Source organism: Streptomyces sp. NPDC017448 (genome assembly GCF_044330565.1).
Classification (GTDB): Bacteria; Actinomycetota; Actinomycetes; order Streptomycetales; family Streptomycetaceae; genus Streptomyces.
In genome coordinates this window covers 100,512-212,186 of the sequence record NZ_JBIRLM010000007.1, presented here as the reverse complement: position 1 = coordinate 212,186, position 111,675 = coordinate 100,512, and the positions used below count along the sequence as shown (strand labels likewise).

Genomic DNA, 111,675 nt, shown 5'->3' with positions numbered 1-111,675 from the left:
ACGAGGAAGGGCTCGGCGACCTCCTCGACGGTCTCCCGCTCCTCCCCCACGGCGACCGCCAGGGTGGACAGGCCGACGGGGCCGCCGCCGAACAGTTTCAGCAGGGCGCCGAGGACGGCGCGGTCCAGCCGATCGAGTCCGCGGGCGTCAACCTCGTACACCTTGAGGGCGGCCGCCGCGATCTCCCGGTCGATCGCCCCCTCCGCCTTGACCTGGGCGTAGTCCCGGACGCGGCGCAGCAGCCGGTTGGCGATACGGGGGGTGCCCCGGGAGCGCCCGGCGATCTCGGCCGCGCCCTCCACGTCGATGCCGACGTCGAGGAGGCGGGCGGAGCGGTGGATGACGCGCTCCAGCTCGGCGGGGGCGTAGAACTCCATGTGGCCGGTGAAGCCGAAGCGGTCGCGCAGCGGGGGCGGCAGCAGCCCGGCCCGGGTGGTGGCCCCGACCAGGGTGAACGGCGGCAGCTCCAGCGGGATCGCGGTGGCGCCGGGGCCCTTGCCGACGATGACGTCGACCCGGAAGTCCTCCATCGCCATGTACAACATCTCCTCGGCGGGCCGGGACATGCGGTGGATCTCGTCGAGGAAGAGGACCTCGCCCTCCTGGAGGGAGGAGAGGATCGCGGCGAGGTCGCCGGCGTGCTGGATGGCGGGGCCCGAGGTGATGCGGATCGGGGCGTTCATCTCGGCGGCGATGATCATCGAGAGGGTGGTCTTGCCGAGGCCGGGGGCGCCGGAGAGCAGCACGTGGTCGGCGGTGGCGCCCCGGGCCCTGGCGGCCTTGAGGACCAGGTCGAGCTGTTCGCGGACCTTCTCCTGGCCGACGAACTCCTCCAGGTCCTTGGGGCGCAGGGCCGCCTCGACCGCGGTGTCCTCACCGTCGAGATGACCGGCGTCGACCAGCCGGTCGTCGAAGACCGGGCCGGTCGCCTCGTCGGTCTCGGGTCCGGTCTCGTCCCAGTTCATTTCGGGGCCTCTTCGGTGGTTCGGTGCCGGTCAGCGTGCGCGGTTGAGAGTCTGCAGGGCGGCCCGCAGGAGCTGCGGCACGGGGGGCGCGGCGCCTTCGGCGACGGCGGCCTCGGCCTGCGGGGCGACGGCGTTGACGGCCTCGTCGGCCTCGCGGCTCGCGTAGCCGAGGCCGATCAGCGCGGCCTGGAGCTGGTCGCGCCAGCCGGAGGCGGGGGCGCCGGCGCCCTGCTGGCCGATGTGGGCTCCGACCGGTTCGCCGAGGCGGTCCTTGAGCTCCAGGAGCAGCTTCTGGGCGCCCTTCTTGCCGATGCCGGAGACGGCGGTCAGCGCCTTCTCGTCGCCGGTGGAGACGGCGAGGCGCAGGGCGTCGGGGCTGTGGGTGGCGAGCATCGCCTGGGCGAGGCGGGGGCCGACGCCGCTGGCGGTCTGGAGGAGTTCGAAGACCTGCCGCTCGTCGTCGTCCGCGAAGCCGTACAGGGTGAGGGAGTCCTCGCGGACGACCAGCGAGGTGGCGAGCCGCGCCTCCTTGCCGACGCGCAGGCCGGCGAGGGTGTGCGGGGTGCACTGGACGGCCATGCCGATGCCGCCGACCTCGATGACGGCCGTGGTCGGAGCGAGGGCGGCCACCGGGCCGGAGACGAAGGCGATCATGCGGTGCGGCCTTTCAGCGTGCGAGGCGTGCCGGAGGTGCTGGGCGTACCGGAGTTTCCTGGGGCGGCGGGTGCGCCGGAGTTTCCTGGGGCGGCGGGTGCGCCGGAGTTTCCTGGGGCGGCGGGTGCGCCGGAGGTCCCTGGGGCGGCGGGGGCGCCCGGTGTGCCGGACCTGCGCGGTGTGCGGGCGGCTCCCGGGGTCCGCGACGCGCCGAGGGGGCCGGCCGCCCGGGGCGCGCCGGGCGCGCGGTGGGCGGCGACGGCCTGCTGGAGCCGGTTCTGGGCGGGAGCCCGCCAGATGTGGCAGATCGCGAGGGCCAGCGCGTCGGCGGCGTCGGCCGGCTTGGGCGGCGCGTCCAACCGCAGCAGCCGGGTCACCATCGCACCCACCTGGGCCTTGTCGGCCCGGCCGGAGCCGGTGACGGCGGCCTTGACCTCGCTGGGGGTGTGCAGGGCGACGGGGATGCCGCGACGGGCGGCGCAGAGCATGGCGACCGCGCTGGCCTGGGCGGTGCCCATCACGGTGCGGACGTTGTGCTGGGCGAAGACGCGCTCGACGGCGACGAAGCCCGGGGAGTGTTCGTCGAGCCACTGTTCGATGCCGCGCTCGACGGCGACGAGCCGGTCGCCCAGCTCGGCGTCGGCGGGGGTGCGCACGACGCCGACGCCGACCATGGTCAGCGGCCGTCCGGCGACCCCCTCGACCACGCCGACGCCGCACCGGGTCAGCCCCGGGTCGATGCCCAGAACCCGCATAGGGGCCCCCTGTCCTCGGTCGTGGCCGGCGCGCGACGCGCCCGCTCGATCATCTGTTCCCGCAGGCTATCGGCTCGGACTGACAAACCCTCGCACCCACAGGACGACGGGCCGACGGGGAGCGCCCCGTCGGCCCGTCGCGTGAAGACCTGCCGGCCGTGCCGTCAGGCGTCGACCTTCTCCATGACCTCGTCGGACACGTCGAAGTTGGCGAAGACGTTCTGCACGTCGTCGCTGTCCTCCAGCGCGTCGATGAGCTTGAAGATCTTGCGGGCGCCCTCTTCGTCCAGCTCGACCTGCATGGTGGGCAGGAAGCTGGCCTCGGCGGAGTCGTAGTCGATCCCCGCCTCCTGGAGGGCGGTGCGCACCGCGACCATGTCGGTGGCCTCGCTGACCACCTCGAAGGTCTCGCCGAGGTCGTTGACCTCCTCGGCGCCCGCGTCGAGGACCGCGCCGAGGACGTCGTCCTCGGTCAGCTCGCCCTTGGGCACGATCACGACGCCCTTGCGGTTGAACAGGTACGAGACCGAGCCCGGGTCGGCCATGGAGCCGCCGTTGCGGGTCATGGCGACGCGTACGTCGGAGGCGGCGCGGTTGCGGTTGTCGGTGAGGCACTCGATGAGCACCGCGACACCGTTGGGGCCGTACCCCTCGTACATGATCGTCTCGTAGTCGGTTCCGCCCGCTTCGAGACCGCCGCCGCGCTTGACCGCGGAGTCGATGTTCTTGTTCGGGACGGAGCTCTTCTTCGCCTTCTGGATGGCGTCGACGAGCGTGGGGTTGCCGTCGGGGTCGACGCCGCCGGAGCGGGCCGCGACCTCGATGTTCTTGATCAGCTTCGCGAAGAGCTTGCCGCGCTTGGCATCGATCACGGCCTTCTTGTGCTTCGTCGTAGCCCATTTAGAGTGGCCGGACATCTGCCTTCTCCTTCGCGTCACCAAAATCGAGTCGAACCCGGGAGATCCTACCGGGGTCCGCTCACTTCACCGCGCGCACCATGTCCACGAACAGGGCGTGCATGCGGTGGTCGCCGGTCAGTTCGGGGTGGAACGAGGTGGCGAGGGCGTTTTTCTGCCGGACGGCCACGATGTGCCCGTCGTGTTCCGCGACGACCTCGGTTCCGGCCCCCACGGACTCGACCCAGGGCGCGCGGATGAACACGCCCTCCACCGGGCCGCCTTCCACGCCCGCGACCTCGACCGCGGCCTCGAACGACTCGTTCTGCCGGCCGAAGGCGTTGCGGCGCACGATCATGTCGATGCCGCCGACGGTCTCCTGGCCCGAAATGGGGTATCCCCTGCTCGAACGGGGTTGAGAGCTCGGGGAGGGGTCGAGGATCTTCTCGGCCAGCAGGATCATGCCCGCACAGGTGCCGTAGACCGGCATCCCGGCCCGCACGCGCTCGCGCAGCGGCTCCAGCATGCCGAAGAGCACGGCCAGCTTGGAGATGGTGGTGGACTCGCCGCCCGGGATCACCAGACCGTCCACCTCGGCCAGCTCCTCGGGACGCCGGACCGGCCTGGCCAGGGCGTCCGCCGAGGCCAGGGCGATCAGGTGCTCCCGTACGTCGCCCTGGAGTGCGAGGACGCCGATCAGGGGGGTGTGGCTCATCGGTGGTTACCAGCCGCGGTTGGCGTAGCGCTCGGACTCGGGCAGGGTGTCGCAGTCGATGCCGACCATGGCCTCGCCCAGGTTGCGGGAGGCGTCCGCGATGACCTTCGGGTCGTCGTAGAAGGTGGTGGCCTTCACGATCGCGGCGGCGCGCTTGGCCGGGTCGCCGGACTTGAAGATGCCGGAGCCGACGAAGACGCCCTCGGCGCCGAGCTGGCGCATCAGCGCGGCGTCGGCCGGAGTGGCGACGCCCCCGGCGGAGAACAGCACGACGGGCAGCTTGCCCAGCTCCGCGACCTCCTTGACCAGCTCGTAGGGGGCGCGGAGGTCCTTGGCGGCGGCGTACAGCTCGTTGTTGTCGAAGCCGCGCAGCCGGGCGATCTCGTTCTTGATCTGGCGCAGGTGGCGGACGGCCTCGACGACGTTGCCGGTGCCGGCCTCGCCCTTCGAGCGGATCATGGCCGCGCCCTCGGCGATCCGGCGCAGGGCCTCGCCCAGGTTGGTGGCGCCGCAGACGAAGGGGGTGGTGAAGGCGAACTTGTCGCTGTGGTTGACCTCGTCGGCCGGGGTGAGGACCTCGGACTCGTCGATGTAGTCGACGCCGAGGGACTGGAGCACCTGGGCCTCAACGAAGTGGCCGATGCGGGACTTGGCCATGACGGGGATGGAGACGGCCCCGATGATCTCCTCGATCATGTTGGGGTCGGACATCCGGGCCACGCCGCCGTCCTTGCGGATGTCGGCGGGAACCCGCTCCAGGGCCATGACGGCCACGGCGCCCGCGTCCTCGGCGATCTTCGCCTGCTCGGCGTCGACGACGTCCATGATCACGCCGCCCTTGAGCTGCTCGGCCATGCCGCGCTTGACGCGGGCGGTGCCGGTGGCGGGGGAACCGGCGGACTGCGGGGTGCTGGGAAGCGTGGACACGGGACCTCACTCGGTGAAAGACGCTGAACTCTGCACCGCCGAGCAAACGCTCCGGGACCAGGCCACAGCAAGGGCCAATGGAGAGGCCGTGGATCGTTTTGAGGGGGAGGGCCGGTCCCGGCGGGGCCGGCGCCCGGTCCCGGCGACCCGGGCTCCGGGCCGCGCGGCCCGGGCTTCCGGCCCTCCGCTCAGGTGCCGGGTCGGTCCGCGAGGGCCACCGGCGGGGCGTCGTCCATCTCGACGGCGAGCGGGAACGGCGCGTGCCCGGCCAGCCGGAAAAGCCGGACGGTACGGTGCCGGCGCAGGGCGCGGGCGGCGCGTACGGCGTCGTTGTGGAAGCGCCGGGCCATGGGCACGCGGCGTACGGCGGCGGCCAGTTCGGTGGCCGCCTCCTCGCCGCCGGGGACCTCCTTCACCGCGTCCACCTGGACCGGTTCGCCGAAGACCGCGCGCAGGGCGGCGCTCAGTTCGCTCTCCGCCACCTCCCGGTGGTCCTCCTCGGCCTGCCGGGCGGCGTGCGCGGCCTCGTACAGGAGGATCGAGGCGGCCGGGTCCAGGACGCCGGAGGTGGCCAGCTCCTGGGTGACCGAGGCGCGGCGCAGGAGTTGGGCGTCGAGGGCGGCGCGGGCCGCGTCGATCCGGGAGTGCAGGCGGTCGAGCCGGCCGGCGGTCCAGCTGAGGTACACGCCGATCGCGATGAGGGCGACGACGATCCAGACGATGAGGGTTACGGTCACGGGCCCACACGCTACCGTCGCGCTCGGGCCCGGCACGCACCCCCGGCAGGGGACGGCCCGGTTCCGGAGCGGGGAGCGGCCCGTGAAGGGCCTCCCGGCGGGATCACGCCGGGCCCGCGCCGTCCGGCACGATCCGCCGGGCCCACCCGATCCGCCGGGTCCAGACGAAAGGCCCTGGACCCCGGCGAAGGGCTCTAAAAGCTGTCCCGCAATCCCCGGTGGATCAGCGTGCGGCGTCGGATGCGGTGCATCGCAAGGCGGAGGGACGTCCGCATACTGGATGTATTCGGATGTTCCGACAACGCGGCGAGGTGCCGTAGCTGTCGTCGTGCGCCCGCCGGGGGTTGCGGGACAGCCCTTAGGGCCGCGCGAGTCCGAACCGGGCCCGCAGCCCGGAGCGTTCGTCCGCCGCGACCGAGGCGGCCCCGTCGGTGACCGTCTCGTACACCGCGAGGATGTCGGCCCCCACCGTCCCCCAGTCGAAGCGGCGTACGTGGGCCTCGCCGCGCTCGCGCAGTCCGGCCCGCCGCTCGGGGTCGCCCAGCAGCCGGATCGCGGCGGCGGCCAGCGCGTCGGCGTCCTCGTTGGCGAACAGGTCGCCCGCCGCGCCCTGGTCCAGCACCTGCGCGAAGGCGTCCAGGTCGCTCGCGAGGACCGGAGCGCCGGCCGACAGCGCCTCGACCAGGATGATGCCGAAGCTCTCGCCGCCGGTGTTGGGGGCCACGTACACGTCGACGCTGCGCAGCAGCCGGGCCTTGTCCTCGTCGCTGACCATGCCGAGGAACTCGACGCGCCCTCGCAGCTCCTTCGGCAGTGCGGCCACCGCCTCCTCCTCGTCGCCGCGCCCGGCGACCAGCAGCCGGGCCTCCGGGTGTGCGGCGAGGATCGCGGGCAACGCCTTCATCAGGACGGGCAGCCCCTTGCGGGGCTCGTCGATGCGGCCGATGAAGCCGAGGGTCCGGCCCTGCCACTCGGCCTTCGGCTCGGCGTCGGCGAAGAAGCCCACGTCGACGCCGTTGGGGATGACGACCGCGTCCCCGCCCAGGTGCTCGACCAGAGTGCGCCGGGCGTACTCGCTGACGGCGATCCGGGCGCTGATCTTCTCCAGCGCGGGCTGGAGGATCGGATAAGCGGCGATCATCGCCCGGGAGCGCGGATTGGAGGTATGGAAGGTGGCCACGATCGGCCCCTGCGCCGCCCAGCAGGCCAGCAGGCCCAGCGACGGGGAGGTGGGCTCGTGGATGTGGATGACGTCGAACGTTCCGTCGTGCAGCCAGCGCCGCACCCGGGCCGCCGAGAGGAAGCCGAAGTTCAGCCGGGCGACGGAGCCGTTGTACGGGACGGGGACGGCCCGCCCCGCCGAGACGACGTAGGGAGGCAGCGGGGTCTCGTCGTCGGCGGGGGCGAGGACGGAGACCTCGTGGCCGAGCCGGTTCAGGTGCTCGGCGAGGTCCCGGATGTGGAACTGCACGCCGCCCGGTACGTCCCAGGAGTACGGGCAGACGATGCCGATCTTCACGTGGGTTCCCCCCGAGGGTCCAGGTCGTCCAGCCAGAGCCGCTGGAGCATGTGCCAGTCCTCCGGGTGCTGGGCGATGCCGTCGGCGAAGGCGTCGGCCAGGGCCTGGGTCATGGCGGCGGTCTTCTCGGCGCGGGTGCCCTCCTGCGGCACGTCGACCGCGGGATGGACACGTCCGCGCATCACCGGCGTGCCGTCGTACCAGAGGGTCACGGGCAGCAGCGCGGCGCCCGTCTGCTGGGCGAGCAGCGCCGGGCCGGCGGGCATCCGGGCGGTGGCGCCGAAGAACGACACCTCGGCCCCGGAGGCGGAGAGGTCCCGGTCGGCCACCAGGCAGACCAGGCCGCCCGCGCGCAGCCGCCGGGCCAGGGTTCCGAAGGCGGCCCCCCCGCTGTGCGGCAGGACCTCCATGCCCAGGCCCTCGCGGTAGGCGACGAACCGGTCGTAGAGCGTCGCGGGCTCCAGCCGTTCGGCGACGGTGGTGAAGGGGACCTTCAGGTGGGTGGTGACCCAGGCTCCGGCGAGGTCCCAGTTGGCCAGGTGCGGCAGGGCGACGATCACGCCCTTCCCGGCGTCCAGCCCCTTGGCCAGGTGGTGGACGTCGGCGATGTCGATGCTGTCCTCGATGCGCTCCGGGCTCCAGGCCGGCAGCCGGAACGACTCCATCCAGTAGCGCATGTAGGAGCGCATCCCGGCCCGCGACAGCTCCGCCAGCCGCTCCGGGCCCGCGTCGGGGACGACCCGGGCGAGGTTCGACTCCAGGCGCAGCACGCTCTTGCCGCGCCGCTTCCACGTCTGGTCGGCGATGGTGCGGAAGAGCCGGGCGGCGGCGGGCTCGGGCAGCTTCTTGACCGCACCCCAGCCCAGTCCGTACAGCCCGTCGGTGAGCCGGCCCTTCAGGTCGGAGGCGGTCACCGGTCGTCCTCGCTCCCCCCGCGGGGGGCGTCCGCGCCCGTCTGCCCCGCGGCTGCGGCCTCGGCCGCGTCCGCCTCGGCCGACTCGCGGCGTACGGTCACCACCCGCTGGATCAGCGTGACGAGGCTGCCGACGGCGACGATCCACAGCGCGATCGGGAGCAGCACCTCGACGCCCGGGACGCCGAAGGCGTGCAGTCCGGCGAGACCTGCGGCGACCAGCGAGATGACCAGGCGTTCGGCGCGCTCCACGAGGCCGTTGACGGCGACCGGCAGGCCGATCGACTCGCCGCGCGCCTTGGTGTACGAGACCACTTGGCCGCTGGCCAGGCAGAAGATCGCGACGGCGCAGAGGATGTCGTCGTCGCCGCGGCCCGCGTACCAGAGGGCGAAGCCGGCGAAGATCGCCCCGTCGGCGACCCGGTCCAGCGTCGAGTCGAGGAACGCGCCCCAGCGGCTGGAGATGCCGGCCTGCCGCGCCATGTTGCCGTCGACCAGGTCGGAGAAGACGAAGATCGTGATGACGATCGTGCCCCAGAAGAACTCCCCCATCGGGAAGAAGACCAGCGCGCCCGCCATCACTCCGGCCGTACCGACGAGAGTGACCGCGTCGGGGCTGACTCCCAGGCGGAGCAGCAGAGCGGCGAACGGCGTGAGGACACGCGTGAAGAATGCACGCGCGTACTTGTTCAGCATGGCCTTCCCGGGGGTTCGGTTCGCCGAGCGGCCCTTTCGACCACCGGCTGGCCCATCGTAGTCACCGCCCGGGCCTCCCACCGGACGGGCACCCGCGGTCCGGGTGTCACCGGGGCCCGGCCCGTTCGGCGGGGCACCGTGCGCGCCGCGCGAGCCGCTCCCCGCCTCCGCGACCGCCGCTGCTCCGCGCGGTCGCCCTCCCCGGTACCGGCCTCCGGCGCGTGACCGGCGCACTGGCGCACACACCGCCCTGGGCCGCGCCGGTGACGGGCAGTGGCGCGATCCGGACGATACGCTGTGGGCGCAGCTCAGAAGGTATGCCGCGTACGGTAGTTGGGCACACCGCAGGAGCAGACGTGCGGCGAGTGGGGGCGACAGGTGGCCAACGACGGATTCGACTTCTCACCCGGGGCCCAGGTCCCGATCCATGGCTCGGACGGCCAGACCGTGGCGACCAACGCCCTGGCCTCGGCGGCGTATCGGGACAGTCCGGTGGAGACGATCCTCGACGCCAACAGCGAGTGGCACAAATCCGAGGTGAAACCGGGCTCCTCCAAACTCTTCAAGTCGGACTACTTCAAGCCGAACCTCGGGGAGGCGTTCGCCCGCGCCGTTCAGGAGCGGATGCTCGGCGGCGCCCGCAAGGCTCTGATCCAGTCGTTCGGCATGGACCCGCAGACCGTGGTGGAGCACTGCCTGTCGGCGAACAATCTGCGCAAGGCCCGGGACACCCGGCTCACCCTGGTGACGCTGGTGTTCGGTGTGCTCTTCCTGCCCGGCATGCTGCTCTGGGTCATCGCGTTCCGGATCCGGGACGCGCTGAACAAGTCCAAGGACACCGCGTTCCGCGCGGTCGGCACCATCCTGCTGGCCGCCTTCGGGATCGGCGCGCTGGTCCTGATGGTCAAGCTCCCGCTGGACGGGCTGCTCGCGCTGTACGTCCGGGGCGCGCTCATCGCCCCGGTGATCGGCTGGATGATCGCCAAGCGGATCGCGGAGACCTCGGCCAGGGACCTGCGGGCCCGCTGGGAGGGCCTGCTCTCGGGCGGCGGCGTGATCGCGAAGATCCCCGAGGCGGTGCCGAAGAACCCCAACGAGACCGCGCGCGAGGCGCTGCGCCAAGCGCTGGAGAAGCTGTCGGCCGAGCAGCAGTCGAACTCCGTCTTCTACGCCGGGCCCAAGGGCATCCTCGGGATGGGCACCCGCTGGGGCAGCTGGCAGCTGGCCGAGGAGCTGATCCCCAAGGACCCGACGAAGGAGATCCACCAGTTCCGCAGCTGGGACCTGATCCGGATCATCCACGACCAGCTGAAGATGCTGGAGCGCGGACCGCTGAACACCGGCGGCTTCCCCCAGCCGTCTGTGAAGCACTGGATCGTCTCGCCCATCGGGGAGAACGCCGACTCCGTCACCCGCCCCGAAGGGGAGGACGTCGCCACCTTCCAGGTGAAGCCCCACGAGATACAGCGGATCTGCAACCACCAGCAGTTCGGCAGCGGCGACCGGCACTACCTGGGCGTCCAGTTCACCCTGTGGGACGGCCAGTTGGTGATCACGATGATGATCACCGTGACCGTGCTCCACGAGACGCTGCGCATCGAGGTCACCGGGCACGCACTCGGACCGGTGCACGGCCTGTTCCTCTCCAAGCCCGCGGCGAAGACGAAGACGGTCAACAAGACGGTCCGCTTCTGGGAGACCCGGGACATCCAGCTGGCGCTGGTGGACGCCAAGGAGGTCGTCCGGCTCGCCCTGCGGGCCCCCCTCACCTGGTATCCGCCGCTGCTGGACTACCTGGGCGGCAAGATCGTGCTGCCCGAGCCGTTCGGGCTGCGGCACGCGTGGGCGGCCAAGCCGTGGAACCACCGCTTCATGGCGGACGACGCGATGCGCGCCGCCACCCCGGTGCTGCGGGCCGTCCACACGGCGGCGATGCGCGTCCTCGCGGAGAACGGCGTCGACACCGAGCGCTTCGACAACCGCTCGATGGTCCTGAGCGGCCTCGTCCAGGACCCGGCGCCGCGCAAGGCCGACGTCTACGAAGCGTAGGAGGCCGTTCGTACGGAGTGCGGAGGGGGAGACCCGGTGTGATCGGGTCTCCCCCTCCGCACGGCGCGCCGGGGCCCGCCTCAGTGCGCCGGCAGCTCCCCTGCCGGCCAGGCGTCGGCCAGGATCGCCCGGGTGTCGCCCAGCAGCTGGGGCAGCACCTTGGTGTGGCCGATGACCGGCATGAAGTTGGCGTCCCCGCCCCACCGCGGCACCAGGTGCTGGTGCAGGTGCGCGGCGATCCCGGCCCCGGCGACGGAGCCCTGGTTCATGCCGATGTTGAAGCCGTGCGCCCCGGAGGCGGTCCGCAGCGCGGTCATGGCCCGCTTGGTGAAGTCCGCCAGCTCGACGGTCTCGGGGCCGTTCAGCTCGGTGTAGTCGGCCACGTGCCGGTAGGGCACGACCATGAGGTGGCCGCCGTTGTACGGATACAGGTTCAGCACCGCGTAGACGTGCTCGCCGCGGGCCACGACGAGCCCGTCCTCGTCGGATTTGGCGGGAATCGAGCAGAACGGACAGCCGTCCTCGGCCCCCGGGCCGCTCGGCTTGTTCTCGCCCTGGATGTACGCCATCCGATGAGGCGTCCACAGGCGCTGGAATGCGTCGGGCGTCCCCACCCCGATCTGCTGCTCCGGCTCACTCGTCATGCCGATCAGCATATGGCGTCGCCTCGGCGGGGCGTGTCGCCGGGCCCGCGCCGTCCGGCCGCCCGCGATGCTGAGGCGATGAGCGATCGCCCCGCCCCCGATCCGCCCGTCCGGCTGACCCGCTGGGAGCAGCGCACGGAGGTTCCCCTCTTCCTGGCGGGGCTGGTCTTCCTCACGGGATACGCGGTCCGGGTGCTGGCCCCGCCCGGCGCCGGGCCCTGGAACGACGTCGCGTCGGCCCTCGTGTGGGCGACCTGGCTGCTCTTCCTCCTGGACTACGCGGTCCGGCTGCGGCTCAGCGGCCTGGGCGCGCGCTTCCCGCGCGTGTACTGGCTGGACACCGTGGTCCTGCTGCTGCCGCTGCTGCGCCCGCTGCGGATGGTCAGGGTGTACACGGCGGTCCAGCGCCGCCGCGACCGGCCGCGGCTGGAGCTGTACGCGCGGGTGATGGCGTACGCGGGGACGACCGCCGCGCTCCTGGGGTTCGCCGCCTCCCTCGCGGTCTACCACCTGGAGCACACGGCTGCGGGCGCCTCCATCCTCACGTTCGGCGACGCGGTGTGGTGGGCGTGCGCGACGCTCACGACGGTCGGCTACGGGGACGCCGCCCCGGTCACCTTCTGGGGCCGGACGGTCGCGGCGGGGCTGATGGCCTGCGGGCTGGCGCTGCTGGGGGCGGTGACGGGGTCGTTCTCCTCGTGGCTGATCCAGGTGTTCACGCGGGAGGACGAGAAACGGCCCCCGGAGCGCGGGTGACGCTCCGGGGACCGTGTTCCTCGTAGTTCCTCGTACGGGGTCAGACCTGTACGCGGTCCTCGACGGCCTTCGCGATCTTGGCGATGGCCTCGTCGACCGGGATGCCGTTCTCCTGCGAACCGTCGCGGTAGCGGAAGGAGACGGCCCCGTTGGCCATGTCCTCGTCACCGGCGATGATCATGAAGGGCACCTTGGCCTTCTGCTGGTTGCGGATCTTCTTCTGCATCCGGTCGGAGGAGGCGTCCACATCCACCCGCAGCCCCTGCTTGCGCGCCTTGACGGCGAACTCCTGGAGGTAGGGGATGTGCGCGTCGCCGATCGGGATGCCGACCGCCTGGACGGGGGCGAGCCAGACCGGGAACGCGCCCGCGTAGTGCTCCAGGAGCACGGCGAAGAAGCGCTCGATGGAGCCGAAGAGGGCGCGGTGGATCATCACCGGGCGCTGCTTGGAGCCGTCCGGGCCGGTGTACTCCAGGTCGAAGCGCTCCGGCAGGTTGAAGTCGAGCTGCACGGTCGACATCTGCCAGGTGCGGCCGATGGCGTCCTGGCACTGCACGGAGATCTTCGGGCCGTAGAACGCCGCGCCGCCCGGGTCCGGGACCAGGGGCAGGCCCTGCTTCTCGGCGACCTGGCGCAGCGTCTCGGTGGCCTCTTCCCAGGTCTCGTCGGAGCCGACGTACTTCTCCGGGTCCTTGGTGGACAGCTCCAGGTAGAAGTCGGTGAGCCCGTAGTCGCGGAGCAGGTTCAGCACGAAGGTGAGCGTGCGGTCCAGCTCCTCGGCCATCTGCTCCTTGGTGCAGTAGATGTGCGCGTCGTCCTGGGTGAAGCCGCGCGAGCGGGTCAGGCCGTGCACGACGCCCGACTTCTCGTACCGGTACACGGTGCCGAACTCGAAGAGGCGCAGCGGCAGTTCGCGGTAGGAGCGGCCGCGCGCGTCGAAGATCAGGTTGTGCATCGGGCAGTTCATCGGCTTGAGGTAGTAGTCCACCCCGTCGTCGAGCTGCATGGGCGGGTACATGCCGTCGGCGTACCAGTCCAGGTGGCCGGACTTCTCGAAGAGCTTGCCCTTGGTTGCGTGCGGGCTGTAGACGAACTCGTAGCCCTCCTCCTCGTGACGGCGGCGCGAGTAGTCCTCCATGGCCCGGCGGATGACGCCGCCCTTGGGGTGGAAGACCGCGAGGCCGGGGCCGATCTCGTCGGGGAAGGAGAAGAGGTCCAGCTCGTTGCCGAGCTTGCGGTGGTCGCGCTTGGCGGCCTCCTCCAGGAACTCCAGGTGCGCCTTCAGCTCGTCCTTGGTGGGCCAGGCGGTGCCGTAGATGCGCTGGAGCATGGGGTTCTTCTCGCTGCCGCGCCAGTACGCGGCGGCGTTGCGCATCAGCTTGAACGCGGGGATGAACCGGGTGGTGGGCAGGTGCGGACCCCGGCAGAGGTCCTTCCAGCACAGGTCGCCGGTCTTGGGGTCGAGGTTGTCGTAGATGGTCAGCTCGCCGCCGCCCACCTCGACGTCCGCGCCGTCGTCGGAGGAGGCGGAGCCCTTGATGCCGATGAGCTCCAGCTTGTACGGCTCGTCGGCCAGCTCCTCGCGGGCGTCCTCGTCGGAGACCACGCGGCGGGAGAACTTCTGGCCCCGCTTCTGGATCTCCTGCATCTTCTTCTCGATGGCCTTGAGGTCCTCGGGGGTGAATGGCTTCTCGACGTCGAAGTCGTAGTAGAAGCCGTCCTTGACCGGCGGGCCGATGCCGAGCTTGGCCTCGGGGAACAGCTCCTGCACGGCCTGGGCCATGACGTGCGCGGTGGAGTGGCGCAGGATGTCGAGGCCGTCCGGGGAGGAGATCTCCACCGGCTCGACGTTCTCGCCGTCCTGGAGCACGTAGGAGAGGTCCTTCAGCTCGCCGCCGACGCGTGCGGCGACGACGGTGCGCTGACCGGGGAAGAGCTCGCCGGCGGTCGTGCCCGTCGTCACCACGTGCTCTTCCCGCTCGGAATCGCGTTGGATGATCACACGGACGTCTGACACCGGTCTCTCCTGACTGAGGGGATGCCCGCCTTCGTATGGCTGAGCAAGACGAATCGTACCGAGCGCCCCGTCCCCAACGCGAACGCCTTCCTGCCCGCTATGCCTCCTCCCCCGCGCACGCCTCCTCGAAGTGGCCGACGTTCTCCTTGAGGGCCTTCATCAGCCGGTCCCGCTCCGCCTCGTCCACCTGCACGGGTGCGACCTGCGAGGCCCCGGTGAGCCGCCGGAAGCCGCCCCGGCTCTCCAGTCGCCCCTCCACCCGCAGCGGCAGCCCCACCAGGTGGGCGTGGCCCGCGATGCGGTACGCCTCCTCGTCCAGCTCCGCCCGGACGTGCCCCACCTCGGCCCCGGCCAGCACCCGCAGCCGTACGGTCCCGGCGCCGCCCGGTCCCGAGCGCCGGAGCCGGACCACCGCCCCGGTCAGCCGGACCTGCACGGCGGGTTCGTCGCGGAGGTAGCGGGCTCCGGCGGCGCGCAGGGCCGGCAGGTCGCCCGGGGAGAACTCCACGGGCGCGGGGCGGGCCGGGCAGCCGTCCGGGGCGCCCGCCGCGGGCGCCCACCGCAGGTCGATCCGGGCTCCCTCGGAGCCGCGCACCAGGGCGGTCAGCGCCTCGGTCAGCTCTCGGCCCGCGCCCGCCGCGACCGCGCTGCCGAAGGCGTCCAGGCTGCCGGTGGCCCGCTGGTAGTCCACCGCGTCGCGGGTGGCGTGCAGGGCGTGGCAGAGCTGGGCGGCGACGGCGCGCCCGGAGGCGACGGGGACGTAGGCGGTGAGGCCGCGGCCGTCCGCCCCCGGCCCGAGCAGCACGTCGTCCAGGGCGGCCCGCGCCTTCCGGCGGTGGCGCGCCCCGTGGTAGCCGGCCCGGCAGCGCGTCGCGAGGGCCCCGGCCAGGAGGAGCTGCCGGGCCGCCGACCGCAGCTCCTCCGCCTCTCTCCAGCCCGCGGCTCCCACCGCCCCGGCCGCCGACTCGGGGACCTCGCGCCACCAGCGGATCTCGTCGCTGGGCACGGCGAGGGAGAGAAGGATGCCGCGGGCGGAGGGGGCGGAGCTGTGGCGGAGGGCGGCGAGGGCCTCCTCGACCAGCTCTCCGCTGTCGGGGAAGGCGGTGCTCTCGGGCACCAGCAGACTGGTCGCCCCGGCGCCGGGCCCGGGCGGGGTCCACCGGCCGTACCGCCCCGGCGCTCCCCCGCGCCGCTGCCAGCCGTACCGCCGCAGGAGCGCGCCGAGGACGGCGGGATCGGGCAGCTCCGCGCCCCCCTCGGCGAGCGGCGGGGCCCAGGGGTGGACGGCGGGGTGCGAGCGGGCGGCGGGCGGTCCCGTCCCGCCCGGGGGCTCGTCCATCGACCGGTGCATCAGGGTCTCCCTCCGGCCCCGACCCGGGCCATGATGTCGCAGAGTGCGCGGTCGTCGAAGATCCGCGAGGTCGGGATGCGCACAGTGGTCCGGCGCCGGCCCGTCACCGGGTGGCCGGCCAGGTTGGTCCAGTAGCAGCAGTGGCGCAGGTCGAGGCCGCCCGGCCCGGCGCGCAGCCAGTCGCCCTGGCTGCGGGGGACGATCATCACGACCAGGATCCGGTGCACCGACACCGGGTCACGGGCGAGTTTGACGAGGTGGGCGTTGTCGAGGGTGAAGGAGAACGCTCCGCCCGCCGGGTGCGGCGGTATCTGGTAGGTGCACTTGAGCTGCACCTTGACGGTCACCTCGTCGTCGACGGTGTGGGCCGCGGCCCCGTGGCTCACGTGCCAGTCGATGCCGTTGTCGGGGAAGGGCTGGGACAGGGAGCAGCCGGCGGCCGCCGCGACGGCGTGCAGGTAGCCCACCTGAAGGGTCTCCATGCAGGCGGTGGTGGCGAGGGAGCCGCGCAGCGGCGCGTCGGGCGGCCGGGGCCCGGGGGCCTCGGCGCGGGCGGTTCCCCCGGGGTCGGGCTGCGCGAGCGCCATGGCTCCGTGTGCCTTCCGGGCGTGCCGACCGACGGCAGGCGGGCTGCCGTCGCAAGGTCGTGGGCGGGACGGATCGAGAGGCGCCGGGACCAACTCCTCGACACCTCACTTGTGTTGTCACCGCATCGGAGCGCCCGCAAACGGCGTATCCGGCAAACAGCCCGGGTATCACCGATATCGGGCAGAGAAATCATTCCATCTGCCGTGCGGGTGCGAGGAGTTCGGGGATGACGTATTGGTTCGAGGGGCCCCTGGCCGCTTTTGACACGGAGACGACAGGCGTGGACGTCGAGCGGGACCGGATCGTTTCGGCCGCTCTCGTCGCGCAGGACACCGCGGGCGGTCGCGTCCGCGTCACCCGGTGGCTGGTCAACCCGGGGGTTCCGGTCCCGCCCGCGGCGACCGGGATCCACGGCCTGACCGACGGCCACCTTCAGCGCAACGGGCGGTGGCCCGCCCCGGTGATGGACGAGATAGCCCGCGCGCTGGCCGAGAGCTGTGCGACGGGCCGGCCGCTCGTCGTGATGAACGCGCCCTTCGACCTGACGCTGCTGGACCGGGAGTTGAGGCGGCACCGGGCGTCGTCGCTGGCCGGGTACCTCGACGGGACTCCGCTGCGGGTGGTGGACCCGCGGGTGCTGGACAAGCACCTGGACCGCTACCGCAAGGGCCGCCGCACGCTCACGGACCTGTGCGCGCGGTACGAGGTGGAGCTCGACGGGGCCCATGACGCGGCGGCCGACGCGACGGCCTCGCTGGAGCTGGTACGAGCGGTGTGCCGGCGCTTCGCGTCTCGGCTGGAGCGGCTGTCGCCGTCCGAACTGCACGATCTCCAGGCGGCCTGGCACGCGGCCCAGGCGCGGGGTCTGGAGGCGTGGTTCGCGAAGAGCGGGACGCCGGAGACGGTGGACCCGTCGTGGCCGCTGCGCCCGGACCTGCCCGCGGCGGCATGAGGGCCGGGCCCGAACATGCGAAAGCCGGTCCGCGTGACGCGTGCGGACCGGCTTTCCCCGGTGGGCGATACTGGGTTCGAACCAGTGACCTCTTCGGTGTGAACGAAGCGCTCTCCCACTGAGCTAATCGCCCGGGAACGGGTTGAACCATACAGGGCTCCGCGGGCTTCGTTCAAACCGCTTCCGGCGCGGCCCTACTCAGTGCCCCCGCGGCCGGGAAGTGAGTATCCGAGCGCATGTACGGGCCGGGCGGCCGGAGCCACACTCCCCTGCATGGAACCTGTGCCCCCGCCCGCCGAGGAGCTGGCCCGCCTCGATCGCGAACTGGCCGAGCTGGACGCCCGCCGCGCCCAGCTGCTGACCCGGCGCGCCTGGCTGCTCGCCGCACTGCGGCCGCCCGCCGCGCCCGCCGCCCCCGGCTGGAACCCGGCGGGCTGGGGCGCGCCGCCCGGGGGCCGGCCGGGCGCTCCGGCACAGCCGTGGGGGTACGTCCCCGGCACACGGGCGTCCGCGCCGCGCAGCGCCCAGAACGTCCTGCTGACGCTGGGCGGGCTGCTGCTGACCGTCGCGGCCGTCGCGTTCACGTTGGTGAGCTGGGGCTCGATGGGGATCGGCGGCCGGTCGGCCGTGCTGTCCGTGGTGACCCTGGGGGCGCTGACCGCACCGGCGGTGCTGCTGCGGCGCGGGCTGGCCGCCACCGCCGAGGCGCTGACGGCCCTGGCGCTGGTGCTGACCCTGCTCGACGTCTACGCGGTCCACGCGGTGGCGGCCCCGGACACGGACGGGCTGGGCTTCACGGCCGTCGCCTGCGCGGTGCTGGCGGCGCTGTGGACGGCGTACGGTCTGGCGCTCGGGAAGCTTCACCTGCCGCTGCCGGCCGCCGTGGTGCTGGCGCAGTGGCCGCTGCTGTTCTGGGCGTGGGCCGCGGGCGCGCCGGCACTGGTGGTCGGCTGGGCGCTGCTGGGGACGGCGGTGGTGGACGGGGTGATCGCGCTGCGGGGCCGGGGGCTCGGGGTGCGGATCACGGCGTGCGTCGGCGGTTCGGTGCTGGGGCTCTCGGCCTTGCTGGTGGGGCTGACGCTGTCCGCGACGGCCTCGGGGCCGGTCGGCGCTCTGGCGCCGGGCGCGCTGCTGCTGGCGGCAGCGGCGGCGGTCCTGGCCGGGGCGTGGCACGCCCCGAAGGGCTTCGCGCTCGGGGGCGGCGTGGTGGCGGGGCTCGCCGCGGTGGCGGCGGCGGGCGGCGTTCCGGCGGCGGCGGTACCGGACGGCTGGCCGGTGCTCGCGTACCTGCTGTGCGGCCTCGCCCTGACCGCGGTCCTGCGGACCCGGCTGCCGAAGGACGCGGCGCGCGGCGTGCTGGCGGCGTCGGCGGCGGTGGCGGCCGGAGCCCTGGTGGGGGCGCTCCCGTCGGTCGCGGCGGTGCTGCTGGGCCCGCTGACGCTGCTGTCGGACGTGTGGGCGGGGTCTCCGGACGGCTTCCGGTCCGCGCTGGGCTCGACGCCGCCGTGGTCGGAGTCGGCCGCGGCGCCGGTGGTGCTCGCCCTGACGGCGGGGCTGCTGGGGTCGGCGTACCGGTGGTGGCCGTCCCTGGTGCGCGTCGCCGCGCCGCTGACGGCGCGGGAGCCTGCCGCGCCCCGGACGCCGGAGGCCGGGGCGCCGGGAGCGGGCACGCCGGGTGGCAGGCCGCCGGGAGCGCCCGGGCCGGCGGCGTACGGAACCGGAGCGCCCTGGTACGCCGGGGGCCCGGCGGGAGCGCCCTGGTACACCGCCGGCGGGGGCGGCGCCCGCGGGTGGCCGTCCGGGGCGGCGCTGCGCGGGGCTGCCGGAGCCGGGGCGGTGGCGCTCGGCTGGGGTGCGCTGCTGGTGGCCGGGGCGGTGCTGGACGTGCCGTACGCCCTCGCCGTGTTCGCCCAGACGCTGCTGGTGGCCGCTCTGCTCGCCCTGGCCGTACGGGGCACGGGGAGCGGCGTGCAGGCTCCGGTGGCGGCGACCGCGTCGGCGGCGGCGGTGGCCGGGGCGGTGAGCGCCGGGCTGTTGTCGCTGGCCTCCGAAGGCGCGTCCTACGCGGTGTTCGCCGCGCTGGCCGTCCTGTTCGCGGGGGCGTCCCTCCGGGCGGGGGCCGGGGCGCGGCGTGCGGTGTTCGCCGTCGCCGCGGTGGTCTGGGGCACGGTGCTCACGGGGTTGGCGGGCCGGTCCCTGGGGCTCGCTCCGCATGAGGCCGCTCCGCTGCTGCTGACGGCGCCCGCCCTGACGGTGCTGCTGGGGGCGCGGCTGCGGCGGAACCCGGTGGCGTTGCCGGTGGAGCTGGCGGGCGCGCCGGGTGCGCTGGTCGCGGTGGGCCTGTCGGCGGCCGACGCGCCGTTCCTGGCCCTGACGCTGGCGCTGTGCGGGGTGCTGGCGGCGGGCGCCGCGGTGCGGCCCGAGCGGCGGCCGGTGGCGGGGCGGCTGGCGGCGGGACTGTTCGTGCCGGCCGCCTGGGTGCGGCTGGCGGCCTCGGGGGTGTCGTTCCCGGAGGCGTACACGCTGCCGGTGACGGTGCCCGCGCTGGTGGTCGGTTTCCTGCGGCGGCGCAAGGACCCGGAGGCGTCGTCCTGGACGGCGTACGGGCCGGGGCTCGCGGCGACGCTGCTGCCGAGCCTGGCGGTCGCCTGGACCGACCCGGACTGGGTGCGACCGCTGCTGCTGGGGACGGCGGCGCTGGTGATCACCCTGCTGGGCGCGCGCCACCGCCTCCAGGCGCTGCTGGTCCTGGGCGGGGCGGTGCTGGCGCTGGACGGGCTGCACGAGCTGGCCCCGTACGTGGTGCAGGTGGCGGGGGCGCTCCCCCGGTGGCTGCCGCCGGCCCTGGCCGGGATGCTCCTGCTGGTGGTGGGCGCGACCTACGAGCAGCGGCTGCGCGACGCCCGCCGGCTGAAGGACGCGCTGGGCCGGATGCGGTGAGCACCGCCCCGGCTCCGGGGCCGCCATGAGCGGCGGCTCCGGAGCCGGGAGGCGGGCAACGCAGAGGGCCCGGGAGACGGATTCCGTCTCCCGGGCCCTCTGTCCGGGTGGGCGATACTGGGTTCGAACCAGTGACCTCTTCGGTGTGAACGAAGCGCTCTCCCACTGAGCTAATCGCCCGGGCGCACTGCAAACATTACCCCATGTCAGCGGCGCTTCCGGACCAGGCCGGGATCACTCGCCGATCTTCCACGGCATGGCGAGTCCGAACTTCCAGACGTAGATCCCGGCCAGCACCGCCATGATCACCAGCCCGACGGTGGTGAGGATGACGTTGCGCCGCCGGACCTTGGGGTCGAGCGCCCGCTGCGCGGCCTCGGTGACCTTGCGCTTGGTCCAGCGCAGCACGAGCTGGGCCCAGACGAACTCGGTCGCCCAGATCGCCATGCCGCCGAAGATCACCAGCCAGCCGGGGCCGGGCAGCACCAGCATCAGCACACCCGCGATCACGACCCCGAGCCCGACGATGAAGACGCCGACCTGCCAACTCAGATGCAGCGCCTTCGACGCCTTGATGAAGCCCGGGGCCCGCGAGCCCAGCTCGCGTTCCTCCCGGCCCGGTTCCCCCGTGGCGGCCCCTGCGTCGGCCTGCTCGGCGACCTTGACCCGCTCGTCACTCTCCGCGTTCATGAAACTCAACTTACCCGACCCGTCGTCGTCACCGGAATGGCCGCATAACTCAAAGTTACACGCCGCCGAGCGGGGGACCTGAAGCGTCACAAATGGGTCAGAGGGGTTTACAACGCCACCGTAGGTGGCATGTCGATTTCGCCGACGTGCGAATCCCCGAGCGCACACTGAGCGAAAGGCCCTGGCGCTTATGAACACCACGGTCAGCTGCGAGCTGCACCTGCGCCTCGTTGTGTCGAGCGAGTCCTCACTGCCTGTACCTGCGGGCCTGCGGTATGCCACGGCCGATCCCTATGCCGTGCACGCCACCTTCCACACCGGAGCGGAGGAGACGGTCGAGTGGGTATTCGCCCGCGACCTCCTCGCCGAGGGGCTGCACAGGCCCACCGGCACCGGTGACGTCCGCGTCTGGCCATCTCGTAGTCACGGTCAAGGCGTCGTCTGCATCGCCCTGAGTTCCCCGGAGGGCGAAGCCCTGCTCGAAGCTCCGGCGCGGGCCCTGGAGTCGTTCCTGAAGAGGACCGACGCCGCGGTTCCGCCCGGCACCGAACATCGTCACTTCGATCTGGACACGGAGCTCTCCCACATCCTGGCCGAGAGCTAGCCGGGCAGAGAGCCGCACGACGCCGTCCGACTCGGGGCGACGGCGTCGCCACGACAACCGCATAGGGCTGGCATCGGCGCCGTCGTCGCGGAACCCACCGCGGCGACGGCGCCGGCGCGTCCGCAGCCTCCGCTCCCCCGCTCCCCCGCTCCCGGACGGTCTCGTTCCGCTCCCCGCCGGGCCCCACCGCGCCCGGCACCGGCGCGGCGAGCCAGTAGAGTCAGCCGCCATCGGCGGGCGCCCGCCCGCCGGAGGCCAGGGAGCGAAGCGTGCTGATCCCTCACGACACCCGGATCGCCCTCGACACGGTGGTCGATCTGGTGAACACCGCACCGGAGAGCGAACCGCCCCGGGACGACCCCGCGGACGGCCTTCCCGACGTGGCGGCGCTGTACGCCTTCGCCGAGCGGCACCACATCAGCGGGGTCGGCGCCCTCGGCGCGAGGGACCTGACCGCCGTGCGCGACGTCCGGGCACGCTTCGCCGAGGTCTTCGCGGCACGCGATCCCCGTACCGCGGCCGACCTGGTCAACCGGCTCGTCGCGGCCGCCGGGACCACCCCGCAGCTCACCGACCACGACGGCTACGACTGGCACGTGCACTACTTCGCGCCGGACGCCTCGATCGCCGACCACCTCGCGGCCGACTGCGGCATGGCGCTGGCGTTCATCATCGTGGCGGGCGAGCAGGAGCGGCTGCGGCGCTGTGAGGCGCCGGACTGCGGGCACGCCTTCGTCGACCTGTCGCGCAACCGCTCCCGCCGCTACTGCTCCAGCCGTACGTGCGGGAACCGGCTCCACGTCGCGGCGTACCGGGCCCGGCGCAAGGAAGCCGCGGGCTGACGCCCCCGGGCGGCCCCGCCCGGGCGCCGCGGCTCACAGCATGAAGAGGTCGTGCAGGGCGGCCATCAGTAACAGGCCCCCGACCACGGTCAGGAAGATCATCAGGGGCGGCTGGGAAAGCGCGAAGAGGCAGCCGCGAGGCTCTTCGGCGGTGCGTGCGGGGGCTTCGCCCCGGGAAGTGTCCACCATCTCGAGGTGATCATGACGCATCGACGGCCGGGTTGCCGATCAACCAGGGGGATCAGCCCGGGAGTTCACCGTCACGTGGCCATCGGTAATCGCTCCGGTATGCGAATCGCCGCCGGGTGTTCGGGGCGACGGGCCGTCCGCGGGCGCCGACCGGGGCGGCCCGCGCCTCAGATGCCGTGCTTCTTGAGGATTGCCTCGATGTCGCCGAAGTCGTCGCCGGAGGCGGCGGCGCCCTGCTTCTTCTGCGGTTTCGCGGCGGCGGGCCCGGACGCGGCGCCCGCGCCGAGGGAGGGCGCGGACGCGGCCGGGGCGACCGCCTCGTTCCGCCCGGCCGCTCGTGCGGCCTTGCGTTCCGCGCGGGTGGTGCCGCTGCGGCGCTCGACGGCGCGGGTGGTCGTGAACAGCAGCCAGGAGAGGCCGAGCACCCCGCAGCCGATCCAGACGCTCGGCTTGAAGGCGATCCCGGCGGCCCATTCGACGATCCCGGTCAGCACGAGTCCGACCGGGACCAGGGAGTAGGCGGCGATCCGCGTCGCCGTGAGGAACCGCTTGCGGTACGCGGTCACCGCGGCGATCCCCAGGCCCGCCGCCGACACCGCGGAGCAGATGGTCTCGGCAAGCATGGCGGCCTCCAGGCGCAGGGGGTACGTCCCCTCCATCCTGCACCGGCGGTCGCCGGTGGGGCCACGGCTGCGGTGCACCTCAGGGACATTTCAGGGCCGGACTCCTCCCCAGGGGGCGGCCCGGTCCGGGTTGGGCCGCCTCCGCCCGGCCTGGAAGACTGGGCGCATGAGCGATTCCACCCCTGCGGCGCCGGTCGTCCTCGACCTCTGGTGCGACCTCCAGTGCCCCGACTGCCACCGAGCCCTCGACGACGTGCGCGCCCTGCGCGAGCGGTACGGGGACCGCCTCGAGATCAGGCTGCGGCACTTCCCGCTGGAGAAGAACAAGTACGCCTACGCCGCGGCCCAGGCCGCCGAGGAGGCGATCGAGCAGGGGCAGGGCCGGCCGTACATCGAGGCCCTGCTGGCCCGGACCGCCGACCTCGGGCGCACGGGCGAGCCGCTGCTCCTCGACGTGGCACGCGAACTGGGTCTGGACGTCGAGGAGTTGGACACGGCGCTGATCGACGGCCGTCATCTGCTGATCGTCGACGCCGACCAGGCGGAGGGCAAGGCGATCGGCGTCACCGGCACCCCGACCTATGTGATCGGCGATCAGCGGCTGGACGGCGGCAAGAGCCAGGAGGGGCTGCGCGAGCGGATCGAGGAGCTCGTCGACGGCGCCCTGGCCGCGCGGGAGCGGTAGCCGGACGCCAGGGCGGCCGCCCGGTCCGGAGCGGGCGGCCGCCACGGTCCGGCGGCCCCGGGGCGGGCCGCGACGGTCCGGCGGCCCCGGAAACCCCGGCCCTGGGAACCCGGCCCCCTTCGGGTCCGGAGGGCGCTACAGCGCCTTGGCCAGGTTGTACCGCGTCGTCGTGTAGCCGAGGGACTCGTACAGCTTCAGGGCCGGGGTGTTGGAGGCGAAGACGTGCAGGCCGATCCGGTCCGCGCCCCAGGCCCGGGCGACGTCCTCGGCCAGCAGCATCAGCGCCCGCCCGTGGCCTCGGCCGCGGTGCTCCGCACGTACCTCGACGTCGAAGACGTACCCGGCCGGCGGGCCGCCCGGCTCCAGCTCCCGCAGCGCCGCCCACACATGGCCGACGACCTCGCCCGCCCGCACCAGCACCTCGAAGCGCACCTTCTCGGTGGCCGGTCCGTCCGGCAGGAGCGAGGCGTGGTCGCTTTCCGACTTGAGCCGGGCCTGTTCGGGCTCCACCCCGCGCTCGACCCACTCCTGCGCGTAGGTCCGGACCGCGTCCTGCCGCCAGGCGGCGAACTCCTCCTCGCTCATGGGGCGCGCGGTGAGCCCCTCGGGCAGCGGGGCGGCGGCCGGGCCGAGGCGCTTGGCCATGTTGCGGCTGCGTTCGGTGTACCCGAGAGCGGACGCGAGGCGCCGGGCGGGTTCGTTGCCGGCGGGGACCTCCACCCGCACCCGGGTGCAGCCCCACCCCCGCAGCACCTCCTCGGCGGCGAGCGCGGCGATGGTGCCCCGGCCGCGCCTGCGCCGCGCCTCGTCGACGGCGAGGGAGGCCAGCACCCCGGCGGTCGGGCCGAACGCCGCGTCGGTGCTGATCGCGACGGAGCCGACGGGCCGCCCGTTGTCGCACACGTCGTAGCGGCGGGACCGGGCGCCGTCGCCGCCCTGCTGGAGCGGCCCGGACGGCCGGAGTGTCGTGGTCATCAAGAGGTTGTATCCCCTGGACGCCACCCCGTCACGCGGATTTCCGGCCTTCGGACTCGCGGCGGCCCGGGGGCGGGGCTCTCGAAGGCTCCCGTCACGGGTCGAGGTCGTCGTCCGCCCGCTCGGCGAAGATCCGCATCGCCTTCGCGGTCACCGGTCCGATCTCCGGCGTCAGCGCGCGGTCGTCGATCCGGTGCACCGCCTGGACGTCCCGGAGCGTCGAGGTCAGGAACACCTCGTCGGCCTCGGCGAGCACGTCCATCGGCAGATCGGTCTCCTCGGCCCCGGTCCACTCGACCGCCAGCGCGCGCGTGATCCCCGCGAGGCAGCCGGAGGCGACCGGCGGGGTGTGGATGCGGCCGTCCAGGACGACGAAGACGTTGGAGCCGGTGCCTTCGCAGAGGCGGCCGACGGTGTTGGGGAACAGCGCCTCGGAGGCGCCCCGCTCCCGCGCCCGGGCCAGGGCGACGACGTTCTCGGCGTACGAGGTGGTCTTGAGACCCACGAGCGCACCGCGTTCGTTGCGGGTCCAGGGGACGGTGATCACCGCCGTGCTGTCCGGGCGGCGGTTCACCCCGTCGAGGGCGACGACCAGGCTCGGCCCGTCGTCGCCCCGGTCCGAGCCGAGCGGGGAGAGCCCGCCGGTGCAGGTGATCCGCAGGCGCCCCAGGGGGACGGGGTTGGCCTCGACGACCGCGGCGACGGCGCGGCGGATCTCGTCGTGGTCCGGGTCGGGCAGGCCCAGGCCCCGGGCGGAGCGGGTGAGGCGGTCGAGGTGCCGGGTCAGCGCGAAGGGGCGCCCCTCGCTCGTACGCACCGTCTCGAAGATGCCGTCGCCCACGGTCAGCCCGTGGTCCAGCACCGACAGCCGGGCGTCGTCGGCGTTCCGCAGCCCGCCGTTGACCCAGATCCTCATCATGCGGTCCTTCCTGTCTCCGGATACGTGCCCGACGCTACAGCGAGCAGCCGGGATGCCTTGAGCTCGGTCTCGTCCCACTCGCGCTCGGGCTCCGATCCCCAGGTGATCCCGGCGCCCGTCCCGAACCGCAGCAGCGGCGCGGGCCCGGTCCGGTCGATCCAGAACGTCCGTATGCCCACCGCGAGCGAGGCGGTGCCCCGGTCGGCGTCGACCCAGCCGACCGCCCCGCAGTAGGGTCCGCGCGGGCCCCGCTCCAGCTCGCCGATGATCCGCAGCGCACTGGACTTCGGCGCGCCGGTGACCGACCCGGGCGGGAAGGCCGCCGCGAACAGCTCGGGCCAGCCGGCCCCGTCCGCCAGCCGGCCCCGGACGCTGGAGACGAGGTGGACGAGGCCCGGGTGCTTCTCCACCACGCAGAGATCGGGCACGCCCACGCTCCCGGTGGCGCAGACCCGGCCCAGGTCGTTGCGGACCAGGTCCACGATCATCACGTTCTCCGCGTGGTCCTTCTCCAGCAGGTCGGCCTCGGTCCGGCCGGTGCCCTTGATCGGCCCGGACTCCACGGTCCGTCCGTCGCGCCGCAGGAAGAGTTCCGGGGAGGCGGTGGCGATCTCCACGCCGTGGTCCGGCAGCCGGATCGTGCCCGCGTACGGGGCGGGGTTGCCGCGGGCGAGCAGGGAGGCCAGGGCGTCCACATCGGCTCCGGCCCCGCCGCCGGGGAGCGGCGCGGACAGCACCCGGCAGAGGTTGGCCTGGTAGACGTCTCCCGCCGCGATGTGTTCACGGATCCGCCGTACGCCCGCCGTGTAGGCGTCACGGTCCAGTGAGGAGGTCCAGTCCCCGGTGGCGGGCCCCCGCCAGGCGCCGGGGACGGGGGGAGGCACCGCCTCCTCCCGCACGTCGGAGAAGCGGGCGCAGACCACCCGGCCCTCGAAGTCCGCGGACACCGCCCAGAAGCCGGACGAGTCGAGCGCCGCGGGATCGTGGGTCACATCCTGCAGGCCGGAGGCGGTGAGGCCGTCGAAACGGGCCAAGGGGGGGAGGTCGGACACGTCCCTGAGTCTAGGACGGACCGCGGTGACCTGCGCCGGGGCGAGGGGACCGCAGCACGCTGCGCAAACGCGTTTTTGTGCTGGCCCAGGAATCCGCTAGAGTTCAACACGTCGCCGGGACGCGCAAGCGGACCGGGAAAGACAAGCGGACGTAGCTCAGTTGGTAGAGCGCAACCTTGCCAAGGTTGAGGTCGCCAGTTCGAACCTGGTCGTCCGCTCGCAGAAGGTGGGGGATCCTTCCCGAGCCCCCATCCCTGGTGGAGTGGCCGAGAGGCGAGGCAACGGCCTGCAAAGCCGTCTACACGGGTTCAAATCCCGTCTCCACCTCCAAGGACGATTAGCTCAGCGGGAGAGCGCTTCCCTGACACGGAAGAGGTCACTGGTTCAATCCCAGTATCGTCCACTGATCCGCAAGGATCACCGGTCCGCAAGGATCCCCGCGCGATTAGCTCAGCGGGAGAGCGCTTCCCTGACACGGAAGAGGTCACTGGTTCAATCCCAGTATCGCGCACGCAGTTCGCCGTACACGCAGGTCCCGCGCGATTAGCTCAGCGGGAGAGCGCTTCCCTGACACGGAAGAGGTCACTGGTTCAATCCCAGTATCGCGCACCGACAGGAACCCCCGGCCGTCTCCACGGCCGGGGGTTCTTCCGTCGTACGGCCCGTCCCCGTGGGACCGGGCGGCGCGAGAGCCCCCGGTCCCACAGGAGGGTTCAGGACGAGAACAGCATCCGGCCGAAGCCCTTCTGGCGGTGATGGCCGTAGTGGCCACCGTGCTGCGGCGCACCCCAGGCGGGAGCGTGAGCGGCGGGAGGGGCGGCCGGGTAGGCCTGCGGCGGGGCGGGGGGAGCCTGCTGGGACCACTGGGACTCCAGGCGGGTCAGCGACTCCAGCTCGCCGTAGTCGAGGAATATCCCCCGGCATCCGCTGCACTGCTCGATCTGGACGCCGTTGCGGTTGTACGTGTTCATCGGCGCGTGACACTTGGGACACTGCATCATCGGATCGGCTCCTCGCCCTCGTCGTGCCGTCACCGGAATGTCTGCCCGGCGACGGTCCGTTCACCCTACGACGCGGCGCCGGGGGCCAAGTCGGGCGGCAGCGTAGCGATTCGGGCACAGGATGCCAGCATCAGCTGTTCGTGGGCGTCCGGTTCCCGTTGCTCCGTAGCGCACTTGGCGAGGGCGACGGCCGCCGTCTGCACCGTCAGCGCACGGGCCGGGACGTCCAGCACGGGCCACGGGTCGTCGTCGGCGGCGGGTACGGCCGGTCCCCCGGCGGACCGGTAGGCGTTCAGGAAGACCGACCAGTCCTCGGGGGCGAGGAGTCCGGCCGCGTACCAGGCGGCGGGCCGGGCGAGGTCCCAGGCCGGATCGCCCGCGCCCGCGTCGTCCACGTCGATGAGCAGCCAGGGGCCGTCCGGGGCGGGGTGGCGTACGAGCTGGCCGAGGTGGAGGTCCCCGTGGCACAGGAAGCGGTCGCGCCGCGCGGGCGGCGGGGCCTCGCCCCGGGCCCAGGCCGGCAGGGCGCGCCACCCGGCCAGGACGGGCAGGACGGCCGGGTCGCCGGGGCGGGCGGCGCACATCCGGGCGACGGCCCGCGCCGCCTTGGCCGGTCCCCGCATGGGCGGCAGCGGGAGCGGGGGCTTCGTCCGGTGCAGACGGGCGAGCAGCCCGGCGGCCTCGGCCCAGGGGGCGGCCCCGGGGTCGGCGGGGTCCACGGGCGTGCCGAGCGGCCAGAGGGTGACGGGGCGGACGCCGGGCGCGGCGGGCGGACCGGCCGGCCGCGGGCCTCGGGGGTCGCCGGAGAGGGCGGCGTCCCCGGGTTGGTCGAAGGGCTCCGGGAAGCGGAGCGCTCCGTCCGGCCCTGGGAGCCCGGGGCCGGTGAGGGGCGGCAGCAGGATGCCGGTGAGCTCGGGGGCGGCGGCCAGCGCGATCCGGGCCGCCAGCGCCTCGCGGTCGGCATCGGCGGCGTGGGCCTTCGCGACGACCGCGCCGCTGCGGACCACGGTGCCGTCGGACCGGTCCGCGAGGAGCTGCGGCGGCTCGCAGACGCACGGCGCCCCGGCCGGGTGGGCGAGGCGATGCGCGAGGACGCCCAGTTCGTGGACGACTGAGGTCTGGGTGGTGGTCAACGGCTCCCCCGGCGGTCGGCCCGGCCGTGCACCGGTCCAGCCGTGAGCCTAACGCGGGGCGGGCCGGGGAGGGCCGGCGACGTACTCCGGCCGGGCGAGAGGCGCGCGGGGGCGAGGCGCCGTGCGGAGGGCCGGCGGGAGACGCGGAGACCCGCCGGAAGACGCGAAGTCCGGCCGGGGTGGCGCGGCGGGGCAGCCCTGGTCGGTGGGCCCGCACGGCAGCCCGGACGGTGGGCCCGGACGGTGGGCCCGCACGGCAGCCCCGGGCGGTGGGCCCGACGGGAGCCGCACGGCCCCGGACAGCGCGATGCCCGGTCAGCTCCCCAGCTGACCGGACAAACGCTGCCGTCCGCCGCACCCCCGTCCCCACGGGGCTGTTGGCCGGATGTGTGGGTCCGGACCGCTCTTCCGGACCCCGGGCGCCGCTCAGCGCCCCAGCATCACCGCCACGGACGACGCCTGTGTGACCACCGCTTCCCAGCCGCCGAAGACGACCACGAGCAGGGCCGCCAGGGGGAGGACCATCGCCGTCGCCACCAAGGGGTGGCGGGTGCCGGACGGACGGACGCCGAACGCGGCGTACGCCTTGCGTCCGCCCATACGGACCATCGTCCGCGTTGCCGTGTCCGCCATGGTGCCTCTCCTGACGCGATCGGGAGCGGTGGGCGTGTGACCTCGGGGGACGAGTATCCCGCCCACCGCTTGGTCACCACATTAGGTAAGCGGCGCGCACAGGGCGTCATGCCCGCGTACCGATTCCCGGGCCTCCCGGAGGATGAGCCGTCGCCGGGCGGTGTACTCCCCTGGGTGGAGAAGGGCCACCGGAGGTGGGGGTCATCCCGGAGGGGACGACCGGGGCCGCCCGCCCCCGGTGGGGGCCGCGTCCGGGAGTACGCCGTCCCCAGGGGCCGGCCGGGCGCCCTTCCCCTGCGGTGGACCCGACATGCCCTCCCGCCGGCGCGAGCGTGTCCGCCGGGTGACTTCACTCACGTCGGGCGTCCTTCGCCGACCGGGCGGCCCCCTGCCGGGGGCCGCCCGGGGCCCCGGCGCCCCGGAGGCCGAGGGGGTGGCCACCGCCCTCCCGACCACCGCGTCCCGGCGTTTCCCCGGTGATCCAATCCCCTTGGTCCGGCGGCTTCTTGAGCGGCCCGTCCGGCCGGGGGGCGCCGATCCGCCGCGCCCCGGCCCCTCTTCGCCTCTCCGGGCTGCCGCGGACAATCGAATCCCCGGTGAGGGCGCGGCCTCTGAGCGTGCCGGGCGCGGGGTACGTAAGCTGTGCCTCGTCAGGCGGATCAGGCAGCGGGGATGGGCAGACGATGGCGATGATGCGGCTCCGGCGCGAGGACCCGCGTCTCGTCGGCTCGTTCCGGCTGCACCGGCGGCTCGGCGCGGGCGGCATGGGCGTCGTCTACCTCGGCTCCGACCGTCGCGGCCAGCGGGTCGCGCTCAAGGTGATCCGGCCCGACCTGGCGGAGGATCAGGAGTTCCGCTCGCGGTTCGCGCGCGAGGTGTCGGCGGCCCGGCGGATCCGCGGCGGCTGCACGGCCCGGCTGGTCGCCGCCGATCTGGAGGCGGACCGCCCGTGGTTCGCCACCCAGTACGTGCCCGGCCCCTCCCTGCACGACAAGGTCGCGGAGGAGGGCCCGCTGTCCGCCGCCGAGGTCGCCTCGATCGGGGCGGCGCTCTCCGAGGGGCTGGTCGCGGTGCACGAAGCGGGCGTGGTCCACCGTGATCTGAAGCCGTCGAACATCCTGCTCTCCCCCAAGGGCCCGCGCATCATCGACTTCGGTATCGCGTGGGCGACCGGGGCGAGCACGCTCACCCACGTCGGTACGGCGGTGGGGTCGCCCGGCTTCCTCGCGCCCGAGCAGGTCCGGGGCGCGGCCGTGACGCCCGCGACGGACGTCTTCTCGCTCGGTGCGACGCTGGCGTACGCGGCGATGGCCGACTCCCCCTTCGGGCACGGCAGTTCCGAGGTGATGCTGTACCGCGTGGTGCACGAGGAGGCGCAGCTGCGCGGGGTGCACGACGCTCTGGCCCCGCTGATCAGCGCCTGCCTGGCGAAGGACCCGGAGGAGCGGCCCAGCACGCTGCAACTGTCCATGCGGCTCAAGGAGATCGCGGCGCGGGAGGCTCAGGGCCTGCACGAGAGCCGGCCCCCCGCCCAGCGGTCCGCGCAGGAGGCGGACCGGCCGACCGGGCGCATGGCCGATCCGTACGCCGAGCAGCACACCCGGCGTTCCGAGGGCCCGTCCGGTTCCCGTCTCCAGCCGGGCCGGCGCGGGGCGCCCGCCCGTTCGGGTCCGCCCCGCACCGGTGGTTCCCGCCCGCAGCAGGCGTCGCGCGACACGACCCGTTCGGGCGGGAAGACCGGGAAGCGGCCGGGGGCCCCGGCCGGGACCAACGGCCGCCCGAACACCCGCTCCGGGAGCCGTACGACCTCGGCGGGGCGGCGGCCGGCCAATCCGCGGTTGCTGCGTCAGCGGCTGGTGGTGTTCGTCGTGGTGACGCTGCTGGTGGCGCTGGGCATCGCGGCGGCGCAGGGCTGCCAGGGGCCGGCGCGCGGGCTCGACGGAAACGAGCGGCCGGGCGGGGTCTCGCAGGTGCGGGGCGGTTCCGGGCAGGACGGGGCGGCGTGGACGGCCGCTGCCGCGCCCGGCGGTTCCCCTTCCCGTCCCGGTGGCGGGTCGGCGGGCCCGGCGGCCTCCGCGTCCTGAGGCGGGGGCGACCGGGCCGGCCGGGACCGCCCGCGGTCAGCTCTCCGGGCGGCCCGCGGTCACCGCGTAGAAGGCGACGGCCGCGGCCGCGCCCACGTTCAGCGAGTCCACGCCGTGCGCCATCGGGATGCGGACCCATGCGTCGGCGGCCGCCAGCGCCCGCGCGGACAGCCCGTCGCCCTCCGCCCCGAGCATCAGCGCCACCCGCTCCAACCGGTGCGGGGCCGCCTCGTCGATGCTGGTGGCCTTGGCGTCCGGGGTGAGCGCGAGAAGCCGGAAGCCGGCCTCCCGTACCGTCTCCAGCGACGTCGGCCAGGCTTCGAGCCGGGCGTACGGGACGGAGAAGACCGCGCCCATGGAGACCTTGACGGAACGCCGGTAGAGCGGGTCCGCGCAGTTCGGGGAGAGCAGGACCGCGTCCATGCCGAGGGCGGCGGCGCTGCGGAAGACGGCCCCGATGTTGGTGTGGTCGTTCACCGATTCCATGACCGCCACCCGGCGCGCGGTGGTGAGCAGTTCGTCGGCGGCGGGCAGCGGCTTGCGCTGCATGGAGGCGAGCGCCCCGCGGTGGACGTGGTAGCCGGTGACCCGTTCGGCCAGCTCGGGGGCGACGGCGTACACCGGGGCCGGCACCTCGTCGATGACGTCGCGCATGGCGTCGACCCACTTGGCGGAGAGCAGCATGGACCGCATCGCGTATCCGGACTGCCGGGCTCGGCGGATCACCTTCTCGCCCTCGGCGATGAACAGGCCCTCGGCGGGCTCGCGCCGCCGCCGCAGCTCGACGTCGGTCAGGCCGGTGTAGTCGCTCAGCCGGGGGTCGTCGGGGTCGTCGAGGGTGATGAGATCTGCCACGGGGTGATACTGCCTTGTCCGATGGGGGGTGCCGACGCCTGGGATGGAGCGGGGAGGGCGCGGGGTGCGGGCCCGGGTACGGACCCTCCGCGGGCCCGGTGTTATTCGGCGGCGCTTCCGGCTGCCTGCGGGGCGGAGTCGGGGCCGACCGCCACGACCGCGCCGATCACGATCACGGCGGGCGGGCGCACCTCCTCGGCCGCGGCGCGCTCGCCGACGTCCGCGAGCGTCGCGTCGATCCGGCGCTGGGCGGCGGTGGTGCCCTCCTGGACGAGGGCGACCGGGGTGGCCGGGTCCTTGCCGTGGGCGATGAGGGCGGCGGCGATGGCCCCGATCTTGTCGACGGCCATCAGGAGGACGAGGGTGCCGCGCAGCCGGGCGATGGCCGCCCAGTCGACCAGCGAGCGCGGGTCGTCGGGGGCCACATGGCCGCTGACCACGGTGAACTCGTGGGCCACGCCCCGGTGGGTGACGGGGATTCCGGCGGCTCCGGGGACGGAGATGGTGCTGGAGATCCCGGGAACGACCGTGCAGGGGATGCCCTCGGCGGCCAGCGCCTGGGCCTCCTCCATGCCGCGGCCGAAGACGAACGGGTCGCCGCCCTTGAGCCGGACCACGGACTTGCCCGCCTTGGCGTGCTCGATGAGTGCCCGGTTGATCGCCTCCTGGGCCATGAACCGGCCGTACGGGATCTTCGCGGCGTCGATGACCTCGACGTGCGGCGGGAGTTCGTCGAGCAGGTCGCGGGGGCCGAGGCGGTCGGCGATGACGACGTCGGCCTCGGCGAGGAGGCGGCGGCCGCGCACGGTGATCAGGTCCGGGTCGCCGGGGCCGCCGCCGACCAGCGCGACGCCGGGGGCGCGGGTGCGGTGGTGGGGGGCGGCGAGGGTGCCGTCGCGCAGGCCCTCGACGATGGCGTCGCGGAGGGCGGCGGAGTGCCGGGGGTCGCGGCCCCGGGGAGTGGTGTTGAGGACGGCGACGGTGATGTTCTCGATGCGGCCGGTGGCCGGGGTCCAGGCGGTGGCGGCCTCGGCGTCGTCGGCCCGTACGCACCAGGTGCGGGTGCGCTCGGCCTCGGCGGACGCGGCGTCGTTGGCGGCGGTGTCGGAGGAGGCGACCAGGGCGTACCAGGCGTCGGCGAGGTCGCCTTCCCGGTAGCGGCGGCGCTCCCAGCGGATCTCCCCGCCGTCCGCCATCGCCTCGACGGAGGGGGTCGCGGAGGGGGAGACCAGGGTGATGACGGCGCCGGTGGCGATGAGCTGCGGCAGCCTGCGCTGGGCGACCTGGCCGCCGCCGACGACGACGACGCGGCGGCCGTGCAGGCGCAGTCCCACGGGGTACGCGGGGTGGTCGGCGCGGTCGGCTCGACCTGCGCTCTCGGCGTGACCTGCGTGGTCTGCGTGCTCGGCCATGGCGGTACGGGCTCCTCGTACGGGTGCTGCGGAGGCCGCTGCGGCGGTGAAGCGGCTGTGACGTGCGGAAAGCGGGGGTTCCGGGTGGGGAACACCATACGGGGTGGGGGTGGGCGGGGGTCGGTCGCGGGCCCGGCCCCCCGGCGTGCGGGCGGGGTGGACGGCGCCCGGGGCGGGCCCCTCCCCCGCCCGGCCCCGCGCCGCCCGGGTGCGGGCTCCGCCCCGGGCCCGCTCCTCCAGCGCCGTAGGGGCTGGTCGGGGCGGGCCCGGGACGGTGGGCGGGGTTACTTCTCCGTCACGCCCGCCGAGTCGAACGTGGCCACCTCGTGCATCGCGCGCGCCGCGCTCTGCACGATCGGCAGCGCCAGCAGGGCGCCGGTCCCCTCGCCCAGCCGCAGGTCGAGGTCGACCAGCGGGCGCAGGCCCAGCTTGTTGAGCGCGGCGACGTGGCCGGGCTCGGCGCTGCGGTGGCCGGCGATGCAGGCGGCCAGCGCCTCGGGGGCGATGGCGCGGGCGACCAGGGCGGCCGCCCCGGCGCTCACGCCGTCCAGAATCACCGGCGTACGCAGGGAGGCTCCGCCGAGGAGGAAGCCGGCCATCGCCGCGTGCTCCAGGCCGCCGACCGCCGCGAGCACGCCGATCGGGTCGGCCGGGTCCGGCTGGTGCAGGTCGAGGGCGCGGCGGACGACGTCGACCTTGCGGGCGTGCATCTCGTCGTTGATGCCGGTCCCCCTGCCGGTCACCTCGGAGGCGTCGGCCCCGGTGTACACGCAGATCAGCGCGGCCGACGCGGTGGTGTTGGCGATGCCCATCTCGCCGGTGAGCAGGGCCTTGTTGCCCGCGGCCACCAGGTCGCGGGCGGTCTCGATGCCGACCTCGATCGCGGCGAGCACCTCCTCCCGGCTGAGCGCGGGGCCGGTCGTGAAGTCCGCCGTGCCGGGGCGCACCTTGCGGGGCAGCAGACCGGCGGTGGCGGGCAGTTCCGCCGCCACGCCGACGTCCACGACGCAGACCTCCGCGCCGACCTGGGCCGCGAAGGCGTTGCAGACGGCTCCGCCGCCGAGGAAGTTCGCCACCATCTGGGCGGTGACCTCCTGCGGCCAGGCGGTGACCCCCTGGGCGTGCACCCCGTGGTCCCCGGCGAAGATCGCCACGGCCGCGGGCTCCGGGATCGGCGGCGGGCATGCCCGGGAGAGCCCGGAGAGCTGCGCGGAGATGATCTCCAGCATGCCGAGCGCCCCGGCGGGCTTCGTCATCCGCTTCTGGCGCTCCCACGCCTCCCCGAGCGCCTTCGCGTCCAGCGGCCGGATCGCGGAGATCGTCTCCTGGAGCAGGTCGTGCGGTTCGGCGCCGGGCAGCGCGCGACGGCCGTACGTCTCCTCGTGGACGACCCAGGACAGCGGGCGGCGCTTGGACCAGCCCGCCTGCATCAGCTCGGGCTCCTCGGGGAACTCGTCGACGTAACCGACGCAGAGGTAGGCCACCACTTCCAGGTGCTCGGGCAGGCCCAGGGCGCGGACCATCTCCCGCTCGTCGAAGAAGCTGACCCAGCCGACGCCGAGGCCCTCGGCGCGGGCGGCGAGCCACAGGTTCTCGACGGCGAGGGCGGAGGAGTACGGCGCCATCTGCGGCTGGGTGTGCCGACCGAGGGTGTGGCGGCCGCCGCGGGTGGGGTCGGCGGTCACGACGATGTTGACCGGGGTGTCGAGGATCGCCTCGATCTTCAGTTCCTTGAACTGCTTCGCCCGGCCCTTGGGCAGCGACTCGGCGTAGGCGTCGCGCTGCCGCTGGGCCAGTTCGTGCATGGAGCGACGGGTCTCCGCGGAGCGGATGACCACGAAGTCCCACGGCTGCGAGTGGCCCACGCTCGGCGCGGTGTGCGCCGCCTCCAGGACCCGCAGCAGCACCTCGTGCGGAATGGGGTCGCCGCGGAAGCCGTTGCGGATGTCCCGGCGCTCCCGCATGACCCGCAGCACGGCTTCGCGCTCGGCGTCGTCGTAGCCGGGGGCGGGCGGGGCGGCCGGTTCGACGGGCTCCTCGGGCGCCGGGCCTGCTCCGGGGTCGGCCGCCTGGTCCGGGTGCTCCCCGGTTCCGGACTGCTCCGGGGCCTCGGTCCGCGGCCGCGCCTCGGCCTGCTGCGGCTCCGGCGCCTGCGGGCCGACGGCCTCGGCCGGCTGGTCGGCGCTCTGCACCTGCTGCGCGGCGCCCGGCGGCTCCGGAAGCTCCGGCGTCTCGATGATCTCGGGGCCGGCGCCGTCCTCGTCGTCGGGCGCGGTCGCCCGCGCCGCTTCCGCGGGCTCGGGGGCGGGGGCCGGCGCGGGCTCCTGCTCCGGCGCCGGGAGCTGCTGGACCGCGGGCTCCGGAGCCTCCTCTGCCGGGGCGACTTCCGCCACGGCCTCGGCGGACGGCTCGGGCTGCGCGGGCCCTGGTGCGGGCGGCTCCGCCGCGACGGCTGCTTCCGGAATCGCGATGGCCTGCGGGGCCACGACGGCCTCCGGAGCCGCGACGGCCTGCGGGCTTTCGGCCGCCGCCGCGTCCGGGGCCGGCTCGGTGACCGGAGCGGACTCGGCAACCGGAGTCGGCTCGGTGACCGGGACCGGTTCGGCGGCCGGGGCCACGACGGGCTCGGCCACCGCTCCGGCAACCGCTTCCGCGGACTGCTCCTGGGGGGCGGGCTCCCGAACCTCGGGCTCCGCCGGTACGGGCTCCACCGGGACGGGCTCCTGCGCCGCCGCCTCGCCGGTCGCCGGGGTCTGCGCCTCGGGCTGCGTGACAGCCGCGTCCTCCGCCGGAACGGCCGGTTCGGCCTGCGGGGCCGCGGCGGCACCGTGCGGCACCTCCAGCGGCGCCGGGGGGGCGGACTCGTCGGCCGGGGCCGGAACAGGCGCTTGTGCCGGGGCCTCCGCCGGGACCGCCTCGGCCTGCGGGAGGACGACGGGGTCGGCGGGAGGCGGCTCCACCGCGGCCGGCTCCGGGACGACCGTTTCTGCCGACGCGGCCTGCGGGGCACTCCGGAGTTCCGCCGCGACGGCCTGCGGGGCAGGCTCGGGCCGGGCGTCGGCAGCGGGCTCCAGCGGCTGCGCCGGCTGCTCGGCCTCGACGGCCGCCACCGGCTGCGCGGTCTCGACGGCAGGCTGCGGCTGCGCGGGCGGAGCCACCGGGGCCGCCACCGGGGTGGGCTCGGCCGCCGGCTCCGCCGCCTGGTCCGGTGAAGCCCGCCGCACGGTCTGCTCGGCCTGCGCTTCCTCCACCGCCTGAACCGGCTGCTCGGCCGCGGCGGGCGCCGGGGCCTCCACGGAGGGCTCGGCCACCGCCTGTCGGGCCGCCCCGGGCTGCTCGGCCTCGACGGCCCGCTCCGGCTGCTCGGCCTCGACGGGCCCGGCCTCCGGCTGCCGCGCCTCTTCCCCGGCCTGCTGGACGGCGGCCGGCTCGGTCACGACCTGCTCGACGGCCACCGGCTCGGCAACGGACCGCTCCGGCTCCACGGCCGGCTGCTCGGGTGCGGTCGCCGCCACCGGCTCCGCCACCGGCTGCGGGGCGCCCCACGCGGCGCCGGCCTGCGGCGGGATCTCGCCCGGCTGCGGACCGGGCAGGGTCGAGGGGCCGTCGGCCAGGGCTTCGGAGTGGTCGGGGCCGTTCGTCTGCGGGCCCGCGTGGCGGGCGGGGGCAGCGGTGCGGGTGGCCCCGGCCGGGCCCCGGTCGGCCAGTGAGCGGACGACGCCGCCCTGCGTGCCGCCGTACGCCGGGGCCTCGGGGGCGGCCGGGCCCCGGTGCAGGGGGCGGCGGGCGGGGGCGGGGATGTGCGTGCCGACCGGTGCCGGCGCGGGCGCGGGGATGCGTACGCCGCCGGGGTCCGCATGGCCGACGTCGCGGCCGCCGGACTCGTGGGTGCCGTGCGGCTCGGCGGGGGCCGGGGCCGCCTGCCCCTGCTGCAGGGGGATCTGCGGCCCCCCGTGCTCGGGGGCGGGCGGGGCCACGGCGGTGGGCGCGGCCGGCTGCGCCTGCACGGGGGCCGGTGCGGCCTGCGGGTCGCTCCAGGCGCCCTGGGAGGCGGGCATCAGCAGGAGGTCGTCGTCCTCGGGGGTGTGCTCGGAGGGATCGAGGAAGGTGTACGCGTCCGGGGCGGGGACGCCCGGCTGCTCCACCATGCCTGCGTTCTCCGGCAGCCCCTCGCCCGGGACCTGGCCGGTGTCAGTCATGCGTACCCCTCGCCCATCGTCAGTGCTCCTTCGGCCCTTCGCCCCGGGACGCCGAACCACGGCACGCCGGTGCTCGTCATCAAGAACGAGCGGGCTCGCCGCGCGGCACGAAACGCCCGCGCGGCTTCCTATTCTCGCGGCCGTTCGCCGCCGCGACAGGCAGTTCTGCCACGGCTCACTGTGGACTGCGCCACGTTGCGCGTCCCCCGGGTGGTGCCGTACCACAGTGCGGACCAAAACGGTCCACTTTTCCGGACATTGACGAACGAAGCGACGAACGGCCGGGCGCGGTACAACAATCGGCCAGCCTACCTCCCGTACCGGGCCGAACGGCTCAGGGGGCGAGGTCGGAACGGCAGGCGGAGAGCAGGAACACGACGGATCTCTCCCGCTCGGTCCACACCTCGGTGTCCAGGTCGACGGACTGGAGCAGGGAGCACGCGACGGTGTAGCCGTTGCCGGTGAGGGCGGCGCCGAGCGCCTCGGCCTCGTCCCGGGTGGAGGCGTGGGTGACGATGCGCTCCGGGCGGCGGTCCACGACGGCGCGGGCCACCGGCACTCCCCCGCCGCCGATCCGTACGACGTCCGGTTCGGGCAGCCGTTCCAGGACGTGCGGGGCGCGGCCGCAGACGATCTGGACGGGCACGCCGAAGGCGCGGGCGGCGGCTTCGGTGCGGGCGCAGGCGGCCGGGTCGGCGTCCACGGCCAGGACGGCGGCGCCGAAACGGGCCGCTTCGACGGCGAGGGCGCCGCTGCCGGAGCCGATGTCCCAGACCAGGTCGCCGGTGCGCGGGCCGAGGCGGGCGAGCTGGGCGGCGCGCAGGCCGGGGAACTCGCCCTCGCCGGACTCCTGCATGCGTTCGGCCCCGGCGGCCCGGTAGGCGTCGGCGGGCAGGGCCCAGCCCCGTACGCCCTGCGGGTAGGCGGGTTGGCGGCCGGCGATCCAGGCGCCCGCGGCGGTGGTCTCGGGGCCGCTGCCGATGACGATGACGACGTTGGGGTCGCGCCAGTCGTGGTCGGCGGCCTTGTCGGAGGTGAGGACGGTGACGCGCTCGCGTGCGGTGCCGAGCTCCTCGCAGATGACGAAGGTGCGGTGGACCCCGTCGAGGAGGAGGGCGAGTTCGGCGGGCCCGGCGCCCGGCGAGGTGAGGACGGCGACCTTGTGGTGGGCCCGGCAGACGTTGACCGCGCGGCGCAGGGTACGGGGGTGGGCGACGACGATCTGGGCGTCGTCCCAGGGCATGCCCGCTCGGGCGAAGGCGGTGGCCACGGCGGAGACCGCGGGGACGACCTCGACCTCCAGGCCGTGTTCGCGGGCGCGCAGGGTGCGGACGACGCCGAAGAAGCCGGGGTCGCCGTCGGCGAGGACGACGGCGCTGCCGCGGTGTCCGGCGATCCGACGGGCGGCGAGGTCGAGGCTGCCGAGGCGGATGCGTTCGGCGTTCGGGGGCACTTCCGGCAGGGCGAGGTGGTGGGCGGCGCCCGCGACGAGGGTGGCGGCCGAGAGGGCGGCCGTGGCCGCCGCGGTCAGTGGCGAGCCGTCCCAGCCGATCACCGTGACCCGGTCGGCCATCGTCGTCTGTCTCCTGGAGGTGGGGAGGGAGCGGGGCGGGCGCCCGTCGTACGCGGGGCGGGGCTCGTCGCAGGCGGGCAGGGGTGAGAGTACCTGGTCCGTACCTCGGCCTCGCGGGCGGCCGTGCGCGGGACCGGCCGCGCTACTTCCAGTCGTTGTACGTGCCGTAGCCGCCGGCGTCCGCGAGCTGTTCGGCGACGCCTTCGAGGTCCTCGGGCAGGAGTCCCCAGACGATCAGGTCGGTGCGGATGTCGGTCCAGCCGCCGTCGGTGCCGTTCTCGGTCCGGGTGCGGGCGATGCGGGCGTTGCGCAGGACGCCCTCGCTGATGCAGCCGAGCTTCTGGGCGACCTGCTGGGAGTCGGTGTTGTCGGCGGGGGTGCGCAGCTCGAGCCGTTCGAAGCCCTGGTCGCGGAAGAGCCACTCGGCTATGGCGAGCACGGATTCGGTGGCGTACCCCTCGCCGCGGGCCCAGGGGGCGGTGATGTAGCGGACCTCGGTGGAGCGGGTGCGCCAGTCGGTGTTGAGGAGGCGGACGCTGCCGACGAGCCGCTGGGTGAGGAACTCGGTGACGGCGAGGGCGATGCCGTGGCCTCCGGTGCGCTCGGCGGGGGCGATCCGGCGGACCCAGCGTTCGGCGTCGACCTGGGTGCAGGGGTTCGGCCCGTCCATCCAGGCGATGACCGCCTCGTCGTTCATCATCTCGATGTACGCGGGGACGTCGGCCATCTCGAAGGGGCGCATCACCAACCTGTCCGTGCTGATGGAGATGGACGGAAAGGTGGTAGTCATGCGCAGCTCCATGCCGAAGACCGGTTAAAAGCACAGCATGCAGCATCGGGGTGGTGACGCGCATGGGCGGGGGCGCACCGCAAAGCCCCGCGCCCGCCGGGCGGCGGAAGCGGGGCCCCGGGTCAACTGCCGGGCGGGGGTCAGGACTTGGCGGGAGCGCCGAAGGCCGGGACGATCGAGCCCTTGTAGGTGTCCTCGATGTACTTCTTGACCTCGTCGGAGTTGAGGAGCTTGGCGAGCTTCTCGACGCGCGGGTCCTTCTCGTTGCCCTTCTTGACGGCGAGGAAGTTGGCGTAGGGGTTGCCCTCGGCCTTCTCCAGGGCGAGGGAGTCCTTCGCCGGGGAGAGCTCGGCCTGGATCGCGTAGTTGCCGTTGATGACGGCGGCGTCCACGTCGTTCAGGGCGCGGGGGACGGTGGCGGCCTCCAGCTCCTTGAACTCCAGGCCCTTCTTGTCGGTGATGTCGCTCAGCGTGGCGCTGGTGCCGACGCCGTCCTTGAGGGTGATCAGACCGTTCTCGGCGAGCAGCTGGAGGGCGCGGCCCCCGTTGGTGGTGTCGTTGGGGACGGCTATGGTCTGGCCGGCCTTGATGTCCTTGAGGTCCTTGACCGTCTTGGAGTAGAGGCCGAGCGGCTCCAGGTGCACGTCGACCACCGGCACGATGGTGGTCTTCTGCTTGGCGTTGAAGTCGTCCAGGTAGGGCTTGTGCTGGAAGAAGTTGGCGTCGACCTGGCCGTTCTGCGTGGCGGTGTTCGGCAGGACGTAGTCCGTGAACTCCTTGACCTCCAGCTTGAGGCCCTCCTTCGCCGCCAGGTTCTTCTCGACGAACTCCAGGATGTCGGCGTGCGGCGTCGGGGACGCGGCGACGACCAGGGCCTTGGAGGTGTCGGCGCCGGCTCCGGTCGCGCCCTTGGAGGCGGGGTCGGAGTCCGTACCGCAGGCGCTCAGCCCCAGGGCGAGGGCGGCGGAAGCTGCGGCAGCGGTGATCTTGATGTTCTTGCGCACGAAAAGTGCCTCTTTCTTGTGGTGGAGCGCCCGGACAAGGAGTTCGGGCTCGGTGAGGAAGGAAAGTTCTGGGGGCCTGGCCTCAGGAGGCGGTGCGGCCGCGGCGGGCCAGCAGCCGGACGGCGAGGTCGCCGATGAGCTGGACGACGGTGACGATGACGATCAGCAGCGCGACGGTGATCAGCATGAACTGGTTGTCGAAGCGCTGGAATCCGTAGGTCACGGCCTTGGAGCCGAGCCCTTCGCCGCCGACCGCGCCGGCCATCGCGGAGTAGCCGATGAGGACGATGAGGGTGGTGGTGACACCCGAGACGAGCGAGGGCAGGGCCTGCGGGAGGAGCACCTTGCGGACGATCGTGGGAATGGAGCCGCCCATCGACTGGACCGCCTCGACGAGCCCGTGGTCCACCTCGCGGATCGCCGTCTCGACGAGCCGGGCGAAGAACGGGATGGCGCCGACGGCGAGCGGCACGATCATCGCGGTGGGGCCGATGAAGGTGCCGACGACCCAGGTGGTGAAGGGGATGAGGGCGATCAGCAGGATGATGAAGGGGAGCGAGCGGCCGATGTTCACGACCACGCCGATGACCTTGTTCACCACGGTGTTCTGCAGCAGTCCGCCCTTGTCGGTGAGGACCAGCAGGACGCCGAGCGGCAGGCCGCCGACGACGGTGGCCAGTGCGGACCACAGCACCATGTAGAGGGTGTCGACGGTGCCCTGGGTCAGCAGGGGCTGCATTTCGGACCAGGTCACTTGGCGACCTCCTCGGTGAGCGGGGCGGGCGTCCGCTCCGGTACGGCGGTGGCTCCGGGGGGCGTCTCCGGGGCGGTCCCGTCGTCGACGACCTCGGCCTGGAGGCCCTGCTCGCGCAGGAACCCGATGGGCACGACGTTCTCCTCGAAGCGGCCGGGCAGCTCGATGCGCATGCGGCCGATCTGCTTGCCGCCGACGGTGTCCATCGCGGCGCCGAGGATCGAGATGTCGATGTTGTACGTACGGGAGAGCTGGGAGATGACCGGCTGCGAGGCCGACTCGCCGTGGAAGGTGACGTCGACGACTGTGCGGTCCGGGCCGGAGGCGGCGCCGCCGACCGGGAACAGCTCGTGGGCCAGTTCGGAGCCGGGGGTGGCGAGGAGTTCGCCGACGGTCCCGGACTCGACGATCCGGCCGCGCCGCATGAGCGCCGCGGAGTCGCAGACGGTCTTGACGACGTCCATCTCGTGGGTGATGAGGAGGACGGTCAGGCCGAGCTGCCGGTTGAGGTCGCGCAGCAGCTGGAGGATGGAGCGGGTGGTCTCGGGGTCGAGTGCGGAGGTCGCCTCGTCGGAGAGCAGCACCTGAGGGTCGCCCGCGAGGGCGCGGGCTATGCCGACGCGCTGCTTCTGGCCGCCGGAGAGCTGACCGGGGTAGGACTTCGCCTTGTCCGCGAGGCCGACCAGGTCGAGCAGTTCACCGGCCTTGCGGGTGCGTTCCCGGCCGGAGACGCCGAGGATCTCCAGCGGGAGTTCCACGTTGTCCAGGACGGTCCGGGAGTCCAGCAGGTTGAAGTGCTGGAAGACCATGCCGATGCGGGTGCGCGCCCGGCGCAGTTCGGCGCTCGCCCGCCGGCCGCGGCCGGCGAGGGCGGTGAGGTCCCGGCCGGCCACCGTCACGGTTCCGGAGGAGGGGCGTTCCAGGAGGTTGACGCAGCGGATGAGGGAGGATTTCCCGGCGCCGCTCTGTCCGATGACGCCGTACACCTCGCCTTCGCGGACGTGGAGGTCGACGCCGTCGAGTGCGGTGACCTCACGGTCGCGCGACTGGTAGACCTTCGTGAGGCCCGTCGTGGTGATCACAGGGGTTTCCGTCACTGTCGAGTGCGCGGCGCGGTGTCCGCCGGGCACGGGGCGTTCGTCTGAAGAGACTGTTCGGGCCGGTCGGCCGTGGTCTCGGCATGGCTGTACGCGGCGGTCCGCCGGGGTGGCACATGCGCGGGCGCGCTCGTTCCGCAGGGCGCGGACGGCGCAGGCTCGGTCTCGCTTCGGGGCGCGAGGCTCAGGCGGGGGCCCTCAGAAGGCGCGCATTCGACACATACAACGAGCACCGGGCGTGCTGATCGCCTCGGTCGCAAAGGTGCGGCTGCTCGTCGTGGTCATGGGCCAAGTAAAACAGACGTGAGGCCGCCGCGATCCCGGCTGTCCGCATAGCGGACAGCGCCGGACACCTGGACGCCTCCCTTCCGGTTCACCGGCCGGACCTCTCCCGTACGGCTGTGACCTGCGAAGACGCGGGGCGGTGGGGGTCTGCCCGGGAGGGGGCGCCGGGGCGCTTCGGCGGCCCGGGAGCGGAATCCCCTCCCCCGGTTGTGGTCAAGGCCACCCTCCGCGTCCACGGCCCGGCGCCGCGGGGCGGGCCCCCCTCCACGGTCGCCGGGGTCGCACGCGGAGGGGCGTTCCGTCCGTAATACCCTCACTACATGCTTGACGCCCTGACGGTCGCGGTCGCCGTGGCCGCGCTCGCCCTCGCCGCCTGGTGCGGACACGCCGCCTACCGGGACCAGCCGACGAAGGACTGGCACTTCATCGGGATGGCGGTCGTCACCGTGCTGGCGCTGGCCCAGCTGGTGGTGGGCATCGTGCAGCTGGCCCGCGGGGAGCGGCCGGAGCAGGGGATGGCGGTGTTCATCGCCTATCTGGTCGGCTCGTTCGCCGCCGTGCCCGCGGCCGGGTTCCTGTCGCTGACCGAGCGGACCCGATGGGGTTCGATCACGGTGGCGGCGGGCGCGGTCGTACTGGCGGTTCTGGAGGTCCGGCTCTATGACATCTGGGGAGACTGACGTGAGCGACACCGACCGCCCCGAGGTGGCCGCGGCCCCGAAGCCGCCCTTCGAGCTGGGCACCGGTCCCGGCCGGGTCCTGGTCTGGTTCTACGGGGTGTTCACCGTCGCGGCGGCCTCGCGGACGATCGTCGAGATGGCCAGGGGCTTCGACCGGGCGCCGCTGGCGTACACGCTCTCGGCCGTCGCGGCCCTGGTGTACGGCTTCATCACGTACTCGCTGGTGCGCGGCGGGGAGAAGGCCCGCCGGGCGGCGCTGGTGTGCTGCGCGGCCGAGCTGCTGGGCGTGCTGGTCGTCGGCGCGTGGACGCTGGCCGATCCGGCCGCCTTCCCGGACGCGACCGTGTGGTCGGACTTCGGGATGGGCTACCTCTTCATCCCGGTGATCCTGCCGGTCACCGGGATGATCTGGCTGCGCCGCGCGAAGACGGTCGCGGTCTAGCGAAGCCTTCCCGGCCCCGCCGCGCGCGGCGCACGGTCAGGCGCTGGCCACGAAGTCCCGGTCGGCGGCGTCCTTCTCCAGCAGGATCATCCGGACGCCGTCGGCTCCGGTGACGGCCCCGACCCGGGCGTAGCCGGCCCGCCGGTAGAGCCGCAGGTTGGTCTCGCTGCGGTGCCCGCTGTGCAGCCGGAACCGGGTCGCCGCCCGCTGCGCCGCCAGCGCGGCCTCGGCGGCGAGCAGCAGCCGGGAGCCGAGGCCGTGCCCCTGGAGGCGGGGGTGCACGCAGAGCTTGCCGATCTGCCCCGCGCCGTCGGGATCGGTGAACCCGCGGACCGAACCGACGACTTCGTCCCCGAGCCGGGCCACGAACACCAGGTCGTCGGCGACTTCGGCGTGCAGGGACGCGAGGCTCTGGACGAGCGGGGCGATCCGGTAGTTGTCGTACAGCTCGGCTTCGCGCTGGAAGCAGAGGTACTGCAGTCTGAAGATCTGCTCGACGTCCTGTGCCGTCGCCGCCGAGATGGTCACGCTCATGCCCATGTGTGCACGCCTCCCGCTCACCTGTCCGCCGGTTGCCTCACGCTCCCTATCCCCGCACGGAGGGAGCGACAACCTCCGCAGCCAGCATTCTGCGCAGACATCCAAGGCAACGGGAACGGATCGGGCCCAAACTCCCCTGTGACATACCCAACTCCCCTGCGATTTCCCGGTAGGTCGGGTCGCCGGGGGCGAGCAGCGCTTCCAGCACCCCAGGGCAGCGGCCGGGCAGCCGGGCCAGGGCGGCGCGGAGCGCCCGGCGTTCGGCGGCTCCGAGCGCGGCGCGTTCCGGGCAGTCGGCCGGCCCGGCGGCGGGTTCCGTTCCGGCGTACGGGCGTTCGCGCAGGGCCGTACGCCGACCGCGGCGGGCCTCCGCCCGGACGGTGTCGCGCACCCAGCGGGCCGCGTCGGCGGGTGGACCGGCGGCCGGCCGCTCCAGCAGCCGTACCCACACGGCCTGTTCGAGATCGGCGGGGTCGACCCCCGCGGCGGGGGCCTCGGCCCTCGCCTCCGCGCGCACCAGGGGGTGTAACGCGCGGACGACGAGGGCGGGGTCGTGGTCGTGGTGGAGAAGCGTCATGCCCCGGCGGACGTGCCGCGACGCCCCCCGGTTGCGGCGGACGCGCCGTACCACCCGTCCGGGGCACACCGGGGCGGGCGGCTGACGGATCGTCGCGCCCGCCCCGTCCTCCTCCGGCCGGGTCAGCGTCCGGCGTGGTCCGCAGCCGCCAGCAGGGCCGTGTCGGGCTGATCGGCGAAGATACCGTCGATGCCGGTAGCGAAGTAGGCGGCACAGGCCCCGAACACGTCCCCGTAGCCGTTGGGGTCGGTGCCGCGCCGGAAGTCGGCGGGCAGGAAGGCGTTCTCGTTGCGCAGGGTGTACGGGTGCAGCAGCAGGCCCTCGGCGTGCGCGTCCCGCACCAGCGTGGTCGGGGTGGTGAGCCGCCCCGCGGCGTCCTTCGGGATGACCAGGTCGAGGGTCGGGCCGATGCCCTGGGCGAAGGAGGCCATCCACGCCAGCCCGGCGGGCTTCACCAGGTCGGCGACGGTGCGCGGGTCGCCGGACCGGACGAAGTCCCAGGGGCGCGTCTTCGCGCCGGACAGCAGCACGATGCGGGGGGTGTCGACGAGCCGCGCCAGGCGCTGGACCGAGGTGGGCTCGAACGACTGGAGGATGAGCGGCGAGTTCCTCCGGTCCCGGCCGTGGCGGCGCAGCAGCCGGGCGAGCGGCTCCTCCAGGCCGAGGCCGAGCTCGCGGAAGTAGGTGGGGTGCTTGGTCTCCACGTACAGCCAGACCGGCTTGCCGCGCTTGCGGCCCTCCTTCTCCGCCCAGCGCAGGACCTCCTCGAAGGTGGGGACGGTCCAGCGGCCGTCGTAGAGGGCGTTGTCCGGGCGGTTGCCCGGGATGCGCTCCGTGGCCCGCAGCGTCTTCAGCTCGGCGAGGGTGAAGTCCTCGGTGAACCAGCCGGTGAGGGAGGCGCCGTCGATGCTCTTGGTGGTCCTGCGGCCGGCGAACTCGGGGTGGTCGGCGACGTCGGTGGTGGCGGTGATGTCGTTCTCGTGGCGGCAGACCAGGTGGCCGTCCTTGGTCGGCACGAGGTCCTGCTCGACGATGTGCGCGCCCATGTCGAGGGCGAGCTGATAGGAGCCGAGGGTGTGTTCGGGGCGGTAGCCGCTGGCCCCGCGGTGGCCGATCACCGTCGGCACCGGCAGGTCGCGCAGCGAGCCGTGGCCGCCGTGGCCGCGCCCCCGCTCGGCCGCCTGGGCGGCGGCGGGCAGGCCCAGGGCCGCGGTGCCGAGGACCGCGGCGCCCAGGAGGGCCCGTCGGCCGGGGGTCGTCCACGCACGCTCCGTCATGAATGCTCCTCGCTTGGTGATGTCCGGGACCGTTCGAGCGAGGCCCGATCGTAGGCTGGGAGACGTACGCGAGGGCAGACCTTCGGCCAACGTGGCGGAAACACATGTCAACACCGGGTATCCGCTCCGTGAACCCGATGTGCGATCAGCCCGTACCCGCGAGTATCGTCCTCACCTGCACCGACCCACATCCGTCGGCACCGGCCACCGCCCGGTGGACCCGTTCCACCGCGACAGGCCCGGCCACGACACCGGAGGAACCGTTGTCCCGTCTCACGGTCATCAAGGCAGTGCTCGGACCGATTCTGCGTTTGATGTTCCGCCCACAGGTGGAAGGCGCCGAGAACATTCCCGGGACCGGGCCGGTGATCCTCGCGGGCAACCACCTCACCTTCATCGACTCGATGATCATGCCGATCTGCTGCGACCGGCCGGTGTTCTACATCGGCAAGGACGAGTACGTGACCGGCAAGGGGCTCAAGGGGCGGCTGATGGCCTGGTTCTTCACCGGCTGCGGCATGATCCCGGTGGACCGGGACGGCGGCCGCGGCGGCGTCGCGGCACTCATGACGGGCCGCCGGGTGCTGGAGGAGGGCCAGGCGTTCGCGATCTACCCGGAGGGCACCCGCTCCCCCGACGGCCGGCTCTACCGGGGCCGTACGGGGATCGCCCGGCTGACGCTGATGACGGGTGCGCCGGTGGTCCCGTTCGCGATGATCGGGACCGACAAGCTGCAGCCGGGCGGCGCGGGTCTGCCCCGGCCGGGCAAGGTCACCGTGCGCTTCGGGGAGCCGATGGAGTTCTCGCGCTACGAGGGGATGGACCGCGACCGCTATGTGCTGCGGGCGGTGACGGACTCGGTGATGGCCGAGGTGATGCGGCTCTCCGGCCAGGAGTACGTGGACATGTACGCGACGAAGGCGAAGGCGGCCTGACCGCGCCACGCGACGACGACAGGAGGGCCCGCACCCCGGTACCGGGGTGCGGGCCCTCCTGTCGTACCCGGCCTACGGGTGCTCGGCGGATTCCTCCAGCTTCTGGCCCCGCAGCAGGAACCACGCGGCGACGGCCGCCACCAGCAGGACCGCCGCGCCGATGCCCGCGGCCGACCGCAGCCCTTCGACGAACGCCTCCTGGGCCGCCGAGACCAGCGGCCCCGCCTGGGCGGCGGGCAGGGCCCCGGCCGCCTCGACCGCTCCGCCCAAGGACTCGTGGGCGGCCGATTCCACGTCGGCGGGGATGCCGGCCGGCGTCGGGAAGCCCCGGTAGACGCCGGTGACGATGGAGCCGAGCAGGGCGATGCCGAGGGCCGCGCCCAGTTCGTACGCGGTCTCGGAGACGGCCGACGCGGAGCCCGCCTGCTCCTTCGGCACGCTGGAGAGGATCACGTCGGCGGTGACGGTGAAGGCGAAGCCAGCTCCGAGCCCGACGACCAGCAGCATGGCGCCGAGCAGCGGGTAGTCGGTGTGCTGGTCGAGCAGGGTCACGCTGCCCAGGGCCAGCCCGACGGCGGCGAGGCCGCCGGAGACCACGGAGCGGACCGCGAAGCGGCGGGCGGCGAACCCGGCCAGCAGACCGGCGGTCACCGCCCCGATGGCGGCGGGCAGTTCGGCGAGCCCGGCCTCCAGCGGCCCGCGGTCCTGCACCAGTTGCAGGAACTGGGAGAGGAAGAAGACCAGGCCCGACAAGCCGAGGATGGTCAGCAGGTCGGCGAGGACCGCCCCGGAGAAGCCCCGGTGGTGGAAGAGCCGCATGTCCAGCAGGGGCGCGGGCAGCCGCAGTTGCCTGCGGACGAACCAGACCAGCGCCCCCACTCCGACGGCCGCGGCCGTGATCGAGTCCCAGCCCGCTCCGTGCGAGGCCGTCTCCTTGATGGCGTAGACGACGCCGAACATGCCGGCCAGGGAGAGCCCGACGCTGGCCATGTCCCACGGGCCGGGGGCCGGGTTCTTCGACTCGGGGATCAGCTTGACGCCGACGACGACGAGGACGGCCATCACGGGCAGGTTGATGAGGAAGACCGAACCCCACCAGAAGTGTTCGAGCAGGAATCCGCCGACGACCGGGCCGACCGCCGCGCCCGCCGAGGCCATCGCCCCCCAGATCCCGATGGCGAGGCTGCGCTCACGCGGATCGTGGAAGAGGTTGCGGATCAGGGCGAGGGTCGACGGCATGAGGGTGGCGCCGGCGACACCGAGCAGCGCCCGGGCCACGATCATCATCTCGGGCGAGGTGGCGTACGCGTTGAGCACGGAGACCGCGCCGAACGCGACGGCGCCGATCAGCAGCAGCTTCTTGCGGCCGATGCGGTCGCCCAGGCTGCCCATCGAGACGAGCAGGCCGGCGATGACGAAGGAGTAGACGTCACCGATCCAGAGCAGCTGGGTTCCGGTGGGCTTCAGGTCCTCGCTGAGGAACGGGGTGGCCAGGCCGAGGACGGTGGCGTCCACGGCCACCAGCAGCACGGCGAGGACGAGGACCGCGAGCGCGATCCACCGCCCCGGACGGCGTACCGCGTCCATGGTGGGCCCGTTCCGGTCGCTACTGGTCATCGTTCCACGCTCCGGCGTACTCCGCCGAGCAGCAACTCGACGATCATGTGGGGGAAGTCCTGTGCGGCGACCCGGCCCGCCTGGACGGACCAGGCGGCGGTGCCGATGAGCCCGTAGAGGGCCTCGGTCAGCCAGGCGGGGGTGAGGTCGATGCGGAATTCGCCGCGTTCCTGGCCCCGGCGGAAGAAGGCGGAGACGCGGGCGTCGGCCCGGTTCCAGCCCTCGTTGACCTCGTCGCCCTCGAAGAGCTGGTTCTCGTTCACGAGGAAGGACATCAGCCCGGCGCTGGGCTCCACGGCGGCGATGAGGCGGCGCAGCCCCTCCTCGCAGGAGCCCTCGTCGAGCCGGGCGGCGTCCAGGGCCGCTTCGAACTCCTGGATGCCGAGGTCCTCCAGCGCCTTCACCAGGGCGTCCCGCCCGGCGAAGTGCCGGTGGAGGGTGGCCCGCCCGATGCCGGCCGCCCTGGCGACCTCGTCCATGGTGGCGGTCGATTTGCGGGACAGCAGGGCGGCGGCGCTGCGCAGCACCTGCTCACGATCGAGAGTCATGAGACAACCCTAACCCATATGAGACGTCATCGTCTCATCGAGGAGACGCGTCGGCGGCGCGGCGACTGGGCGAGAGGCGCGCGGGGGCGGGGCCTGCCGGAGGGAGGGCGGCGGAGGGGCGCGGCCGCCCGGAGGAAGGGGGCGAGGGAGGCGAAAGGCGCCGGAAAAGAAAAAGTGGCCGGAGGTGAATCCTCTCCTTGCCACTCTCAACTTATAGCGCATGGGGGGTCTTGCGGCAAGACCCCCCATATGCCGCAGAATCGTCCGCCGTAGCCGGGACGGGACGCCGCCCCCCTCACTCCCGCAGATCGGAACCGACGACGTGAACCCCCTGACCACCCGTGCGTTCGACCTCCCCGACCGCCTCTCCGCCAAGGCCGACCCGGCGCTGATCACCGACGACGAGCGGCACTTCGCGGACATCGCCCACTGCCTGGAGCAGTCGATCGCGGAGCTGACCGACCGGCTCGCGGCCGAGCGCCGCGCGCCCGGCGGGGCGAGCCGGCAGGCGATGGACCGGGACGTGGAGATCCACCGGCTGACCGCCCGGCTGCGCGCTCTGCGCCGGTTCGGCCTGGACCTGTGCCTGGGGCGCATGGTCGCCGCCGACGGCTCCGGCCCGGTGTACGTGGGGCGGCTCGGCCTGACCGACCACGCGGGCCGCCGGCTGCTGGTCGACTGGCGCTCGCCCGCCGCCGAGCCGTTCTTCGGGGCCACCCACGCCGAACCGATGGGCCTGGCGAGCCGCCGCCGCTACCGCTGGACCGGCGGGCGGGTCAGCGACTACTGGGACGAGGTGTTCGCGCCGGACGGCTTCGCCGGCCATGCCGCGCTGGACGACCAGTCCGCGTTCATCGCGAGCCTCGGCTCCGCCCGCTCGGCCCGGATGCGCGATGTGCTGGGCACCATCCAGGCCGACCAGGACGCCGTCATCCGGGCGGGCTCCCGGGGCACGCTCGTCGTCGACGGCGGGCCCGGCACCGGGAAGACCGTCGTCGCCCTGCACCGCTCGGCCTATCTCCTGTACTCCGACCCGCGCCTGGCCCACCGTCGCGGGGGCGTGCTGTTCGTCGGCCCGCACGAGCCCTATCTCGGGTACGTCGCCGACGTCCTGCCCAGCCTCGGGGAGGAAGGCGTACGGACGTGCACCCTGCGGGACCTGGTCGCGGAGGGCGCGACGGCGGGGGCCGAGAGCGACCCGGAGGTGGCGCGGCTGAAGGCGTCGGCGGAGCTGGTGAAGGCGGTCGAGGCCGCCGTCCGCTTCTACGAGGAGCCGCCCGCCGAGGGCGTACGGGTGGAGACCCACTGGTCCGACATCTGGCTGAGCCCCGCCGACTGGGCCGCCGCTTTCGGCGCGGCGGAACCGGGAACCCCGCACAACGAGGCGCGCGACCAGATCGCGGAGGAGCTGCTGACGATCCTCGTGGACAAGCACGACGGCGACGCGCCCGAGGAGCAGCTGCGCGCCTCGCTGCGGCAGAACCGGGAGCTGTCCGCCCTGCTCGACCGCGCCTGGCCGCTGATCGAGGCGGCCGACCTGGTCGGCGACCTCTGGTCCGTACCCGCCTATCTGCGCACCTGCGCCCCCTGGCTGTCCTCGGAGGAGGTCCGGCGGTTGCAGCGGGCGGACGCGCAGGCGTGGACCGAGGCCGACCTGCCGATCCTGGACGCGGCACGACAGCGGCTCGGGGATCCGGAGGCGTCCCGGCGCAGGCGTCGCCACGAGGCGGCGGCCGCCGCCGAACGCGAGCAGATGGACCGGGTCGTCGACAGTCTGCTCGCGGACGAGACCCTGGCCGACGCGGACGCGGACGGCGAGGGTGCGCTGGTGATGCTGCGCGGGGCGGACCTGCGGGAGACGCTGGCCACCGCCGACCGGCCGAGCGGGGCGGAGCCCGACCTGTTGGCCGGGCCGTTCGCCCACATCGTCGTGGACGAGGCGCAGGAGCTGACCGACGCCCAGTGGCAGATGCTGATCCGGCGCTGCCCCTCCCGGAGCTTCACCGTCGTCGGGGACCGCGCGCAGGCCCGCCACGGGTTTCCCGAACCGTGGCGGGAGCGGCTGGAGCGGGTCGGTCTCGACCGGATCACCCTCGCCTCCCTCACCATCAACTACCGCACGCCGGAAGAGATCATGGCGGAGGCGGCGCCGGTCGTCCGGTCCGTGCTCCCCGACGCCAACGTGCCGGTCTCCGTCCGCAGCAGCGGCATCCCCGTCGTCCACGGCCGCACCGAGGAGTTGGAGGCCGTTCTCGCACGGTGGCTCGCCGCGCACGACGACGGGAGTGCCTGCGTCATCGGCGCGCCCGCCTTCCCGGCGACGCCCAGGGTGCGGTCGCTGACCCCGGAGCTGGCAAAGGGCCTGGAGTTCGACCTGGTCGTCCTCGTCGACCCGGAGGGCTTCGGCGCGGGCGTCGCGGGAGCGGTCGACCGCTATGTGGCGATGACCCGGGCGACCCGGGAACTCGTGGTCCTGACGAGCTCCTGAGGCCGCCGGGCCCGGCGCGGGGGCGTGCCGACGCGGGCGGGCCCCGGGGCGGCGCGTACGGCGTCCGTCTCCGGGCACGCCGGCGCGGCAGGGCGCCGGGGCCCGCCGCCCGGTGCGGGGGTCAGTGCCAGGGCAGTCCCGCGCGGTGCCGCCAGTACGCCTCCGGCTCCTCGACCAGGGCGTCGAGGCCCGCCCGCTGCTCCTCGTCCAGATCGACGACGGCGGCGTGGAGGTTGCCGGAGAGCTGGGCCGCCGTGGCGGCTCCGGAGAGCACGACGTCCGCCCAGGGCTGGTGGAGGACCAGCGCGAGGGCGACCGCGTCGCCTCCCACCCCCGCCTCGGCGGCGATCTCCTGGAAGACGGCGGGCGCCTCCTCCCCGGCGAGGCGGCCGTTGGCCATCCCCTCCTTGACGATCACGGTGAGCCCGGCGTCGTGGGCCTCGGCGAGGGCGGGCGCGGCCGAGGTCTCCAGCGCGTTGTAGGTGGCCTGGACCGTACGGAAGAGGGGTTCGCCGTCGACCGTGACGGCGAGGGCGGCCCGGATCGCGTCGGCCTGGGCGGGCCCGCTGGTGGAGAGTCCGACGGTGACGCCGTCGGCGGCCAGGGCGGCGAGGCGGTGGAGCAGTTCCTTGTCGGTGAGCGCGGGGCTGTCCGGGGTCACGGAGTGGAGCTGGTAGAGGCTGAGCCGCTCCCCGAGGAGGTCCCGGGTCTCGGCGTACTGGCGCTCGAAAGCGGCCAGGCTGTGGTCCTTGACCTCGTGCCGCTCGGCGTCCACGCTCCAGCCCGCGGTGTAGGCGTAGCCCCATTTGGAGCCGACGACGAGATCGGTGAAGGAGGGCCGGGCGTTCAGCCACTCCGCGAGGAACTCCTCGGCGCGGCCGTAGGAGCGGGCGGTGTCGACGTACCGGACGCCCTGGGCGTAGGCCGCGTCCAGCAGTTCGTGGGTGCGGGCGCGCAGGGCCTCGGGGCCGCGGTCGGCGGGCAGGTCCCGGTCTCGGTGGAGGTTGATGTAGCCGGGCCTCCCGACGGCGGCCAGGCCCAGCCCGATGTGGGCGGTCGGGGTCGTCGCGGCGGCCAGGGCGGCGAAGGGCATCAGGGACTCCTCGGGTCGGGTTTCGGATACTCCTACCCCGGCGGGCACTGCCCGCGACACCCTTCGCCCATCCGGTGCGCCGCCGCGCCCGGCCGCGCCTGCGGGACTCCTACCGGCGGGCGGCCGCCCAGGCGTGCTGGGCGGCCAGGTCCTCCTTGACCTCGGCGAGCTGGACGGCGACGGCGGAGGGGGCCGTTCCGCCCCGGCCGTCGCGGGAGGCGAGCGCGCCCCGCACGTTGAGGACGGTGCGCACCTCGGGGGTCAGGTGTTCGGAGATCGCGGCGAACTGCTCGTCGGTGAGCTGGTCCAGCTCGATGCCGTGCCGTTCGCACTCCTTGACGCAGGCGCCGGCCACCTCGTGCGCCACCCGGAAGGGAACGCCCTGCTTGACCAGCCACTCCGCGACGTCGGTGGCGAGCGAGAAGCCGGCCGGAGCCAGCTCCTCCATGCGCTCGCGGTTGACGGTGAGGGTGGCCATCATGCCGGTGAAGGCGGGGAGCAGCACTTCGAGCTGGTCGCAGGAGTCGAAGACGGGCTCCTTGTCCTCCTGGAGGTCCCGGTTGTACGCGAGCGGGAGCGCCTTGAGCGTGGCGAGCAGACCGGTGAGGTTGCCGATGAGGCGGCCGGACTTGCCCCGGGCCAGCTCCGCGATGTCCGGGTTCTTCTTCTGCGGCATGATCGAGGAGCCGGTGGAGAAGGCGTCGTGGAGGGTGACGAAGGAGAACTCCTTCGTGTTCCAGATGATGACCTCCTCCGCGATGCGGGAGAGGTTGACGCCGATCATCGCGGTGATGAAGGCGAACTCCGCGACGAAGTCCCGCGAGGCGGTGCCGTCGATGGAGTTGGCGACGGAACCGTGCTCGAAGCCCAGGTCGGCGGCGACCGCCTCCGGGTCGAGCCCGAGCGATGACCCGGCGAGCGCCCCGGAGCCGTACGGGGAGACGGCCGTGCGCGCGTCCCACTGGCGCAGCCGCTCCGCGTCCCGGGAGAGGGACTGGACGTGGGCGAGCACATGGTGGGCGAAGAGGACGGGCTGGGCGTGCTGGAGGTGGGTGCGGCCCGGCATCGCGACGTCGGCGTGGGCCTCGGCGAGGCCGGTCAGCGCGCTCTGGAGGTCGGCGAGGAGACCGCCGATGATCCGGGCGTGGTCGCGCAGGTACATCCGGAAGAGCGTGGCGATCTGGTCGTTCCGCGACCGGCCGGCCCGGAGCTTGCCGCCGAGGTCGGGGCCGAGCCGCTCCAGCAGTCCGCGCTCCAGGGCGGTGTGGACGTCCTCGTCGGCGACGGTGCCGGTGAAGGAGCCGTCCGCGACGTCGGCCTCCAGCCGGTCGAGCCCGGCGAGCATCCGGGTCAGCTCGTCCTCGGTGAGCAGGCCGGCCTTGTGGAGGACGCGGGCGTGGGCGCGGGAGCCGGCGATGTCGTACGGGGCGAGCCGCCAGTCGAAGTGGACGGAGGCGGACAGCTTGGCCAGGGCCTCGGCCGGTCCGTCGGCGAACCTCGCGCCCCAGAGCCGGACGTCACCGTTGTTGCTGCTCACTGCGTGCTCCTTGGAAGGCGGGGGCCGGGCGAAGGCGTGGAAGACATGGACGAAGGCAGGGTGCGGATACGCGGCCGCCTCCCCGCCGCGTGGGAGGGGAGGCGGCTGTACAACGAGGGAGGGTCAGGCGAGGTCGCGCTTGGCGGCGATCTTGGAGGAGAGGCCGAAGATCTCGATGAAGCCCTGCGCCTTGGACTGGTCGAAGGTGTCGCCCGAGTCGTAGGTGGCGAGGTTGAAGTCGTAGAGCGACTCCTCGGACCTCCGGCCGGTGACGACGGCGCGGCCGCCGTGCAGGGTCATCCGGATGTCGCCGGTGACGTGCTGGTTGGCCTCGTTGATGAAGCCGTCCAGGGCCCGCTTCAGCGGGGAGAACCACAGGCCGTCGTAGACCATCTCGCCCCAGCGCTGCTCGACCTGCCGCTTGTAGCGGGCCAGCTCGCGCTCGACGGTGACGTTCTCCAGCTCCTGGTGGGCGGTGATCAGCGCGATCGCGCCGGGCGCCTCGTACACCTCGCGGGACTTGATGCCCACGAGCCGGTCCTCGACCATGTCGATCCGGCCCACGCCCTGGGCCCCGGCCCGCTCGTTGAGCTGCTGGATCGCCTGGAGGACGGTGACGGGGCGGCCGTCGATGGCGACCGGCACGCCCTCCTTGAAGGAGATGACGACCTCGTCGGCCTCGCGCGGGGCGGCGGGGTCGGAGGTGTACTCGTAGATGTCCTCGATCGGCGCGTTCCAGATGTCCTCCAGGAAGCCCGTCTCGACCGCCCGTCCGAAGACGTTCTGGTCGATGGAGTACGGGGACTTCTTGGTGGTCGCGATCGGGAGGTTCTTCTCCTCGCAGAAGGCGATCGCCTTGTCCCGGGTCATCGCGTAGTCGCGGACCGGGGCGATGCACTTCAGGTCGGGGCCGAGCGCGGAGATGCCGGCCTCGAACCGGACCTGGTCGTTGCCCTTGCCGGTGCAGCCGTGGGCGACGATCCCGGCGCCGTGCTTCCGGGCGGCGGCGACGAGGTGTTTGACGATGGTCGGCCGGGAGAGCGCCGAGACCAGCGGGTAGCGGTCCATGTAGAGGGCGTTGGCCTTGATCGCCGGGAGGCAGTACTCCTCGGCGAACTCGTCCTTGGCGTCCGCGACCTCGGCCTCGACGGCACCGCAGGCGAGCGCGCGCTTGCGGATGACGTCCAGGTCCTCGCCGCCCTGGCCGACGTCCACGGCGACGGCGATGACCTCGGCGCCCGTCTCCTCGGCGATCCAGCCGATGGCGACGGAGGTGTCCAGGCCGCCCGAGTAGGCGAGTACGACGCGCTCGGTCACGGGTTTCTCCTTACGGTGCAATCACTGATGGGTATAACTATGCGGTTGACCGTATGCTTTGTCAAAGTGGCAGGTCAGAGCGGTGGAACTAGGCCCATGAACGGATAATCTTGGTGCTTCTCGGCGCACAGGCCCCTAGCATCGGAGGTCGCTGAAGGGGGGCCGCGTGGACGGCTGGGACGAGGAGACCATGCGGGCCGTGGTGCGGGTGCGCGGGGGCGCGAGGCCCGCCGAGGCGTTCGACACCGCCTCGGCCGGGGCGTGGCTCGCCTTCGACGCGGGCGTACGGGTCGCGGGGGACCGCCCGTGGCTGCTGCCGGGCCCGCCCGGGGAGCAGGAGCGGCCGGCTTCGACGCTGCTGGACCGGCTGCGCGGGCGCGGAGGCTCCCGGCCCGCTCCCCCGGCCCCGCCGCCACCGCCCGCCGTCGCCCTGTGCGACCCGGACGGGCGGGTCCGGGAGGCGGCGCTGGACGCGGTCCGCTCCGCCCCGGAGCTGCGTCCGCTCCTGGTGGTGCGGTGTGCGGACTGGGCGCTTCCGGTCCGCGAGCGGGCCCGGGCGCTGCTCGCGGAGCTGCCGGGCGGCGACCTGTTCCCCCTGGCCGAGCTGATTCTGCGGCTGGCGCGGCGGGAGCGGGGCGGCTTCGCCCGCGATCTGCTGGAGACGACGCTCCGGGAGGGCGCGGCGGGCGAGGTGCTGGCCCTGACGTCCCACCCGGACCGGGCGACGTACCGGTGTGCGTACCGGATCGCGGTGGAGCGCGGGCTGCTGACCCCGGCGGAGCTGGCGGCCACGGCGGCGACCAGCGGGGACGTCACCCTCCAGGACCTGTGCGCGGCCGCCGCCGTCGCGGCGGGGGCAGGCCCGGAGGGCGCCGCGACGACGGATCCCGCGGTGCTGGACCGGCTGCTGACGGCCCGTTCGCCCCGGGTGCGTTCGGCCGGGGTGACCGCGCTGCGGCGGGCCGGGCGCCACCGCGTGGCCGAGCCGTACCTCGCCGACCGGTCCGCTCTCGTACGGGCCTGCGCGCGCTATGTGCTGCGGCAGGGCGGCGTCGATCCGCTCCCCCTCTACCGGGCCCGGTGCGCCGAACCGGCCGCGCAGCCGGGGGCCGCCGCCGGGCTCGGCGAGTGCGGCGACCGGTCGGTGGACGCCGAGGCGCTGTGGGCCCTGGTGGAACACCCGCTGCCCGCCGTACGGCTGCACGCGGTCACCGGCCTGCGGGCGCTGGACGCGGTCGTACGGGAACGGCTGACTCCGCTGTTGGACGATCCGAGCCCGGGCGTGGTGCGGGCGACGACACGGGCCCTGCTGCCGGACGCCGCCCTGATCCCGCAGCCCCTGCTGCGCGAGCGGACCGCGCCGGACCGGCCGCGCGCGGCGCGGGTGGCGGCGGAGCGGCTGCTGCGGGCGGCGGGGCGCCACCGGCGGGCGGAGCCGGGCCGCCGCTGAGCCCGGCTCACCCCTCTGCTGAGGGTTTCCACCGCACACAGCGGGACCGGCTCCGGACCGTACGGAGGCGGGGCGGGCGGCGCAGCGGGCCGCTGGGCCGTACGGAGCAGGCCCGGTGGGGCGACGCGACCGGCCGCCGTACGGTCCGGAGCATGCGCAGACCACTGGTGACCGCCGCCGTACTCATCGCCCTGGCCGGCTCCCTCGGGGCCGGGCCCGCCGACGCCGCCGACGTGCCTTTGCTGCCGGACCGGCTCGCGGACACCGGCGGCGGCTCCCAGCTGATCACCGCCGAAGCCCCGGACGCCGGCTCCACGACGGGCACGGTGACCTGGTGGGAGCGGCGCGGCGGCCGGTGGGCCGAGGCGGGGTCCGCCCCCGCGCGGTTCGGGGCGAACGGGCTGGCCGAGGGGGCGACCCGGGAGCAGGGCACCGGCACCACGCCGACCGGGCTGTACGGCCTGCCGTACGCCTTCGGCATCGAGGACGCCCCGGCGGGCACCGCGTACCCGTACCGGAAGGTGAACGACGCCTCCTGGTGGTGCCAGGACAACGACTCGGAGGCGTACAACCGCTGGGTGGAACCGCGCCCGGCCCACTGCCGGGCGGACGAGGCCGAGCACCTCGTCTCCTACGGCACGCAGTACGCCCGGGCGCTGGTGATCGGCTTCAACTACGAGCGGCCCGTACGGGGCCGGGGCGCGGGCATCTTCCTGCACGTGAACGGGGGCGGGGCGACGGCCGGATGCGTCTCGGTCCCGGCCGACGCCATGGCGGAGATCCTCGCCTGGGCGGACCCGGAGCGCGCGCCGCACATCGCGGTCGGGACCACCACGGGCCCGACCGCGATCACGCGCTACTGAACGGGGCGGCTCAGCGGTCGTTCTGAGCGAGCCTCAGCAGGTGGTCGGCGAGCGCCTGGCCGCCGTTCGGGTCGCGGCTGATGAGCATCAGCGTGTCGTCTCCCGCGATGGTGCCGAGGATGTCGTGCAGTTCGGCCTGGTCGATGGCCGAGGCGAGGAACTGGGCGGCGCCCGGCGGGGTGCGCAGCACCACGAGGTTGGCCGACGCCTCCGCCGAGATGAGCAGTTCGGCCGAGAGCCGGCGCATCCGCTCCTCCTTGGCCGAGCCCCCCAGCGGGGCCTGCGGGGTGCGGAATCCGCCCTCGCTGGGCACCGCGTAGATCAGCTCGCCGCCGGTGTTGCGGATCTTCACCGCGCCCAGCTCGTCCAGGTCGCGGGAGAGCGTCGCCTGGGTGACGCTCAGCCCGTCGTCGGCGAGGAGCTTGGCCAGCTGGCTCTGCGAGCGGACCGGCTGCCGGTTCAGGATGTCCACGATCCGGCGGTGGCGGGCGGTGCGGGTCTGCGGCACGGACGGTCCGCCGTGCTCGGTCTCCTGCGCCTCGGTCATCGTCGTCGCCTCATTCTCCGGAGGGTCATGCTCCGGATCGTCCGTCCCCGTGTGCCGCGTCGAGAGCTCCCGGCAGGATCTCCAGGAACGCGTCCACCTCCGCGTCACCGATGATCAGCGGCGGCATGAGCCGTACGACATCGGGGGCGGGCGCGTTCACCAGGAGGCCGGCTCCCTGGGCCGCCTGCTGCACCTGCGGTGCGAGGGGTCCGGTGAGCACGATACCCAGCAGCAGCCCCGCACCGCGGACGTGGGAGACCAGCGGGTGTCCCAGCGCCTCCACGCCGGCGCGGATCCTCTCCCCGAGCCGCTTGACCTCGTCGAGCGCGCCGTCGGCCCCGAGGGTGTCCAGGACGGCGAGTCCGGCGGCGCAGGCGACCGGGTTGCCGCCGAACGTCGTGCCGTGGTGCCCCGGCTTCAGCAGGTCGGCCGCCGGGCCGAAGGCGACGGCCGCGCCGATCGGCAGGCCTCCGCCGAGCCCCTTGGCGAGCGTGACGACGTCCGGCTCGACGCCCTGGTGGGCCTGGTGCTCGAACCACTGGCCGCAGCGTCCGACACCGGTCTGCACCTCGTCCAGGACCAGCAGCGTCCCGGTGGCCCGGGTGATCTCCCGGGCGGCTTCCAGGTAGCCCTTGGGCGGGACGACGACGCCGTTCTCGCCCTGGATCGGTTCGACGATGACGAGTGCGGTGTCGGTGGACACCGCCTCCCGCAGCGCGTCCGCGTCCCCGTACGGCACGTGGGTGACGTCGCCGGGGAGCGGGACGAACGGCTGCTGTTTGCCCGGCTGGCCGGTCAGCGCGAGCGCGCCCATCGTCCGGCCGTGGAAGCCGCCGTCGGTGGCGACCATGCGGGTGCGCCCGGTGAGCCGGCCGATCTTGAACGCGGCCTCGTTGGCCTCCGCGCCGGAGTTGGCGAAGAAGACCCGGCCCCGACGGCCGAACAGCTGGAGCAACCGCTCGGCGAGCGCGACGGGCGGCTCGGCGACGAACAGGTTCGACACATGGCCGAGGGAGGCGATCTGCGTGGAGACGGCCCGGACGACGGCGGGGTGGGCGTGGCCGAGGGCGTTGACCGCGATGCCGCCGACGAAGTCGAGGTAGCGGGCGCCGTCCTCGTCCCAGACGTGGGCGCCCTCGCCGCGGACGAGGGGCAGGCGGGGGGTGCCGTAGTTGTCCATCAGCGCGCCCTGCCACCGCGAGGTGAGCGCGGTTCCGGCCCCGCTTCCGGTCCCGCTTCCGGTGTCGGTTCCGGTACCGGTCGTCATGACTCCCCCTGTTCAGAACCTGTGTGTACGTCGATGGGGGCGTCCGGCACGACCATGGTGCCGATGCCCTCGTCGGTGAAGATCTCCAGCAGGATCGAGTGCTGGACGCGGCCGTCGATGACGCGGGCGGTCTCGACGCCGTTGCGCACGGCGTGCAGGCAGCCCTGCATCTTGGGGACCATGCCGCTGGACAGTTCGGGCAGCAGCTTCTCCAGCTGGCTCGCGGTGAGCCGGCTGATGACGTCGTCGCTGTGGGGCCAGTCCTCGTACAGCCCCTCGACGTCGGTGAGGACCATCAGCGTCTCGGCGTTCAGCGCGGCGGCGAGCGCGGCGGCGGCGGTGTCGGCGTTGACGTTGTAGACGTGGTGGTCGTCGGCGGAGCGGGCGATGGAGGAGACGACCGGGATGCGGCCGTCGTCCAGCAGCGCCTGGACGGCCCCGGTGTCGATGGCGGTGATCTCGCCGACCCTGCCGATGTCCACGGACTCGCCGTCGATGGTGGGCCGGTGCTGGGTGGCGGTGATGGTGTGGGCGTCCTCGCCGGTCATGCCGACGGCGAGCGGGCCGTGCTGGTTGAGGAGGCCGACCAGTTCGCGCTGGACCTGTCCGGCGAGCACCATCCGGACGACGTCCATCGCCTCGGGCGTGGTGACGCGCAGCCCGGCCTTGAACTCGCTGACCAGGCCCTGCTTGTCGAGCTGGGCGCTGATCTGCGGGCCGCCGCCGTGCACGACGACGGGCTTGAGCCCGGCGTGCCGCAGGAAGACGACGTCCTGGGCGAAGGCGGCCTTCAGCTCCTCGTCGATCATGGCGTTGCCGCCGAACTTGATGACGACGGTCCTGCCGTGGTGGCGGGTCAGCCAGGGCAGCGCCTCGATGAGGATCTGCGCCTTCGGGAGTGCGGTGTGCTTCCGCGCCGTCGTCATGAGCTGTACGCGCTGTTCTCGTGGACGTAGTCCGCGGTGAGGTCGTTGGCCCAGATGACGGCGGACTCGGAGCCGGCGGCGAGGTCGGCGGTGATCCTGACCTCCCGGTAGCGCATGTCGACGAGGTCGCGGTCCTCGCCCACCTGACCGTCCTTGCAGACCCAGACGTCGTTGATGGCGACGTTGAGCCGGTCGGGCTCGAAGGCGGCCTTCGTGGTGCCGATCGCGGAGAGGACCCGGCCCCAGTTGGGGTCCTCGCCGTGGATGGCGCACTTGAGGAGGTTGTTGCGGGCGATGGAGCGGCCCACCTCGACGGCGTCGTCCTCGGTGGCCGCGTTGACCACCTCGATCCGGATGTCCTTGGACGCGCCCTCGGCGTCCCCGATGAGCTGCCGGGCGAGGTCCGCGCAGACGGCCCGTACGGCCTCGGCGAACGCGCCCTGCTCCGGGGTGACGCCGCTGGCGCCGGAGGCGAGCAGCAGCACGGTGTCGTTGGTGGACATGCAGCCGTCGGAGTCGACCCGGTCGAAGGTGGTGCGGGTCGCCTCGCGCAGGGCGGCGTCCAGCCGCTCCGCGGGGACGTCGGCGTCGGTGGTGAGGACGACGAGCATGGTGGCGAGGCCGGGGGCGAGCATGCCGGCGCCCTTGGCCATGCCGCCGACGGTCCACCCCGCCCCGCCCGCGACGGCCGTCTTGTGGACGGTGTCGGTGGTCTTGATGGCGATGGCGGCCTTCTCGCCGCCGTGCTCGCTGAGGGCGGCGGCGGCCTGCTCGATGCCGGGCAGCAGCTTGTCCATGGGGAGCGGGACGCCGATGAGCCCGGTGGAGGCGACGGCGATCTCGCCCGCGCTGTGGCCCGGAAGCACCTCGGCGGCCTTCTCGGCGGTGGCGTGGGTGTCCTGGAAGCCCTGCGGCCCCGTACAGGCGTTGGCGCCCCCGGAGTTGAGGACCACGGCGGTGACCTCGCCGCCCTTGAGGACCTGCTCCGACCAGAGGACGGGAGCGGCCTTGACGCGGTTGGAGGTGAAGACGCCCGCGGCGGCGCGGCGCGGACCGTGGTTGACCACGAGGGCCAGGTCCGGGTTCCCGCTCTCCTTGATTCCCGCGGCGATGCCCGCCGCCGAGAACCCTTGTGCTGCCGTGACGCTCACGGTGCCACTCCGATCGTCGTGAGTCCTGTGTCCTCGGGGAGTCCGAGGGCGATGTTCATGCTCTGGAGGGCGCCGCCCGCGGTGCCCTTGGCGAGATTGTCGATGGCGCAGACGACGACGATCCGTCCGGCGGCGGGATCGTGGGCGACCTGGACCTGTACGGCGTTGGAGCCGTACACCGCGCCGGTGGCGGGCCACTGCCCCTCGGGCAGGAGCTCCGTGAACGGCTCGTCCGCGAACGCCTTCTCGTACACCGCGCGCAGGCTCTCCGCGCTCACGCCGGGCCGTGCCCTCGCGCTGCACGTGGCGAGGATGCCGCGCGGCATGGGGGCGAGGGTGGGGGTGAAGGAGACGGTGACCCGCTCACCGGCGGCGGCGCTGAGGTTCTGGATCATCTCGGGCGTGTGGCGGTGTCCGCCGCCGACGCCGTACGGGGTCATGCTGCCCATCACCTCGGAGCCGAGCAGGTGCGGCTTGGCCGCCTTGCCCGCACCGGAGGTGCCCGACGCGGCGACGATCACGGCTTCCGGCTCGGCGATGCCGGCCGCGTACGCGGGGAAGAGCGCGAGCGACACCGCGGTCGGGTAGCACCCGGGCACCGCGATCCGCTTGGCCCCGGCGAGCGCGGCCCGCCCGCCCGGCAGCTCGGGCAGCCCGTAGGGCCACGTCCCGGCGTGCGGGGAGCCGTAGAACGCCTCCCAGTCCCCCGCGTCCTTCAGCCGGAAGTCCGCCCCCATGTCGACGACGAGGACCTCCGGCCCGAGCTGCTCGGCGACGGCGGCGGACTGCCCGTGCGGCAGCGCGAGGAAGACGACGTCGTGCCCGGCGAGCACCTCGGCGGTCGTGGGCTCCAGCACCCGGTCCGCGAGGGGCCGCAGGTGCGGCTGGAGCGATCCGAGCGCCTGCCCGGCGTTGGAGTGCCCGGTGAGGGCGCCGATCTCGACCCCTGGGTGCGCCAGGAGAAGACGGAGCAGCTCCCCGCCGGCGTATCCGCTCGCCCCTGCCACTGCTGCTCGTACCGCCATCGGCAACCCTCCTGATCGATGGCATGACTATACGCACGCACGCACTTTTATGCAAAGGGTTTGCCTGCCGCGGCCGTACCGGTGGGCGACGGAGCGCATCGGTCGGCCCCTGAGCGTCGTAGCGGCCGGGGCCGGGCCAGCTGTCCCACCCGGTCCTGCGGGCCGGTCGGGCGGCGGCCCCGTCGGCCGGGGGTGCGCTTCCGCCATGGGCGCGGGGTTCCCCGACGCGTTCGACGGCGGCAGGCGCTGCCGCGCGGGGGAACCCCCTGGGGCCGCCGGACCGGAACGGGCGGGGGCGATACTGGTCGCAGCAGTCGCCCGCCCCCGAACCGGCGCCCCGCCGGGCGGTCCGGCCAGGGCCCGCCTGCGCCGATCACGTCGATGCCTTCGAGGGGAACCCTTCATGACCACGGCGAAAGACCTGTTCGTCATCGCGCTGGACCCGGCGCCGGAGCGGGCGGTGGGACAGGGCGACCTGTCCCTCGCGCTCGCCGGGGCCGAACTGCTCGACCTGCTGGAGGCGGGGACCGTCACCGTGGACGGCGACCTCGTCGTACCGGGCGGGTCGTCGGCGCCCGAGGACCGGCTGCTCGCCGCGGCCGCGGCGGGGATCGTCCGGCAGCCGCCGTACGAGCGGGTCGAGGACTGGCTGTGGCGCCGGGGCCGGGACCTCGCGGCCGCCTACCAGGACGCGCTGGAGGAGGACGGCGAGCTCACCCGGAAGCGGGGCGGCCTGCTCCCCTTCGGCCCGAAGGAGGTGGAGCTGGTGGACACGCCCGCCCGCCGCCGGGCCGTGGCCCGCCGGGAGGAGGGGGACCCCGTGCTGGCCTCCCTCGCGGCGGCCGTGGGCCTCGACGGGGAGGGGCCCGAGGACGCCGGGCCCGGCATCGGCGACGAGACGGTGACCACCGTGGTCGCCGCCGTCCACGAGGCGGTGATGGAGCTGGAGGCCGTACGGCAGAGGCGGACCATCGAGAACACCGCCTTCGCCAACGTCTGGCGCGGCCCCTGAGCCGGGGCGCGCCCGGGCGGGGTTGACCTTGACACCGTGACAAGCCCTTCACTGTCCGTCGAGGAGGTGGTCTCGGTGACGGTCACGGGACGGCAGGGGACGGACGAGCGGGCGGCGCTGCGGGCGCTGCGGGACGAGAACGCGTCGGTGCGGCTGCGCGCCGCTCTGACGATCGGTGCGGCGCCGGACCCGCGCTGCGTGGAGGCGCTGATCGAGCGGTGCGCGGTCGAGCCGGAGTTCTTCGTCCGCGACATGCTCACCTGGGCGCTCACCCGTCATCCGGTCGCCGACACGCTCCCCCGGCTGCTCGGCGAGGTCCGCTCGGAGCGGGCGCAGGCACGGAGCCAGGCGCTGCACACCCTGTCCAAGGTCGGGGATCCCCGGGCGTGGCCGGCGATCACCCGGGCCGTGCTGACCGACGCGGACGAGGAGGTGGCGCGCAGCGCTTGGCGCGCGGCGGTCCTGCTCGTACCGGAAGGGGAGGAGGCCGCGTTGGCGGCGGTGCTGGTGACGCGGCTGGGGCGCGGTGGACGCGCGACGCGGCTGAGCCTCAGCCGGGCGCTGATCGCCCTGGGCGGGGCGATGGCGCCGGCGTTGGACGGCGCGCGGCGGGCCCCCGACCCGGCCGTACGCGCGCACGCCCTCGCCACCGAGCGGATGTGGCACGACCCGGACACCGGATTCGCCGCCGCCCTGGAGGGGGCGGAGCGCGCCGTGGCCCTCGGCGGGGCGGGCGGCTGCGAAGGGGAGGCGTAGCGCGTGTTGATCGGTGAGGTCGCGCGGCGGTCCGGCGTCAGCGCCCGCATGCTCCGGCACTACGAGTCGCTCGGCCTGGTACGGCCCTCGGGCCGCACCGGCTCCGGCTACCGGGAGTACTCCGGCGAGGACATCCGGCGGATCTTCCACATCGAGAGCCTGCGCGCGCTGGGGCTCTCTCTGCGGGAGATCGGACGTGCCCTCGACGACCCCGGCTTCACGCCTTCGGCGCTCGTCGACGACCTCATCCGCCGCACGCGCGAGCGCATCGCCGCGGAGACCGAGCTGCTCACCCGGCTGCAACGGGTCCACGCCCGGGAGCCGGCCGACTGGGAGGAGGTCCTTCAGGTCCTCGCCCTCCTGCGGGCCCTCGGGGACGAGAACGCCGCCGCCCGCCACCGGGCGGCCCTGGCCTCGGCCGAGGAGGTCCCGGTCGAGGCCCTGGCCGAGGCGGCGCTCGGTGAGAGCGATCCGTACGTCTCCGGGGCCCTCCGATGGGCCCTGGCACGCTCGGGCGGCGGCACGGCGCTGCTGGCACAGGGGCTCGACTCCCCGGTGGCGGCCGTACGGGAACGTGCCGTGCGGGCCCTCGCCGAACTGCCCGGCGACGAGGCGGACGCCGTGCTGCGGGCCGCCGTCGCGAGCCCCGACGCCGTGGTCCGCGGCCGCGCCGCCCTCACGCTCGGGGCCCGGGGCGAAGCGGCGGCGGCCCCGGTGCTCGTGGACCTGGTCGCCTCCGGGGAGAACGACACCGAAGCGGCGGACGCGCTGCACGTCCTGGCCGCCGGGGACGCGGCGGCGGACCGGATCGCGTCCCTCCTCGTCGGCCGGCTGGACCAGGACGCCACCGGGGCGCCCGCGCGCGGGCGGCTGACCCAGGCGCTGGCGGGCATCCCGGGGGTTACGGCCTCACGCGCCCTCGCCCGCCTGCTGGACGACGCGGACCGTGCCGTCGCGCTGACCGCCGCCCACCTTCTTCGGCTGCGCGGGGAGCGGTGAGGCCCCCTCGGTCCGCGGCCGGTCCAGGAGCAGGGGGACCGCCAGGACGGGCAGCAGCCAGACGAACACGATGAGGCGGTGGCCGAGCAGCTGGTCCAGGTTGGGGTGGCCCGCCTGGTTGAGGAGGCCGGCCGCCCCGGCCGCCACGGCCACCGGCAGTACGGCGGAGCGCCGTTTCAGCAGGGCCCAGGCCGAGAGGGCGAGCAGGACGGGCAGGACCGGCCGGCTCGCCTGGAGCCGGAGCCAGGCCGACCAGAAGACCCGCTCCTGGGCGAAGAACTCGGGCCAGGGGTCGGGCCGGTCGGGGCGCTGGTAGTGATGGGTCAGCAGGTCCTGGGCGCTGTCCTGGCCCATCGGCCAGGACAGGAAGTGCGCCCCGGCGTGGACGAGCACCGCCAGCACCCCGCACAGTCCGGCCGCCCGGAGTACGGGAGCGGGCCGCCGCCCCTTCCGGTGGAGCCATGCCGCCCGGATCAGGAGGACGGCCGCCAGAGCGGCCGCCAGCAGGAGCGCCTGCGAGTAGCGGACGAGGAACATCAGGGCGAACCCGCCCACGACGAGCGCCGTACCGGTACGGGGCCCCGCCGCACCGGCCCACCGCCCGGCGCCCGCCCGCCGCTCCGCGCTCGCACCGGGGTCCGGGCGGGAGGTGGTTCCGGTGCCCGCACGCGGCTCCGCGTCCGTACCGGGCCGGGTTCGCAGCAGCAGCGTGCAGCCGAGGACGACCGTCGTGCCGAGCGCCAGGGAGAGCCCGTCGCTCAGGGGGTTCATGGCGACGGTGCCGGTGGGCAGGGCGAGGTACAGCGCCTGCCCGGCCAGGCCGGCACGCCGGGAAGCGCCCGCCGCGCGGAGGGCGAGCAGGACGCAGACGCTTCCGGCGAGCGCGACGAGGAGGCCGGCCAGCCACAGGCCCCAGGTGGCGCCGAGGACGGTCACGAAGGGGACCAGGAACAGCGGGTAGCCCGGCCTGGCCTCGAAGATGGCCATGAACCGCTGGTTGGCGAAGGGCGCCGTCATCCCGGACGTGTTGCCCCGACGGGTCCAGTACGCCATCGAGTCGTTCAGCCGGCGCACGCACTGCTCCCCGGTCTCCCCCGGCGCCTTCCTGCTGGTCCAGGGGATCGTGGGCAGAGGCGCGTGCCGCGCGCTCTCGCACGTGTACGCGATGGCCCGGCGGCCCGCCTCGGCGCGGCTCTCACCGCTGAGGCTCAGAGCGTAGGAGAGGTAGTTCTTCGTGTCGGGCGAGGCCCGTCCCGTCACCGCCGTCAGCTGGAGGCCGGTGAAGGCCACGGCGACGAGCAGCATCCCGATGAGGCCACGGTGCTGGATTCTGCGGATGTTCGGCATCGGACGGGCGCTCCCCTGCGTACGGCGGTCGCCTCATCAACGAGTGAACCGGCGCGGGGTGGCGTTCCGCGGGCGCCCGGCCGGGACCGGCGGGCCCCGGCCGCTCGGCGCACTACCGGCCGCGCGGCTTCCCGCGCTTGCCGCTCTGGCCGCCCGTGCGCTTGGCGCCCTGACCGCTGCGGCCTCCGGCGCGCTGGGCGGACCGGCCGCCCGAGGAGGGCTTCCCGCCCGCCGCGGGCTTCTGCCGGGCGCCGCCCGTCCCGCCGGACCGCTGCTTGTCCTTGGCCTTCTCCTTGGCCTTCTCCGTGGGGCGCTGCCGGTCGGCGCCCACGCGGCCCCGGGTGCTGTTGACGGTTCGGCCCCGGACGATCCCGATGAACTCCTCCACCAGGTCGGGGGTGGTCTCCGCCTCGGGCCAGGACAGCGCGATCCGCGACTCGGGGGCGTCCCGCACCGGCCGGTAGGTGAGGTCCTTGCGGTGGTGCAGGCGGGCCAGGGACTGCGGGACGAGCAGGACGCCCACGCCCGCCGCGACCAGCTCGATCGCATCCGCCGTGGTCGCCGGCCGCTCGAAGGCGGGGCGGCCGGGCGGGGACTCCCAGCCGAGGACGTCGTCGAGGGGGTGCAGCACGATCTCGTCGGACAGATCGTCGAGCGACGCCTCCTCGGCGGCGGTCGCCACGTGGTCCTTGGGGATCACGACGACGGTCGTCTCGGTGTAGAGGGGGATGGCGCTCAGGACGGACCGGTCGACCGGCAGCCGTACGAGACCGGCGTCGGCTCCCCCGTCCACCAGCAGGCCCGGGGCGTCGGCCGCGGTGGTCTGGACGAGCTCCAGCGGGGTACGGGGCAGCCGCTCGTGCCAGACCCTCACCCACTTGGTGGGCGTCACGCCGGGGACGTACGCGAGTCTGAAGGATGAGGGGATGTCCGAGCCTGTCACGAGGTCAGGCTACCGGTCGGTGGTCGAAGGCGTGTCCCGTGGTCGATACCCTGGACCCATGACGTCGCACAAGACCGCCCAGACCATGAAGCCCGCCACGGCGGCGAAGAAGCTGGGTGTGTACCTCCAGGCCACCCCCGCCGAGTTCCAGGAGGGTGCCGTCTCCCGCACCGAGCTGAACGCCCTCCAGACCGACCCGCCCGCCTGGCTCGTGGAGCTGCGCCGCACCGGCCCGCACCCCCGGCCGGTCGTCGCCGCCAAGCTCGGCATCTCCATCGCGGGGCTCGCCCGCGGCGGGGTCACCGAGCCGCTCACCACCGAGCAGATCGAGGCCCTGAAGGACGAGATGCCCGAGTGGCTGCGGCAGGAGCGCGCCACCCAGGCGGAGGTGCGCAAGGAGGCCGCTCGTATCAAGGAGCGCAACGCCGAGCGGGCCGCACGGGCCGCCGGCCAGGAGTAAGAAGTCATCTCATGCGGTGAGTCGCGGTAGCGGATGAGGGTGCGGGCGAGGAAGTGGTCGGCCTCGCGTTCGTAGCGGCGGTGGAGGCGGTGGCAGCCGGCGAGCCGGGCCATGGCGGGTTCCACGGTCCAGTGGTGGCGGCCCAGTCGCTGCGAGGACTCGGCCCCCTTGCGGGGGACGCGGCGGGAGATGTCGCGTTCCCGTAGCCATCGCCGCAGGTGGGCGTAGTCGTAGCCCTGGTCGGCGTGGAGCTTTGCGGGCTCGCGCCGTCATCGGCCGCCGCGTGAGCGGACCGGCGGGATGCCCTTCACGACCGCGGCCGGCGCCTCCCGGTCCCTGGGCCGACGCCGGCCACCGCCCTGCGGCCGCGACGGCACCGCCCGCTGGAACAACTCCCCCCTTCATCCGGCACCAGCCGCTCAACGGTCCCCACGCCGGGAGGCTACCGACCGCAAAGGAACAGGTCAGACCACAGGACCTGCGCCTGGTCTCCGATGTGCACGGGCGGTTTGGTCCCCGATCGAGATGACTTCTTCCCCGCCCATCGACAGGGGAAAGTTCTGCTGCCCCACGGCCGTCACCGACCTCGCCTCGCGCCGTGGGGCCGGATGAGCGATCGCCGACCACATGCGCGCGGACCTGGTGACCGACGCCCTGGCCGCGGCGGTCCACACCCGCGGCAGCCTCACCGCATCGGTCATGCACAGACCACAGCGGCGGCCGGCAGTGCGAGCAGCGCGGCCCCCAGGGCGATCACGGCGGCGAAGGCCCGCACGGCCGTGCGGGCCGGATGCGCGGCGAACAGCGAGCGACGCACCTGCGCGGAACGTCCTGCCAACCGGCTGCCTTCCTCGTGGACGTCCATTCCGTCGAGGACTGGTACGGGCTTCGTAGGGAGCCCTTCAAGCCTCGCGCGGCCGTCACCCTGCCCGGCGGGGGCTCGCAAGGGCCGTCAGGCTGATCCGCGGCCTGCTCCCATCGCCCGGGGCAGGACGTCAGGTGTTGATGTCCCGGCGCGCGAAGCGCCACGCGCCCAGGGCCACGAGGGCACTGGCCGTCGCGGCGAGGATGCCGACATCGGCCCACTGGAAACCGTGCCGCAGCGGCTGGCCGCCGATGTAGTGGTGAAAGGGCGAGAGGTACGCGAGCCGGTCCGCGCCGATCTGCGCGGCGAAGGTGTGCGCGGCGTAGGCCAGGACCCCGAGGGCGGCGGTGCCGGCGAGGACGACGGTCCGGCGACCGAAGGCGGCCCCGAGCCCGAGCGAGAGGGCTCCGAAGACGGTGCCGAGCAGGGCCAGGTTCACGCACTGGGCGAGCAGTTCGGCCGCGGTGACGCCGGTGAGTTCGGCGCTGTCGCGGATGGCGAGCAGAGCGAGCCAGACCAGGAGGGAGATCGCGCCCGCTCCGGTGGCCAGCGCGGCGAAGCGCTGGAGGACGAGCCGGGTGCGGGTGAGGGGGTGGGCGAGGACGAGGTCGAGCTGCCCCGACTCCTCCTCGCCCGCGACGGCCCGGGATCCGGTGGCGGCACCGTAGATCATGGCCAGCAGGGGCAGGATCAGGCCGAAGACGCTGGCCTGGAGGTAGCCGGCGGCGGTGGCGTCGATGTGCAGGGACTCGCGCAGAGCCTCAGGCAAACTCGCGGTGTTGTCCTTCTGCGAGGGGTAGGTGGAGGCGTACATCATGCCGACGGCGGCGGTGCCGAGCATCCAGCCGACGAGGCCGCGGCGGCTGTCGGAAAGGGACTTCGTATAGACGGCCAGATTCATCGGGGGGCCTTTCGGCGGGAGTGCGAGGGTCGGTGGAAGCAGGCGGTCGACTCCGGTCAGGCGGACTGGACGGTCGCGGCGGGTGGGGCGGCTTCCGCACCCTCGTAGTAGGAGTGGAAGAGCTCTTCGAGAGCGGGTTCGGTGGCGCGCAGGCCGGTGACGGTATGGGGCGCGAGGGCCTTGACGAGGGCATCGGGGCTGCCGGTGACCTGGCCGGTGAGGGTGGTTCCGGCCTCGTCGAGGTGCAGCCGTCCGTCAACTCCTTCGAAGGCGGCCAAGGGCACGGGGTGTGCGAAGGTGACCTCGATGTCTCGCACAGCTCCGGCACGCAGGGCGGCGACGGAGTCCAGGGCGACGAGGCGACCGTCGCGGATGATGCCGACCCGGTCGGCGACGGCCTCCACCTCACTCATGACGTGGCTGGACATGAACACGGTCTGGCCGTTCCTCGTCGAGGCTTCGGTGACCAGGTCGCAGAAGGTCTGCTGGACCAGCGGGTCGAGCCCGGAGGTGGGTTCGTCCAGGACCAGCAGCTCCGGGGTGTGCATGAACGCCTGAACCAGGCCGACCTTCTGCCGGTTGCCCTTGGACAGCTTCTTGATCATCGCGCTCTGGTCGAGACCGAGCCGGTCGGCCAGGCCGTCGATGCGCTCCTGCGGCACACCGCCCCGCAGCGCGGCGAGAAAGCGCAGGTAGCTGCGCACGTTCTGCCGTCCGTCACAGACGAAGTCGCCGGCCAGGTACCCGATCCGGGCACGCAGCAGCGGACCGTCGGCGCGCGGGTCCAGGCCGAGCACCACGGCGCGCCCCGAGGTGGGGCGGGCCAGGTCGAGCAGGAGCCGGATGGTAGTGGACTTGCCCGCACCGTTGGGGCCCAGGAAGCCGAAGACCTCACCGGCACGGACGTCCAGGGTGAGTCCGCTCAGTCCTCGTCGGGTGCCGTACGTCTTGGTGAGCTCCCGGAGCTCGATCGCGTTCTCCACGATTCAGAAAGTAGCGAAGTTTCAGAGATCTGTAAACATTCCGAGTTATCTGACTGTTGAGAGTTCTCGGTACGATGCGGGACATGGACAGCGAACAGACCCGTGAGAAGACACCGGCCGGGGCCGTGGACGAGGAGGAGAGGGGGCGGCTCCGCGATGCCGCCGAGCGGCTTGCCCTCACCCTGGCGCAGGGCGGGATGCAGAAGACGACCGCGCGTGTGATGACCGCGCTCCTCTTCAGCCGTCAGGAGACCATGACGGCCAATGACCTGTGCGACGAGTTGCGGATCAGCTCCGGTGCCGTCTCGGGCGCGGTCAAGCAGCTCCTCCCCAGCGGCATGATCGAGCGCGTTCCGGCCCCCGGCAGCCGGCGCGACCACTACCGCTTCCGTGAGCACGCCTGGGCGAGGCTGATGAGTGACCAGAACGCCATGCTCGTCGTCATGGGCGACGCCGCCACCGAGGGCATCGAGGTCGCGGGCGAGGACAGCGTCGCCGGGCGGCGCCTGCACGAGATGCGGGACTTCTACGCGTTCTTCCAGCGCGAGATGGCCGCCCTCATCGACCGGTGGCGGGAACAGTACGGCGCGGAGCACTGACCACACCCCTTCGGGCAGATCGACGCCGTCCAGGCGATCGGCCGACAGGCGCCGGGCAACGGTTCGCGGCCATGGTCTTGCCACACGGCGGCGTCCGTCGATATTTCCGCGAGTGGTGAAAGCGCGCCGAGCGGACCGTGCCCCAGCCGTTGGGCAGGGCGATCACCAGCAGCATGGGCGGCAGTACCGGGTGCAGCGCGGCGAGCACGGCCGCAGCCGCGGCCGTGCCGATCACGACGTTGCCGACGCCGACCGGCGGCCCCAGGATGCGGCGGGCCGAGTCCGTGCCGAGCTTTCCCGCTTCGGGGATCCGGCGGTACCGGGGTTCGGGCGGGCGCATGCCGCGGGCCCGCGGCCGGTCCGCTCCCCCGGTGCGTACGCGTACGCGGGGGGGGGGCGGTCCTGCCACGGGCCCGTCGGGGACCGGAGCGGTCGCAGACCGGTCGGCGGTTCGGTCAGAGAACGCCGGACTCGGCGATGGTGACCTTGGCGCGGGTGCGGCCGCTGGAGGAGCCGAGCGCCTCGATCTTGCGGACCAGGGCCATGCCGTCCTCGTCGGCGACCTCGCCGAAGACCACGTGCTTGCCGTCCAGCCACGGGGTGAGCACGGTGGTGATGAAGAACTGCGAGCCGTTGGTGTTCGGGCCGGCGTTGGCCATCGAGAGCAGGCCCACGCGGTCGTGCTTGAGCTTGAAGTTCTCGTCGGCGAACTTCTCGCCGTAGATGCTCTTGCCGCCGGTGCCGTCGCCGCGCGTGAAGTCGCCGCCCTGGAGCATGAAGTCGGTGATGACGCGGTGGAAGGACGAGCCGGCGTAGCCGAAGCCCTTCTCGCCGGTGGCGAGCGCGCGGAAGTTCTCCGCCGTCTTGGGGACGACGTCGTCGAACAGGTTGAACGTGATCCGCCCTGCGGGCGCGTCGTCGATGGTGATGTCGAAGTAGACCTTGGTTGTCATGGTGACATCCTCACATTCCTGACGTCCGCAGGCGAAACCCGGGTGGCCGGCACGTCGGATGTCCGGTTCCCGGCGGGCCGCGCCCGCCTCCAGGCTCAGCGGGCGCCCGCCTCCAGGCAGAGGACCCAGCGGCCCGGCAGGCCGGTCAGCGTGAGGGTGGAGAGCGGGCGGACGTCGATGTTCCAGTACGCGGAGGGCGGGGCGTTCAGGGCGTAGACGAGGGCGGCCCGGACCACGGCGGGTTCGGCGACGGCGACGGCGAGGATGTCGTCGGCGGGGCGGGTGTCGAGCCAGCCGCCCACCCGCCCGATGAAGTCGAGCATGGTCTCGCCGCCGTGCGGGGCGCTGCGCGGGTCGGTGAGCCAGAGGCCGACGGCGGCCGGTTCCCGGGCGGTCGCCTCACCCAGGGTCAGTCCGCGCCAGCGCCCCATGTCCCAGTCGCGCAGGGCCGGTTGGGCCATCGGTGCGAAGCCGAGGGCGTTCCCGGTGGCCCGGCTGCGCGGGGTGGGCGAGCAGTAGCGCAGCTCGGCCACGCGGAGCGGGACGAGGGCGGGGGCGACGAACCGCACCTCGTGCCGGCCGGCGTCGTCGAGCGGCCGGTCGTCGTCGAAGCGTTCGGCCGCTCGGGAGGAGCCGCGCGCCGCCGCGACCAGGGTGACCCGAAGCGTCATGGCGGGATCGTCGGGCCGGACATCGGTTTGGTCAAGGGGGCCTGCGGGCCGGGGGCGCGGCCTTCAGCCGCCCGACAGCCGGTCGAACGCCGTACGCAGACGGCGGACGCCCTCCGCGATCTCGCCCGCTCCGGAGACCGCGGCGAAGCTCAGGCGGACGTGTCCGGCCGGGGGCTCGGCGCAGAAGTAGGGGCGGCCGGGGGCGATGGCGACCGAGGCGCGCAGGGCGGCCGCGACGACGGCGGGCTCGTCGGCGTCCGCCCCCGCGCCGCCCGGGAGCCGGAGCCAGAGGCTGCCGCCGCCCGCCGGGAGGTGCGGCAGCGCGACCTCCGGAAGCCCGGCGGCCAGGGCGGTCGCCATCGTGGTGCGGCGGTGGCGCAGTTCGGTGGCGACGGCGGCCAGGTGGCGGCCCCAGGACGGGGAGCCGACCAGCTCCAGCGCGGCTTCCTGGAGGGGCCGGGGCACGAAGAAGCTGTCCACGACCTGGATGGCCCGCAGGCGTTCCAGCACCGGCCCCCGGGCGGCCAGCGCACCGACCCGCAGGCTGGGCGAGGTCACCTTGGTCAGCGAGCAGACGTGGACGACGACGCCGTCGGGGTCGTCGGCGGCCAGCGGTGCGGGGAGCGGCCCGGCGTCGTCGTGGACGAGCCGCCGGGCGAAGTCGTCCTCGACGACGAACGCCCCGGCCGCCCGGGCGATGGCCAGCACCTCGGGGCGCCGGTCGGGCGCGAGGACGGCCCCGGTGGGGTTCTGGAAGAGCGGCTGGGTGACGAGGACCCGGGCGCCGGTGGCCCGGAACGCGTCGGCGAGCAGGTCCGGGCGGACCCCGTCGGCGTCCATCGGGACGGGGACGGGGCGCAGCCCGGTGGCACGGGCGGCGGCGAGCATCCCGGGGTAGGTGGGCGACTCCACGAGCACCGGGGCGCCGGGCGGGGCGAGCGCGCGCAGGGCGGTGGCCAGGGCGCTCTGGCCGCCCGCGGTGATCAGGACGTCGGTACCGGAGACGGCGGGGCCGATCTCGCGGGCGAACCAGGACCGCAGCTCGGGCAGGCCGTCGGTCGGTGGGCGGCCCCAGGCCCCCGGTCTGCGGCCCGCGCGGGCCAGGGCCGCGGAGAGCGCCCGTTCGGGCTGGAGCGAGGCGTGGAGGTAGCCGCCGTTGAACTCGATGACGCCGGGCGGCGGTGCGGCGAGCGTGACCAGCACCCCGGAGGCGTCGACCGTACGCGGGACCGCCTCGGGCCCTCCGTCGCCGCTCAGCGAGACCTCCTGCCAGGACGTGTCGCCCGGGGCGGCCGGCGCGGTGCGGGGGTGCGCCCGGAAGGCGCCGGAGCCGGGGCGGGTGGTGACGAGCCCTTCGGCGGCCAGCTGGGCGATGGCGCGGGAGACGGTGACGGGGCTGACCCGGAACCGTTCGACGAGGGCCCGACTGGACGGGAGCTTTCCACCCGGGGAGTAGCGGTTCAGCTCGGCCCGCAGGGAAGTGGCCAGTGCGGCAACGCTGCTACGCTCTTGCATGAGAGCACAGGATAGCGCTACCCCGCCTTCATCGATAGCGGTCGTCGTTTCGCCCGTCGAGCCCGCCCCCTCGCGCACCGGTCCGGCGGCCCCTCGCGGGGGCGCGTCGGCGGCGTCCGGCGACGGGCCCGCGCCCGGCCGGAGCGGCACCGTGCTCGCCGGGCTCGGCGTCGTGGCGTTCTCGCTCACCTTCCCCGCCACGGCGTGGGGGCTGGAGAGCTTCGGCCCCTGGTCGCTGGTGGCGCTGCGCAGTGTGCTCGCCGCCCTGGTGGCGGGCGCCGTGCTGCTGGCCGCCCGGGTTCCGCCGCCCGCCCGCCGCCACTGGGCGGGGCTCGCGGTCGTCGGGGGCGGGGTCGTGGTGGGCTTCCCGCTGCTGACGACCCTGGCCCTGCAGACCTCCACCACCTCGCACGCGGCCGTGGTCGTGGGTCTGCTGCCGCTGACCACGGCGGTCCTGGGAACCCTGCGGACCGGCGAGCGGCCCTCGCGCCTGTTCTGGGGCGCGGCCCTGGCCGGGGCGGCCGTGGTGATCGCCTTCACCGTGCGGGAGAGCGGCGGGGCCCTCGCCTCCGGCGACCTGTACCTCTTCGGCGCGCTGCTGGTGTGCGCGGCCGGGTACACGGAGGGCGGCCGGCTGGCGCGGGTGATGCCCGGGTGGCAGGTGATCGGCTGGGCGCTGGTCCTGTGCCTGCCGCTCGCGGTCGCGGGCAGCCTGGTGGCGCTGCCGCTCGAACCGGTCCGCCCGACCGCGCACGGTGTCGCCGGCCTGGTCTGGGTCGCCGCCGGCTCGACCTTCCTCGGGCTGTACGTCTGGTACCGGGGCATGGCGGCGATCGGCGTCGCCCGCGCCAGCCAGCTCCAGCTCGCCCAGCCGCTGCTGACGCTGGTGTGGTCCTTCCTCCTGCTCGGTGAGGAGATCTCGGCCGCGGCGCCGGTCGCGGCGGTGGCCGTCCTCGTCTGCATCGCCGCCACCCAGCGGGCCGGCCGCCGCACGGCGCGGGAGCCCCGGCCCGTACGGTCATAGACTTGTCGACAGGGACACCGTCTTCACCCGACGGTTCCGTCTCCCCCTGTGAGGAGGTGGCTCCCGATGGAGGCACACAAGGGCGACCGGCTGCTGACGCACGGCAGGACCGTGGGGCAGCACGACCGGGTCGCGGAGATCGTCGAGGTGCTCGGCGAGGGGGGCGCTCCCCCGTACCGGCTGCGCTTCGACGACGGCCACGAATCCCTGATGTCACCCGGCCCCGACAGCGTCGTCCAGCACCGCGGAACGGCGCAGGACGGGCGGCAGCCCCAGTAGGAGCGGCGGCGCGTCCGGAGCCGGGCCCCGGACGCGCCGGCCGGGGGCGCCGGGCCCGCCCCCGGCCCCTCTACGGCCTGCCCCGCCGCGGGTGGCCCCTTCCCCGGTCCGGGTAGCGCCGGACGCGGTCCGTGTAGTGGTCGGCCACCACCCGCCGCATCGCGCCGATCCGGTCCGCCAGCACGCTCCTGCCGGAGAAGTAGACGTGGCCGCCCACCTCCTCGTGGTCCTTGCCGAGGGTGAGGTGCCGGGAGAGTTCCGCCGGGTCCTGCCACGCCTCCGCCTGGGCCGGGTCGCCCGCCTTGTACAGCGCCTCGCCCACGTACAGATCGACGCCGGTCCCCCGGACGGTACGGCTCCACCAGTCGAGGACCTTGGCGTAGTCGGCGGCGCTCTGCCCGATGTGCCAGTAGATCTGGGGGCAGATGTAGTCGACCCACTCCTTCCTGACCCACTTGCGGGTGTCGGCGTAGAGGTCGTCGTAGGTCTGCACGCCCGCCCGGGTGTCCGACCCCTTCGGGTCGGTGGCCGCGTTGCGCCAGACCGCGAAGGGGCTGACGCCGAAGCGGACGTGCGGCTTGACCGCCCGGATGCGCTCGCCCGTCTCGCGTACCAGCCGGTCGATGTTGTCGCGCCGCCAGGCCGCCCGGTCGGCGAAGCCGCCGCCGTACCGCTCGAACTCCGCGTCGTCGTCGAAGGACTGCCCGGCCACCGGGTAGGGGTAGAAGTAGTCGTCCCAGTGCACCGCGTCGATGTCGTAGCGGCGGACGGCGTCCAGCATCGCGTCCTGGACGAAGCGGCGGACCTCCGGCAGCCCCGGGTTGTAGTAGAGCTTCCCGCCGTACGGCACGACCCAGTCGGGATGCTTCCTGGCGGGGTGGGAGGCGATCAGCCGGGACGGATCGGTGTGGTTCGCCACCCGGTAGGGGTTGAACCAGGCGTGCAGCTCAAGGCTCCGGTCGTGCGCGGCGCGCACCGCCGTGCCCAGCGGGTCCCAGCCCGGGTCCTGGCCCTGGGTGCCGGTGAGACAGGCGGCCCACGGTTCGTGGGGCGAGGGCCAGAGGGCGTCGGCGGTCGGCCGGACCTGGAGCACCACCGTGTTGAGCCGCAGCTCGACCGCCCGGTCCAGGTACGCGAGCAGCTCGGACTCCTGCCGGGCCGCCGTGAGCCCCGGCTTGGACGGCCAGTCGATGTTGGCGACCGTGGCGATCCACATGCCGCGCACCTGGCCCGGCGCCGCCTCCGGCAGGCCGCCGCCCCTCCTTCTCCCCGCCGGGGAGGCGACCGCGTCGCCGCTCGTCGTCATCGCCGCCAGCAGCCCGGCCGCGCTGAGCACGAACGCCCTCCTCGCCAAGCCCGTTCGCCACATACTGGTCCGCCTCTCTCCGCCGTGATCCCACACCTGACCGGACTGGCTCTACGTAACCGCATCCTTCCCATCCGTAGCCGCCGCGACCCGCCAGACCACCGGGTCGGCATGCGGAGTAACGTCGGGGGGTCGAAGCGGGCACCGGAATCAGACGGCACCCTGCGATACGGAGAACAGCGAAAGGCACGAGGTGACGGACCTTATGGCCGATATTGCACGCGTCGGAGTGGTGGGCTGTGGCCAGATGGGCGCAGGTATCGCGGAGGTGTGCGCGCGCAGCGGCCTCGAAGTGAAGGTCGCCGAGACCACCGGCGAAGCGCTGGAGATCGGCCGCACCCGTCTGCACAACTCCCTCTCGAAGGCTGCCGAGCGCGGCAAGATCACAGCGGCGGAGCGGGACGAGACGCTGGACCGGCTGAGCTTCACCACCGACCTCGGGGAGTTCGCCGACCGCGATCTCGTCATCGAGGCCGTCGTGGAGAACGAGCAGGTCAAGACCGAGATCTTCCAGGTGCTCGACCAGGTGGTGACCCGCCAGGACGCGATCTTGGCCTCCAACACCTCCTCGATCCCGCTGGTGAAGCTGGCCGTCGCCACCTCGCGCCCGGACCAGGTCATCGGCATCCACTTCTTCAACCCGGCCCCGGTGCAGAAGCTCGTCGAGCTGATCCCGGCGCTGACCACCTCGGACGAGACGATCGCGCGCGCCGAGGCCGTCGTGCAGGATGTGCTCGGCAAGCACCCGATCCGCGCCCAGGACCGTTCCGGGTTCGTCGTGAACGCGCTGCTGATCCCGTACCTGCTCTCCGCGATCCGGATGTTCGAGTCGGGCATCGCCAGCCGCGAGGACATCGACAACGGCATGGAGATGGGCTGCGCCCACCCGATGGGACCGCTCAAGCTGGCCGACCTGATCGGCCTGGACACCGTGGCCTCGGTCGCGGACTCGATGTACGCGGAGTACAAGGAGCCGCTGTACGCCGCTCCCCCGCTGCTCCAGCGCATGGTCGACGCGGGGCGCCTCGGCCGCAAGACGGGCTCGGGCTTCTACCCCTACTGACCGTCCCGGTAGCGGGCCCGGCGCACAGGCGGCCGGGCCCGCCCGGGCACGTTCCCCGAGGCCGGGCCCGCGTGCGGCCCGAAGGACCTTCGTCCCCCCCTGCCCGCCCGACGCCGCGCCGGAGCGCTGCGGAGTGACGGCGCGGCTGCGGGAGCCCGGAGTCCTGGGCCTTGACGCCGACTCGCGGGGCTCCGAACACGGAAAGCGGTGCGCGAACCGCTCGTGCGCCTGCTTCAGCGCAACCGCCCACCACCGCACGTCACTGTTCTCGAGGTCGCCGCCCCGGACAGGTACCCCGGCCACGCCGTCATACCGCCACCGCGAGCAGGGGTGCCGTACGAGAGGGTTGCGGTTTCGCTATGCACCGGACGACAGCCGGTCCGCGGCCTGCTCCCACGGCTGAGGCTCGACCAGGTCGTCCCTGTCGAAGGCGTCCTCCTCGAACCAGCCCGTCCCCGCGAGCCACGTCTCCAGCCATGCGGCGAGGCCGGCGGAGTCGAGGAACCAGCACTGCTCCCACGATCCGCCGCCGTACGGGTTCGGCTCGAAGAGCAGGACCTGACCGTCCTCACTGAAACAATCCACGCCTGCGTACATGGCGCAGCCCCAGGTCAGGATCGGTACGACGCCTTCGGGCCACTCCGGGTGCTCTGCTCCCACGGACGCCTCACGTCGCGTCAGGTATTCGCCGACGACGCTGGAGCCCGAGCCCAGCAGGGGCAGCAGCCGGTAGTCAGGGCCGAAGCCGCCGTCAGCGACCTCGCGGTACAGCCGCGCGAGGAGGGGATGCAGCGTGATGCCCAGGCGCCGCTCGGCCTCCGCGATCCGGGCATCGTCGACAGGCTCGGGAAGGTCCGTGCTCTCCGCTCGGGCCCGGATGGCCACACGTTGCACGAGGTCATCGATGTCGGTCATGGCCGTGATGCTGTCAGGGCCCACTGACATGCAGACGGGAGCAGCCGTCGGGCGGGCGACAGGAAGTCCGGAGAAGGCCGCGCCCCTGCCACCGCACGGGGAGGCCGTCGCCGTCCAGATCGCCGTGCCGGCAACGCCGGTACCTCAGCACCGTCCGGCCCGGCACGGGCACCGCCCCGTCCCGGCACGGGCACCGGCCCGGCCCGGCACGGGCACCGCCCCGTCCCGGTACGGGCACCGCCCCGTCCCGGTACGGGCATCGCGCCGGGGCGTACGGGCGCTGCCTCCGGGCAGCCGAGGACCGGCGAATACAATCGGCTCCATGTCGAAGCCTGACGCACTGCTTGTCGACGTTGCCGCCCTGGTGGAGTCAGGGCACAGCAACCAGATGCCTCTGACCGTGGTCGCTGGGGGCGCCGTCATCACCGGCCGCCTGGCCCCCGAAGCCGTGTGGAGGCAGCGGGTCTCGGAGGTCCTGGCCGACTCCGCCCACCTGAGCGACTTCTCCACCGTCTTCACCGCCACGACGACCGGGGAAGGCCCGCCCACCCACCTCCACTTCCACGTGGCCCGCATCCTGCAGGGCACCGTCGGCATCCCCGAGACAGGCGGGATGTACCGCGTCGCGATCCAGGACGTCAGCGCCTGGACCATGGGCGACTTCAGCTACTCCGACCACTGACCCACCACCCCACCACCCCGCCGCCCCGCCGGGAAGCCCCGCCCCGGTAAACCCCGGCAGAACGTGGCGAGGGCCCGACCGGCACACCCCGGTCGGGCCCTCGCCCCAGCGCTGCGGACGGCTCGCGGCCGCCCGCCGGTCAGACCGCCGCAGGGGCGCCGAGCAGCGCGGAAGCCTGCTGCATCGGGGTGCGTGCCCGTGCGGGCGCGGCGGGCCGGGGGAGTTCACGGCAGGTGAACCCGAGCTGGGACATGGCCCGCAGGACCTCTCCCGCACTGAAGTCGCGGCGGTCCTGGCGGGTGATGACCTGGCCGACCTGTTTGGCGGGGTAGGTGCGTCGGCCGATGGTCACGGACTCGCCGGAAAGCTGCTCGGGCTTGATGCCCTTCATCGATTCCAGGACACCGCTTCTGGTGAGGTCGAACGGGAAGCGGGCGATGACACAACGCATGGTGCCTCACAGGGAGAGGGACGGAGAGGGAGGGGTTCCGCCGCGGTCGGGACGGCTCAGCGGGCGAGGGCGAGGACGCCCAGGGCGCTGCCGTGTTCGTCGACCACGGGCAGGGCATCGACGTGGCTGTAGCGCATCATGCGCCCGGCTTCGGCCATGGTGGCCACCGGCGAGGTGAACGGCCCGCGGTCGCCGAGAACGTCCCGCAGGCGCGTCCGGTCCGTGTACGCGGGGTCCTCGCGGGCTGCTGTGAGCTGGTCCTGGGTGACCAGTCCGGTGCACAGCCCGCTGTCGTCGCAGACGAGCAGGCGCTCGGTACGGGCACTGGCCATGACGGACAGGACCACCTCGACGGTCATGTCGTCCCAGACCTGCGGTCCGGCGGCGCCCATGGCGTCGGCCACGGTCCCGTCCGCGGCAGTGGCGTCCGTCGGGCGGGGCTGCATCTGAACCAGCGTCAAAAGGTGCCTCCTGCAGAGATGGGTCAGCTTCCGGATCACGGAGTGGTCAGGCCGCCGCGTCGAAGGAGGACTGGTGCGCGGTCACGCGCCGGGCCGCCGAGGCGGGGCTGCGCCGACCGCGTGAGGAGGTGCTGCGCCGGCGCCGTTCGACCACCGGCGCGGTGATCGTCACAGGAACGCCGGAAGGGGTCCGGGCGCCGGTGATCCGGCCGAGTGCCTCCTCGCCGGAGTGGACCTGGGTGGTCTGGGGCACGATGCCGGCGGCGGTCATGAGGCGGGTCATATCGCGTCGCTGGTTGGGGGTGACCAGGGTGACGACGCTGCCGGACTCCCCGGCCCGCGCGGTACGACCGCCGCGGTGGAGGTAGTCCTTGTGGTCGGTCGGCGGGTCGACGTTGACGACCAGGTCGAGGTGGTCGACGTGGATGCCGCGGGCGGCGACGTTCGTGGCCACGAGGACGGTGACGTGCCCGTTCTTGAACTGGGTCAGGGTCCGGGTGCGCTGCGCCTGGGCCTTCCCGCCGTGCAGGGCGGCGGCCCGGACACCGCTGGCCAGGAGGTGGTCGGTGAGCTTGTCCACGGCCCGCTTGGTGTCCAGGAACATGATCACCCGGCCCTCGCGCGCCGCGATCTCGGTCGTCGTGCGGTGTTTGTCGGTGCCGTGGACGTGCAGCACGTGGTGTTCCATCGTCGTGACCGCCCCTGCCGACGGGTCGACGGAGTGGACGACCGGGTCGGTGAGGTAGCGGCGGACCAGGCGGTCGACGTTGCGGTCCAGGGTGGCGGAGAACAGCATCCGCTGCCCCTCGGGGCGGACCTGGTCCAGGAGAGCGGTGACCTGGGGCATGAAGCCCATGTCGGCCATCTGGTCGGCCTCGTCCAGCACCGTGATCGCGACCTGGTCCAGCCGGCAGTCACCGCGGTCGATGAGGTCCTTGAGCCGGCCCGGCGTCGCGACGACGACCTCGGCGCCTCCCCGAAGCGCACTGGCCTGCCTTCCGATCGACATCCCGCCGACGACGGTGGCCAGGCGCAGCTTCACCGAGCGGGCGTACGGGGTCAGGGCGTCGGTCACCTGCTGGGCCAGCTCACGCGTCGGCACCAGGACCAGGGCCAGCGGCCGGCGGGGCTCGGCGCGCTGTCCGGCGGTACGGGCCAGCAGGGCCAGACCGAAGGCGAGGGTCTTGCCGGAGCCGGTACGTCCACGGCCCAGGGCGTCGCGGCCCGCGAGGGTGTTGGGCAGGGTCGCGCCCTGGATCGGAAACGGGACGCTCACGCCCTGGGCGGTCAGCGCCGCCAGCAGCGGCGCCGGCATGTCGAGGTCGGCGAACACCTCGACGGCGGGCAGGGCGGGGGTGACCGTGACCGGCAGGGCGAACTCGCCCTGGACCGCGGCGGGCCGGCGGCCCGGGCCGCCCGAACGCCCGGAACCGCCGGAGCGGGACGGGGCGCCGGAGCGGGACGGGGCAGGCGAGGTGGAGTAACCGCCCCTGCCCGTACCGGAGCCGACAGAACGGCTGCGGGCGCGGGAGGAGCGGTTGTTCGTACGTGTGGGGTTCATTCAGAACCTTCCTTGATACGGCGCGTATCAAGGAATTCCCGCAGCGGAAGAACAGCGCGGGGAATCACAAGAACGGGCCGAACAGAATGAGAGATCGAATCAGGCCGACGGTCGACCGCGAAGCGGGGCGCGGGCCATGAAAGGGGGACGGGATGCGGACGAGAAATCCAGTACGCCTGCGGGGTGCGGCTCCACAGGAGCGAGCAGCCGGAAGACTCCGCGTGCGGGGGTTCTGCCGCAGGCGGCATCTCTTCGGGAGAATGCCCGTAGCCGGGGCCCGCACCCCGGAGGATGCGGGCCCCGGCCACGACGTACGTGTCAGCGTCAGGCGGGAACGATGTTCTCGGCCGTCGGGCCCTTCTGGCTCGGCGCTATGTCGAAGGTGACCTTCTGGCCTTCGGACAGCTCACGGAAGCCCTGGGCGGCGATGTTCGAGAAGTGGGCGAAGACGTCGGCGCCGTCACCGTCCTGCTCGATGAACCCGAAACCCTTGGCCGCGTTGAACCACTTCACCGTGCCTGACGCCATGTCACATCTCCTCTGGGGGCGTGTACGTCGGCGCCCGTCATGTACGGATGCCGCGTCGCCGCGATGATGCCCCGCCCGGAGAAAAACCGGAAAACACACGGAAGCTTCCACCGGAAAAATCATCCACGCAGAGGCTTCAAGTTTTGGGAACCACAACTGCAACCGAGATCGACAGTAGCACGCCGCAATGGCCCGCGTACGATGAATACTTCCACTCTCTTTGCTGCGACAAAAACACTCCCGGGCCGGTGCATTGAACCCTCACTCCGCGGCCGTAGATATTGAACCGCTCGGAGCGCAGCGTTTTCAGGCGGGCTGATCGCCCTTCACAGGGCGAGGACGACGACTACGCGGCCGGGCGCCGGCCCGTGGGAAGCCGCGGCCCCCGGCCGAACCGCTGCATGCCCCTCCCCCGCACGGCCGACGCGGGCCGCCCCGGCCGCAGGACGGGCTCGGGCTCCCCCGCCTGCCGATCCGTTCAGGAGCCGGCCCCGGCCGTCGCGGGGCCGGCTCCTCGCGCGGACAGGGGTTGTGCCGCGGGGCCGGGGTCAGTCCGGTCTCAGGTGGTGCAGCATCAGCAGGGCGGCCGCCATGTTCGCGGCGGGCACCTCGCCCCGGGCGATCATGTCCGGGACCACCTTGAGCGGTATCCACGCGCGGCGGGACGACTCGAAGGCGTCCTGCGGCTGCCCGGTCCACTGCGCCTCGTCGGACCAGTAGAGGTGGTGGCGGGCGTCGGTGAGGCCGTTCGACGGTTCCACGGTGAGCAGGGGGCGCAGCTCGCCGGGGCGCCAGCCGGTCTCCTCCTCCATCTCCCGGGCCGCGGCCGCCGTGACGTCCTCGCCGTCCTCGACGACGCCCGCGGCCAGCTCCCACCCCCAGCTGTCGGTGATGAAGCGGTGCCGCCAGAGCAGCAGCACCTCGTTCGCCTCGTTGACGACGGTGGCGGCCGCGACGGGACGCTGGCGGATGACGAAGTGGTCGAGGTGGCTGCCGTCGGGAAGCCGGACGTCCGCCAGATTCACCCGGAACCACGGGTTCTGGTACACATTCCGTTCGCTCAAGTTGGCCCATTGCACGGTTGTGCCGCCTTTCGACATGTGGGGATCACCATGTCAGCAGGCTCGGCCACCAGGAGGAACGAGCGGCGGGGCGTCGGCGGAGCTCACAGAGGCACGCGGAGCGCCTCGTCGATGAGGTCCGTGGTCCGTACGGCCTCGGCGCAACCGCTCGCCGCGAGTTCGCGTCTGACCCCCCGCAGCCGGTCACGCAGCCGCTGGGACTCCATCCCCCGTGCCTTGGCCGCCATCTCGGCAGCGGTGACGGCCGCGCGGTCGGCCTCGCCCTGGAGCAGCTCGATATGGCTGAGCATCGCAAGCCGGTGCACGCGCCCCCGATCGTGCGCCGGGGCGCGCACGGCGGAGGCCGCGTGCTCCCGGGCGGCGGGGAGGTCCCCGAGGCCCAGCAGCGCCTCCGCCACCTGGACGTCGACCAGGCCCGGCTGGACGTATCCCGTCTCGTCCGGCTCCCGGCCGGTGTGGATGCGGTCCGCCTGGGCCTCGGCCCGCCCGATGCAGGCGCGGGCGCCCGCCGCGTCGCCGAGCCGGGCGTACGCCTTGGCCTGCATGGCGTACAGGTCGGCGGCGAGGGCCGGGGTGATGTGGTCGCCGGCGGCCCGCAGCGCGGCCTCGGCGAAGGCGATGGAACGGCGGTGGTCGCCGAGGAACAGCGACTGGGTGGTCAGCAGGGCGATCACATAACCGCCGAGCCCCCGGTCCCCGCTGGACTTGGCGAGCCGCAGCGCCTGGTGGAAGTAGCGCTGGGCCAGGCCGTGGGCGTCGGAGTCGTAGGCGCAGATGCCCGCCACCGCCACCAGCCCGGCGGTCGCGCGGTGCAGGCTGCGGCCGAGGGCGTCGCTGTAGCCGCCGCGCAGCAGCGGCGCGGCCTCCGCGTCGAGGAAGCGCACGATCCGGGCTCTGGTCGCGATGCCGCCCGCCTTGCGGTACATCTGCTCGTAGTGGTCGCGGGCCGCCTTGAGCATCGCTATGTCGGCCTCGCTCACCCGGACCGGTCCCGGACGCGAGACGTCGGCGTCCTCCGGCGGGTTCTCCCACTCCCAGACCGGCATCACCGCCGGCGTCCCCGTGACGGCGGGCACCGTGGCCAGCTCCGGGCGCTGCTGTCCGTCCGAACGCCACAGGGCGGTGGCCCGCTCGACGAAACCGGAGAGGGAAGCCCCCTCGGCCCCGGCGTCCGTCCCGGCGGCGAAGGCACCCATCCCGATGTCGTCGAGCCCCACGGGCCGTCCGAGCCGGCCGGCCAGCACCTCGCAGATCAGGTCGGACACCTGGCCGCGCGGGCGCTGGCCCTTGAGCCAGCGGGAGACCGCCGTGTGTTCGTACCGCAGGCTCAGCCCGCGGGCCCTGCCGGCCCGGTTGACATGGTTGGCGAGGCCCGCGCGGGAGACACCGGCTTCCTCGATCAGGGCTTCGAGCAGGACATTGGGCTCCATCGTCCCCCCAGGTGCGTGTCGCGATCAGCCTAGTGGAGCACGATTCACACGGGGTGTGAACGGAATGCCCGAAGCCTCCCGCCGTGCACTCTGCCGCGCGGGGTCCGGGGTGGGTTGAATGAACTCCCTCGCAAGAGGCGGCCGGGTCGTCGGCTCCCCCTCGTAACGGCTGACGACCCGCACCCGCGCCGTCCGCGCTGCCGCCCTGCCCGACACTCCGAGGCAGCGCGGACGGCGCCCGGACCGCACGGCCCACTGACCGACGATGAAGGAGGGTGGCTGCGGACGGCGGCCGGAACCGCGTTCCTCCCGGTTCCCGCTCCCGGTCCTGCGTGTGGTCCCTCCGCCGCCCGGCGGGGACGGGGAAGGGGCGTATCCGGTGGCCGGATACGCCCCTTCCCCACGCCTCGGCGCGTGACGCCTACGCGCCGCGCAGCACCGCGCCCGTGCGCTCGGCGGCCAGGGCCACCGCGCTGTCGCGGGCGGCCGACGCCTCCTCCACGGTCAGGGTGCGGTCGGCGGCGCGGAAGCGCAGCGCGTACGCCAGGGACTTGTTGCCCCCGCCGATCTGCTCGCCGGTGAAGACGTCGAACAGCCGCAGCGATTCGAGGAGTTCACCCGCGCCGTCGCGCAGCGCCCGCTCCACGTCGGCGGCCGGGATCTCCTCGGCGACGACGAGCGCGACGTCCTGGGTCGCCACCGGGAAGGTGGAGATCCTCGGCGCCTGGAGCGCTCCGTCGACGGCCTGCTCCAGCACGTCCAGCTCGACCTCGGCGGCGCAGGTCCGCTCGGGCAGGTGGAGCGCCTTGATCACGCGCGGGTGCAGTTCGCCCGCGTGTCCGAAGAGGGTCTCCTCGCCGTTCACGGTGACGTACAGCGCGGCGCAGCGGCCCGGGTGCCACGGGGCGTGGCGGTCGGCGCGGACGGCGACCTCCACCCCGGCCTCGGCGGCGATGGACCGGGCCGCTTCGACGGCGTCGGCCCAGGTCGCCGGGGTGCCCTTGCCCCACCAGCCGGCCTGTTCGCGGGCGCCCGCGAGGACGACGGCGGCGCGGCGGGGCTGGCGCGGCAGGGCCGCGTTCAGTCCGGCGATCTCCTCGTCGGTGGGCCGGCGGTCGACGGGCAGCCGGACGGCGGCCGTCTCCTCACCGGTCGGCCGGAAGACGAGACCGGTCTCGAAGAGCGCCAGGTCGTGGCTGCCGCGGCCGTCGTTGCGCCGCAGCGCTCCGAGGAGGCCCGGCAGCAGCGTGGTGCGCAGCGCCGGCTCCTCGTCGGAGATCGGGTTGACCAGCGTGACCGTACGGCGGCGGTCGTCGTCCGCCTCCAGGCCGAGCTGGTCCAGGACCGCGTCGCCGATGAAGGGGTAGCTCAGCGCCTCGACGTACCCGGCGCCGGCCAGGACCCGGCCGATCCGGCGGTGCAGCCGCTGGCGTTCGGTGAGGCCGCGCCCGGAGGGGGGCGTCGGCAGGGTGGAGGGCAGGTTCTCGTAGCCCTCCAGCCGGATGACCTCTTCGGCCAGGTCGTTCGGCTCGTTCAGGTCGGGCCGCCAGGACGGGGCGGTGACGATCAGCTCGTCCTGTCCGTAGACGTCGCAGCCCACCTCCTGGAGGCGGCGGACGACGGTCTCGCGGCCGTACTCCACACCGGCGACCTTGTCCGGGTGGTTCGCCGGCATCGCGATGGTGCGCGGAGCGGAGGGCGAGCTGATCTCGGTGACCCCGGCCTCGGCGGTGCCGCCCGCGAGCAGCACCAGCAGGTCGACCGTGCGCTGCGCGGCAGCGGCGGCGGCCTGCGGGTCCACGCCCCGTTCGAAGCGCTTGGACGCCTCGGAGGACAGCTTGTGGCGGCGCGCGGTGCGGGCGATCGAGATCGCGTCGAAGTGCGCGGCCTCGATGACGACCTCGGTGGTGGGCGCGTGCTCGCCGTCCGCGTCGGCGATCTCGGTGTTGGCGCCGCCCATGACGCCCGCGAGGCCGATCGGCCCGCGGTCGTCGGTGATGACCAGGTCCTCGGCGTCCAGCACGCGCACGGTGCCGTCCAGGGTGGTGAGCTTCTCGCCCTGGGTGGCACGGCGTACGCCGATGGCGCCCTGGACCCGGTTGCGGTCGTAGGCGTGCAGCGGCTGGCCGAGCTCCAGCATCACGTAGTTGGTGACGTCCACGGCCAGCGAGATCGGCCGCATTCCGGCCTTCTGCAGCCGGCGCTGCATCCAGATCGGGGAGCGGGCCTCGGGCTGGAGGCCGGTGACGGTGCGCGCGGTGAACCGGTCGCAGCCGATCGGGTCGCCGATCTTGACCGGGTAGCCGTACGCGTTCGGCGCGGGCACGTCCAGGAGGGCCGGGTCGCGCAGCGGCAGCCCGTAGGCGGTCGCGGTCTCGCGGGCGACGCCGCGCACGGACAGGCAGTAGCCCCGGTCGGGGGTGACGGCGATGTCGAGGACCTCGTCGACGAGCTGGAGCAGCTCGATCGCGTCGGTGCCGGCCTCGTGCTCCGGCGGGAGCACGATGATGCCGTGCGTGCCGTCGTCGCCCATGCCGAGCTCGTCGGTGGAGCAGATCATGCCGTGCGAGGTCTTGCCGTACGTCTTGCGGGCGGCGATCGCGAAGTCGCCGGGCAGGACCGCGCCCGGGAGGACCACGACGACCTTGTCGCCGACGGAGAAGTTGCGGGCGCCGCAGACGATCTCCTGCGGTTCGCCGGTGCCGTTGGCGGTGCCGACGTCGACCGTGCAGAAGCGGATGGGCTTCTTGAACCCCTCCAGCTCCTCGATGGTCAGGACCTGTCCGACGACCAGGGGGCCCTTGAGGCCCGCGCCGATCTGCTCGACGGTCTCGACCTCCAGGCCCACGGAGACGAGCTTGGCCTGTACGTCACGGCCGGTCTCCGTCGCCGGCAGGTCGACGTACTCCCGCAGCCAGGAAAGCGGGACGCGCATCAGATCTCCATCCCGAACGGCCGGGTGAACCGGACGTCACCCTCGACCATGTCTCGCATGTCTTCGACGTTGTGGCGGAACATCAGCATCCGTTCGATGCCGAACCCGAAGGCGAACCCGCTGTACTTCCGGGGGTCGACGCCGCAGGCGGTGAGCACCTTGGGGTTGACCATGCCGCAGCCGCCCAGCTCGATCCAGCCCTCGCTGCCGCAGGTGCGACAGGGGCGCTCCGGGTTGCCGACGGACTCGCCGCGGCAGACGTAGCAGACCATGTCCATCTCGGCGGACGGCTCGGTGAACGGGAAGTAGTTCGGCCGCAGCCGGGTCTTCATGTCCGGCCCGAAGAGCGCCTGGACCATGTGGTCGAGGGTGCCCTTGAGGTCGGCCATGGTCAGGCCCTCGTCGATGGCGAGCAGCTCGATCTGGTGGAAGACCGGGGTGTGCGTGGCGTCCAGCTCGTCGGTGCGGTAGACCCGGCCGGGGCAGACCACGTAGACGGGGGGCTTGCGCTCCAGCAGCGAGCGGGTCTGGACCGGGGAGGTGTGCGTACGCAGCACGACACCGGACTCGTCGCCCTCGGTGGCCTTGCCCTCGGCGGTGGCGCCCCGGACGAAGAAGGTGTCCTGCATCTGGCGGGCCGGGTGGTCGGGCACGAAGTTCAGGGCGTCGAAGTTGAACCACTCCGCCTCGACCTCGGGGCCCTCGGCGACCTCGTAGCCCATGGCCACGAAGACGTCCGCGACACGCTCCATGAGGGTGGTCAGGGGGTGGCGGGCGCCGGCCGGGACGCGGTCGTAGGGCAGTGTGACGTCCACGGCCTCCTCGACGAGCACCCGGGCGTCGCGCTCCGCCTCCAGTTCGGCCTGGCGGGCGGCGAGCGCCTTGGAGACGGCGCCGCGGGCCTGGCCCACGCGCTTGCCCGCCTCGGCCTTGGCCTGCGGGGGGAGGGCGCCGATCTCGCGGTTGGCGAGGGACAGCGGCGAGGTACCTCCGGTGTGCGCGGTCTTCGCCTGGGCGAGCGCGTCGAGGTCGCCGGCGGCGGCGAAGGCGGCGAACGCCTCGTCCCGCATGCGTTCGATCTCTTCCGGTTTCAGTGCCTCGACCTCGACTGGGTCGTACGACTTGTTCGGTGCCGACATCTCTTCCCGTGCTTCCGATTGGCTGGTGGCGCGACCCGGCTGGAGACCGCTGGACGCAAAGGTGCCAAAGGTCGAGTCTAAGGGCCGCAGGATGATCGGGGAGCCCGTGGGCCGCCTCAGGCCAGGTAGGCGGGCGTGCTCACGGGCAGAACGAAGCGGAACTCGGCTCCGCCGCCGGGGCCCCGGTCGACGGTGATGGCGCCGCCGTGGGCCTCGACGATGCCCTTGACGATGTAGAGGCCCAGCCCCGTGCCGCCACGCTTGCTGCCCCGCCAGAAGCGGGTGAAGACGCGGCTCATCGACTCCTCGGGGATGCCCGGGCCCTCGTCGCTCACGGTTACCGCCGTTCCCGTCTCGTCGCTCGTCCCCGGCGCGGGTGCCGGGGCGATCTCGATGGTGACGGTTCCCTCGCCGTGGCGCACCGCGTTTTCCAGGAGGTTCCCGAGGACCTGGTCGACCTTGTCGGGGTCGGCCCACAGGACGGGCAGCGGTCCCCGGGCCCGGACCCGGAAGCGGTCGGGCGCCTGGCCGCCCGCGATGAGGGACTGGATGTGGCGGGCGACGGCGGCGGTGATGTCCACGGGCTGGCGGCGCAGCTCCAGCCGGCCGGAGTCGATCCGGGAGATGTCGAGCAGTTCGGCGATGAGCCGGGTGACGCGGCCCGCGTCCGCGTCGACGGTCTCCAGCATCAGCCGCTTCTGGTCGTCGGTGAACCGCTCCCACTTGGCGAGCAGGGTGGCGGTGAACCCCTTGACGGAGGTCAGCGGGGAGCGGAGCTCGTGCGCGACGGTGGCGATCAGTTCGGCGTGGCTGCGTTCGGTGCGCCGGCGGGCCTCGGTCCCGCGCAGGCAGACCACGACCCGGCGCACCGGGCCGGTCGGGTACTCGCGCACGTAACGGGCGGAGACCAGCACCTCGCGGCCGCCGGGGAGCAGCAGGTTCCGCTCGGGCTGGCCGCTGCGGGTGGCGAGGCCGCCGTACGGGTCGGTCAGCGGCCACCAGCGCTTGCCCTTGAGGTCCTCCAACGGGAGGACGGCCTCCAGGGGACGGCCGATGGCGTCGGCGCGGTCGGTGGCGGTGATGCGGGCGGCGGCGGCGTTGAAGCAGACGACGCGGCCGCGGCCGTCGGCGACGACGAGGCCGTCGGGAAGATCGTCCGGGTCGAGGCCCGCACCCAGGCCGTCCGGCTCCCCGCCCGCAACGTGCGGTGTGGCGGTGTGCGCCGGTCGCGGCGAGCTCATGCCGACAGCCATCTTCCCGTATCCCACCTCTCGAACCGGTGCAGTGGGCCCCCGAGTTCGTCACCCTACTAGCCGTCGGCGAACCGGCGACACCCTGCGGGGGCGCGGAGGGGAGCACACCGGCGGGCGGGGCGCGGGATTGGCCGGGATCGTGCGCTGACGGGCGTCGGGCCGGCGCGGCGTTACGCGCCGGGGGCGCGCCGGGGCCGCTGTGCGCGGGCGGAGGCGTAGAGGCAGACGGCGGCGGCGGTGGCGAGGTTGAGGCTTTCCGCCCTGCCGTGGATGGGGACGCGGACGACGGCGTCGGCCAGCGCGCGGGTCTCCTCGGGAAGCCCCCACGCCTCGTTGCCGAAGACCCAGGCGGTGGGGGTGCCCATGGTGCCGGCGTCCAGTTCGTCGTCCAGGTCGTCGGCCCCCGCCCCGTCCGCGGCGAGGATGCGCACCCCGGCGTCCCTCAGGCCCCGTACGGCCTGTTCGACGGGGACGCCGACGGCGACGGGCAGGTGGTAGAGCGACCCGGCCGAGGCCCGTACGGACTTGGGGTTGTAGAGGTCGACCGAGGCGTCGGTGAGGATCACCGCGTCCGCGCCCGCCGCGTCCGCGCAGCGCAGGACCGTCCCCGCGTTCCCGGGGTCGCGCACGTTGGCCAGAACCGCCACCAGGGCGGGCCCGGCGGCGAGGATCTCCTGGAACGGGGTGTCCAGGAAGCGGCAGACGCCGATGAGGCCCTGCGGGGTGACGGTCTGGGAGACGTCGGCGAGGACGTCGGCGTCGGCCAGGTGGACCCGGGCGCCCGCCGTGTGAGCCGCCTCGACGATGTCGGCGTACCGGTCGGCGGCCTCGGGGGTGGCGAACAGCTCGATGAGGGTGGGCTCCCCGTCGCCGCCCCGGTGGGCGGCGGCCTCGCGTACGGCCTGAGGCCCCTCGGCGATGAACCTGCGCTCCTTGCCGCGGAAGTTGCGGCGGGCCAGCCGGCGGGCGGCGGCCACACGGGGGGAACGCGGGGAGATCAGTTCGGGGGTGCCCATGGTCGGCGGCGAGCCTCTCTGCGTACGGCTGTGGCGATGGGGTGTCGGCGGGCGGGGCAACGCACCGGACCCGCAGACGGCGTGCGCCTGCGGGTCCGGTTCACTGCCGGGAAGGGGCGCCTGGCTCAGGCGGCCTTCGGGGCGTTGACGTCGCTCGGGAGGGCCTTCTGGGCGACCTCGACGAGGGCGGCGAACGCGTTGGAGTCGTTGACCGCGAGCTCGGCCAGGATCTTGCGGTCCACCTCGATGTTGGCGGCCTTCAGACCCTGGATGAGGCGGTTGTACGTCATGCCGTTCTGGCGGGCAGCGGCGTTGATGCGCTGGATCCACAGCTGACGGAAGTCGCCCTTGCGCTTCTTGCGGTCGTTGTAGTTGTAGACCAGGGAGTGGGTGACCTGCTCCTTGGCCTTGCGGTACAGGCGCGAACGCTGACCGCGGTAGCCGCTGGCCTGCTCGAGGATCGCCCGGCGCTTCTTGTGGGCGTTGACTGCCCGCTTGACGCGTGCCACTTGTTAACTCCTTGTAGCGGGGCCGTGGGTGTCGTCACACGGCCCGGAAACGAATTGGTCCCGGTGTGATCGAGGTCGCGCCTCCGGAGGGGTCCGGAGGGCGGACCTCACTTGCCGAGAAGCTTCTTGATCTTCTTGGCGTCGGCCGGAGCCGCGACGACCGTGCCGGTCAGCGAGCGGGTCTTCTTGGACGACTTGTGCTCGAGAAGGTGGCGCTTGCCGGCCCTCTCCCGGAGCACCTTGCCGGAGCCGGTGATCTTGAAGCGCTTGCTGGCACCGCTGTGCGTCTTGTTCTTCGGCATCGCGCCGTTCTCTCCTCGTCAGTGGCGCCCCTCACGGTGCGGGCACCGGACTGCAGGGGCGTCAGATCTCTATGGGGTTCCGGGGGGACCCGGGGGCGCCTGGATGGCGGCCCCCGAAGGTCACGCCTCGGAAGGTGTCTCGGCCGGAGCCTCGGCCGCTGCGGCCGGAGCCTCAGCGGTGTCGCCCTCGGACGGCGCGTCGGTCGTGCCCTGACGCTCCGCCTTGCGGGCGGCCTGGGCCTCGCGGGCCTCGGCCATGGCTTCGGTCTTCTTCTTGTGCGGGCCCAGAACCATGATCATGTTCCGGCCGTCCTGCTTCGGGTTGGACTCGATGAAGCCCAGGTCCTCCACGTCCGAAGCGAGACGCTGGAGCAGTCGGAAGCCCAGCTCGGGGCGGGACTGCTCACGACCACGGAACATGATCGTGATCTTGACCTTGTCGCCCTGCTTGAGGAACCGGACGACGTGACCCTTCTTGGTGTCATAGTCGTGCGGGTCGATCTTCGGCCGGAGCTTCATCTCCTTGATGACCGTGTGCGCCTGGTTCTTGCGCGCCTCACGGGCCTTCATGGCCGACTCGTACTTGAACTTCCCGTAGTCCATGAGCTTGCACACGGGCGGACGGGCTGTCGCCGCCACCTCGACCAGGTCGAGGTCGTACTCCTGTGCGAGTTCCAGGGCCTTGGCAAGCGGAACAATCCCGACCTGCTCGCCACTGGGACCGACAAGTCGGACCTCGGGAACGCGAATCCGGTCGTTGATGCGGGGCTCGGCGCTGATGGATCCTCCTCGGTAGCACCACGCGACCGCCTGGCGGACAGCCGCGTAACGTCTGTAACGTCAAGACCAACCGAACCGGAATGCAGAAAATGCCCCGGACGGGACGCAGGCGGGGCTCCAGGAACTACCGGAACACCGCCGCGGTCAACCGCGGGGCGCATCGGACGGCTCCATCGTCCGTACGGAACGATGGGGACCGCCTGACCGGTGACCCGCCGTCCGCGAGGACGGTCAGGTGGGAGATCGGAGCCTCCACTTGCGGGCCGGGCACACACGTGTCCGGCCAGTCGTTGTTACAGGTTAACAGCCCGCCCGCGGGGGCGCTAATCGCAGGGCCGGGGCACGTCCGGGGAGGCCCCGGGGGCTCCCCGGGGGACGGAGCCGTCGCCCTCGGCCGTATCGTGTGGGCATGAGCGACGCGACCCCCAGCAGTGAGAACCCCGGCTTCGACGACATGGCCCGCGACATCGCGGAGGTCCCCGCCGTCGAGGTCATCGTGACGGTCGCCGTCAACCTGATGAGCGCCGCCGCGGTGAAGCTCGGTCTCACCGAGGAGGGCGAGGCCCACAAGGACCTCGACGAGGCCCGCAAGCTGGTCCAGGCGCTGGCGGGGCTGCTGGACGCGAGCACCACGGAGATCAGCACGTTCCACGCCTCGCCGTTGCGCGACGGACTGAAGTCCCTGCAGCTCGCCTTCCGCGAGGCCTCGCTGGTGCCGGACGAGCCGGGCCACGGCCCCGGCGAGAAGTACACCGGCCCGGTCTACGGCTAGCCGCCCCCTTCCCCCGTACCGCCCCGCACATCGGAGAGCCCGCCGCCCCACGGGGGACGGCGGGCTCCCGTGCGTGTGCGTCGGGGCGCTCCTCAGAGGGCGTCCTCGGGCTCCGGGGCCAGGACGTTGGGGAAGGGGTGGGTGAGCCGGTGCGCGTAGGCGGCGATCGCCCCGCCGACGAGGGGCGCGAGGATGAACAGCCAGAGCTGGGTCAGGGCCGCGCCGCCCGCGAAGAGCGCCGGACCGAAGCTGCGCGCCGGGTTGACCGAGGTGCCGGTCAGCGGGATGCCCACCAGGTGGATCGCGGCGAGCGCCAGGCCGATGGGCAGTCCGTCGAAGCCGACGACCGCCACCTTGTGGGTCACCGCGAGGACCACGTAGACGAGCAGGAACGTCAGGACCACCTCGGCGAGGAACGCGCCGCCGATGTTGATGCCGACGGCCGACCGGTCGTCGTAGCCGTTGGTGCCGAACTCGCCACTGGTCTCCAGGCCGGGGATCTGCTTCGCCAGCAGGAACAGCAGGGCCGCGCCGACGACCGCGCCGAGGAACTGGGCCACCCAGCGCTCGACGGCCGTACGGATGTCGATCCGGCCCGCCATATACATGCCCAGCGTCACCGCCGGATTGACATGACAGCCGGAGATGGGGCCGAGCGCGTAGGCCAGCGCGAGGAGGGTGAAGCCGAAGGTGAGGGCGATCCCCACCGTGCCGAGGTATTCGACGGCGACCACCGCCGACCCCACGGCGAAGAACACCAGCAGCAGGGTGCCGAGGAACTCCGACGCCACGATCCGCTTCTGCATGGAACCACCTCGCGAGTAGGCCGGTATGTCGGTTTTATCCGATGTTCCGGTTCATTCTCGCGGCGGGGGGCGGTTCGCGCGCGTCGGGCCGGCCTCCCCTCAGCGGGCGAAGAGCGGTTCCCCGGGGGTGCTGGTGCCGGGCGGGAGGACGGCGAGGTCCAGGCCCTTCACCAGCCGGGCCCGCAGCACGTCGCTGGCCGCCAGCGCCCCGGCGACGCGGCGGGCCGCCTCGGCGGGCGCCGCGTCCGGGGCGAGGACGAGCGCGAGGGTGCCGTCCGCGCTGCCGGGCCCGAGGTGGGCGCGGACGACGGCGGGGTCGGCGGCGACGATCTCCCGTACGGCCTCGGCGACGGCGGGATCCTGGAGCGGGTCGATGCTGGTGCGGTTCTCCGCGAGAGCCAGGAGCGCCTGCCCGCTCAGCTCGAAGGCGACGGGCCCGGCGAGGTCGAGCACGAGGGTGTCGGCCTTCTCGTGGGCGGCGGCCTGGAGCGCCTGGTGCAGCGGTACCGCGACGGGGCGCGCCCGGGGATCCCACCGTGCCAGCGCGTCGGTCGAGGTGAAGGCGGGGAGCGCGCGCCGGTCGCCGGCCTGGAGGGTGGGCACGGCCATGTCGCTGGTCTTCTCCCGCCGCAGCCCCTTCTCGTCCTCCTCCACCTCACCGAGGACGGCGACGACGGGGACCAGGAGCCGGGCGCCCCGCAGGGCGGTGAGGACCGGCCCCACGGCGCTCCGGTCCCGCGACCAGGCGTCCAGGGCGCTGGTCAGGGCGGGGGACGCCGAGCCGTCGTCGTCGGAGAAACCGGGATCCGGAATGTTCTTGAGCTCCACGGGACGAGGGTAGTGCCTGGGCCGCTGTGCCCCGTCCGCAGGTGTCGCGGAGGGCCGGGACCGCCGAACGGGTGACGGGCCCGGGGCGCGCGGGGAGGCCGCCGGGCCCCGGGGCGGGGTGGTCAGCGGCGGCCCGGGGCGGGGTGGTCAGCGGCGGCCGGGGGCGGTACCGCGGCCACGCCACAGCACGACGGCCGCGGCCAGCAGCGCCGCGCCGAGGCCCCCGGCGAGCGGGGCGGCCCAGGCGGCGGTTCCCCCGTCGCTACGGGGCGGGGTCGGGCCCTCGCCGAAGTACCGGCCCCGGTGCCCCGCCGGGGCCGCCTTGGCGCCCACGTCCTCCGGGCGCAGCCGGGCGCCCGCCTCGATGGCCTCGGCCGGGTCGACGACGCCGTACCCCCGGGCGTCGTCACGGCCTTCGGCGGGGGCGTCGCGGGCGGTGTCGGCCAGCAGCTTCTTGATCTGGGCGGGGCCGAGGCCGGGGTGGGCGGCGCGAACCAGGGCGACCGCGCCGGAGACGAACGCGGCGGCGGCCGAGGTGCCCCACTCGATGTAGTAGTGCCCGTCGGGGTTGGCGACCACGATGTCGACCCCGGGGGCGCTGACGGTGGCGTACCAGCGGCGGGTGGAGAACGAGGCGTGCGTGCCGTACTCGTCGACCGCGGCGACCGCGATCACTCCGGGGTAGGCGGCCGGATAGGAGACGCGGTCCCCCTTCTCGCCGCCGTTGCCCGCCGACGCCACCACGGGGATGCCCTTGGAGAGCGCGTACTGGATGGCCGAGTCCTCGCCCGGGTCGGGGTGGGCGGATTCGCTGTCGTCGCCGAGGGAGAGGTTGATGACGTCGGCGCCGTTGTCGGCGGCCCAGCGGATGCCGTCGGCGAGGGCGGCGCCCCGGGACTTGCGGGCTTTGGCGCGGTCCGGGTCCTTGGATTCCAGGATGACCCGGACCGGCAGGATGCGGGCCTCGGGGGCGATGCCGAGGATGCCGTCGGTGCGCCCCGGCCCGCTGCCCCGGCCGGCGATGATGCCGGCCATCGCGGTGCCGTGCAGGGCCCAGGAGGAGTCGCCGCGGGCCGCGCCGAAGCCGATGAGGTCCTTGCCGGGGAGCACCTGGCCCGCCAGGTCGGGGTGGGCGTCGTCCACCCCGGTGTCCAGGACGGCCACGGTGACGCCCCCGCCCCGGGTGGTCTGCCAGGCCCGGTCGGTGCGCAGTGCGTCCAGGGCCCACTGCTGGTCGCGGATGGCGTCCGCGCGGGCGGGCGCGGCGGGGGTGAGGACGAGCACGGCGGCGGCGCAGACCGCGGCGAGGACGCGGTGGGGTCGTCGGGTCATCCGGGCTGCTCCGTGAGGTCGGCGACGGCTCGGCGCAGTCCGCGTTCCACCCGGTCCGCGATGCCCTTCGCCTCGTGGCCGAGTCCGGCCTGCGCGATGTCCGTCGCGGCGTCGGGGGCCACGGCCTCGGCCGCGGGCTGCGGCTCGGCGACGGGGCGCCCGTCCGCGAAGCCGGAGACGGCGAGGACCACGACCGGGATCTCGGTGAGCGGGGCGACCGTCCAGCTGGCCCGCTGTCCGGCGCCGAAGGAGGCGGCGGGGGTGCCCCGGGGGGCGTACGTACGGGGCATGAGGTCCCGGCGCGCACCGAGCTTCTGCTCGGTGAACCGGGTGCGCAGGGCCTGCATGCCGGCGGCGTCGGCCTCGGTGAAGACCAGGCCGACGGTGGTCACGGCGGAACGGGTGGCGTCGGTGTAGGTGGCCCGCACCAGCCGTTCGCAGCCCACGGACCGGAGGGTGGTGAGGAGCAGCGGGTCGAGCCCCTCCTCGCAGGGGGAGTCGGCGGCGACGGCGAGGCGGGTCCAGTCGCGGTGGGTGCCGCCGGGGCCGGCGCCCCTGCCTTTCAGGGTGGGCGGGAAGAGGGTGTCGACGGGAACGCTGTGCCAGGCGGTGCGCGCGGCGGCGTAGGGGCTCCGGGCGGTCCCGGCCGAGGAGTCGCCGGTCAGCCAGGCGCCGGTGGCCGCCCCGCCGATCAGCCCGAGGCCCAGCACGACGCAGGCGGCGGCCGCGGCGGTGCGCCACCGCTGCCGGGGGCGGACGGGACGCAGCCGGGCGGTGGTCTCGGCGGGGTTCTCCGGGAGGGCGTGGCGGAGCGGGAACCGGGGGCCGCCCGGGGGCGGTGGGACGGCGCCCGGGGCGGGCGCGAGGTCCCCGGCCCCGAGGGGCCCGCGCCGTGGGACGGGCGGCGGGGCGGGAAGCGCGCCGGGGGGTGCGCCGGGGGGCGTCGGGCCCGCGGAGGGCGGGGCGGGGTACGCCGGGCTCGCGGGCGGCGTCCGGGGGGCGGCCGGGGGGACGAGGGGCGCCGGTGCGGCCTGGCGGGAGGCGGGAGGCGTCCGGGGGATCGGCGGGGCGAGGGGCGCCGGTACGGTCCGAGGGGCGGCGGGGGGCGGGCTCGCGGGTGCTGCGGGGCCGGGCTGCCGGGCCGGGGCGGGGCTCGCGGGGGCCGGGGCCGCCGGGGGCGTCGCCGGAGGGGCGGACGGGCGGGGCGGCACAGGGGGGCGCTGCGCTTCGGTACTCATCCGGCCCCCTGCGTACACATCCTCGTACCGACCACGGATCACCGCCGCTGACAGGCCCGTTGGTGCTCGCGTGCACGTCACTCTACGGGCTGCGGGCGGGCGGCGGGGAGCGGGACCTCCCGGACGGCGGGGGATCTGCCCCGATCGTCCCCCTACCCAGCCGTAGCGGCTCTCTGGCAAGCTGCGGCCATGACTGCCCGTGCCGCTGACCGGACCCGTTACAACCGGGCCACCGCCCACCTCGACGCCCCGATCGCGATCGTCGATCTGGAGGCGTTCGACGCCAACGCCGACGATCTGGTGCGGCGGGCGGCCGGGAAGCCGCTCCGGGTCGCGAGCAAGTCGGTGCGGTGCCGGGCCCTGCTGGAGCGGGTGCTCGCGCGGCCCGGGTTCGCCGGGATCATGTCGTTCACGCTGGCGGAGTCGCTGTGGCTGGCGCGGGCCGGGTTCGACGACGTCCTGCTCGCCTACCCCTCGGCCGACCGCGCCGCCTTCGCCGAGCTGGCCGCCGACCCGAAGCCGGCCGCCGCCGTGACGGTGATGGTCGACGACCACGCCCAGCTGGAGCTGATCGACGCGTCCCGGGCGGGCGGACAGGAGGAGATCCGGGTCTGCCTGGAGCTGGACACCTCGCTGCGGATGCTGGGCGGCCGCGTGCGGATCGGGGCGCTGCGCTCCCCCCTGCGCTCCCCCGCACAGCTCGCGGAGCTGGCCCGCTCGGTGGCCCGGCGTCCGGGCTTCCGGCTGGTGGGGCTGATGGCGTACGAGGGGCATGTCGCCGGGGTGGGGGACGCCGTGGCCGGGCGGCCGCTGCGGTCCCGGGCGATCCGGTTGATGCAGGCGGCGGCCCGTAAGGAGCTGGCCGCACGCCGGACCGAGGTGGTGCGGGCCGTCCGGGCGGTCGTACCGGACCTGGAGTTCGTCAACGGCGGCGGCACGGGCAGCGTGCAGCACACGGCGGCCGAGGACGCGGTCACGGAGATCGCCGCCGGTTCGGGGCTGTACGTGCCCCGGCTGTTCGACAACTACACGTCGTTCACCGGCCGCCCCGCGGCCCTGTTCGCGCAGCCCGTGGTGCGCCGACCCGGCGTGGGCGTGGTGACGGTGCTCGGCGGCGGCTACCCCGCCTCCGGCGCGGCCGGGGCGGACCGCTCACCGGTGCCGTACCTGCCGGAAGGGCTGCGCTACGACCCGCGGGAGGGAGCGGGCGAGGTGCAGACGCCGCTGCTGGGCTCCCCCGCCGACGACCTGCTGATCGGCGACAAGGTCTGGTTCCGGCACGCCAAGGCCGGGGAGCTGTGCGAGCGCTTCGACGCGCTCCGGCTGATCGAGGGCGACCGGATCACGGCGACCGTTCCGACGTACCGGGGCGAGGGGCGGACCTTCCTCTGACCCCGGGTCCGGCGTGGCCCCGAGCCCCGCGTGGCCCCGGGCCCCGGGCCCCGCGGGGACGTCCGGGAGCCGCTCGCTCAGGGGCCGACGGACGCGCCCACGCCCCCGCTCGTCGCGCTGTCCCCGAGCGGGCGGATGCCCCGGGTGATCGTGTCCATCAGGGAGAGCGGCAGGTCGGCGACGCCCGCGTCGAAGGCGAACCGGACGATCACCGGGGTGCCGGAGCCCACCGAGGAGGGGAAGGCGAGGGACTGCACGTAACCGCCGGGCCCCTTGCCGGTGGTGACCTTCCAGCGCACCAGGTAGCCGGTGCGGCCCGCGACGGTCGTTTCCCGGGCTTCGAGCACCGTGTGGGACCGGATGCCGCCGTGGAGGCGGCGGCCGAGGCCGTCCTCCTCGTACGCCTGGTCCGCCGCGGTGACGATGTCCGCCTCGGCCAGGGCCTCGGGGGCGGTCTCGGTGCTCCGGGCGGTGTGGGTGGTGACCGTGCCGTGGTAGCAGAACGACGAGCCGCCGGGGCAGTCGTAGGACTGCTCGGTGCGGATGGTGGGGACGTCCTGGAAGCTGTTCTCCGGCTTCTCCCACCCCTCGGGGACCGGCAGGGTGATCCCGTTGAGCTGGTCGACGAGGACGGAGGGGTCCGCGTCCGGGCCGGGTCCTCCGGTGGGCGCGGCGGTGGCCGTAGGGGCGGGGGCGGGGGCCGAGGCGGTCGTCGTCGGGGCCGCCGTCGTACCGCCGCCGTCGCGGCCCAGCAGGATCGCCCCGGTGACGGCCGCGCCCAGGACCAGCGTCCCGGAGAGCGCGATCGCCAGGTTCCTGGTGCGGTTGCCACCTCCCGAGCCGTCGTGGGGGCCGTGCGGGAAGGGAGGCGGCGGGCCGAACTCCGCCGCCGGTGCGGGCGGCCGCGACGGTGCGGCGTGGGCGGCGGCGGGCGGGCGGGTGTGAGCGGTCCAGGCCGTGCCGTCCCACCAGCGCTCGATGCCGGGCACGCCCGTGTCCGGATACCAGCCGGGCGGCGTCGCGTGACTCATGGGGTCCACCTTAGGGTCCGGCTCCCGCACGGCCGGCCGGGGCCGCCGGGGCCGACGGCCGGAGGCCCCGTGCCCTCAGGCGTCGCGGCCGGTCAGGGACAGCAGGTCGCGGGCGGGGCCGGTGGGGCGGTGGCCGCCGGGCCAGACGGCGCGCAGTTGGCGGCGCAGCCGTACGCCCGCGATCGGGACCTTGACGAGGCGGCGGGCCGACAGCTCCTCGCCCAGGGCCAGTTCGCTCAGGACGCAGGGGCCGGCGCCGCTCTCCGCCGCGCCCTTGACGGCCGTGGTGGAGGAGAGCTCCAGCAGCGGCCGGGCCAGTCCGCCGTGGACGGCGAGCGCGGCGTCGAGGACCTGGCGGGTGCCGGAGCCGTGTTCGCGCAGGATCAGCGGGGTGGCGGCGAGTTCGGCGGGGAGCAGGGGGGTGCGGCGGCGGGCCCAGGGGTGGCCGGGGGCGACCACGACCACGAGGCGGTCGTGGGCGATGACCGTGCCGTCCAGGCCCTCCGGTATCGACAGGCCCTCGACGAAACCGAGGTCGGCCTCGCCGGTGACCAGGCGGCGGGCGACGGCGGAGGAGTTGCCGGCCAGGAGCGAGACGGCGGTGCCGGGGCGCTCCCCGCGCAGGGCGATCAGCCAGCCCGGCAGCAGGTACTCGGCGATCGTCATGCTGGCGGCGACCCGCAGCCGGGAGTCACGGCGGTCGCGCAGCGCCTGGGCGCCCGCGTCGAACGCCTCCGCCGCCTCCACGACCCTGCGCGCCCAGTCGGTGACGAGCGCGCCCGCCTCCGTGAGGCGGGAGCCGCGCGGGGAGCGGTCCAGCAGGGCGACGCCGAGCTGCCGCTCCATGGACCGGACGCGGCTGGAGGCGGCGGGCTGGGTGATGCCGACGTCCCGGGCGGCCCGCCCGAGGCTGCCGTGCCGGGCTACGGCGAGGAGCAGTTCCAGAGCTCCGAGGTCGGGAACCCGGTGGGCGAGAGGGGTGCGGGGTATGTCGGGGGCGTCGCCGGTCATCAAGCCAGCTTATGACCTCATAGGGACGGGGCCCCTGGCGGGCCGGGGGCCCTGGGCGAAGACTCGCGGCATGTCCGTTCTTCCGCAGGCCCGCACCGCCGCCCCACCGCCCCCGCGCCCCCGCCCGGCGAAGACTTCCCCCGCGGCGCCCCCTCCGGCACAGGCTCCCCGCGACCCGGCGCGGTTCCCGTCCCTGCGGCACATCGGCCCGAACTGGTACGCGAGCGTCATGGGCACCGCGATCGTCGCGTCCGCCGGGGCGGGGCTCCCCGTGGAGCTCCCCGGGCTGCGTGCGGCCTGCGTCCTCGTGTGGGCGCTCTCGGCCCTCATGCTCCTTTCGGTCCTCGCGGCACGGGCCGGGCACTGGCTCTGCCACCGGGACCAGGCCCGCGCCCATCTGCTGGACCCGGCGGTCGCGCCGTTCTACGGCTGTCTGTCGATGGCGCTGACGGCGGTCGGCGGGGCCACCTTGACGGTCGGTGCGGACGTGGTGGGCACACGGGCGGCGCTCGCGGTGGACGTGGTGCTGTTCGTCGCGGGGACGGCGGTGGGACTCGTGGTGGCGGCTGCGGTGCCGTACCTGATGGTCGTGCACCACCGTCCGGCGCCCGGGACCGCGTCGCCGGTCTGGCTGCTGCCGCTGGTCGCCCCGATGGTGTCGGCCTCGCAGGGCGCGCCGCTGGTGCCGCACCTCTCCCCCGGGCAGGGGCGCGCGGCGCTGCTGCTGGCCTGCTACGCGATGTTCGGCCTGTCGCTGCTGGCCACGCTGGTGGTGCTGCCGCTGGTGTTCTCCCGGCTGGTCCACCAGGGTCCGCTGCCGCTCGCGCTGACGCCGACGCTGTTCCTGGTGCTGGGGCCGCTCGGGCAGTCGACCACCGCCGTGAACCAGCTGGCCGACGTCGCCCCGGGGGCGGTCGGGGAGCCGTACGCCTCCGCTTTCGGCGCGTTCGCCGTGCTGTACGGGGTGCCCGTGACGGGGTTCGCCCTGCTGTGGCTGGTCCTGGCGGCGGCGATGGTGGTGCGGGCCGCGCGGAACGGGATGGGGTTCGCGATGACGTGGTGGGCGTTCACCTTCCCCGTCGGCACGTGCGTGACGGGGGCGGCCGGTCTGGCCCGGCACACCGGTCTGGACGCGCTGGCGTGGCTGGCGGTGGCGCTGTACGTGTTCCTGGTCGCGGCGTGGGCGGCGGCCGGGACGCGGACGGCCGGCGGGGTGGTCAGCGGAGCGCTGACGGCAGCACCCGCGCCGCCTCGGCCAGCGACGGCCCGTACCACGTGAGCAGCCGCCCGTCGACGAGTGCGGCGGGCAGGGCGGGGAACGCCTCGGGCCCGTCGTCGGCGGTGAACCGGTAGGGCTCGTCGGGCAGCACGATCACTTCGGCCCCGGAGGCGTTCAGCTCGTCGAGCGGGACGCGCGGGTAGCGCTCGGGGTGGCCGGCGTACACGTTGCGGAGGCCGAGGCGGGCGAGGAGGTCCCCGGCGAAGGTGTCACGGCCGAGCACCGTCCAGGGCCTGCGCCAGACGGGTACGGCGGTGGGGCGCGGTGTCCCCGGGGGTGCGGGGAGGGCGGCCCAGGCGGCCTCGGCCTCGTCCAGCCAGCGGGGGCGGGCGAGCCCGCAGCCGTCCACGAGGACGCGGTGCAGTTCGGTGAGCGCCTGGTCCAGGGTGCGGACCTCGGTGACCAGGACGTCGAGCCCGGCGGCCCGCAGCGCGTCGAGGTCCGGGGCCCGGTTCTCCTCCTCGTTGGCGATCACGAGGTCGGGGGCGAGGGCGACGACGGCGGCCACGTCGGGGTTCTTCGTGCCGCCGATCCGGGCGGCGGTGAGGCCGGCGGGGTGCGTGCACCAGTCGGTGACGCCGACCAGCAGCCCGGGTGCGCTGACGGCGACGGCCTCGGTGAGCGAGGGGACCAGGGAGACGACGCGCACGGGACGCCTTTCGCGGGCGGGGGGCGGTCCGGACAGGGCCGCTGGGGCGGGGTTTCGCGGAGGAGGGGCGGGCTCGGCGGCGTACGGCCGGAGCCTGACCTCGTACGGCCCGGGGGCGGGCTCGGCGGCGTACGGCCGGAGCCCGGCGTCGTATGGCCCGGGGGGGCGGCTCGATCCCGGGCGCCTCAGCGGCGCGAGTCGAACGTGGCGTCGATGTGTTCGGCCACCGAGACGACCAGGAGCCGGGTGCCGGGCACGGTGGCGCGCCAGCGGTGGCGGACCCCGCCGGAGAGGAACAGGCTGTCGCCGTGCTCCAGGCGGTGCACCCGGCCTTCGGCCTCGATGTCGACGGCGCCCTCGACGACGTACATCAGCTCGTCGTTGCGGTGCTGGAACTCGCGCCCGAGGTCCGGTTCGCCGCTGAACTCCAGGGCGCTGAGCTGGTGCCGGCCGCGCACCAGGCGGCGGACACCCTCGCCCTCCCCTGCCCGGACCACGTCCACGGCGCGCGCCGAGTCGGCGGCGGCGTGCAACCGTCCGGTGGTGGTCTCCAGCGCCTGGGCGACCCGGTCGAGGGAACGGGCGCTGGGGCGGGCGCGCTCGTTCTCGATCTGGCTGAGGAAGGGCACGGAGAGGCCGCTGCGCTCGGCGACCGCGGCCAGGGTGAGGCCCAGGCTCCTGCGTCGTCGGCGGACGGCGGCGCCCACCCGCGGTGTGTCCTTCTCGTCCATGTCCCAGCTCCCTCCCACCCCCGCCATCCTCGCGGTTGCCAGCACCTTACGCACATGGTCGCGCACGACGTCCGGCGAACGGCCCCCGGCGGCAGGAAGGGGCGGCCCCCGCCCGAAGACGGGGGCCGCCCCTTGCGACCTGTGCTTTTGTGCCCTGGGGCCCTTACTGGGGCGCCATGGTGGCCGTGATGCCCGGGTTGTCGTCCATCCAGGCCCGCACGGCTTCCTCCTCGTGGCCCGCGCCGCGCTTCTGGATCTCGTTCTCCAGGCCGCCGAGCTGCTTCTCGGTGAGCTTGAAGTCCTTGAACCACTTCGTCAGCCGCGGGTACTGCTTCGGGAAGTCCTTGGAGGCGATGGTGTGCAGCCGGTCGCCGTCGCCGAACGCCTTCTTCGGGTCCTTCAGCTTGGTCATGCCGTACTCGTCGTACGCCCAGTGCGGGGTCCACAGGAGGACCGCGATGGGCTCCTTCTTGGCGTACGCGCGCTTCAGCTCGGCCAGCATGCCGGGCGTGGAGGAGTCGAGGACCTCGTACTCCTCGTCCAGGCCGTAACTCGGCAGGACGTTCTTCTTGAGGTTCTCCATGGTGGCGGTGCCGGGCTCGATGCCGACGATCCGGCCCTTGAAGTCGGAGCCCTTGCCCTTGAGGTCGTCGAGGGTCTCGACGTCCTTGACGTAGTCGGGGACGGCAACCTCGATGGAGGTCGGCCCGTACCAGGAGCCGATGTCGGTCAGCTTGTCGCCGTACTTGTCCCAGTAGTTCTTCTGGGTGTACGGCAGCCAGCCGTCGAACTGCACGTCGATCTGGCCGCGTGACATCGCGGCGTACATCGGACCGACCTCGAACTGCTTGAGGTTGACCTTGTAGCCGCGCTCCTCCAGGACCGCCTTCCACAGGTACGTGGCGGCGATGTCCTCCTCCCAGGGGAACCAGGCGATCTCGACGGCACGGTCGCGCTCATCCTCGCCGCCGGCGGCCGGGGCGTCCTTCGGGACAGGGGTCCACGTGTCGGCGACGCCCGGGTTGTCCTTCAGCCAGGTGCGGACGGCTTCCTGCTCCTTGCCGGAACCGGCCTTCTGGATCTCGGCCTCAAGGCTGGTGAGCTGCTTCTCGCTCATCCTGAAGTCCTTGAGCCACTTGCCGACCGCGGGGTTCTCGGCGGAGAAGCCCTTGCGCGCCAGGCTGTGGACGCCGTCGCCCTTGCCCCAGAGCCCCTTGGGGTCCTTCAGCTTGGTGAGGTCGTACTCGTTGTACGCCCAGTGCGGCGACCAGAGCGGAACCACGATCGGCTCCTTCTTGGCGTACGCGCGCTTCAGCTCGGCCAGCATGGACGGCGTGGAGCCGTCGATGAGCTTGTACTCCTCGTCCAGGCCGTAGCCCGGCAGCAGCTTGTCCTTGAGCAGGCCCATCTCCCCGGCGCTGGGCTCGATGCCGACGATCCGGCCCTTGAACTCGGACGCCCGGCCCTTCAGATCGTCCATCGACCGGACGTCCTTCATGTACGCGGGGACGGCGAGCTCCAGCGAGGTCGGCGAGTACCACGCGCCGAGGTCCTCCAGCCGGTCCTTGTACTTCGCCCAGTAGCTGGCGTGGGTGACCGGCAGCCAGGAGTCGGTCTGGAAGTCGATCTGCCCGTTGGCCATGCCGGTGTACAGCGCGCCGGCCTCGTACTGCTTGACGTCGACCTCGAAGCCGCGCCGCTCCAGCATCTCCTTCCAGAGGAAGGTGGAGGCGATGCCCTCGTCCCACGGGATGTAGCCGATGCTGAGCTTCTTCCCGTCACCGATCTGTCCGGCCCTGCCCGCGGTGGCGTCCTTGGCGCCGCCGAAGACGCTCATGCCGCCCGCGACCAGCGCGAGGACGACGACGCCGACGGCCGCGACGCGGGGCTGGGGGCGGTAGGTCCAGATTTTCCAGCCCTCGGCCATGGCCTGGGCCTTGGCGACCGCGCGGCGGCCCAGCGGGGAGACCTCGGTGCCGAGCGCGCCGGTCATCCGGTCCAGGTACATGGCGAGGATGACGATGGAGATGCCCGCCTCGAAGCCGAGGCCGACGTCCACGTTGCCGATGGCGCGGTAGACGGAGCCGCCGAGGCCGCCGCCGCCGACCATGCCCGCGATGACGACCATGGAGAGGCCGAGCATGATGACCTGGTTGATTCCGGCCATGATCGTGGGCAGGGCGAGCGGCAGCTGGACGCGGAGCAGGGTGTTGCGCGAGGTGGTGCCGAACGCCTCGGCCGCCTCGACGAGTTCGCCGTCTACCTGGCGGATGCCGAGTTCGGTCATCCGGACGCCGGGGGGCAGCGCGAAGATGATCGTGGCGATGATGCCGGGGACCACGCCGACGCCGAAGAAGATGACGCCGGGGATCAGGTAGACCATGGCGGGCATGGTCTGCATGAAGTCCAGGACCGGCCGGGTCACCGCGCTGACGGCCTTGGACCGGGAGGCCCAGATGCCCAGCGGCACGGCGATGACCAGGGTGACGAGGGTCGCGACGAGGACCAGGGTAAGGGTGTCCATCGCCTCGTCCCACAGTTCGACGGAGTCGATGAGGGCGAATCCGACGAAGGTGAGCAGGGCCGCGGGGAGGCCGCGCAGCCACCAGGCGACGAGGGCGACGATGCCCGCGAAGAGCAGCGGCGCGGGGGCGGAGAGTACGGCGGCTATGCCGTCGAACATGCCGCCGACGAGGGCGCTGACGGCGTCGAAGAGCCAGGCGAGGTGGGTCTGCAGCCAGTCGACCGCGGAGTCGACCCATGCGCCGAGGGGGAGCCTAAACACCGGCCACCTTCTTCATGCCGTCCGCCGTCGCGGGCTCGGTGTCGCGGGGGGGCTCCGCCGGGGCCATCGGTTCGCCGAGGACGGCGAGGAGGCGGGAGGCGGGGACGACGCCGACGAGCTTGCCCCGGGCGTCGGTCACGGCGACCGGGTTCGCACTCTGCGAGCAGGGCGTGAACAGGTCGATGATCGGCGTGGCCTCCGGGACCGTGGCGGGGGCCGCGGCCAGCACGTCCTGCGGGGTGCGCAGTTCCTTGCCGTCCGCCGTCCTGGCGCCCATGACGGTGTGCGCCTCGGCCATGATCGCGCTCGCGGTGAGGACCCGGGAGCGGTCGACGTCCTGGGTGAAGGAGGCGACGTAGTCGTTGGCGGGGGTGACGAGGATGTCCTCGGCGGTGCCGAGCTGGACGATCTCGCCGTCGCGCATCACGGCGATGCGGTCGCCGAGGCGCATGGCCTCGTTGAGGTCGTGGGTGATGAAGACGATGGTCTTCTTCAGCCGCTTCTGCAGCTCCAGGAGCTGGTCCTGCATGTCACGGCGGATCAGCGGGTCGAGGGCGCTGAAGGACTCGTCCATGAGCAGCAGGTCGGCGTCGGTGGCCAGGGCGCGGGCGAGGCCCACGCGCTGCTGCATGCCGCCGGACAGCTCGTCGGGCCAGGACTTCTCCCAGCCTTCGAGGCCGGTGAGCCGCAGCGCCTCGGTGGCGCGTTCCTCGCGCTCCCCGCGCGGGACGCCCTGGACCTCCAGGCCGTACGCGGCGTTCTCCAGGACGCTCCGGTGGGGGAAGAGCGCGAAGTGCTGGAACACCATGCTGATCTTGCGGGAGCGGACGTCCCGCAGCTCGCGGGGGCTCAGCGCGGTCAGGTCCTGACCGTCGAACAGCACCCGCCCCGCCGTGGGCTCCAGCAGACCGTTGAGCATCCGCAGCAGGGTGGACTTGCCGGAGCCGGACAACCCCATGACGACGAAGATCTGCCCCGGCTCCACGGTGAACGAGGCGTCGATCACCGCGGCCGTCGTTCCGTCGGCGCGCAACTCGTCGCGGCCTGCGCCGCTTTCGAGCTTCCGCACGGCTTCATCGGGTCGTCTGCCGAACACTTTGTACAAGTGCTCGGCTTGCAGCCTGGACACATACACCTCACGGGTTGAACCGAAAAAAACGGCCTGCCACCCCCTCCGGCAGACCGTGGAGCGATGCGGGTTCCGTCCGCGTGGCACATGCACTGGTTGAAAATGCGACGTGGTTCGCTCCAATGGCGCGCCTGCCCGCACTTACACATCTCAAACAAGACAGTGATCCAGCTCACTTATTAGCCACGAAGCGGCAGTAAGCGGTTACCCACCGCGACTGTCGGCGGGGTGCGGCATGATCGGGGCCGTGACGCGACGCCTGATGCTCCTCGACACCGCCTCCCTGTACTTCCGCGCCTACTTCGGGGTGCCCGACTCGGTGCGTGCTCCGGACGGGACGCCCGTGAACGCCGTGCGCGGCCTCCTCGACTTCATCGGCCGACTGGTGCAGGACCACCGGCCGGACGATCTGGTCGCCTGCTGGGACAACGACTGGCGCCCCCAGTGGCGGGTCGACCTGATCCCGACCTACAAGGCGCACCGGGTCGCCCGGGAGACGCCCGCCGGGCGGCCGGACGAGGAGGAGGTCCCCGACACGCTCTCCCCGCAGGTCCCGGTCATCGAGGACGTGCTGGCGGCCTTCGGCATCGCCCGGGTCGGCGTCACGCCGTACGAGGCGGACGACGTCATCGGCACCCTCACGGCGCGGGCGGCCGGCCCGGTGGACATCGTCACCGGCGACCGCGACCTGTACCAGCTGGTCGACGACGCCCGCCGGGTGCGCGTGCTCTACCCGCTCAAGGGCGTCGGCACGCTCCAGGTGACCGACGAGGCGTGGCTGCGCGAGAAGTACGGCGTGGACGGCTCCGGCTACGTCGATCTGGCGCTGCTGCGCGGCGACCCGAGCGACGGGCTCCCCGGCGTCCCCGGCATCGGCGAGAAGACGGCGGCGAAGCTGCTGGACGCGTACGGCGACCTCGACGGGATCATGGCGGCGGTGGACGACCCGAAGGCGAAGCTGACGCCCTCGCAGCGCAAGCGGCTGGACGAGTCGCGGGCGTACGTGGCCGTCGCCCCGAAGGTGGTCCGGGTGGCCGACGACGTCCCCCTGCCCGACTTCGACCCGGCCCTGCCGCGCGAGCCGCGCGACCCTGCCGCCCTGGAGGCGCTGGCCGGGCAGTGGGGACTGGGCGGCGCGGTGTCGCGCCTCCTGACCGCTCTTCAGCGCTGAGCCCCGAGGTGTTAGCTTAGGTATGCCTAAGTAATCGAACCAGGGAGTACCTCGTGGCAGAGCGGCCGGCCCGGCAGGGACCCAAGGCCCAGGGGGCGCAGGTCGTGCGCACCGAGCAGATCACCCCGCACATGGTGCGGGTGGTGCTCGGCGGCGAGGGTCTCGCCGACTTCTCCCTCTCGGGTTTCACCGACCACTACATCAAGCTGTGCTTCGCACCGGAGGGCGCGGACTACGCCCACCCGTTCGACATGGCCGCGATCCGGGAGGCCTATCCGCGCGAGCTGTGGCCCACCACCCGTACGTACACGGTGCGTTCGTGGGATCCGGCCGCCCGGGAGATGGCTGTCGACTTCGTCGTGCACGGTGACGAGGGGCTCGCGGGGCCGTGGGCCCAGCGGGCCCGGGTGGGCGAGCAGGTGACCTTCCTCGGCCCCGGTGGCGGCTACGGGCCGGACGCGTCGGCCGACTGGCACCTGCTGGCAGGTGACGAGAGCGCGCTGCCGGCGATCGCGGCGGCGTTGGAGCAGATGCCCGCGGGCGCGCTGGTGCACGCCTTCGTGGAGGTGCCGGACGCGTCGGAGGAGCAGAAAATCGTGACCCCGGACGGGGTGGCCGTGACCTGGCTGCACCGCGGCGACCGCCCCGTCGGCGAGCTGCTGACGGCCGCCGTGAAGGGACTGGACTTCCCCGAGGGCCGGGTCCAGGCGTTCGTGCACGGGGAGGCGGGGTTCGTGAAGGAGATCCGCCGCCACCTGCGCGTGGAGCGGCAGATCCCCCTGGCCCAGCTGTCGATCTCGGGCTACTGGCGTCTCGGCCAGAACGACGACGCCTGGCGCGCCGTCAAGCGCGAATGGAACGAGCAGGTGGAGCGCGAGCAGGAGGGCGGCGCGGCTGCCGCGTAGCGGGGCGGCCGCCACGCAGCAGGCCGCACGCCGTCGCGCGGTGTCGGCGCGAGGGGGCGGCGGACGGGGACACCCCGTCCGCC

General features: G+C 73.7%; 104 protein-coding genes, 7 tRNA genes and 1 pseudogene (1 of these 112 cut by a window edge). 33 read left to right on the top strand and 79 right to left on the bottom strand.

The features are described from left to right. The 10 genes and pseudogenes from ruvB to pgsA form a co-directional block, all read right to left on the bottom strand. On the bottom strand, positions 1-965 hold the 5' portion of the coding sequence (gene ruvB, locus ACH4K1_RS14830) for a Holliday junction branch migration DNA helicase RuvB (RefSeq protein WP_398089564.1). Its footprint begins 124 nt before the window's first position; 965 of the gene's 1,089 nt are visible here — the first part of the coding sequence; it begins with the start codon at positions 963-965; its stop codon lies beyond the left edge, outside the window. A 30-nt stretch (positions 966-995) separates the two neighbouring features. Then, on the bottom strand, positions 996-1,619 hold the full coding sequence (ruvA, locus tag ACH4K1_RS14825; protein ID WP_398089563.1) for a Holliday junction branch migration protein RuvA: 624 nt from the start codon (positions 1,617-1,619) through the stop codon (positions 996-998). 134 nt (positions 1,620-1,753) lie between these two features. Further along, positions 1,754-2,374 (bottom strand): annotated as a pseudogene (gene ruvC, locus ACH4K1_RS14820) (crossover junction endodeoxyribonuclease RuvC); the annotation flags it as partial. 164 nt (positions 2,375-2,538) lie between these two features. Then, complete coding sequence (locus ACH4K1_RS14815; RefSeq protein ID WP_073769858.1) at positions 2,539-3,291, bottom strand: YebC/PmpR family DNA-binding transcriptional regulator; 753 nt, start codon at positions 3,289-3,291, stop codon at positions 2,539-2,541. A gap of 61 nt (positions 3,292-3,352) precedes the next feature. Then, the gene (gene pdxT / locus ACH4K1_RS14810) at positions 3,353-3,985 is read right to left on the bottom strand and encodes a pyridoxal 5'-phosphate synthase glutaminase subunit PdxT (RefSeq protein ID WP_398089561.1); all 633 of its coding nucleotides are present in this window, start codon (positions 3,983-3,985) and stop codon (positions 3,353-3,355) included. Between the two features lie 6 nt (positions 3,986-3,991). Continuing rightward, on the bottom strand, positions 3,992-4,912 hold the full coding sequence (gene pdxS / locus ACH4K1_RS14805) for a pyridoxal 5'-phosphate synthase lyase subunit PdxS (protein WP_398089559.1): 921 nt from the start codon (positions 4,910-4,912) through the stop codon (positions 3,992-3,994). Between the two features lie 188 nt (positions 4,913-5,100). Beyond that, positions 5,101-5,649, bottom strand: a complete 549-nt coding sequence (locus ACH4K1_RS14800; protein WP_228992550.1) for a hypothetical protein — start codon at positions 5,647-5,649, stop codon at positions 5,101-5,103. A gap of 358 nt (positions 5,650-6,007) precedes the next feature. Continuing rightward, positions 6,008-7,168: a glycosyltransferase family 4 protein gene (locus ACH4K1_RS14795; RefSeq protein WP_398089557.1), complete on the bottom strand. Its 1,161-nt coding sequence runs from the start codon at positions 7,166-7,168 to the stop codon at positions 6,008-6,010. Next, a complete protein-coding gene (locus ACH4K1_RS14790) occupies positions 7,165-8,082 on the bottom strand; it encodes a phosphatidylinositol mannoside acyltransferase (protein WP_398089556.1) in 918 nt (305 codons plus the stop codon). Before ACH4K1_RS14790 ends, ACH4K1_RS14795 begins: the two co-directional genes overlap by 4 nt. After that, positions 8,079-8,777 (bottom strand): phosphatidylinositol phosphate synthase, encoded by a 699-nt coding sequence (pgsA, locus tag ACH4K1_RS14785; RefSeq protein WP_398089554.1) that lies wholly within the window; start codon positions 8,775-8,777, stop codon positions 8,079-8,081. Before pgsA ends, ACH4K1_RS14790 begins: the two co-directional genes overlap by 4 nt. A 378-nt stretch (positions 8,778-9,155) precedes the next feature. Here pgsA and ACH4K1_RS14780 point away from each other — a divergent pair, with 378 nt between their 5' ends. Continuing rightward, on the top strand, positions 9,156-10,826 hold the full coding sequence (locus tag ACH4K1_RS14780; RefSeq protein ID WP_398089552.1) for a hypothetical protein: 1,671 nt from the start codon (positions 9,156-9,158) through the stop codon (positions 10,824-10,826). Positions 10,827-10,906: 80 nt separating this feature from the next. On the opposite strand, the gene ACH4K1_RS14775 is transcribed toward ACH4K1_RS14780, so the two are convergent. Beyond that, positions 10,907-11,482, bottom strand: a complete 576-nt coding sequence (locus ACH4K1_RS14775; protein ID WP_398089551.1) for an HIT family protein — start codon at positions 11,480-11,482, stop codon at positions 10,907-10,909. 66 nt (positions 11,483-11,548) lie between these two features. Here ACH4K1_RS14775 and ACH4K1_RS14770 point away from each other — a divergent pair, with 66 nt between their 5' ends. Continuing rightward, positions 11,549-12,226, top strand: coding sequence for a potassium channel family protein (locus ACH4K1_RS14770; protein ID WP_398089549.1), 678 nt, complete (start codon positions 11,549-11,551; stop codon positions 12,224-12,226). 40 nt (positions 12,227-12,266) lie between these two features. On the opposite strand, the gene thrS is transcribed toward ACH4K1_RS14770, so the two are convergent. From thrS to ACH4K1_RS14755, 3 genes are all read right to left on the bottom strand, one after another. After that, positions 12,267-14,243, bottom strand: a complete 1,977-nt coding sequence (thrS, locus tag ACH4K1_RS14765) for a threonine--tRNA ligase (protein WP_398089547.1) — start codon at positions 14,241-14,243, stop codon at positions 12,267-12,269. Between the two features lie 97 nt (positions 14,244-14,340). Beyond that, positions 14,341-15,594 carry a hypothetical protein gene (locus tag ACH4K1_RS14760; RefSeq protein ID WP_398089546.1) on the bottom strand — a complete coding sequence of 418 codons (1,254 nt, stop codon included), beginning with the start codon at positions 15,592-15,594 and terminating at the stop codon, positions 14,341-14,343. Continuing rightward, positions 15,594-16,181, bottom strand: coding sequence for a DUF4365 domain-containing protein (locus ACH4K1_RS14755; RefSeq protein WP_398089544.1), 588 nt, complete (start codon positions 16,179-16,181; stop codon positions 15,594-15,596). Before ACH4K1_RS14755 ends, ACH4K1_RS14760 begins: the two co-directional genes overlap by 1 nt. Before the next feature lie 227 nt (positions 16,182-16,408). On the opposite strand from ACH4K1_RS14755, the gene ACH4K1_RS14750 reads away from it, so the two are divergent. Next, positions 16,409-17,134 carry a 3'-5' exonuclease gene (locus tag ACH4K1_RS14750; RefSeq protein ID WP_398089542.1) on the top strand — a complete coding sequence of 242 codons (726 nt, stop codon included), beginning with the start codon at positions 16,409-16,411 and terminating at the stop codon, positions 17,132-17,134. A gap of 61 nt (positions 17,135-17,195) precedes the next feature. On the opposite strand, the gene ACH4K1_RS14745 is transcribed toward ACH4K1_RS14750, so the two are convergent. After that, positions 17,196-17,267: transfer RNA gene (locus ACH4K1_RS14745), tRNA-Val, on the bottom strand. Positions 17,268-17,407: 140 nt separating this feature from the next. On the opposite strand from ACH4K1_RS14745, the gene ACH4K1_RS14740 reads away from it, so the two are divergent. Beyond that, positions 17,408-20,074 (top strand): SCO7613 C-terminal domain-containing membrane protein, encoded by a 2,667-nt coding sequence (locus ACH4K1_RS14740; RefSeq protein WP_398089540.1) that lies wholly within the window; start codon positions 17,408-17,410, stop codon positions 20,072-20,074. A gap of 108 nt (positions 20,075-20,182) precedes the next feature. On the opposite strand, the gene ACH4K1_RS14735 is transcribed toward ACH4K1_RS14740, so the two are convergent. Beyond that, positions 20,183-20,254 (bottom strand) — tRNA-Val (locus tag ACH4K1_RS14735). 54 nt (positions 20,255-20,308) lie between these two features. After that, on the bottom strand, positions 20,309-20,764 hold the full coding sequence (locus ACH4K1_RS14730) for a TIGR02611 family protein (RefSeq protein WP_398089539.1): 456 nt from the start codon (positions 20,762-20,764) through the stop codon (positions 20,309-20,311). Between the two features lie 190 nt (positions 20,765-20,954). Here ACH4K1_RS14730 and ACH4K1_RS14725 point away from each other — a divergent pair, with 190 nt between their 5' ends. Next, a complete protein-coding gene (locus tag ACH4K1_RS14725) occupies positions 20,955-21,368 on the top strand; it encodes an SsgA family sporulation/cell division regulator (RefSeq protein ID WP_030589699.1) in 414 nt (137 codons plus the stop codon). A 269-nt stretch (positions 21,369-21,637) separates the two neighbouring features. Then, positions 21,638-22,210, top strand: a complete 573-nt coding sequence (locus ACH4K1_RS14720; RefSeq protein WP_398089537.1) for a CGNR zinc finger domain-containing protein — start codon at positions 21,638-21,640, stop codon at positions 22,208-22,210. 33 nt (positions 22,211-22,243) lie between these two features. On the opposite strand, the gene ACH4K1_RS14715 is transcribed toward ACH4K1_RS14720, so the two are convergent. Together ACH4K1_RS14715 and ACH4K1_RS14710 are read right to left on the bottom strand one after the other, a co-directional pair. Further along, complete coding sequence (locus ACH4K1_RS14715; RefSeq protein WP_167345063.1) at positions 22,244-22,399, bottom strand: hypothetical protein; 156 nt, start codon at positions 22,397-22,399, stop codon at positions 22,244-22,246. Positions 22,400-22,566: 167 nt separating this feature from the next. Then, positions 22,567-23,022: a hypothetical protein gene (locus tag ACH4K1_RS14710; RefSeq protein ID WP_398089535.1), complete on the bottom strand. Its 456-nt coding sequence runs from the start codon at positions 23,020-23,022 to the stop codon at positions 22,567-22,569. Between the two features lie 166 nt (positions 23,023-23,188). Between ACH4K1_RS14710 and ACH4K1_RS14705 the strand changes: the two genes are divergently transcribed. Further along, on the top strand, positions 23,189-23,707 hold the full coding sequence (locus ACH4K1_RS14705; RefSeq protein WP_398089534.1) for a DsbA family protein: 519 nt from the start codon (positions 23,189-23,191) through the stop codon (positions 23,705-23,707). Positions 23,708-23,842: 135 nt separating this feature from the next. On the opposite strand, the gene ACH4K1_RS14700 is transcribed toward ACH4K1_RS14705, so the two are convergent. The 3 genes from ACH4K1_RS14700 to ACH4K1_RS14690 form a co-directional block, all read right to left on the bottom strand. Further along, positions 23,843-24,682 carry a GNAT family N-acetyltransferase gene (locus ACH4K1_RS14700; RefSeq protein ID WP_398089532.1) on the bottom strand — a complete coding sequence of 280 codons (840 nt, stop codon included), beginning with the start codon at positions 24,680-24,682 and terminating at the stop codon, positions 23,843-23,845. A gap of 94 nt (positions 24,683-24,776) precedes the next feature. Next, positions 24,777-25,598: an aminotransferase class IV gene (locus ACH4K1_RS14695; RefSeq protein WP_398089715.1), complete on the bottom strand. Its 822-nt coding sequence runs from the start codon at positions 25,596-25,598 to the stop codon at positions 24,777-24,779. Beyond that, positions 25,598-26,653, bottom strand: coding sequence for a chorismate-binding protein (locus ACH4K1_RS14690; RefSeq protein WP_398089531.1), 1,056 nt, complete (start codon positions 26,651-26,653; stop codon positions 25,598-25,600). Before ACH4K1_RS14690 ends, ACH4K1_RS14695 begins: the two co-directional genes overlap by 1 nt. Before the next feature lie 145 nt (positions 26,654-26,798). Between ACH4K1_RS14690 and ACH4K1_RS14685 the strand changes: the two genes are divergently transcribed. From ACH4K1_RS14685 to ACH4K1_RS14665, 5 genes are all read left to right on the top strand, one after another. After that, positions 26,799-26,871: transfer RNA gene (locus ACH4K1_RS14685), tRNA-Gly, on the top strand. Between the two features lie 38 nt (positions 26,872-26,909). Next, a tRNA-Cys gene (locus ACH4K1_RS14680) sits at positions 26,910-26,983 on the top strand. 1 nt (position 26,984) lies between these two features. Further along, positions 26,985-27,056, top strand: a tRNA-Val gene (locus tag ACH4K1_RS14675). Positions 27,057-27,092: 36 nt separating this feature from the next. Continuing rightward, a tRNA-Val gene (locus tag ACH4K1_RS14670) sits at positions 27,093-27,164 on the top strand. A gap of 26 nt (positions 27,165-27,190) precedes the next feature. After that, positions 27,191-27,262 (top strand) — tRNA-Val (locus ACH4K1_RS14665). Positions 27,263-27,366: 104 nt separating this feature from the next. Here ACH4K1_RS14665 and ACH4K1_RS14660 read toward each other — a convergent pair. From ACH4K1_RS14660 to ACH4K1_RS14650, 3 genes are all read right to left on the bottom strand, one after another. Next, positions 27,367-27,654 (bottom strand): zf-TFIIB domain-containing protein, encoded by a 288-nt coding sequence (locus tag ACH4K1_RS14660; protein ID WP_073769838.1) that lies wholly within the window; start codon positions 27,652-27,654, stop codon positions 27,367-27,369. 65 nt (positions 27,655-27,719) lie between these two features. Next, positions 27,720-28,787 carry a phosphotransferase family protein gene (locus ACH4K1_RS14655; protein ID WP_398089529.1) on the bottom strand — a complete coding sequence of 356 codons (1,068 nt, stop codon included), beginning with the start codon at positions 28,785-28,787 and terminating at the stop codon, positions 27,720-27,722. Positions 28,788-29,213: 426 nt separating this feature from the next. After that, complete coding sequence (locus ACH4K1_RS14650; protein WP_398089528.1) at positions 29,214-29,420, bottom strand: hypothetical protein; 207 nt, start codon at positions 29,418-29,420, stop codon at positions 29,214-29,216. Positions 29,421-30,103: 683 nt separating this feature from the next. Here ACH4K1_RS14650 and ACH4K1_RS14645 point away from each other — a divergent pair. After that, on the top strand, positions 30,104-31,504 hold the full coding sequence (locus ACH4K1_RS14645) for a protein kinase (RefSeq protein ID WP_398089526.1): 1,401 nt from the start codon (positions 30,104-30,106) through the stop codon (positions 31,502-31,504). Positions 31,505-31,540: 36 nt separating this feature from the next. Here the strand turns inward: ACH4K1_RS14645 and ACH4K1_RS14640 are convergent, their stop codons facing one another. From ACH4K1_RS14640 to ACH4K1_RS14605, 8 genes are all read right to left on the bottom strand, one after another. Then, the gene (locus ACH4K1_RS14640; RefSeq protein ID WP_398089524.1) at positions 31,541-32,359 is read right to left on the bottom strand and encodes a TrmH family RNA methyltransferase; all 819 of its coding nucleotides are present in this window, start codon (positions 32,357-32,359) and stop codon (positions 31,541-31,543) included. A 101-nt stretch (positions 32,360-32,460) separates the two neighbouring features. Next, on the bottom strand, positions 32,461-33,771 hold the full coding sequence (gene cobA / locus ACH4K1_RS14635) for a uroporphyrinogen-III C-methyltransferase (RefSeq protein WP_398089522.1): 1,311 nt from the start codon (positions 33,769-33,771) through the stop codon (positions 32,461-32,463). Positions 33,772-34,055: 284 nt separating this feature from the next. After that, positions 34,056-37,970 (bottom strand): nicotinate-nucleotide--dimethylbenzimidazole phosphoribosyltransferase, encoded by a 3,915-nt coding sequence (gene cobT, locus ACH4K1_RS14630; RefSeq protein WP_398089521.1) that lies wholly within the window; start codon positions 37,968-37,970, stop codon positions 34,056-34,058. Positions 37,971-38,304: 334 nt separating this feature from the next. After that, positions 38,305-39,543, bottom strand: a complete 1,239-nt coding sequence (gene cbiE, locus ACH4K1_RS14625) for a precorrin-6y C5,15-methyltransferase (decarboxylating) subunit CbiE (protein WP_398089519.1) — start codon at positions 39,541-39,543, stop codon at positions 38,305-38,307. A 142-nt stretch (positions 39,544-39,685) separates the two neighbouring features. Further along, a complete protein-coding gene (locus ACH4K1_RS14620) occupies positions 39,686-40,333 on the bottom strand; it encodes a GNAT family N-acetyltransferase (RefSeq protein ID WP_398089517.1) in 648 nt (215 codons plus the stop codon). A 140-nt stretch (positions 40,334-40,473) separates the two neighbouring features. Continuing rightward, positions 40,474-41,337, bottom strand: a complete 864-nt coding sequence (locus ACH4K1_RS14615) for a MetQ/NlpA family ABC transporter substrate-binding protein (RefSeq protein WP_398089516.1) — start codon at positions 41,335-41,337, stop codon at positions 40,474-40,476. Positions 41,338-41,419: 82 nt separating this feature from the next. Then, on the bottom strand, positions 41,420-42,091 hold the full coding sequence (locus ACH4K1_RS14610; RefSeq protein WP_073769828.1) for a methionine ABC transporter permease: 672 nt from the start codon (positions 42,089-42,091) through the stop codon (positions 41,420-41,422). Next, positions 42,088-43,173, bottom strand: a complete 1,086-nt coding sequence (locus ACH4K1_RS14605; RefSeq protein WP_398089515.1) for a methionine ABC transporter ATP-binding protein — start codon at positions 43,171-43,173, stop codon at positions 42,088-42,090. The genes ACH4K1_RS14610 and ACH4K1_RS14605 overlap by 4 nt, the downstream gene beginning before the upstream one ends. Positions 43,174-43,793: 620 nt before the next feature. On the opposite strand from ACH4K1_RS14605, the gene ACH4K1_RS14600 reads away from it, so the two are divergent. Beyond that, entirely contained in the window at positions 43,794-44,153 is a 360-nt protein-coding gene (locus ACH4K1_RS14600; RefSeq protein WP_398089514.1) for a hypothetical protein, read from the top strand. 1 nt (position 44,154) lies between these two features. Beyond that, positions 44,155-44,595: a hypothetical protein gene (locus ACH4K1_RS14595; RefSeq protein ID WP_398089512.1), complete on the top strand. Its 441-nt coding sequence runs from the start codon at positions 44,155-44,157 to the stop codon at positions 44,593-44,595. A gap of 36 nt (positions 44,596-44,631) precedes the next feature. On the opposite strand, the gene ACH4K1_RS14590 is transcribed toward ACH4K1_RS14595, so the two are convergent. The 3 genes from ACH4K1_RS14590 to ACH4K1_RS14580 all read right to left on the bottom strand — a co-directional run bounded on the left by ACH4K1_RS14590 (position 44,632) and on the right by ACH4K1_RS14580 (position 46,989). Then, positions 44,632-45,135: a GNAT family N-acetyltransferase gene (locus ACH4K1_RS14590; protein ID WP_398089510.1), complete on the bottom strand. Its 504-nt coding sequence runs from the start codon at positions 45,133-45,135 to the stop codon at positions 44,632-44,634. 46 nt (positions 45,136-45,181) lie between these two features. Then, on the bottom strand, positions 45,182-45,712 hold the full coding sequence (locus tag ACH4K1_RS14585; RefSeq protein WP_398089508.1) for a sigma-70 family RNA polymerase sigma factor: 531 nt from the start codon (positions 45,710-45,712) through the stop codon (positions 45,182-45,184). 122 nt (positions 45,713-45,834) lie between these two features. Continuing rightward, a complete protein-coding gene (locus ACH4K1_RS14580; RefSeq protein WP_398089506.1) occupies positions 45,835-46,989 on the bottom strand; it encodes a glycerophosphodiester phosphodiesterase in 1,155 nt (384 codons plus the stop codon). 263 nt (positions 46,990-47,252) lie between these two features. Here ACH4K1_RS14580 and ACH4K1_RS14575 point away from each other — a divergent pair, with 263 nt between their 5' ends. Next, positions 47,253-47,924 (top strand): 1-acyl-sn-glycerol-3-phosphate acyltransferase, encoded by a 672-nt coding sequence (locus ACH4K1_RS14575; RefSeq protein ID WP_030088450.1) that lies wholly within the window; start codon positions 47,253-47,255, stop codon positions 47,922-47,924. Positions 47,925-47,996: 72 nt separating this feature from the next. On the opposite strand, the gene ACH4K1_RS14570 is transcribed toward ACH4K1_RS14575, so the two are convergent. Both ACH4K1_RS14570 and ACH4K1_RS14565 read right to left on the bottom strand, forming a co-directional pair. Continuing rightward, on the bottom strand, positions 47,997-49,541 hold the full coding sequence (locus ACH4K1_RS14570; RefSeq protein WP_398089504.1) for an MFS transporter: 1,545 nt from the start codon (positions 49,539-49,541) through the stop codon (positions 47,997-47,999). Then, positions 49,538-50,089 (bottom strand): TetR/AcrR family transcriptional regulator, encoded by a 552-nt coding sequence (locus tag ACH4K1_RS14565; protein WP_398089502.1) that lies wholly within the window; start codon positions 50,087-50,089, stop codon positions 49,538-49,540. Before ACH4K1_RS14565 ends, ACH4K1_RS14570 begins: the two co-directional genes overlap by 4 nt. A 322-nt stretch (positions 50,090-50,411) precedes the next feature. Here ACH4K1_RS14565 and helR point away from each other — a divergent pair, with 322 nt between their 5' ends. Further along, positions 50,412-52,577 (top strand): RNA polymerase recycling motor ATPase HelR, encoded by a 2,166-nt coding sequence (helR, locus tag ACH4K1_RS14560; RefSeq protein WP_398089500.1) that lies wholly within the window; start codon positions 50,412-50,414, stop codon positions 52,575-52,577. A gap of 121 nt (positions 52,578-52,698) precedes the next feature. Here helR and ACH4K1_RS14555 read toward each other — a convergent pair whose 3' ends face one another. The 3 genes from ACH4K1_RS14555 to ACH4K1_RS14545 all read right to left on the bottom strand — a co-directional run bounded on the left by ACH4K1_RS14555 (position 52,699) and on the right by ACH4K1_RS14545 (position 56,524). Then, the gene (locus ACH4K1_RS14555; protein ID WP_398089498.1) at positions 52,699-53,670 is read right to left on the bottom strand and encodes an aldo/keto reductase; all 972 of its coding nucleotides are present in this window, start codon (positions 53,668-53,670) and stop codon (positions 52,699-52,701) included. A 109-nt stretch (positions 53,671-53,779) separates the two neighbouring features. Next, the gene (gene argH, locus ACH4K1_RS14550; RefSeq protein ID WP_398089497.1) at positions 53,780-55,207 is read right to left on the bottom strand and encodes an argininosuccinate lyase; all 1,428 of its coding nucleotides are present in this window, start codon (positions 55,205-55,207) and stop codon (positions 53,780-53,782) included. A 123-nt stretch (positions 55,208-55,330) separates the two neighbouring features. After that, the gene (locus ACH4K1_RS14545) at positions 55,331-56,524 is read right to left on the bottom strand and encodes an argininosuccinate synthase (protein WP_398089495.1); all 1,194 of its coding nucleotides are present in this window, start codon (positions 56,522-56,524) and stop codon (positions 55,331-55,333) included. A gap of 166 nt (positions 56,525-56,690) precedes the next feature. On the opposite strand from ACH4K1_RS14545, the gene ACH4K1_RS14540 reads away from it, so the two are divergent. Then, entirely contained in the window at positions 56,691-57,974 is a 1,284-nt protein-coding gene (locus ACH4K1_RS14540; protein WP_398089493.1) for a hypothetical protein, read from the top strand. Between the two features lie 152 nt (positions 57,975-58,126). After that, positions 58,127-58,837, top strand: a complete 711-nt coding sequence (locus tag ACH4K1_RS14535) for a L,D-transpeptidase (RefSeq protein WP_398089492.1) — start codon at positions 58,127-58,129, stop codon at positions 58,835-58,837. Positions 58,838-58,847: 10 nt separating this feature from the next. Here the strand turns inward: ACH4K1_RS14535 and ACH4K1_RS14530 are convergent, their stop codons facing one another. The 5 genes from ACH4K1_RS14530 to argC are packed head-to-tail and all read right to left on the bottom strand — an operon-like array spanning position 58,848 to position 63,753. Then, positions 58,848-59,384, bottom strand: a complete 537-nt coding sequence (locus ACH4K1_RS14530) for an arginine repressor (protein ID WP_019764598.1) — start codon at positions 59,382-59,384, stop codon at positions 58,848-58,850. A gap of 25 nt (positions 59,385-59,409) precedes the next feature. Continuing rightward, the gene (locus ACH4K1_RS14525; RefSeq protein ID WP_398089490.1) at positions 59,410-60,651 is read right to left on the bottom strand and encodes an acetylornithine transaminase; all 1,242 of its coding nucleotides are present in this window, start codon (positions 60,649-60,651) and stop codon (positions 59,410-59,412) included. Then, entirely contained in the window at positions 60,648-61,577 is a 930-nt protein-coding gene (gene argB / locus ACH4K1_RS14520) for an acetylglutamate kinase (protein ID WP_398089488.1), read from the bottom strand. Before argB ends, ACH4K1_RS14525 begins: the two co-directional genes overlap by 4 nt. Next, positions 61,574-62,728: a bifunctional glutamate N-acetyltransferase/amino-acid acetyltransferase ArgJ gene (gene argJ / locus ACH4K1_RS14515; RefSeq protein ID WP_398089487.1), complete on the bottom strand. Its 1,155-nt coding sequence runs from the start codon at positions 62,726-62,728 to the stop codon at positions 61,574-61,576. Before argJ ends, argB begins: the two co-directional genes overlap by 4 nt. Beyond that, positions 62,725-63,753, bottom strand: a complete 1,029-nt coding sequence (gene argC, locus ACH4K1_RS14510; RefSeq protein ID WP_398089485.1) for an N-acetyl-gamma-glutamyl-phosphate reductase — start codon at positions 63,751-63,753, stop codon at positions 62,725-62,727. The genes argJ and argC overlap by 4 nt, the downstream gene beginning before the upstream one ends. A gap of 403 nt (positions 63,754-64,156) precedes the next feature. Between argC and ACH4K1_RS14505 the strand changes: the two genes are divergently transcribed. From ACH4K1_RS14505 to ACH4K1_RS14495, 3 genes are read left to right on the top strand one after another with little or no spacing between them, the layout of a single operon-like run. Next, entirely contained in the window at positions 64,157-64,765 is a 609-nt protein-coding gene (locus ACH4K1_RS14505) for a GPP34 family phosphoprotein (protein ID WP_398089483.1), read from the top strand. 36 nt (positions 64,766-64,801) lie between these two features. Beyond that, positions 64,802-65,521, top strand: coding sequence for a HEAT repeat domain-containing protein (locus ACH4K1_RS14500; RefSeq protein ID WP_398089481.1), 720 nt, complete (start codon positions 64,802-64,804; stop codon positions 65,519-65,521). A gap of 3 nt (positions 65,522-65,524) precedes the next feature. After that, positions 65,525-66,520 (top strand): MerR family transcriptional regulator, encoded by a 996-nt coding sequence (locus ACH4K1_RS14495; RefSeq protein ID WP_398089480.1) that lies wholly within the window; start codon positions 65,525-65,527, stop codon positions 66,518-66,520. On the opposite strand, the gene ACH4K1_RS14490 is transcribed toward ACH4K1_RS14495, so the two are convergent. Both ACH4K1_RS14490 and ACH4K1_RS14485 read right to left on the bottom strand, forming a co-directional pair. Then, a complete protein-coding gene (locus tag ACH4K1_RS14490; RefSeq protein ID WP_398089478.1) occupies positions 66,431-67,867 on the bottom strand; it encodes a hypothetical protein in 1,437 nt (478 codons plus the stop codon). The genes ACH4K1_RS14495 and ACH4K1_RS14490 overlap by 90 nt on opposite strands. Positions 67,868-67,979: 112 nt before the next feature. Beyond that, positions 67,980-68,810, bottom strand: coding sequence for a LysR substrate-binding domain-containing protein (locus tag ACH4K1_RS14485; protein WP_398089476.1), 831 nt, complete (start codon positions 68,808-68,810; stop codon positions 67,980-67,982). Positions 68,811-68,868: 58 nt separating this feature from the next. Here ACH4K1_RS14485 and ACH4K1_RS14480 point away from each other — a divergent pair, with 58 nt between their 5' ends. Then, the gene (locus ACH4K1_RS14480; protein WP_398089474.1) at positions 68,869-69,270 is read left to right on the top strand and encodes a DUF5997 family protein; all 402 of its coding nucleotides are present in this window, start codon (positions 68,869-68,871) and stop codon (positions 69,268-69,270) included. Positions 69,271-69,967: 697 nt separating this feature from the next. Here ACH4K1_RS14480 and ACH4K1_RS14475 read toward each other — a convergent pair. The 3 genes from ACH4K1_RS14475 to ACH4K1_RS14465 form a co-directional block, all read right to left on the bottom strand. Next, on the bottom strand, positions 69,968-70,135 hold the full coding sequence (locus ACH4K1_RS14475; RefSeq protein WP_398089473.1) for a hypothetical protein: 168 nt from the start codon (positions 70,133-70,135) through the stop codon (positions 69,968-69,970). 130 nt (positions 70,136-70,265) lie between these two features. After that, positions 70,266-71,036, bottom strand: coding sequence for an ABC transporter permease subunit (locus tag ACH4K1_RS14470; RefSeq protein ID WP_398089471.1), 771 nt, complete (start codon positions 71,034-71,036; stop codon positions 70,266-70,268). A gap of 56 nt (positions 71,037-71,092) precedes the next feature. After that, complete coding sequence (locus ACH4K1_RS14465; protein WP_398089469.1) at positions 71,093-72,019, bottom strand: ABC transporter ATP-binding protein; 927 nt, start codon at positions 72,017-72,019, stop codon at positions 71,093-71,095. 83 nt (positions 72,020-72,102) lie between these two features. On the opposite strand from ACH4K1_RS14465, the gene ACH4K1_RS14460 reads away from it, so the two are divergent. Then, the gene (locus tag ACH4K1_RS14460) at positions 72,103-72,618 is read left to right on the top strand and encodes a GbsR/MarR family transcriptional regulator (protein ID WP_398089467.1); all 516 of its coding nucleotides are present in this window, start codon (positions 72,103-72,105) and stop codon (positions 72,616-72,618) included. A 455-nt stretch (positions 72,619-73,073) separates the two neighbouring features. Here the strand turns inward: ACH4K1_RS14460 and ACH4K1_RS14455 are convergent, their stop codons facing one another. From ACH4K1_RS14455 to ACH4K1_RS14445, 3 genes are all read right to left on the bottom strand, one after another. Beyond that, a complete protein-coding gene (locus ACH4K1_RS14455; protein ID WP_093691117.1) occupies positions 73,074-73,571 on the bottom strand; it encodes a peptidylprolyl isomerase in 498 nt (165 codons plus the stop codon). Positions 73,572-73,666: 95 nt separating this feature from the next. Next, positions 73,667-74,242, bottom strand: coding sequence for a histidine phosphatase family protein (locus ACH4K1_RS14450; protein WP_398089465.1), 576 nt, complete (start codon positions 74,240-74,242; stop codon positions 73,667-73,669). 63 nt (positions 74,243-74,305) lie between these two features. Then, positions 74,306-75,757, bottom strand: coding sequence for a PLP-dependent aminotransferase family protein (locus ACH4K1_RS14445; protein WP_398089463.1), 1,452 nt, complete (start codon positions 75,755-75,757; stop codon positions 74,306-74,308). Between ACH4K1_RS14445 and ACH4K1_RS14440 the strand changes: the two genes are divergently transcribed. Beyond that, positions 75,756-76,781, top strand: coding sequence for a DMT family transporter (locus ACH4K1_RS14440; protein ID WP_398089461.1), 1,026 nt, complete (start codon positions 75,756-75,758; stop codon positions 76,779-76,781). The two genes, ACH4K1_RS14445 and ACH4K1_RS14440, sit on opposite strands and share 2 nt — an antisense overlap. Positions 76,782-76,847: 66 nt before the next feature. Beyond that, positions 76,848-77,060, top strand: coding sequence for a DUF1918 domain-containing protein (locus ACH4K1_RS14435; RefSeq protein ID WP_398089459.1), 213 nt, complete (start codon positions 76,848-76,850; stop codon positions 77,058-77,060). Between the two features lie 70 nt (positions 77,061-77,130). On the opposite strand, the gene ACH4K1_RS14430 is transcribed toward ACH4K1_RS14435, so the two are convergent. Next, positions 77,131-78,396, bottom strand: coding sequence for a glycoside hydrolase family 10 protein (locus ACH4K1_RS14430; RefSeq protein WP_398089457.1), 1,266 nt, complete (start codon positions 78,394-78,396; stop codon positions 77,131-77,133). 235 nt (positions 78,397-78,631) lie between these two features. On the opposite strand from ACH4K1_RS14430, the gene ACH4K1_RS14425 reads away from it, so the two are divergent. Next, positions 78,632-79,489, top strand: a complete 858-nt coding sequence (locus tag ACH4K1_RS14425; protein ID WP_398089455.1) for a 3-hydroxybutyryl-CoA dehydrogenase — start codon at positions 78,632-78,634, stop codon at positions 79,487-79,489. Positions 79,490-79,846: 357 nt separating this feature from the next. On the opposite strand, the gene ACH4K1_RS14420 is transcribed toward ACH4K1_RS14425, so the two are convergent. Beyond that, positions 79,847-80,404: an SMI1/KNR4 family protein gene (locus ACH4K1_RS14420; protein WP_398089453.1), complete on the bottom strand. Its 558-nt coding sequence runs from the start codon at positions 80,402-80,404 to the stop codon at positions 79,847-79,849. A gap of 322 nt (positions 80,405-80,726) precedes the next feature. On the opposite strand from ACH4K1_RS14420, the gene ACH4K1_RS14415 reads away from it, so the two are divergent. Next, positions 80,727-81,086: a hypothetical protein gene (locus ACH4K1_RS14415; protein ID WP_398089451.1), complete on the top strand. Its 360-nt coding sequence runs from the start codon at positions 80,727-80,729 to the stop codon at positions 81,084-81,086. A 139-nt stretch (positions 81,087-81,225) separates the two neighbouring features. On the opposite strand, the gene ACH4K1_RS14410 is transcribed toward ACH4K1_RS14415, so the two are convergent. The 13 genes from ACH4K1_RS14410 to infC all read right to left on the bottom strand — a co-directional run bounded on the left by ACH4K1_RS14410 (position 81,226) and on the right by infC (position 94,533). After that, the gene (locus tag ACH4K1_RS14410) at positions 81,226-81,537 is read right to left on the bottom strand and encodes an SCO5918 family protein (RefSeq protein ID WP_398089450.1); all 312 of its coding nucleotides are present in this window, start codon (positions 81,535-81,537) and stop codon (positions 81,226-81,228) included. Between the two features lie 56 nt (positions 81,538-81,593). Further along, positions 81,594-81,998 (bottom strand): CBS domain-containing protein, encoded by a 405-nt coding sequence (locus ACH4K1_RS14405; RefSeq protein WP_398089448.1) that lies wholly within the window; start codon positions 81,996-81,998, stop codon positions 81,594-81,596. A 46-nt stretch (positions 81,999-82,044) separates the two neighbouring features. Beyond that, complete coding sequence (locus tag ACH4K1_RS14400; protein WP_398089446.1) at positions 82,045-83,559, bottom strand: DEAD/DEAH box helicase; 1,515 nt, start codon at positions 83,557-83,559, stop codon at positions 82,045-82,047. A 324-nt stretch (positions 83,560-83,883) separates the two neighbouring features. After that, positions 83,884-84,087, bottom strand: coding sequence for a cold-shock protein (locus ACH4K1_RS14395; RefSeq protein WP_228992435.1), 204 nt, complete (start codon positions 84,085-84,087; stop codon positions 83,884-83,886). A 548-nt stretch (positions 84,088-84,635) separates the two neighbouring features. Next, positions 84,636-85,166, bottom strand: a complete 531-nt coding sequence (locus ACH4K1_RS14390) for an NUDIX domain-containing protein (RefSeq protein WP_398089444.1) — start codon at positions 85,164-85,166, stop codon at positions 84,636-84,638. An 86-nt stretch (positions 85,167-85,252) separates the two neighbouring features. Next, positions 85,253-86,599, bottom strand: coding sequence for a transcriptional regulator (locus tag ACH4K1_RS14385; RefSeq protein ID WP_398089442.1), 1,347 nt, complete (start codon positions 86,597-86,599; stop codon positions 85,253-85,255). A 421-nt stretch (positions 86,600-87,020) separates the two neighbouring features. After that, entirely contained in the window at positions 87,021-89,534 is a 2,514-nt protein-coding gene (gene pheT, locus ACH4K1_RS14380) for a phenylalanine--tRNA ligase subunit beta (protein ID WP_398089440.1), read from the bottom strand. Further along, positions 89,534-90,673 (bottom strand): phenylalanine--tRNA ligase subunit alpha, encoded by a 1,140-nt coding sequence (pheS, locus tag ACH4K1_RS14375; RefSeq protein ID WP_398089438.1) that lies wholly within the window; start codon positions 90,671-90,673, stop codon positions 89,534-89,536. Before pheS ends, pheT begins: the two co-directional genes overlap by 1 nt. 116 nt (positions 90,674-90,789) lie before the next feature. Then, positions 90,790-91,926: an ATP-binding protein gene (locus tag ACH4K1_RS14370; protein WP_398089436.1), complete on the bottom strand. Its 1,137-nt coding sequence runs from the start codon at positions 91,924-91,926 to the stop codon at positions 90,790-90,792. 170 nt (positions 91,927-92,096) lie between these two features. Continuing rightward, positions 92,097-92,942 carry a TrmH family RNA methyltransferase gene (locus ACH4K1_RS14365; protein ID WP_398089435.1) on the bottom strand — a complete coding sequence of 282 codons (846 nt, stop codon included), beginning with the start codon at positions 92,940-92,942 and terminating at the stop codon, positions 92,097-92,099. A 125-nt stretch (positions 92,943-93,067) separates the two neighbouring features. After that, positions 93,068-93,451, bottom strand: coding sequence for a 50S ribosomal protein L20 (gene rplT, locus ACH4K1_RS14360; protein ID WP_072484442.1), 384 nt, complete (start codon positions 93,449-93,451; stop codon positions 93,068-93,070). Between the two features lie 107 nt (positions 93,452-93,558). Then, on the bottom strand, positions 93,559-93,753 hold the full coding sequence (rpmI, locus tag ACH4K1_RS14355) for a 50S ribosomal protein L35 (RefSeq protein ID WP_030191890.1): 195 nt from the start codon (positions 93,751-93,753) through the stop codon (positions 93,559-93,561). Between the two features lie 120 nt (positions 93,754-93,873). After that, on the bottom strand, positions 93,874-94,533 hold the full coding sequence (infC, locus tag ACH4K1_RS14350) for a translation initiation factor IF-3 (protein ID WP_050493775.1): 660 nt from the start codon (positions 94,531-94,533) through the stop codon (positions 93,874-93,876). 409 nt (positions 94,534-94,942) lie between these two features. On the opposite strand from infC, the gene ACH4K1_RS14345 reads away from it, so the two are divergent. After that, positions 94,943-95,305 carry a DUF1844 domain-containing protein gene (locus ACH4K1_RS14345; RefSeq protein WP_228992422.1) on the top strand — a complete coding sequence of 121 codons (363 nt, stop codon included), beginning with the start codon at positions 94,943-94,945 and terminating at the stop codon, positions 95,303-95,305. Positions 95,306-95,397: 92 nt separating this feature from the next. On the opposite strand, the gene ACH4K1_RS14340 is transcribed toward ACH4K1_RS14345, so the two are convergent. From ACH4K1_RS14340 to ACH4K1_RS14325, 4 genes are all read right to left on the bottom strand, one after another. Next, the gene (locus ACH4K1_RS14340; protein ID WP_398089433.1) at positions 95,398-96,111 is read right to left on the bottom strand and encodes an MIP family channel protein; all 714 of its coding nucleotides are present in this window, start codon (positions 96,109-96,111) and stop codon (positions 95,398-95,400) included. 99 nt (positions 96,112-96,210) lie between these two features. Next, positions 96,211-96,939, bottom strand: a complete 729-nt coding sequence (locus ACH4K1_RS14335; RefSeq protein ID WP_398089431.1) for an SseB family protein — start codon at positions 96,937-96,939, stop codon at positions 96,211-96,213. 147 nt (positions 96,940-97,086) lie between these two features. Continuing rightward, complete coding sequence (mycP, locus tag ACH4K1_RS14330) at positions 97,087-98,271, bottom strand: type VII secretion-associated serine protease mycosin (RefSeq protein WP_398089429.1); 1,185 nt, start codon at positions 98,269-98,271, stop codon at positions 97,087-97,089. Continuing rightward, complete coding sequence (locus ACH4K1_RS14325; protein WP_398089427.1) at positions 98,268-98,981, bottom strand: hypothetical protein; 714 nt, start codon at positions 98,979-98,981, stop codon at positions 98,268-98,270. Before ACH4K1_RS14325 ends, mycP begins: the two co-directional genes overlap by 4 nt. Before the next feature lie 717 nt (positions 98,982-99,698). Between ACH4K1_RS14325 and ACH4K1_RS14320 the strand changes: the two genes are divergently transcribed. Then, on the top strand, positions 99,699-100,901 hold the full coding sequence (locus tag ACH4K1_RS14320) for an amino acid deaminase/aldolase (protein WP_398089425.1): 1,203 nt from the start codon (positions 99,699-99,701) through the stop codon (positions 100,899-100,901). A 77-nt stretch (positions 100,902-100,978) separates the two neighbouring features. Here the strand turns inward: ACH4K1_RS14320 and ACH4K1_RS14315 are convergent, their stop codons facing one another. Together ACH4K1_RS14315 and ACH4K1_RS14310 are read right to left on the bottom strand one after the other, a co-directional pair. Further along, positions 100,979-101,932 carry a DUF2510 domain-containing protein gene (locus tag ACH4K1_RS14315; protein ID WP_398089424.1) on the bottom strand — a complete coding sequence of 318 codons (954 nt, stop codon included), beginning with the start codon at positions 101,930-101,932 and terminating at the stop codon, positions 100,979-100,981. 75 nt (positions 101,933-102,007) lie between these two features. Next, a complete protein-coding gene (locus ACH4K1_RS14310) occupies positions 102,008-102,943 on the bottom strand; it encodes a LysR family transcriptional regulator (protein ID WP_398089422.1) in 936 nt (311 codons plus the stop codon). 70 nt (positions 102,944-103,013) lie between these two features. Between ACH4K1_RS14310 and ACH4K1_RS14305 the strand changes: the two genes are divergently transcribed. After that, positions 103,014-104,222: a TDT family transporter gene (locus ACH4K1_RS14305; RefSeq protein WP_398089420.1), complete on the top strand. Its 1,209-nt coding sequence runs from the start codon at positions 103,014-103,016 to the stop codon at positions 104,220-104,222. On the opposite strand, the gene ACH4K1_RS14300 is transcribed toward ACH4K1_RS14305, so the two are convergent. From ACH4K1_RS14300 to ACH4K1_RS14285, 4 genes are all read right to left on the bottom strand, one after another. Then, positions 104,161-104,871: a helical backbone metal receptor gene (locus ACH4K1_RS14300; protein ID WP_398089418.1), complete on the bottom strand. Its 711-nt coding sequence runs from the start codon at positions 104,869-104,871 to the stop codon at positions 104,161-104,163. The genes ACH4K1_RS14305 and ACH4K1_RS14300 overlap by 62 nt on opposite strands. Positions 104,872-105,056: 185 nt before the next feature. Further along, complete coding sequence (locus tag ACH4K1_RS14295; protein ID WP_228992403.1) at positions 105,057-105,602, bottom strand: helix-turn-helix domain-containing protein; 546 nt, start codon at positions 105,600-105,602, stop codon at positions 105,057-105,059. Between the two features lie 163 nt (positions 105,603-105,765). Next, complete coding sequence (locus ACH4K1_RS14290) at positions 105,766-108,387, bottom strand: ABC transporter permease/substrate binding protein (RefSeq protein WP_398089416.1); 2,622 nt, start codon at positions 108,385-108,387, stop codon at positions 105,766-105,768. Next, the gene (locus ACH4K1_RS14285) at positions 108,380-109,516 is read right to left on the bottom strand and encodes a glycine betaine/L-proline ABC transporter ATP-binding protein (RefSeq protein WP_398089415.1); all 1,137 of its coding nucleotides are present in this window, start codon (positions 109,514-109,516) and stop codon (positions 108,380-108,382) included. Before ACH4K1_RS14285 ends, ACH4K1_RS14290 begins: the two co-directional genes overlap by 8 nt. Positions 109,517-109,778: 262 nt before the next feature. Here ACH4K1_RS14285 and ACH4K1_RS14280 point away from each other — a divergent pair, with 262 nt between their 5' ends. Both ACH4K1_RS14280 and ACH4K1_RS14275 read left to right on the top strand, forming a co-directional pair. Further along, positions 109,779-110,687, top strand: a complete 909-nt coding sequence (locus ACH4K1_RS14280) for a 5'-3' exonuclease H3TH domain-containing protein (protein WP_398089713.1) — start codon at positions 109,779-109,781, stop codon at positions 110,685-110,687. Between the two features lie 53 nt (positions 110,688-110,740). Beyond that, positions 110,741-111,592 carry a siderophore-interacting protein gene (locus ACH4K1_RS14275; RefSeq protein ID WP_398089413.1) on the top strand — a complete coding sequence of 284 codons (852 nt, stop codon included), beginning with the start codon at positions 110,741-110,743 and terminating at the stop codon, positions 111,590-111,592. Positions 111,593-111,675: the final 83 nt, after the last annotated feature.

Coding starts and splice junctions, on each gene's coding strand:
- ACH4K1_RS14345 (WP_228992422.1), top strand. CDS start 94,943: ATGAGCGACGCGACCCCCAGCAGTGAGAACCCCGGCTTCGACGACATG.
- ACH4K1_RS14715 (WP_167345063.1), bottom strand. CDS start 22,399: ATGGTGGACACTTCCCGGGGCGAAGCCCCCGCACGCACCGCCGAAGAG.
- ACH4K1_RS14555 (WP_398089498.1), bottom strand. CDS start 53,670: ATGCCCTTCGCCGCCCTGGCCGCCGCGACGACCCCGACCGCCCACATC.
- ACH4K1_RS14650 (WP_398089528.1), bottom strand. CDS start 29,420: ATGGCGGACACGGCAACGCGGACGATGGTCCGTATGGGCGGACGCAAG.
- ACH4K1_RS14470 (WP_398089471.1), bottom strand. CDS start 71,036: ATGAATCTGGCCGTCTATACGAAGTCCCTTTCCGACAGCCGCCGCGGC.
- ACH4K1_RS14440 (WP_398089461.1), top strand. CDS start 75,756: ATGAGAGCACAGGATAGCGCTACCCCGCCTTCATCGATAGCGGTCGTC.
- ACH4K1_RS14750 (WP_398089542.1), top strand. CDS start 16,409: ATGACGTATTGGTTCGAGGGGCCCCTGGCCGCTTTTGACACGGAGACG.
- pdxT (WP_398089561.1), bottom strand. CDS start 3,985: ATGAGCCACACCCCCCTGATCGGCGTCCTCGCACTCCAGGGCGACGTA.
- pheT (WP_398089440.1), bottom strand. CDS start 89,534: ATGCGCGTCCCGCTTTCCTGGCTGCGGGAGTACGTCGACCTGCCGGCG.
- ACH4K1_RS14565 (WP_398089502.1), bottom strand. CDS start 50,089: ATGACTCTCGATCGTGAGCAGGTGCTGCGCAGCGCCGCCGCCCTGCTG.
- pheS (WP_398089438.1), bottom strand. CDS start 90,673: ATGTCGGCACCGAACAAGTCGTACGACCCAGTCGAGGTCGAGGCACTG.
- ACH4K1_RS14415 (WP_398089451.1), top strand. CDS start 80,727: ATGTCGAAGCCTGACGCACTGCTTGTCGACGTTGCCGCCCTGGTGGAG.
- pgsA (WP_398089554.1), bottom strand. CDS start 8,777: ATGCTGAACAAGTACGCGCGTGCATTCTTCACGCGTGTCCTCACGCCG.
- ACH4K1_RS14315 (WP_398089424.1), bottom strand. CDS start 101,932: ATGAGTCACGCGACGCCGCCCGGCTGGTATCCGGACACGGGCGTGCCC.
- ACH4K1_RS14295 (WP_228992403.1), bottom strand. CDS start 105,602: ATGGACGAGAAGGACACACCGCGGGTGGGCGCCGCCGTCCGCCGACGA.
- ACH4K1_RS14710 (WP_398089535.1), bottom strand. CDS start 23,022: ATGCTTGCCGAGACCATCTGCTCCGCGGTGTCGGCGGCGGGCCTGGGG.
- ACH4K1_RS14305 (WP_398089420.1), top strand. CDS start 103,014: ATGTCCGTTCTTCCGCAGGCCCGCACCGCCGCCCCACCGCCCCCGCGC.
- ACH4K1_RS14645 (WP_398089526.1), top strand. CDS start 30,104: ATGGCGATGATGCGGCTCCGGCGCGAGGACCCGCGTCTCGTCGGCTCG.
- ACH4K1_RS14400 (WP_398089446.1), bottom strand. CDS start 83,559: ATGAACCCCACACGTACGAACAACCGCTCCTCCCGCGCCCGCAGCCGT.
- ACH4K1_RS14320 (WP_398089425.1), top strand. CDS start 99,699: ATGACTGCCCGTGCCGCTGACCGGACCCGTTACAACCGGGCCACCGCC.
- ACH4K1_RS14365 (WP_398089435.1), bottom strand. CDS start 92,942: ATGGGCACCCCCGAACTGATCTCCCCGCGTTCCCCCCGTGTGGCCGCC.
- ACH4K1_RS14775 (WP_398089551.1), bottom strand. CDS start 11,482: ATGCTGATCGGCATGACGAGTGAGCCGGAGCAGCAGATCGGGGTGGGG.
- cobT (WP_398089521.1), bottom strand. CDS start 37,970: ATGACTGACACCGGCCAGGTCCCGGGCGAGGGGCTGCCGGAGAACGCA.
- ACH4K1_RS14730 (WP_398089539.1), bottom strand. CDS start 20,764: ATGAACGCGGAGAGTGACGAGCGGGTCAAGGTCGCCGAGCAGGCCGAC.
- ACH4K1_RS14480 (WP_398089474.1), top strand. CDS start 68,869: ATGACGTCGCACAAGACCGCCCAGACCATGAAGCCCGCCACGGCGGCG.
- ACH4K1_RS14530 (WP_019764598.1), bottom strand. CDS start 59,384: ATGACCGAGGCGCAGGAGACCGAGCACGGCGGACCGTCCGTGCCGCAG.
- ACH4K1_RS14370 (WP_398089436.1), bottom strand. CDS start 91,926: ATGGCTGTCGGCATGAGCTCGCCGCGACCGGCGCACACCGCCACACCG.
- ACH4K1_RS14700 (WP_398089532.1), bottom strand. CDS start 24,682: ATGACCACGACACTCCGGCCGTCCGGGCCGCTCCAGCAGGGCGGCGAC.
- ACH4K1_RS14490 (WP_398089478.1), bottom strand. CDS start 67,867: ATGCCGAACATCCGCAGAATCCAGCACCGTGGCCTCATCGGGATGCTG.
- ACH4K1_RS14445 (WP_398089463.1), bottom strand. CDS start 75,757: ATGCAAGAGCGTAGCAGCGTTGCCGCACTGGCCACTTCCCTGCGGGCC.
- mycP (WP_398089429.1), bottom strand. CDS start 98,271: ATGACCCGACGACCCCACCGCGTCCTCGCCGCGGTCTGCGCCGCCGCC.
- ACH4K1_RS14535 (WP_398089492.1), top strand. CDS start 58,127: ATGCGCAGACCACTGGTGACCGCCGCCGTACTCATCGCCCTGGCCGGC.
- ACH4K1_RS14660 (WP_073769838.1), bottom strand. CDS start 27,654: ATGATGCAGTGTCCCAAGTGTCACGCGCCGATGAACACGTACAACCGC.
- ACH4K1_RS14410 (WP_398089450.1), bottom strand. CDS start 81,537: ATGCGTTGTGTCATCGCCCGCTTCCCGTTCGACCTCACCAGAAGCGGT.
- ACH4K1_RS14420 (WP_398089453.1), bottom strand. CDS start 80,404: ATGACCGACATCGATGACCTCGTGCAACGTGTGGCCATCCGGGCCCGA.
- ACH4K1_RS14280 (WP_398089713.1), top strand. CDS start 109,779: ATGCTCCTCGACACCGCCTCCCTGTACTTCCGCGCCTACTTCGGGGTG.
- ACH4K1_RS14815 (WP_073769858.1), bottom strand. CDS start 3,291: ATGTCCGGCCACTCTAAATGGGCTACGACGAAGCACAAGAAGGCCGTG.
- ACH4K1_RS14385 (WP_398089442.1), bottom strand. CDS start 86,599: ATGGAGCCCAATGTCCTGCTCGAAGCCCTGATCGAGGAAGCCGGTGTC.
- ACH4K1_RS14590 (WP_398089510.1), bottom strand. CDS start 45,135: ATGGGCATGAGCGTGACCATCTCGGCGGCGACGGCACAGGACGTCGAG.
- ACH4K1_RS14725 (WP_030589699.1), top strand. CDS start 20,955: ATGAACACCACGGTCAGCTGCGAGCTGCACCTGCGCCTCGTTGTGTCG.
- ACH4K1_RS14460 (WP_398089467.1), top strand. CDS start 72,103: ATGGACAGCGAACAGACCCGTGAGAAGACACCGGCCGGGGCCGTGGAC.
- ACH4K1_RS14740 (WP_398089540.1), top strand. CDS start 17,408: ATGGAACCTGTGCCCCCGCCCGCCGAGGAGCTGGCCCGCCTCGATCGC.
- argC (WP_398089485.1), bottom strand. CDS start 63,753: ATGGCGGTACGAGCAGCAGTGGCAGGGGCGAGCGGATACGCCGGCGGG.
- ACH4K1_RS14450 (WP_398089465.1), bottom strand. CDS start 74,242: ATGACGCTTCGGGTCACCCTGGTCGCGGCGGCGCGCGGCTCCTCCCGA.
- ACH4K1_RS14770 (WP_398089549.1), top strand. CDS start 11,549: ATGAGCGATCGCCCCGCCCCCGATCCGCCCGTCCGGCTGACCCGCTGG.
- ACH4K1_RS14310 (WP_398089422.1), bottom strand. CDS start 102,943: ATGACCGGCGACGCCCCCGACATACCCCGCACCCCTCTCGCCCACCGG.
- ACH4K1_RS14755 (WP_398089544.1), bottom strand. CDS start 16,181: ATGGCGCTCGCGCAGCCCGACCCCGGGGGAACCGCCCGCGCCGAGGCC.
- ruvA (WP_398089563.1), bottom strand. CDS start 1,619: ATGATCGCCTTCGTCTCCGGCCCGGTGGCCGCCCTCGCTCCGACCACG.
- ACH4K1_RS14505 (WP_398089483.1), top strand. CDS start 64,157: ATGACCACGGCGAAAGACCTGTTCGTCATCGCGCTGGACCCGGCGCCG.
- ACH4K1_RS14340 (WP_398089433.1), bottom strand. CDS start 96,111: ATGCAGAAGCGGATCGTGGCGTCGGAGTTCCTCGGCACCCTGCTGCTG.
- cobA (WP_398089522.1), bottom strand. CDS start 33,771: ATGGCCGAGCACGCAGACCACGCAGGTCACGCCGAGAGCGCAGGTCGA.
- ACH4K1_RS14600 (WP_398089514.1), top strand. CDS start 43,794: ATGCTTGACGCCCTGACGGTCGCGGTCGCCGTGGCCGCGCTCGCCCTC.
- ACH4K1_RS14760 (WP_398089546.1), bottom strand. CDS start 15,594: ATGCACCGGTCGATGGACGAGCCCCCGGGCGGGACGGGACCGCCCGCC.
- ACH4K1_RS14455 (WP_093691117.1), bottom strand. CDS start 73,571: ATGACAACCAAGGTCTACTTCGACATCACCATCGACGACGCGCCCGCA.
- argB (WP_398089488.1), bottom strand. CDS start 61,577: ATGACGACGGCGCGGAAGCACACCGCACTCCCGAAGGCGCAGATCCTC.
- rpmI (WP_030191890.1), bottom strand. CDS start 93,753: ATGCCGAAGAACAAGACGCACAGCGGTGCCAGCAAGCGCTTCAAGATC.
- ACH4K1_RS14475 (WP_398089473.1), bottom strand. CDS start 70,135: ATGGACGTCCACGAGGAAGGCAGCCGGTTGGCAGGACGTTCCGCGCAG.
- cbiE (WP_398089519.1), bottom strand. CDS start 39,543: ATGGCCGACCGGGTCACGGTGATCGGCTGGGACGGCTCGCCACTGACC.
- ACH4K1_RS14585 (WP_398089508.1), bottom strand. CDS start 45,712: ATGACGCTTCTCCACCACGACCACGACCCCGCCCTCGTCGTCCGCGCG.
- ACH4K1_RS14395 (WP_228992435.1), bottom strand. CDS start 84,087: ATGGCGTCAGGCACGGTGAAGTGGTTCAACGCGGCCAAGGGTTTCGGG.
- ACH4K1_RS14570 (WP_398089504.1), bottom strand. CDS start 49,541: ATGACCAGTAGCGACCGGAACGGGCCCACCATGGACGCGGTACGCCGT.
- ACH4K1_RS14695 (WP_398089715.1), bottom strand. CDS start 25,598: ATGAGGATCTGGGTCAACGGCGGGCTGCGGAACGCCGACGACGCCCGG.
- ACH4K1_RS14525 (WP_398089490.1), bottom strand. CDS start 60,651: ATGACGACCGGTACCGGAACCGACACCGGAAGCGGGACCGGAAGCGGG.
- ACH4K1_RS14705 (WP_398089534.1), top strand. CDS start 23,189: ATGAGCGATTCCACCCCTGCGGCGCCGGTCGTCCTCGACCTCTGGTGC.
- ACH4K1_RS14425 (WP_398089455.1), top strand. CDS start 78,632: ATGGCCGATATTGCACGCGTCGGAGTGGTGGGCTGTGGCCAGATGGGC.
- ACH4K1_RS14435 (WP_398089459.1), top strand. CDS start 76,848: ATGGAGGCACACAAGGGCGACCGGCTGCTGACGCACGGCAGGACCGTG.
- ACH4K1_RS14620 (WP_398089517.1), bottom strand. CDS start 40,333: ATGACTACCACCTTTCCGTCCATCTCCATCAGCACGGACAGGTTGGTG.
- ACH4K1_RS14580 (WP_398089506.1), bottom strand. CDS start 46,989: ATGACGGAGCGTGCGTGGACGACCCCCGGCCGACGGGCCCTCCTGGGC.